General features: G+C 63.8%; 86 protein-coding genes, 2 tRNA genes, 2 rRNA genes and 1 riboswitch (2 of these 91 only partly in view). Of the genes, 49 read left to right on the forward strand and 41 right to left on the reverse strand.

The features are described 5' to 3' along the window. The 10 genes from ACLFLU_RS05005 to ACLFLU_RS05050 all read right to left on the reverse strand — a co-directional run. Positions 1–325, reverse strand: partial view of an ABC transporter substrate-binding protein gene (locus ACLFLU_RS05005; protein ID WP_426411226.1) — the 5' end (the start) only. It extends 827 nt beyond the left edge of the window; 325 of the gene's 1,152 nt are visible here — the first part of the coding sequence; it begins with the start codon at positions 323–325; its stop codon lies off the left edge, out of view. 89 nt (positions 326–414) lie between these two features. Beyond that, positions 415–834 (reverse strand): acyl-CoA thioesterase, encoded by a 420-nt coding sequence (locus ACLFLU_RS05010; RefSeq protein WP_200471569.1) that lies wholly within the window; start codon positions 832–834, stop codon positions 415–417. Positions 835–843: 9 nt separating this feature from the next. Further along, positions 844–1,605, reverse strand: a complete 762-nt coding sequence (locus ACLFLU_RS05015; protein WP_426411227.1) for an SDR family NAD(P)-dependent oxidoreductase — start codon at positions 1,603–1,605, stop codon at positions 844–846. Positions 1,606–1,627: 22 nt separating this feature from the next. Beyond that, positions 1,628–3,511, reverse strand: a complete 1,884-nt coding sequence (locus tag ACLFLU_RS05020; RefSeq protein WP_426411228.1) for a feruloyl-CoA synthase — start codon at positions 3,509–3,511, stop codon at positions 1,628–1,630. After that, positions 3,508–4,317, reverse strand: a complete 810-nt coding sequence (locus tag ACLFLU_RS05025) for a crotonase/enoyl-CoA hydratase family protein (RefSeq protein WP_426411229.1) — start codon at positions 4,315–4,317, stop codon at positions 3,508–3,510. Before ACLFLU_RS05025 ends, ACLFLU_RS05020 begins: the two co-directional genes overlap by 4 nt. A 123-nt stretch (positions 4,318–4,440) precedes the next feature. Continuing rightward, a complete protein-coding gene (locus tag ACLFLU_RS05030) occupies positions 4,441–5,121 on the reverse strand; it encodes a DUF2270 domain-containing protein (protein WP_426411230.1) in 681 nt (226 codons plus the stop codon). A gap of 79 nt (positions 5,122–5,200) precedes the next feature. Beyond that, the gene (locus ACLFLU_RS05035; protein ID WP_426411231.1) at positions 5,201–5,662 is read right to left on the reverse strand and encodes a DUF3237 domain-containing protein; all 462 of its coding nucleotides are present in this window, start codon (positions 5,660–5,662) and stop codon (positions 5,201–5,203) included. An 11-nt stretch (positions 5,663–5,673) separates the two neighbouring features. Continuing rightward, a complete protein-coding gene (locus ACLFLU_RS05040) occupies positions 5,674–6,993 on the reverse strand; it encodes a TRAP transporter large permease (protein WP_426411232.1) in 1,320 nt (439 codons plus the stop codon). Between the two features lie 2 nt (positions 6,994–6,995). Continuing rightward, positions 6,996–7,502, reverse strand: a complete 507-nt coding sequence (locus tag ACLFLU_RS05045) for a TRAP transporter small permease (RefSeq protein ID WP_426411233.1) — start codon at positions 7,500–7,502, stop codon at positions 6,996–6,998. Between the two features lie 223 nt (positions 7,503–7,725). Then, positions 7,726–8,742 (reverse strand): TRAP transporter substrate-binding protein, encoded by a 1,017-nt coding sequence (locus tag ACLFLU_RS05050; RefSeq protein ID WP_426411234.1) that lies wholly within the window; start codon positions 8,740–8,742, stop codon positions 7,726–7,728. A gap of 252 nt (positions 8,743–8,994) precedes the next feature. Between ACLFLU_RS05050 and pobA the strand changes: the two genes are divergently transcribed. Together pobA and ACLFLU_RS05060 are read left to right on the forward strand one after the other, a co-directional pair. Next, positions 8,995–10,164, forward strand: a complete 1,170-nt coding sequence (gene pobA / locus ACLFLU_RS05055) for a 4-hydroxybenzoate 3-monooxygenase (protein WP_426411235.1) — start codon at positions 8,995–8,997, stop codon at positions 10,162–10,164. Between the two features lie 215 nt (positions 10,165–10,379). Continuing rightward, positions 10,380–10,799 (forward strand): PaaI family thioesterase, encoded by a 420-nt coding sequence (locus ACLFLU_RS05060; protein WP_426411236.1) that lies wholly within the window; start codon positions 10,380–10,382, stop codon positions 10,797–10,799. A 152-nt stretch (positions 10,800–10,951) separates the two neighbouring features. On the opposite strand, the gene ACLFLU_RS05065 is transcribed toward ACLFLU_RS05060, so the two are convergent. Further along, entirely contained in the window at positions 10,952–11,836 is an 885-nt protein-coding gene (locus tag ACLFLU_RS05065) for a LysR family transcriptional regulator (protein ID WP_426411237.1), read from the reverse strand. A gap of 123 nt (positions 11,837–11,959) precedes the next feature. Here ACLFLU_RS05065 and ACLFLU_RS05070 point away from each other — a divergent pair, with 123 nt between their 5' ends. Further along, positions 11,960–12,589 carry a pyridoxamine 5'-phosphate oxidase family protein gene (locus tag ACLFLU_RS05070; RefSeq protein ID WP_426411238.1) on the forward strand — a complete coding sequence of 210 codons (630 nt, stop codon included), beginning with the start codon at positions 11,960–11,962 and terminating at the stop codon, positions 12,587–12,589. On the opposite strand, the gene ACLFLU_RS05075 is transcribed toward ACLFLU_RS05070, so the two are convergent. Both ACLFLU_RS05075 and ACLFLU_RS05080 read right to left on the reverse strand, forming a co-directional pair. Continuing rightward, positions 12,586–13,671: an AbrB family transcriptional regulator gene (locus tag ACLFLU_RS05075; RefSeq protein WP_426411239.1), complete on the reverse strand. Its 1,086-nt coding sequence runs from the start codon at positions 13,669–13,671 to the stop codon at positions 12,586–12,588. The genes ACLFLU_RS05070 and ACLFLU_RS05075 overlap by 4 nt on opposite strands. Positions 13,672–13,771: 100 nt before the next feature. After that, positions 13,772–14,053 carry a PsiF family protein gene (locus ACLFLU_RS05080; protein ID WP_426411240.1) on the reverse strand — a complete coding sequence of 94 codons (282 nt, stop codon included), beginning with the start codon at positions 14,051–14,053 and terminating at the stop codon, positions 13,772–13,774. A 187-nt stretch (positions 14,054–14,240) separates the two neighbouring features. Between ACLFLU_RS05080 and ACLFLU_RS05085 the strand changes: the two genes are divergently transcribed. Then, positions 14,241–14,747, forward strand: coding sequence for a hypothetical protein (locus ACLFLU_RS05085; protein WP_426411241.1), 507 nt, complete (start codon positions 14,241–14,243; stop codon positions 14,745–14,747). 46 nt (positions 14,748–14,793) lie between these two features. Here ACLFLU_RS05085 and ACLFLU_RS05090 read toward each other — a convergent pair whose 3' ends face one another. Continuing rightward, positions 14,794–15,342 (reverse strand): TetR/AcrR family transcriptional regulator, encoded by a 549-nt coding sequence (locus ACLFLU_RS05090; RefSeq protein ID WP_426411242.1) that lies wholly within the window; start codon positions 15,340–15,342, stop codon positions 14,794–14,796. Positions 15,343–15,440: 98 nt separating this feature from the next. Between ACLFLU_RS05090 and ACLFLU_RS05095 the strand changes: the two genes are divergently transcribed. From ACLFLU_RS05095 to ACLFLU_RS05110, 4 genes are all read left to right on the forward strand, one after another. Next, positions 15,441–15,896, forward strand: a complete 456-nt coding sequence (locus ACLFLU_RS05095) for a PaaI family thioesterase (protein ID WP_426411243.1) — start codon at positions 15,441–15,443, stop codon at positions 15,894–15,896. Between the two features lie 42 nt (positions 15,897–15,938). Beyond that, positions 15,939–16,322 (forward strand): CidA/LrgA family protein, encoded by a 384-nt coding sequence (locus ACLFLU_RS05100; protein ID WP_426411244.1) that lies wholly within the window; start codon positions 15,939–15,941, stop codon positions 16,320–16,322. Continuing rightward, positions 16,319–17,041 (forward strand): LrgB family protein, encoded by a 723-nt coding sequence (locus ACLFLU_RS05105; RefSeq protein WP_426411245.1) that lies wholly within the window; start codon positions 16,319–16,321, stop codon positions 17,039–17,041. The genes ACLFLU_RS05100 and ACLFLU_RS05105 overlap by 4 nt, the downstream gene beginning before the upstream one ends. Positions 17,042–17,128: 87 nt before the next feature. Beyond that, positions 17,129–17,800, forward strand: coding sequence for a DsbA family protein (locus ACLFLU_RS05110; protein ID WP_426411246.1), 672 nt, complete (start codon positions 17,129–17,131; stop codon positions 17,798–17,800). An 81-nt stretch (positions 17,801–17,881) separates the two neighbouring features. Here ACLFLU_RS05110 and ACLFLU_RS05115 read toward each other — a convergent pair whose 3' ends face one another. Next, positions 17,882–18,088: a hypothetical protein gene (locus ACLFLU_RS05115; RefSeq protein ID WP_045005422.1), complete on the reverse strand. Its 207-nt coding sequence runs from the start codon at positions 18,086–18,088 to the stop codon at positions 17,882–17,884. Positions 18,089–18,220: 132 nt separating this feature from the next. Here ACLFLU_RS05115 and ACLFLU_RS05120 point away from each other — a divergent pair, with 132 nt between their 5' ends. Next, a complete protein-coding gene (locus ACLFLU_RS05120) occupies positions 18,221–18,535 on the forward strand; it encodes a hypothetical protein (protein ID WP_426411247.1) in 315 nt (104 codons plus the stop codon). Further along, positions 18,519–19,175, forward strand: coding sequence for a nucleotidyl transferase AbiEii/AbiGii toxin family protein (locus tag ACLFLU_RS05125; RefSeq protein WP_426411248.1), 657 nt, complete (start codon positions 18,519–18,521; stop codon positions 19,173–19,175). Before ACLFLU_RS05120 ends, ACLFLU_RS05125 begins: the two co-directional genes overlap by 17 nt. Positions 19,176–19,181: 6 nt before the next feature. Here the strand turns inward: ACLFLU_RS05125 and ACLFLU_RS05130 are convergent, their stop codons facing one another. Next, positions 19,182–20,252 carry a phospholipase gene (locus ACLFLU_RS05130; RefSeq protein ID WP_426411249.1) on the reverse strand — a complete coding sequence of 357 codons (1,071 nt, stop codon included), beginning with the start codon at positions 20,250–20,252 and terminating at the stop codon, positions 19,182–19,184. Between the two features lie 19 nt (positions 20,253–20,271). Next, positions 20,272–21,261 (reverse strand): S1C family serine protease, encoded by a 990-nt coding sequence (locus ACLFLU_RS05135; protein ID WP_426411250.1) that lies wholly within the window; start codon positions 21,259–21,261, stop codon positions 20,272–20,274. A 286-nt stretch (positions 21,262–21,547) separates the two neighbouring features. Here ACLFLU_RS05135 and ACLFLU_RS05140 point away from each other — a divergent pair, with 286 nt between their 5' ends. The 7 genes from ACLFLU_RS05140 (at position 21,548) to ACLFLU_RS05170 (ending at position 30,165) form a co-directional block, all read left to right on the forward strand. Next, positions 21,548–22,966, forward strand: coding sequence for a M20 family metallopeptidase (locus tag ACLFLU_RS05140; protein ID WP_426411251.1), 1,419 nt, complete (start codon positions 21,548–21,550; stop codon positions 22,964–22,966). Between the two features lie 260 nt (positions 22,967–23,226). Then, positions 23,227–25,017 (forward strand): peptide ABC transporter substrate-binding protein, encoded by a 1,791-nt coding sequence (locus tag ACLFLU_RS05145; RefSeq protein ID WP_426411252.1) that lies wholly within the window; start codon positions 23,227–23,229, stop codon positions 25,015–25,017. 29 nt (positions 25,018–25,046) lie between these two features. Next, on the forward strand, positions 25,047–26,006 hold the full coding sequence (locus ACLFLU_RS05150) for an ABC transporter permease (protein ID WP_426411253.1): 960 nt from the start codon (positions 25,047–25,049) through the stop codon (positions 26,004–26,006). Then, complete coding sequence (locus ACLFLU_RS05155) at positions 25,972–26,889, forward strand: ABC transporter permease (protein WP_426411254.1); 918 nt, start codon at positions 25,972–25,974, stop codon at positions 26,887–26,889. Before ACLFLU_RS05150 ends, ACLFLU_RS05155 begins: the two co-directional genes overlap by 35 nt. After that, a complete protein-coding gene (locus ACLFLU_RS05160) occupies positions 26,889–27,884 on the forward strand; it encodes an ABC transporter ATP-binding protein (protein ID WP_426411255.1) in 996 nt (331 codons plus the stop codon). Before ACLFLU_RS05155 ends, ACLFLU_RS05160 begins: the two co-directional genes overlap by 1 nt. Continuing rightward, the gene (locus ACLFLU_RS05165; RefSeq protein WP_426411256.1) at positions 27,881–28,849 is read left to right on the forward strand and encodes an ABC transporter ATP-binding protein; all 969 of its coding nucleotides are present in this window, start codon (positions 27,881–27,883) and stop codon (positions 28,847–28,849) included. Before ACLFLU_RS05160 ends, ACLFLU_RS05165 begins: the two co-directional genes overlap by 4 nt. Positions 28,850–28,914: 65 nt before the next feature. Next, positions 28,915–30,165: an MFS transporter gene (locus ACLFLU_RS05170; RefSeq protein WP_426411257.1), complete on the forward strand. Its 1,251-nt coding sequence runs from the start codon at positions 28,915–28,917 to the stop codon at positions 30,163–30,165. Between the two features lie 12 nt (positions 30,166–30,177). On the opposite strand, the gene ACLFLU_RS05175 is transcribed toward ACLFLU_RS05170, so the two are convergent. Both ACLFLU_RS05175 and ACLFLU_RS05180 read right to left on the reverse strand, forming a co-directional pair. Further along, positions 30,178–30,768, reverse strand: coding sequence for an HAD family hydrolase (locus ACLFLU_RS05175; RefSeq protein WP_426414226.1), 591 nt, complete (start codon positions 30,766–30,768; stop codon positions 30,178–30,180). 141 nt (positions 30,769–30,909) lie between these two features. Further along, a complete protein-coding gene (locus tag ACLFLU_RS05180; RefSeq protein ID WP_426411258.1) occupies positions 30,910–32,142 on the reverse strand; it encodes a helix-turn-helix domain-containing protein in 1,233 nt (410 codons plus the stop codon). A gap of 105 nt (positions 32,143–32,247) precedes the next feature. On the opposite strand from ACLFLU_RS05180, the gene ACLFLU_RS05185 reads away from it, so the two are divergent. Further along, positions 32,248–35,487, forward strand: coding sequence for an autotransporter domain-containing protein (locus ACLFLU_RS05185; RefSeq protein ID WP_426411259.1), 3,240 nt, complete (start codon positions 32,248–32,250; stop codon positions 35,485–35,487). Between the two features lie 6 nt (positions 35,488–35,493). Here ACLFLU_RS05185 and ACLFLU_RS05190 read toward each other — a convergent pair whose 3' ends face one another. Then, a complete protein-coding gene (locus tag ACLFLU_RS05190; protein ID WP_426411260.1) occupies positions 35,494–35,715 on the reverse strand; it encodes a dodecin in 222 nt (73 codons plus the stop codon). 107 nt (positions 35,716–35,822) lie between these two features. Further along, entirely contained in the window at positions 35,823–37,067 is a 1,245-nt protein-coding gene (locus ACLFLU_RS05195) for a glycosyltransferase family 87 protein (RefSeq protein ID WP_426411261.1), read from the reverse strand. Between the two features lie 278 nt (positions 37,068–37,345). On the opposite strand from ACLFLU_RS05195, the gene ACLFLU_RS05200 reads away from it, so the two are divergent. The 3 genes from ACLFLU_RS05200 to ACLFLU_RS05210 all read left to right on the forward strand — a co-directional run bounded on the left by ACLFLU_RS05200 (position 37,346) and on the right by ACLFLU_RS05210 (position 41,509). Then, positions 37,346–38,974, forward strand: coding sequence for a hypothetical protein (locus tag ACLFLU_RS05200; RefSeq protein ID WP_426411262.1), 1,629 nt, complete (start codon positions 37,346–37,348; stop codon positions 38,972–38,974). 79 nt (positions 38,975–39,053) lie between these two features. After that, positions 39,054–40,055 carry a glycoside hydrolase family 16 protein gene (locus ACLFLU_RS05205; RefSeq protein ID WP_426411263.1) on the forward strand — a complete coding sequence of 334 codons (1,002 nt, stop codon included), beginning with the start codon at positions 39,054–39,056 and terminating at the stop codon, positions 40,053–40,055. A 2-nt stretch (positions 40,056–40,057) separates the two neighbouring features. Further along, positions 40,058–41,509, forward strand: coding sequence for a GH1 family beta-glucosidase (locus ACLFLU_RS05210; protein ID WP_426411264.1), 1,452 nt, complete (start codon positions 40,058–40,060; stop codon positions 41,507–41,509). A gap of 9 nt (positions 41,510–41,518) precedes the next feature. Here ACLFLU_RS05210 and ACLFLU_RS05215 read toward each other — a convergent pair whose 3' ends face one another. From ACLFLU_RS05215 to ACLFLU_RS05235, 5 genes are all read right to left on the reverse strand, one after another. Then, positions 41,519–42,076 carry an HNH endonuclease gene (locus ACLFLU_RS05215; protein WP_018316280.1) on the reverse strand — a complete coding sequence of 186 codons (558 nt, stop codon included), beginning with the start codon at positions 42,074–42,076 and terminating at the stop codon, positions 41,519–41,521. A gap of 187 nt (positions 42,077–42,263) precedes the next feature. Beyond that, positions 42,264–43,241: a peptidyl-alpha-hydroxyglycine alpha-amidating lyase family protein gene (locus ACLFLU_RS05220; RefSeq protein ID WP_426411265.1), complete on the reverse strand. Its 978-nt coding sequence runs from the start codon at positions 43,239–43,241 to the stop codon at positions 42,264–42,266. A 14-nt stretch (positions 43,242–43,255) separates the two neighbouring features. Beyond that, a complete protein-coding gene (locus ACLFLU_RS05225) occupies positions 43,256–45,049 on the reverse strand; it encodes a flavin-containing monooxygenase (RefSeq protein WP_426411266.1) in 1,794 nt (597 codons plus the stop codon). A gap of 78 nt (positions 45,050–45,127) precedes the next feature. Then, positions 45,128–46,207 carry a DUF2855 family protein gene (locus tag ACLFLU_RS05230; RefSeq protein ID WP_426411267.1) on the reverse strand — a complete coding sequence of 360 codons (1,080 nt, stop codon included), beginning with the start codon at positions 46,205–46,207 and terminating at the stop codon, positions 45,128–45,130. A gap of 96 nt (positions 46,208–46,303) precedes the next feature. Beyond that, positions 46,304–46,951, reverse strand: coding sequence for a DNA-3-methyladenine glycosylase family protein (locus ACLFLU_RS05235; protein ID WP_426411268.1), 648 nt, complete (start codon positions 46,949–46,951; stop codon positions 46,304–46,306). 102 nt (positions 46,952–47,053) lie between these two features. On the opposite strand from ACLFLU_RS05235, the gene gluQRS reads away from it, so the two are divergent. Both gluQRS and ACLFLU_RS05245 read left to right on the forward strand, forming a co-directional pair. Further along, positions 47,054–47,926 carry a tRNA glutamyl-Q(34) synthetase GluQRS gene (gene gluQRS, locus ACLFLU_RS05240; protein WP_426411269.1) on the forward strand — a complete coding sequence of 291 codons (873 nt, stop codon included), beginning with the start codon at positions 47,054–47,056 and terminating at the stop codon, positions 47,924–47,926. Positions 47,927–48,030: 104 nt separating this feature from the next. Continuing rightward, positions 48,031–49,311, forward strand: a complete 1,281-nt coding sequence (locus tag ACLFLU_RS05245; protein ID WP_426411270.1) for an ATP-binding protein — start codon at positions 48,031–48,033, stop codon at positions 49,309–49,311. On the opposite strand, the gene ACLFLU_RS05250 is transcribed toward ACLFLU_RS05245, so the two are convergent. Further along, complete coding sequence (locus tag ACLFLU_RS05250; protein WP_426411271.1) at positions 49,238–50,131, reverse strand: YihY/virulence factor BrkB family protein; 894 nt, start codon at positions 50,129–50,131, stop codon at positions 49,238–49,240. The genes ACLFLU_RS05245 and ACLFLU_RS05250 overlap by 74 nt on opposite strands. Before the next feature lie 164 nt (positions 50,132–50,295). Here ACLFLU_RS05250 and ACLFLU_RS05255 point away from each other — a divergent pair, with 164 nt between their 5' ends. The 6 genes from ACLFLU_RS05255 (at position 50,296) to ACLFLU_RS05280 (ending at position 54,270) form a co-directional block, all read left to right on the forward strand. Next, entirely contained in the window at positions 50,296–50,490 is a 195-nt protein-coding gene (locus tag ACLFLU_RS05255; protein ID WP_426411272.1) for a twin transmembrane helix small protein, read from the forward strand. A gap of 2 nt (positions 50,491–50,492) precedes the next feature. After that, positions 50,493–51,065, forward strand: a complete 573-nt coding sequence (locus ACLFLU_RS05260; RefSeq protein WP_426411273.1) for a cob(I)yrinic acid a,c-diamide adenosyltransferase — start codon at positions 50,493–50,495, stop codon at positions 51,063–51,065. A gap of 156 nt (positions 51,066–51,221) precedes the next feature. Next, positions 51,222–51,971: an electron transfer flavoprotein subunit beta/FixA family protein gene (locus tag ACLFLU_RS05265; protein ID WP_426411274.1), complete on the forward strand. Its 750-nt coding sequence runs from the start codon at positions 51,222–51,224 to the stop codon at positions 51,969–51,971. Further along, positions 51,971–52,921 (forward strand): electron transfer flavoprotein subunit alpha/FixB family protein, encoded by a 951-nt coding sequence (locus ACLFLU_RS05270; protein WP_426411275.1) that lies wholly within the window; start codon positions 51,971–51,973, stop codon positions 52,919–52,921. The genes ACLFLU_RS05265 and ACLFLU_RS05270 overlap by 1 nt, the downstream gene beginning before the upstream one ends. Before the next feature lie 193 nt (positions 52,922–53,114). Beyond that, positions 53,115–53,996 carry a 3-hydroxybutyryl-CoA dehydrogenase gene (locus ACLFLU_RS05275; protein ID WP_426411276.1) on the forward strand — a complete coding sequence of 294 codons (882 nt, stop codon included), beginning with the start codon at positions 53,115–53,117 and terminating at the stop codon, positions 53,994–53,996. Positions 53,997–54,075: 79 nt separating this feature from the next. Further along, on the forward strand, positions 54,076–54,270 hold the full coding sequence (locus ACLFLU_RS05280; protein ID WP_148751685.1) for a hypothetical protein: 195 nt from the start codon (positions 54,076–54,078) through the stop codon (positions 54,268–54,270). Here ACLFLU_RS05280 and tlpA read toward each other — a convergent pair. After that, positions 54,267–54,932: a thiol:disulfide interchange protein TlpA gene (gene tlpA / locus ACLFLU_RS05285; protein WP_426411277.1), complete on the reverse strand. Its 666-nt coding sequence runs from the start codon at positions 54,930–54,932 to the stop codon at positions 54,267–54,269. The genes ACLFLU_RS05280 and tlpA overlap by 4 nt on opposite strands. Before the next feature lie 101 nt (positions 54,933–55,033). Here tlpA and argH point away from each other — a divergent pair, with 101 nt between their 5' ends. The 3 genes from argH (at position 55,034) to lysA (ending at position 58,104) form a co-directional block, all read left to right on the forward strand. Beyond that, a complete protein-coding gene (gene argH, locus ACLFLU_RS05290; protein ID WP_426411278.1) occupies positions 55,034–56,431 on the forward strand; it encodes an argininosuccinate lyase in 1,398 nt (465 codons plus the stop codon). A 93-nt stretch (positions 56,432–56,524) separates the two neighbouring features. Then, on the forward strand, positions 56,525–56,815 hold the full coding sequence (gene lptM / locus ACLFLU_RS05295) for an LPS translocon maturation chaperone LptM (RefSeq protein ID WP_426411279.1): 291 nt from the start codon (positions 56,525–56,527) through the stop codon (positions 56,813–56,815). Between the two features lie 23 nt (positions 56,816–56,838). Then, on the forward strand, positions 56,839–58,104 hold the full coding sequence (gene lysA / locus ACLFLU_RS05300; protein WP_426411280.1) for a diaminopimelate decarboxylase: 1,266 nt from the start codon (positions 56,839–56,841) through the stop codon (positions 58,102–58,104). Between the two features lie 40 nt (positions 58,105–58,144). On the opposite strand, the gene ACLFLU_RS05305 is transcribed toward lysA, so the two are convergent. The 3 genes from ACLFLU_RS05305 to ACLFLU_RS05315 all read right to left on the reverse strand — a co-directional run bounded on the left by ACLFLU_RS05305 (position 58,145) and on the right by ACLFLU_RS05315 (position 61,422). Beyond that, positions 58,145–59,878: a tannase/feruloyl esterase family alpha/beta hydrolase gene (locus ACLFLU_RS05305; protein WP_426411281.1), complete on the reverse strand. Its 1,734-nt coding sequence runs from the start codon at positions 59,876–59,878 to the stop codon at positions 58,145–58,147. Between the two features lie 150 nt (positions 59,879–60,028). Beyond that, entirely contained in the window at positions 60,029–60,937 is a 909-nt protein-coding gene (locus tag ACLFLU_RS05310) for an NAD(P)-dependent oxidoreductase (protein ID WP_426411282.1), read from the reverse strand. A 101-nt stretch (positions 60,938–61,038) separates the two neighbouring features. Beyond that, complete coding sequence (locus tag ACLFLU_RS05315) at positions 61,039–61,422, reverse strand: carboxymuconolactone decarboxylase family protein (protein ID WP_008567285.1); 384 nt, start codon at positions 61,420–61,422, stop codon at positions 61,039–61,041. Between the two features lie 181 nt (positions 61,423–61,603). On the opposite strand from ACLFLU_RS05315, the gene ACLFLU_RS05320 reads away from it, so the two are divergent. After that, positions 61,604–64,219: a TIGR02302 family protein gene (locus ACLFLU_RS05320; protein WP_426411283.1), complete on the forward strand. Its 2,616-nt coding sequence runs from the start codon at positions 61,604–61,606 to the stop codon at positions 64,217–64,219. Between the two features lie 165 nt (positions 64,220–64,384). Here the strand turns inward: ACLFLU_RS05320 and ACLFLU_RS05325 are convergent, their stop codons facing one another. Then, the gene (locus ACLFLU_RS05325) at positions 64,385–64,759 is read right to left on the reverse strand and encodes a response regulator (RefSeq protein ID WP_027530607.1); all 375 of its coding nucleotides are present in this window, start codon (positions 64,757–64,759) and stop codon (positions 64,385–64,387) included. Positions 64,760–64,795: 36 nt separating this feature from the next. Further along, positions 64,796–65,668 carry an MJ0042-type zinc finger domain-containing protein gene (locus ACLFLU_RS05330; RefSeq protein ID WP_426411284.1) on the reverse strand — a complete coding sequence of 291 codons (873 nt, stop codon included), beginning with the start codon at positions 65,666–65,668 and terminating at the stop codon, positions 64,796–64,798. A gap of 195 nt (positions 65,669–65,863) precedes the next feature. Between ACLFLU_RS05330 and ftsE the strand changes: the two genes are divergently transcribed. The 5 genes from ftsE (at position 65,864) to ACLFLU_RS05355 (ending at position 70,430) form a co-directional block, all read left to right on the forward strand. Beyond that, complete coding sequence (ftsE, locus tag ACLFLU_RS05335) at positions 65,864–66,523, forward strand: cell division ATP-binding protein FtsE (protein ID WP_128954174.1); 660 nt, start codon at positions 65,864–65,866, stop codon at positions 66,521–66,523. Continuing rightward, a complete protein-coding gene (locus ACLFLU_RS05340) occupies positions 66,516–67,484 on the forward strand; it encodes a cell division protein FtsX (protein WP_426411285.1) in 969 nt (322 codons plus the stop codon). The genes ftsE and ACLFLU_RS05340 overlap by 8 nt, the downstream gene beginning before the upstream one ends. Before the next feature lie 72 nt (positions 67,485–67,556). Next, the gene (locus ACLFLU_RS05345) at positions 67,557–68,261 is read left to right on the forward strand and encodes a YdcF family protein (RefSeq protein WP_426411286.1); all 705 of its coding nucleotides are present in this window, start codon (positions 67,557–67,559) and stop codon (positions 68,259–68,261) included. Between the two features lie 8 nt (positions 68,262–68,269). Continuing rightward, positions 68,270–69,040: a lysophospholipid acyltransferase family protein gene (locus tag ACLFLU_RS05350; protein ID WP_426411287.1), complete on the forward strand. Its 771-nt coding sequence runs from the start codon at positions 68,270–68,272 to the stop codon at positions 69,038–69,040. 484 nt (positions 69,041–69,524) lie between these two features. After that, complete coding sequence (locus ACLFLU_RS05355) at positions 69,525–70,430, forward strand: formylglycine-generating enzyme family protein (protein ID WP_426411288.1); 906 nt, start codon at positions 69,525–69,527, stop codon at positions 70,428–70,430. Between the two features lie 256 nt (positions 70,431–70,686). Here ACLFLU_RS05355 and ACLFLU_RS05360 read toward each other — a convergent pair whose 3' ends face one another. After that, positions 70,687–71,340 (reverse strand): hypothetical protein, encoded by a 654-nt coding sequence (locus tag ACLFLU_RS05360; RefSeq protein ID WP_426411289.1) that lies wholly within the window; start codon positions 71,338–71,340, stop codon positions 70,687–70,689. Positions 71,341–71,612: 272 nt separating this feature from the next. Then, entirely contained in the window at positions 71,613–72,224 is a 612-nt protein-coding gene (locus ACLFLU_RS05365) for a gamma-glutamylcyclotransferase (protein ID WP_426411290.1), read from the reverse strand. A 110-nt stretch (positions 72,225–72,334) separates the two neighbouring features. Here ACLFLU_RS05365 and ACLFLU_RS05370 point away from each other — a divergent pair, with 110 nt between their 5' ends. The 3 genes from ACLFLU_RS05370 to ACLFLU_RS05380 all read left to right on the forward strand — a co-directional run bounded on the left by ACLFLU_RS05370 (position 72,335) and on the right by ACLFLU_RS05380 (position 75,671). After that, complete coding sequence (locus ACLFLU_RS05370; RefSeq protein ID WP_426411291.1) at positions 72,335–73,522, forward strand: DUF2125 domain-containing protein; 1,188 nt, start codon at positions 72,335–72,337, stop codon at positions 73,520–73,522. 229 nt (positions 73,523–73,751) lie between these two features. Beyond that, positions 73,752–73,976: a hypothetical protein gene (locus ACLFLU_RS05375; protein ID WP_426411292.1), complete on the forward strand. Its 225-nt coding sequence runs from the start codon at positions 73,752–73,754 to the stop codon at positions 73,974–73,976. A 123-nt stretch (positions 73,977–74,099) separates the two neighbouring features. Next, positions 74,100–75,671: a hypothetical protein gene (locus tag ACLFLU_RS05380; protein ID WP_426411293.1), complete on the forward strand. Its 1,572-nt coding sequence runs from the start codon at positions 74,100–74,102 to the stop codon at positions 75,669–75,671. A 113-nt stretch (positions 75,672–75,784) separates the two neighbouring features. Here ACLFLU_RS05380 and ACLFLU_RS05385 read toward each other — a convergent pair whose 3' ends face one another. Genes ACLFLU_RS05385 through ACLFLU_RS05395 form a run of 3 tightly spaced genes read right to left on the reverse strand, consistent with a single transcriptional unit; the run spans position 75,785 to position 78,697 of the window. Beyond that, the gene (locus tag ACLFLU_RS05385; RefSeq protein WP_426411294.1) at positions 75,785–76,723 is read right to left on the reverse strand and encodes a prephenate/arogenate dehydrogenase family protein; all 939 of its coding nucleotides are present in this window, start codon (positions 76,721–76,723) and stop codon (positions 75,785–75,787) included. Further along, positions 76,720–77,814, reverse strand: coding sequence for a histidinol-phosphate transaminase (gene hisC, locus ACLFLU_RS05390; protein ID WP_426411295.1), 1,095 nt, complete (start codon positions 77,812–77,814; stop codon positions 76,720–76,722). The genes ACLFLU_RS05385 and hisC overlap by 4 nt, the downstream gene beginning before the upstream one ends. Before the next feature lie 34 nt (positions 77,815–77,848). Then, a complete protein-coding gene (locus ACLFLU_RS05395; RefSeq protein WP_426411296.1) occupies positions 77,849–78,697 on the reverse strand; it encodes a chorismate mutase in 849 nt (282 codons plus the stop codon). Between the two features lie 161 nt (positions 78,698–78,858). Next, a riboswitch (SAM riboswitch) is annotated at positions 78,859–78,938 on the forward strand. 92 nt (positions 78,939–79,030) lie between these two features. Between ACLFLU_RS05395 and metX the strand changes: the two genes are divergently transcribed. Together metX and metW are read left to right on the forward strand one after the other, a co-directional pair. Beyond that, positions 79,031–80,233, forward strand: coding sequence for a homoserine O-acetyltransferase MetX (gene metX / locus ACLFLU_RS05400; RefSeq protein WP_426411297.1), 1,203 nt, complete (start codon positions 79,031–79,033; stop codon positions 80,231–80,233). A gap of 29 nt (positions 80,234–80,262) precedes the next feature. After that, positions 80,263–80,925 carry a methionine biosynthesis protein MetW gene (gene metW, locus ACLFLU_RS05405; protein ID WP_426411298.1) on the forward strand — a complete coding sequence of 221 codons (663 nt, stop codon included), beginning with the start codon at positions 80,263–80,265 and terminating at the stop codon, positions 80,923–80,925. 104 nt (positions 80,926–81,029) lie between these two features. Here the strand turns inward: metW and ACLFLU_RS05410 are convergent, their stop codons facing one another. After that, complete coding sequence (locus ACLFLU_RS05410) at positions 81,030–81,893, reverse strand: alpha/beta fold hydrolase (RefSeq protein ID WP_426411299.1); 864 nt, start codon at positions 81,891–81,893, stop codon at positions 81,030–81,032. Positions 81,894–82,109: 216 nt separating this feature from the next. Here ACLFLU_RS05410 and ACLFLU_RS05415 point away from each other — a divergent pair, with 216 nt between their 5' ends. Next, positions 82,110–82,766: a TIGR02594 family protein gene (locus tag ACLFLU_RS05415; protein ID WP_426411300.1), complete on the forward strand. Its 657-nt coding sequence runs from the start codon at positions 82,110–82,112 to the stop codon at positions 82,764–82,766. 113 nt (positions 82,767–82,879) lie between these two features. Here ACLFLU_RS05415 and ACLFLU_RS05420 read toward each other — a convergent pair whose 3' ends face one another. After that, positions 82,880–83,668, reverse strand: coding sequence for an MOSC domain-containing protein (locus ACLFLU_RS05420; RefSeq protein ID WP_426411301.1), 789 nt, complete (start codon positions 83,666–83,668; stop codon positions 82,880–82,882). 242 nt (positions 83,669–83,910) lie between these two features. Between ACLFLU_RS05420 and clpB the strand changes: the two genes are divergently transcribed. Then, positions 83,911–86,550 (forward strand): ATP-dependent chaperone ClpB, encoded by a 2,640-nt coding sequence (gene clpB, locus ACLFLU_RS05425; protein ID WP_426411302.1) that lies wholly within the window; start codon positions 83,911–83,913, stop codon positions 86,548–86,550. A gap of 81 nt (positions 86,551–86,631) precedes the next feature. Here the strand turns inward: clpB and ACLFLU_RS05430 are convergent, their stop codons facing one another. Further along, positions 86,632–88,695 carry a peptidoglycan DD-metalloendopeptidase family protein gene (locus ACLFLU_RS05430; RefSeq protein WP_426411303.1) on the reverse strand — a complete coding sequence of 688 codons (2,064 nt, stop codon included), beginning with the start codon at positions 88,693–88,695 and terminating at the stop codon, positions 86,632–86,634. Between the two features lie 1,018 nt (positions 88,696–89,713). Between ACLFLU_RS05430 and ACLFLU_RS05435 the strand changes: the two genes are divergently transcribed. The 4 genes from ACLFLU_RS05435 to ACLFLU_RS05450 all read left to right on the forward strand — a co-directional run. Next, a 16S ribosomal RNA gene (locus ACLFLU_RS05435) occupies positions 89,714–91,202 on the forward strand. Between the two features lie 191 nt (positions 91,203–91,393). Beyond that, positions 91,394–91,470: transfer RNA gene (locus ACLFLU_RS05440), tRNA-Ile, on the forward strand. 113 nt (positions 91,471–91,583) lie between these two features. Further along, positions 91,584–91,659: transfer RNA gene (locus tag ACLFLU_RS05445), tRNA-Ala, on the forward strand. Between the two features lie 402 nt (positions 91,660–92,061). Continuing rightward, a 23S ribosomal RNA gene (locus ACLFLU_RS05450) occupies positions 92,062–92,650 on the forward strand; it runs 2,284 nt beyond the window's last position. The 16S and 23S rRNA genes sit together here with 2 tRNA genes alongside, the layout of an rRNA operon.

A 92,650-nucleotide genomic window follows, 5' to 3' on the forward strand; every position in this document is an offset into this window, starting at 1 on the left:
CGTTCGACACCGCAATCGTCGGCGGCGTCACTGCCGAGCCCATGATGACGTCTGCCTTGGATTCGGTCACGAAGCGGCGGGCGTTGGTAGTTGCGGTGGTGGGATCGCCGCCGTCGTCGAGCACGATCACCTTCAGCGGCACGCCGCCGATCTCCTTGGGCACGAATTCCAGCGCGTTGCGCTCGGGGATTCCGAGCGCCGCGCCCGGGCCGGTCGTGGTGGTGGTGATGCCGATGGTGATCTCGGCGGTCTGGGCCAGCGCGGGCAAGGCCGGCAGCGCCAGCGTGGCCGCCGCGACGGCAGCGGTCAGGTAAAAGCGTTTCATTGATTCCTCCCTTTTCGTGTTCTTTGAAAGCAGAAATTCGGGGCTATTTCAGCCCCGTCTTTCGGTGATGCGGCGATTTAGCTTCGGATCTAACTCCCTGTGAATTTCGCTACCATTTCCGGCGGAAACGGTGCCGATTTCAGCTTGTCGGGGTTAACGGGATCACGGCCGACCAGGACGCGGGTCTCAAAACCTTCGATGGCAAGTGCCTCGCCCTTGTAGACATTGTGCTTCACCTCGAAGCTCGAGCGCTTGATGCTCTCGATCTTCGTTTCGATGGTGATCCAGTCGCCATAGGTCGAGGGGATGTAGAATTTGGACCGCGTGTCGACCATAGGGATGCCCACCAGGCCGTATTTGCGGACCAGATCCTGCTTGGAGAACCCGGCGACCTCGAACAGGGTCGACGTCGAATCGTCGAACATCGCGAAATAGCGCGGGTAGTAGACGATGTTGGCGGGGTCGCAGTCGCCCCACTGGATCTGGACGTCGCGCCGGTTCACGAACATGCGGGGCTCTTACTTCGGCGCCATGCGCAGCGAGCCGTCGAGGCGCACCACTTCGCCGTTGAGGTAGGAGTTCTCGACCATGTGCAGCGCGAGTGCTGCGAATTCGTCGGCGTGGCCGAGCCGGCGCGGGAAGGGGATCGCGGCGGCGAGCGAGTCCTGGGCCTCCTGCGGCAGATTGGCCAGCAGGGGCGTAAGGAACAGGCCGGGCGCGATCGTCAGCACGCGAACGCCGAACTGGGCCAGCTCGCGCGCGATCGGCAGCGTCATGCCGACGATGCCGCCCTTCGAGGCCGAATAAGCCGACTGGCCGATCTGGCCGTCATAGGCGGCAACCGAGGCCGTGTTGATGATGACGCCGCGCTCGCCGCTCGCCTGCGGCTCGAGCTTGGACATCTCGGTCGCGGCGAGGCGCAGCATGTTGAAGGTGCCGATCAGATTGACCTTGATCACCTTGTCGAAATCGGCGAGCGCCATCGGGCCGTCGCGGCCGACGACGCGCTTCGCCACACCGATGCCGGCGCAGTTGACCAGCACGCGGGCCGGGCCATGGGCCTTGGTTGCCTGCGCGATCGCGGCTTCAGCGGAGGCAGCGTCGGAGACGTCGCAGGTCACCGCCACGCCCTTGATCTCGGCGGCAACGGTCTCCGCGAGCTTGGTATTGAGATCGAACACTGCGACCTTGGCGCCCTGTGCCCCCAGCTTTCGCGCGGTGGCGGCGCCCAGTCCCGATGCGCCGCCGGTGACGATGGCTGCCTGATCCTTCAACAACATGGCGTTCTCCTTCGATGAATTCTTAACCGACCGATATCACACGGTCCGACGGATTGGCAGCGTAGAGCTCCTCGATCAGCGCGTCGCGATGCTCGAGCACAGCGCGCTGGTTGATCGAGCCTTTGTCGGTAACCTCGCCCTTGTCGATCGACAGCGGCGCGTCCAGCAGGATCGCACGCGTGATCCGCGTCGAGGATCCGGTGGCCGAAGAGAGGAAATGAGTGAGCCGTTCGCGAAAAGCGTCGCGCACCAGCCGGTCCCTGGCGGTGACGGTGAGATTGTCAGCCGGCAGCGTCGGGTTGATCAGGCGGCAACCGTCGAGATCGAGCAGCACCAGTGCGGAGACCTCGTCGCGGTTGATGCCGGCGATGACGACGTCGCGCACCAGCGGCGCACAGGCCGCGACGAAGCGTGCCCGCAAGGGACCGACGCTGACCCAGGTGCCGCTCGCGAGCTTGAAATCCTCGCTGACGCGGCCGTCGAAATCGAAGCCGGCGTTGAGATCATCGGGATCGGCGGGCTTGAGCGCATCGCCCATCTTGTAAAACCCTTCCTCGTCGAAGGATTTCGCGGTGATGTCGGGCTGGCGCCAGTAGCCGGGCATCACGTTCGGGCCCTTGGCACGGACCTCTAGCTTGCCGTTGTTCGGCACCAGCTTGGCGTCGTTGCCCGACACGGGAAGGCCGACATGGCCGGAGCGGCTGGTGCGCGGATTGACCGACATGAAGAACGGCGCGGTCTCGGTCGCCCCCAAGCCGGTCAGCATCGGCACGCGATAGCCTTTTTCTTTCACCGCGAGCTCGTCGAGACTGTTCCAGACGAAGGGCGACAGCGCGGCACCCGAGAAGAACATTGCGTGCAGCCGGTCGAAGAACTTTGCGCGCAGGCCTTGGTCGTCGCGCAGATATGGCAGCAACGACTCATAGCCCTTGGGCACGTTGAAATAGACCGTCGGCGAAATCTCCTGGAGATTGCGCACGGTCTCCTCGATGCCGCCCGGCATCGGCTTGCCGGCGTCGAGATACATCGAGCCGCCGTTGTAGAGCGTCAGCCCGATATTGTGGTTGCCGCCAAAAGTGTGATTCCAGGGCAGCCAGTCGATGATAACGGGCGGCTCGTCCTTGAGGAAGGCGAGCGTCTCGCGCAGCATCACCTGGTTGGCGCAGATCATGCGCTGGGTGTTGATGACGGCCTTGGGATTGCCGGTCGAACCCGACGTCAGCAGGAATTTTGCGATCGTGTCGGGACCGATCTTGCCATGCACCGCGTCGAGGTCGCTGCGAACAGGCGTTGCCATGAGGTCGGCGAGCAAGGTGACGTCGCGGCCGGGCACGCTGCCATAGGATGCGGCGATCTCGGTGTCGCGCGAGACATTGGCGGCAAGGGCGTCCGCGAACTTGTCGGCGTCCTCGGCAAAGACCAGACCAGGCGTCAGCAGCTTCATCAGATAAGAGAGCTTGCCGTAATCCTTTGAGACCAGCGAATAGGCCGGCGATACCGGACAGAACGGAATGCCCGCATAGAACGCGCCGAACGCCAGCAGCGCATGGTCGATCGAGTTGCCAGAGAGGATGACGACCGGTCGCTCGGCCGACAGGCCGCGCTGGATCAGCGCGGAGGCAATGTGCCGGCTCGCGGTGAGCAGCTCGGCATAGGTGATCTTGCGCCAGAAGCGGCCGCCTTCGCGCTCAGCCATGAACACGCGATCCGGCGTCGTCGTCGCCCAGTGATGCAGGCGGTCGGTGATGCGGACGGGATAATCGCCGAGCGGCTGCTTCGGCCGCAAATAGATCGTGCCATCGGCGCGACGCTCGATGTCGATGACGGGATCGCCGAACGAGATCGGCCGCAGCGGAGAATTGCTCGCGCCGCGCTCTGTGCTGGAAGAGGACGGCTTCGCACTCATGACTTCGGCTTTACCTTGGCGGTCTTGTGCTCGAGGAATTCGCGGATCCTGCGTTTTGCCTCTTTGTCGCTCTGCGCGACGGTGGCCATCAGCGATTCCATCAGCAAGCCGGTTTGCGGATTGGCCTCCGCGATCATCGGCAGTGCCTGGACCACGGCGAAATTCGTCAGCGGCGCGTTGGACGCGATCTTGGTCGCGAGCTCCAGCGCCTTGGTGAGGCCGTTGCCGGCATCAGTAACATATTGCGCAAAGCCGTAGGACGCGCCCTCGGTCGCGGAATAGACCCGGCCGGTCAGCATCATGTCCATCATCCTGGCGACGCCGATCAGCCGCGGCAGCCGCACCGAGCCGCCGCCGCCGACGAAGATGCCCCGCTGACCCTCAGGCAGCGCGAAATAGGCTGTGGGCTCGGCGACGCGAATGTGGGCAGAGCAGGCAAGCTCGAGCCCGCCGCCGATCACGGCGCCCTTGAGCGCAGCAATGACAGGCACGCGGCTGTACTGGATACGATCGAACACCCGGTGCCACATTTGAGAGTGGAGGAGCCCGCCGGTGGCGTCGTGATCCTGAAGTTCGGACAGGTCTAGTCCGCTGGAGAAATGGTCACCGATGCCGTGAATGACGACCGCGCCGATATCCTCGGGCAGGGACGCAAAGCATTCGCCGATTTCAAGGATGATGCCGTCGTTGAGCGCATTGCGCTTGGCTGGCCGGTTCAGACCCACGGTCAGAACCCGGTCCACCCTCTCGATCTGAAGCAGCCCGGAGGCGCCCGCGTCAGCGGTCTCGGCGTTTCCCTGTGTCATTTGCGTCCTTATCAGAATAATTATGTTGTATAACGAATTCTGGAGGAGTCAAGAAGGGGCCCTGGCAGCGGGGCAGCTACGCCCGTCCCGGCTCCGCCAGGACCGGGCAACCGCTCGGTGTCGTCAGCCCATTGCCACCTGGTCGCCCTTGGTTCCGTGCTCGCGTTGGTCGAGCCACATCGTGCCGAGCGCGAACGCCAGCCACCCGAAATTGTAGGCAAAGCCCATGATCAGAACGACCCGGCCGGGAATCGGTCCGACGGCGGCGCGATCGATATATTCCATCAAGCTCACCGCAGGCGTCGGATGGATGGCAATCTTGCCGTAATACGCGGCGGACTGGATGGCGAGAATCCAAACGTAGTTGCGACGCAACCGCCGCCCCGCAGCGCGGACAAATGAAATGTGGTGGCGGGGTGCGGTGTAGTCGCGCGCCAGGATAGCCTTCCAGCTGTCGTCGTGTGCTTCACGGGTAAAAATTGGTGCATAGAAATTCCTCTCGAGCCAACGCGCCCGGGCACGCCAGACATTGAAATAGCGATAACGCCGCGCCTCCATGCCCAGGAACACGGCAAGGAGCAGTCCGACGAGGACGAGTGGCAGAGGCGAAGCCTCCGGGCTCGAAAAGGTCGTCGACAGCGCGATGCCCATCGTGACGATCGCCCAATTGGTCGTGTTGTCGAGCCGCGTTCGCCAGATCGTCGATCGATAGACCTCGCCGCGGTAGAGATGAGCGATGGCGCCCATTTCGGCGGAGTCGAAGCTGTGTTGGGGGGCGGGTTCGCTGGAAGCCATGAGGGGCATGGTGGGACTCCCGTGATCTGCACAACTTGGTGCAGACCCCATTCTGAACCAGGTCCGCCCCGGGTCAAAGACCGATTCCTCACACCACCTGATGCACGTCGATCACCACGCGATCCGCATGCCGCGCGGCGGAGCCGACAAAGATGTGCTCCATCAGCCAGCGGTAGCTCTCGTGGCCGGTCTCGAACCGCGGCACGGTGCGGAAATAGATCAGCTTGGGGTCGACCGGCTCGCCGCGCTTGAGCTTTTGCAACAGTTCGACCGGCCCGAAGCGCATGCCCCTGTTCTCAACATAGACGATCGCGCCGTCGTCGGTCTCGAAGGCGTATTTGGCTTCGAGATCGATCAGCTCGTTGGGGCGGATGGTCTGGAAGTCGGCGCCGAACGGCAGCACCTTGCCGGTGATCGCCCCATTCACCTCGCCGCCAATGATCGGAATGATGCGGCGGACGCCGATGCCGGTTTCGCCGGCGGTGATGACGTCGCCGATTTTTGCGGTGATGGTGAAGACGTATTTTGTCCTCAGCGTCGGTGTGGTCATCGCTTCACCCTTCAATGCGCCATCATGCGCGTCGGCAACCAGGTCGCCAGCAACGGGAACGCGATCAAGATCACCAGACGCACCAGGTCGGTCGCCACGAACGGGATCACGCCCTTGAAGATGGTGGAGAAGGAGACGTCCTTCACCACGCTCTTGATGACAAAGACGTTCATGCCGACCGGCGGATGGATCAGGCCGAGCTCGACGGTCATGACGATGATGACGCCGAACCAGATCGGATCGAAGCCGAGATGAGTGATCACGGGGAAGATGATCGGCACGGTCAGGATGATCATCGCCATGGCATCCATCAGGCAGCCCAGCACGAGATACATCATCATGATCAGCGCCAACACGCCGTAGGGGCCTAGACCGAGGCCGGTGAGGAATTCCGTCACCTTCTGCGGCGTCTGCGTCACCGTGAGGAAGTAGCCGAAGATCAGCGCGCCGATCAGCACGGTGAAAACGGCCGCTGCCGTGCGCGTTGCCTGGAGCAGCGAAGCCAGGATCTTCTCGCGGTCGAGCCGGCCCGTGACCACGCCGATAATGAAAGCACCGGTGGCGCCGACGCCGCCGGCCTCCGTCGGCGTGAAGCGCGGCAGGAAAGGCAGGCCGTAAAGGCCGCCGATCACGAACACGAACAGCAGCACCGGCGCCCAGATGTCTTTCAGGCCGGCAAAGCGCTCGCGCCATGGCAGCACCTTGCCTTTGGGCAGGAAGTCGGGGCGGAAGTAGCCGATCAGGAAGATCGTGATCATGTACATGGTCATCGCCAGCAGGCCCGGAATGATGCCGGCGATGAAGAGTTTTCCGATGTCCTGCTCGGTGATGATGCCGTAGACCGCGAGCACGGTGGAGGGTGGCAGCATCGCACCCAGCGTGCCGCCGGCCGCAATCACGCCGGTGGCAAAGGACTGCGGATAGCCGAAACGGCGCATCTCGGGATAGGCAACGGCTGAGAAGGTCGCGGCGGTCGCCACCGACGAGCCGCAGATCGCGGCAAAGCCGCCGCAGGCGCCGACCGTGGCAATGCCGAGGCCGCCGCGTAAATGCCCGACAAAGCCATTGGCGGCGCGGAATAACTCGCGGCTCATGCCGGAATTGCTGACGAAGGAGCCCATCAGCAGAAACATCGGGATGACACCGAAAGTGTAGTCGGTGACCGTCCGCATCGAGGTCTGGCCGACCAGTTTCAGCGCCGGCGTTGCGCCGACCAGATAGGAGAAGCCGGACACGCCGACGAGGCCCATGGCCATGCCGACGGGCACGCGCAGCAGCATCAGGGCGAACAGGGAAACGAAGCCGAGAACGGCGACGGCATCGGTGCTCATGATTACTCCGTCGCCTTCAGCTTGGGGTCGTGCATCTCTTCGGGATGGAAGATCAGCCGGTAAGTGCGGATCGCGATCAGCAGCACGGCCGAGACGTCGCCGATCCAGGCGATCGCGAAGAACGGCCATGTCGGCATGTGCATATCGAAGGTCTGGACGTTGTCCTTGTAGGTGCCGCGCACCTTGTCGAACAGCGTCCAGGTCTGCACGGTGACGACGAACAGCAGCACCAGGGTTGCGAACACGTCGATCCAGCGCTGATAACGCGGCCCGACATTGCCCCAGACGAGGTCGACCGTGATGTGCGTGCCGCGATAGGAGGTCGCGGCAATGCCCCAGAAAATGAGGATGCCGAGCAGCATGCGGCCGATGTCGAAGCTGTCGGGAATCGAATAGTTCAGCGTGTTGCGCAGCAGCACCGACAGGAAGATGTCGAGCGCGACGATGCCGACGAAAGCAGCGGCGATCCATTCGATCGAGTCGATGACGCGATCCATCCAGCGCTTCATGGGTGTTTCCTATCGGATGACGTCATTGTTTGATCCGGATCTCGCCGCGCACTCCGCCTCTCCCCGCGTGCGGGGAGAGGCCGCATCGCATCGGAGATGTGATGCGGGTGAGGGGGGACTCTCCGCGAGTCCATCTGTCACTATTTTTGCGGAAGCAGCCCCTCACCCCAACCCTCTCCCTGTAAGAACGGGGAGAGGGGGAGAGACCCGCCGCGTCTTGATGTCACTCCGCCAGCGCGTTGTATTTCTTCAACGACGCCTTCAAATCCGCGAGCGCGGTGTCGGGATCGGCGCCGGCCTTCTTGGCGCCGTCACCCCAGGTCTTGACCAGGGGTTCGGCCGCCTTCTTCCAGGCGGCGGTCTGGTCCGGTGTCAGCTTGTAGACCTCGTGGCCTTCTTCCGCCTTCACCTTGTCGATGCCGGCATCCTCGAACTTGCCCCAATGCTCGCCAACGACGCCCGCCATCTCGGTCGAGCAGTTCTTGTCGATCGCGGCCTTCTGCTTGTCGGACATTGAGTCGTACTTGTCCTTGTTCATCACGAACACGAAGGTCGTCGTGTAGAGCGGGGCCTCCATATGGTACTTCGTGACCTTGTCGATGCCGAACAGCACCAGCGAGCCCCAGGGAAAGGTGACGCCGTCGGCGACGCCGCGCTCGATGATGTCGCGCACTTCCGGTGCGGACGACTGCACATTGGTGCCGCCGAGCGCGGTGACGAAGGTCGCCATGGTGGCGTGGGCCGGGCGGATCTTCATGCCCTTCACGTCCTCGGGCATCACGATCTTCTTGGTGCGGGAGTGGAAGGAGGAGGGCGAGTGGACGAAGGCGAGACAATATTTGACGTCCTTCATCTCCTTCTCGGCATATTTGCGGTACCAGGCGTCCAGCCCCATCGAGCCGCCCTTGGCGTCGGAGATCAGGAACGGCAATTCGCCGGCACCGATAATCGGAAAGCGGCCGGGCTGGTAGCCGGGATTGACGTAAGTGACGTCGGCAATGCCGTCGCGCGCCATGTCGTAATGGTCAAAAGCCTTGCCGAGTTGCTGAGCCGGAAACACCTTGCCCGTGATGGTGCCGCCGGAATCCTTGTTCACCGCGGCCACCCAGTCTTCCAGAGATTTCTGCAGCGGATGCGACGCCGGCACCCAATGTGAGACTTTCAGGTCAAAAGTCTTGTCCTGCGCGAATGCAGGCGTCACGCTTGCTGCCAGCAGCAAAGCCAGACAGGCTTTCCTCATCTCGTATCTCTCCCTCTTTATGACGGCGGGCTTCGACGGCCCGGTCTCGTTAGTTAACATGTTATCTAATTGGCCGGCGCGTTCAAGCCGGAACTGCTGCGTCATCTACGTCAGCGATGTTGCATGGATTTGTCGCGTTGCGGCGACGCGCACTCCCCTTTTGCCCAACCGTTATATGTTATAATTATCCTGCGCAGATCGACGCGACAAGCGCGCCGCGGCGAAAGCCTACAGGATCGGGAGGAGCAAGTATTGCGGACAAAAGTCGCAATCATCGGAGCCGGGCCGGCAGGATTGTTGCTTGGGCAACTTCTGCACAAATACGGCATCGACAATTTCATTCTTGAGCGGCAGAGCCCGGATTACGTGCTGGGCCGCATCCGCGCCGGCCTCCTGGAGGAGGGAACGGTCGGGCTGCTCGACCAGATCGGCGCCGGCGCGCGCGCGCATGCGGAAGGCCTGCTGCATGAAGGCATCGAGCTCGCCTTCGCCGGCCGCCGTCATCGCATCGACATGAAGGCCGCGACCGGCAAGACGGTCATGATCTATGGCCAGACCGAGGTCACGCTCGACCTGATGAACGCGCGGAAAGCCGCCGGCCTCACCACCGTCTACGAAGCCAAGGATGTGCAGCCGCATGATTTCGATGGCGGTCACCCGCGCGTAACCTGGGTCAAGAACGGCGTCACCCACACGCTCGATTGCGACTTCATCGCCGGCTGCGACGGCTTTCACGGCGTCAGCCGCGCCAGCGTCCCGGCATCGGCGATCGAGGAGTTCGAGCGGGTCTATCCGTTCGGCTGGCTCGGCATTTTGTCCGAGACGCCGCCGGTCAGCCACGAGCTGATCTATTCCAACCATGCACGGGGCTTTGCGCTCTGCACCATGCGCTCGGCGAAGCGCAGCCGGCATTACGTGCAGTGCTCGCTCGACGACCATGTCGATCAGTGGCCGGACGACCGCTTCTGGGACGAATTGAAGCGCCGGCTCGACCAGGAGGCCGCCGACAGTCTCATCACCGGCCCCTCGATCGAGAAGAGCATCGCACCCTTGCGCAGCTTCGTCGCCGAGCCGATGCGCTTCGGCAAGATGTTCCTGTGCGGCGATGCCGCTCACATCGTGCCGCCGACCGGGGCCAAGGGGCTGAACCTGGCCGCAAGCGACGCCCATTATCTGTCGAGCGCGCTCCGCGAATTCTACGACGAGAAATCCAGCGCCGGCATCGATGCGTATTCCGCCAAGGCGCTTGCGCGGGTCTGGAAGGCCGTGCGCTTCTCCTGGTGGATGACTTCGATGCTGCATAAATTCCCTGATAACGGCAGCATCGGCGCGCGCATCCAGATCGCCGAGTTGGACTACGTCACGCAGTCGCAGGCTGCGATGACGTCGCTGTCGGAGAATTATGTGGGCTTGCCGTTTTAGTCGGGGCCATCGCCACATACTCCGTCATTGCGAGCGAAGCTATCCAGACTGTCTCCGTGGAAGGATTCTGGATTGCTTCGTCGCTTCGCTGCTCGCAATGACGGGAGTGCCCGTTTCAAACACCCGCGCAAATCACGTTTAAAACTTTGTAGGCGGTGAAACTGTCATCCACATCGCGTTCAATGCTGGTAACCCAACCGCGACGCGAGACACGCATGACCGACACCGCCATCCCTGACGGCTTCGAGCCGCTTTCCCGTAAGAGCCCGCTCACCGAACCCTGGGAGCCGATCTACGCAAGGAAAACTGAGAGGGCCGTCATCATTGGTCTGCGGCTGGCACGGCCGCACACCAATGGCCGCGGCCTGATCCATGGCGGCCTGATCACGGCGCTCGCCGACAATGCCATGGGCTATAGCTGCGCGCAGGCGACGAACTGGACCACGTCGTTCGTGACGGTCTCGCTGTCGATCGATTTCGTCGGCTCAGCCGAGATCGGCCAATGGTGTTCGATCGAGAGCGATGTGATCAAGACCGGCAAGACGATCTGCTTCGCGCAGAGCCTGATCAAGGCAGACGGCGTCGTGATCGCGCGGGCCAGCGGCACGTTCCGGGTGGTGCCCAAGAAAGGCTAACGCTCTCTCGTGCCCCGGACGCAGCGCAGCGCTTCTTCAGCGGTGCGCTGCAAAGCCGGGGCCCATCCATCCGCAGCTTTCGGTGTGGCCTCCTGGGTCCCGGCTCTGCGGAGCAGTACTTCGTGCCGCACCGCGTCCGGGACACGAGAGCTTCACCCAAACCTCCAATCCGCCGTCTCCACCACGAGATCGATGAATGCGCGCACCTTGGCCGAGAGCAGGCGCGAGGTCGGATAGACGATATGGATCGGCAGCGCCGGCTGCTCGTATTTCGCCAGCAGGATTTTCAGCCGCCCGCGCTTCAGGCCTTCGGCGGCCTGATAGGCCAGCACGCGCGTGATGCCGCCGCCGGCCTCGGCATATTGCAGGGCGGCGTCGGCGCTGTTGCTGGTGAATCGGGGAGACGGCATCACCTCGATCTCGTGCCCCTCGCGGAGGAAGCGCCAACTGGTCGTGGGGCCAAACGCGATCGTCTGATGTTCAGTCAGCTCTTCCGGCGTCCTCGGTTCGCTATGGCGCTTCAGATAGCCGGGCGCGGCCACCGTGATCCGCCGCATCTCGCCGACCTGACGTGCGACCAGGGAGGAATCGGCGAGATGACCGATCCGTACCGCGGCATCGACAGCGTCCTCCACGAGGTTGACGAGATTGTCCGACAGCCTGAGTTCGCAGGCGACCTCGGGATAGCGCTTGAGATAGTCGGTCATGACCGGGCCGACATGCAGCCGGCCGAAGCCGACCGGGGCCGACACCACGAGACGTCCGCTCGGGCGGTTGCGCTCCTCCCGCGCCGAGCCATCGGCCTCCTCGACGTCGGCGAGGATCCGCCGGGCGCGTTCCAGATAGCGCGTGCCGACGTCGGTCAATCTCACCTGCCGCGTGGTCCGCTGCAGCAGCCGTGCACCGAGATGCTCCTCAAGTGCCGCAATCAGCCGCGTCACCGCCGATGGCGACAGCCGCAGCTTGCGCGCCGCCGGCGCAAAGCCGCGCAGGTCGGCGACGGTGACGAAGACATGCATGGCTTCGAGGCGGTCCATGAGCATTATTGCATATATTGCAACGATGAAGTGTCAAGCAGGCTGATTGTTTTGATCCCCGGAGGAGCCATTTTGGTCCCCGAAAGACGCAGAGATGCACCGGAATCTTCAGGAGATGTTCCGATGACGGCAGTTCACACCTATGCCAGTGACGTGGCCTTTACCCCGGCCGTAAAGTCGATCCAGACCCGCAAGGGCTCGCGCGAGGCCTATGCCCGTGCTGAGCAGCACGGCTGGCGCACCGAGGTCGACGAGAAGCTGGCTGGCTTCCTGGCGGAGGCCAACAGCTTCTACTTCTCCACCGCCTCGGCCGATGGCCAGCCCTATATCCAGCACCGCGGCGGCCCGAAGGGGTTTCTGAGGGTGTTGGACAAGCAGACGCTCGCCTTCGCCGACTATGCCGGCAACCAGCAATATCTGACTCAGGGCAATCTCTCGGAGAATCCCAAGGCCTACATTTTCATCATGGACTACGCCCATCGCCGCCGGGTGAAGATCTGGGGCGAGGCGCGGGTGGTCGAGAACGACGATGCGCTGACGGACGCGCTGATGCCGAAAGGCTATCGCGCCCGGCCCGAGCAGGTGATCGTGTTCAAGATAGCGGCCTGGGACACCAACTGTCCGCAGCACATTCCGCAGAAGTTCGACGCCGCGGATGTGGCGGCGGCGTTGGCTGCGAGGGACCAGCGGATTGCGGAGCTCGAAGCGCAGGTCGCGGCGCTGAAGGGGCAGGCGACGGCAGAGCAGAGCTAATCGTCAACGTCGTCCTGCGTGCGGCCGAACAGATGCACGATGCCCGGCGTTGCGATCGTCACGAACACGAAGCGCGAGAGGTGATGGGCGCCGACGAAGATCGGATCGATGTGCAGCGTGAGCGCCAGCGCCAGCATCGCGTCCATCGCGCCGGGCGCAAAGGCCACCACGACGTCGGAGAACTTCACCTGCGTGGTGAGCGCGACGATGCCGACGAAAATGGCGGAGACGGCGATCGCCACGGCGAACGAGCCCAGGGCGGCGTTGATATGGCCGGCGAGTGTCTTGATTCGCATCCGGGCAAAACGGCTGCCGATCAGCGCGCCGATGCCGACCAGCGCGACGCCGCGCACCCAGTTCGGCAGGCCGCCTTCGACCCAGCCCGCGCCGTGAAGCACGCTGGAGGCGATCATCGCGCCGAACATCCAGCTCGCCGGAAACTTGATCAGCCGCAGCACGAGCGACGCCGCCAGCGAAGCGGCGACCAGCTCAACAAGATCGAGCGGTGAGGCAATCGCCGTCGTCAGCGACGGTGCCACGGAGGGGGCGACGCCCGCGACCGCCAGCACCATCGGCAGTGCCGCCGTGAGGATGATCACGCGCATGGTCTGCACCACCGCGATGCCCGGCAGGTCGGCGCCGCGCTCAACCGCCAGGATCGTTATCTGCGACAGCGCGCCGGGGCTGCCGGCGAGGAAGGCCGAGGTGCGGTCCCAGCCATGGATCCGCTGGAGGTAGTAGCTCGAGCCGAAGGTCGAACAGAAAGTCGCGAGAGCCAAGAGCCCGATGGTGAGCGGGTAGGCGCTGACCTGCTGGATCAGATGGCGCGAAACCACGGAGCCCAGCGAAATGCCGAGCAGCACCAGCACCGTCTGGGTCAGGAGCGGCGGCACCGAGAGTTGGCGTCCGGCAATCGCGGCGATTCCGACCGCAATCATCGATCCCGAGATCAATCCGCCCGGAAGGCCTGCGGCGAGGAACGCAAGTCCACCGGCCGCGCCGATGACGAGCGTTTCCACGGTGCTCAAAACCTTGGCACGGCTCGGCCATTCGAACGGGAGGGAGGCGGCGATTTGCTTCACGCCGCCTTATCGCAAATCGGCGAGAGACGCACAATTGCAGGCTCGTCATGCCGCAATGCGTGCGCCTCTCGTCAACGACGAGGGGAGGATTGTGACGGATTTACTTCTTGTCGGCGGCAGGCGCGGGCGCAGGCATAGCGCCGCCCTTGGCGGTCTTGATGCAGTCGGAGCGGAATTTCTTGCGCTCCTTGCCATGCAGGCCCTTGGCGTCTGCCTGCTTGGAGCATTCGAGCGACTCGGCCGAGTGCTCCTTCGGCGCCTTCTTGTCGGTGGTGGCGGCAGCATCGGTCTTGGCGGCCGGCGCGGCGGTCTGCGCGAAGGCGGTGCCGGTGGCGAACAGGGAGGCGATCGCGACGACGGCGAGACGGGAGGCGAGGGTCATGATGTGGCTCTTCTTGCGAGAGTTGCGGAGGGGCGCGAACGTCGGCCCGCCTTGCTGAACGCCACATGAATAATCCTGAACGGCGCGATCACTATATTTTAGCGCCAGGTAGCATCACTTCCTTGTCGGATGTCCCCAGCACGCTAGGATAGCAGTCCTCGTTTTGCTTCTCTGAGGGAGACCAAGGATGACCATTCAAGCCAAATTGTTGTGTGCAGTTGCGGTGTCGGGATTCGCCGCACTGATGGTTACTGCGCCGGCGCAGGCGCTGACCTCGCAAGAGTGCAGCGCGAAATACCAGGCCGCCAAGAAGGACGGCTCGCTCGGCACCATGAAGTGGAATGACTTCCGCAAGGCCCAGTGCGGCGCCGATGCAACGCCCGCCGCCGCGCCGACCGCGGCCGCCCCAGCTGCCCCTCCGCCTGCTGCCGAGCCCAAGCAGGCCAAGAAGGAGGCGGCCCCCGCAGCCGCCCCGGCGTCGACAATGCCGACCATGCCGATGGGCAACGCTGTCTTCCCGAACGCGGTCGACGCGAAATATGCCAAGGAGAGCGCCGGCAAGGCTCGCCTCCATACCTGCGTCGATCAGTACAACGCCAACAAGACCACCAACGGCAATGGCGGCATGAAGTGGATCGAGAAGGGCGGCGGCTATTACAGCGAATGCAACAAGAAGCTGAAGGGCGCCGCCTGAGCTTCGAAATGATGCGATGGCCGGAGCCGAGCTCCGGCCATTTTGCTTAGTCCAACAGTTTCTCGGCCGATTTCGCCACGAGCTGCGACCGCTTGCGCGGGCCGCGCTCGACGAACAAGAGACTCTGGCCGAAAATGAAGCAATAGAACAGGAAGGCCTGCGCCTCGGCCTCCTCGGTCTCGAGGCCGGTCGCGCGATAGAGCCCGGCAACGTGCTTGAGCCGCGCCGCATCCACGCTCGCCACCGTGGCAGCGGCGCCCTCGTCGGAACGGGCCCACTGCCGGATCGCGAGCTCGATCGCCATGCCCTCCGGATTGAGCCGCTCGGAATAGATCTGGATTAACGCCCTCAGCCGCTCGCGGGGCTCTTGCCCGTCGAGGCTGGTCTGCTGTGCGATTGATGCCGAGCGCCCCTCGCGCCAGTGCACCAGCATGGCCTCGAGTAGCGCGGCGCGGTCGGCGAAGCGCCGGTAGAAGCCGCCCTTGGTGACGCCCAAATTCTTGGCGAGCACCTCGACCCGCACCCCCTCGACACCTGCGCGGGCAAGCTCGCTAAACCCTGCCTCGACCCAGACATCGCCCTTGCCGTCGTTCATGAAGGAAGCCTCACCGGTTCTTGATACGGTGCCGTATTGCTAACGCGGGAAGGAGTTGATACGCTACTGTATCAAAAATCATGGGGCAGGAAATTGCAATGGCTGCGTTCGAGCCGAAAAACCCTGGCTATCGTGCGGCGGCCATCGCGATGTTCGAGCGCCAGCCGGCGATGCGCACGCTTGGCATCGTGATCGTCGGCCTCGCGCCGGGCGAGGTCGAGCTGGCGATGCTGCATTCACCTGAACTCACGCAGCAGAACGGTTTTGTCCATGCCGGCATCATCACCGCCGGGCTCGACAATTCCTGCGGCGTCGCCGCCTTCACGCTGATGCCGTCCGAGGCCGATATCCTCACGGTCGAGTTCAAGACCACGCTGCTCGCCCCCGCCCGCGGCGAGCGTTTTGTGTTCAAGGCCGAGGTGGTCAAGCCTGGCCGTACGTTGACATTCTGCGAGGCCAAGGCGTTTGCCGAGCACCAGGGCAAAACCACGCTGATCGCAACGATGACCGGCACGCTGATGGCGATGCTGCCCCGCGTTGCGGCCCCCGCCTAGCGCGCCAATTGACAAGCCCGGCGACGCATCCCTTGATGCGTCATGCTTGCGAGTCTCAGCCTCATCCTGCTCTGCCAATTGATCGGCGAGGCCGTGGTCCACGGCCTCGGCCTGCCGCTGCCGGGACCCGTGCTCGGCCTGCTGCTGCTTCTGATCCTGCTGCTTGCTCGCGACCGCTTTGCGTTGCTCGCGCGCGGACCGCTGCGAAACGACGGCGTTGAGACCGCCAGCAAGGGCCTGCTGGCTCATCTGTCGCTACTGTTCGTGCCTGCCGGCGTCGGCGTCGTGCAAGAACTCGACCTGCTTGCATCCCACGGCATCGCCATCGTCCTGGTGCTCGCGCTCTCAGTGGTCCTCACCTTGCTCGTGACCGTCCTGACCTTCCGTCTGATCAGCCGCCTGTTGAGGCAGCAGGACGCCCAATGAAGGACAACCCGTTCTCGCTCTGGGTCTATCTCTCGCAATCGCCGCTGCTCTGGTTGACGGTGACGCTGTCGGTCTATGCGGCCACGGATGCGGTGTCGCTGGCGACGCGGCGGCATCCGCTTGCCAATCCCGTGCTGCATGCGATGTGGATCATCGGCGTGTTCCTGCTCGCGACAGGTACGTCCTACACCACCTATTTCGCCGGCGCGCAGTTCGTGCACTTCCTGCTCGGGCCCGCCACCGTCGCACTCGCCGTGCCGCTCTACGAGAACCGCAAGCGGGTGGTTAGTTCCATCGTGCCAATGCTGGTGGCGCTGGTCGCGGGCTCAGCCACTGCGGTGGTGTCGGTCGTGCTGCTGGCCCAGCTTGCCGGCCTGCCGCGCGACGTGGTGCTGTCGCTGGCGCCGAAATCGGTCACGGCCGGTGTTGCGATGGGCATCGCCGAATCCCTGCACGCGGATCCTTCGCTGGCGGCGGTTGCGGTGATCCTCACCGGCATCATGGGCGCGATCATCGTCACACCGCTGATGAACCGCACCGGCGTGACCGATTTCCGCGCCCGCGGCTTTGCTGCCGGCCTTGCCGCGCACGGCATCGGGACGGCTCGCGCGTTCCAGGTCGACGAGATCGCCGGTGTCTTCTCCGGCATCGCCATGAGCCTCAACGCTCTGGTGACCTCGTTCCTGGTCCCTTTGGTGGCCACGCTGCTGGTGCGATGACATCGCCCCCGCAACACTCTATATGGGGCGTAACACTTCCCGGTGCTGAGCCGTAATTGCGGTGATGGGACCGAAACGGGACAAGATATGACTGGATTCAGGACTAGGGGCCTTAATGGTCGCCTCGGGCCGACGCGCCGCGCGGCGCTGACGTTGATCGGGGCAGGCGTCTTCGCGGCTGGCGGTATGACCTTGGCGCGCGCAGCCACCGGTGATGACGAAGTGCTCACCGAAGCCAAGGTGCTGCGCGATCCCGATGTCCCCGTTGCCGGCAATCCCGATGGCAACATCAGCATCATCGAGTGGTCCGACTACAATTGTCCCTATTGCCGCAAGCTTGAACCCGAGCTGCGCCAGGTCATCCAGGACGACGGCAAGGTCAGGCTGGTTTTGAAAGACTGGCCGATCCTCGGGCCCGTCTCGGTGACGGCCGCCCGGATCGCGCTCGCCGCGAAATACCAGGACAAGTACCATAAGGCCCACGACGCCATGATGGGCGTCAGCTCGCGCCTGACCGAGTCGCGCGTCAACGAGCTGCTCGCGGCTGCCGGCGTCGACATGGACCGTCTCAAGAGCGACCTCACCGCGCACGCCAAGGACATCGACGGTATCCTCAAGCGCAACAACGAGCAGGCAGAAGCCTTCGGCTTCCGCGGCACGCCGTCCTTCATCGTCGGCAAGTACCGCGTGCCTGGCGTGCTCAGCATGGCCGAGTTCGAACAGGTCATCGCGGATGCCCGCAAGGCCAAGATGAACTGAACTACGCGCTGCGCTGAGCAGCCACGACAAAGGCGCCGCCGCGGATGCGACGGCGCCTTGTCCATGTCTGGTCGATCGCAGTTACTTGGACGAGATCCGGACCCAGTCCTTGTGCGCGCGGTCCTGCAGCGCATTCCAGTCGGCCTTCGCGACATCCCAGTTCACGATGGTGCGATTGGCAGTCGCGACCTCGCCATTGGCGACGGACGACGTCTGCATGGAGTCATAGACATACACGCCGCAGCCGAGCAGCAGCGCACCCAAAATCATTCCGAAAAACGTCTGCATCGCGAACCTCCGGTGACGGGCGGATAACGTCGGCTGCCAAGGACGGTTCCGCTCGCAGTTGAGAGGTTAATTTGGACCGGATCGGCCCCATGATCGTGGATAAAGGCAGGTAGACGCGGTATACTCAAACGGATGACAAACGCCGCCGCCCAAAGCCTGATCGACGAGCTCGGCCGCAAATATTTCTGGTGGCGGCCGGTCGACGGTAGTCCGTTTTCCAAAGGTCGCGTCATTGCGCAAATCATGAACCTCGGGACGTATGATGACATTCTCCAGTTGGAGGCTGTGTTAGGGGAGGCGTACCTCGTCGACGTCATGTTGCACGCCGAGCCGGGCTGGTTCAGCGATCGCTCCTGGGAATTTTGGCGCGGGCGCCTTTCCTACGCGACGGGGGTGGTGTTGGCGGAGAAGGCTCCGCGAAGGGCGTTCGATGCCGCGACGCTTTGAGCCGAAACGGTCGATCCTGCCTGCCGCTCAGCGCGAAATTTGGCCCTTACTTGCTCCCGCCCCGCGCCTGCAGTTCGTCCTCTACGGCGGAACGGCGGTTGCGCTTCAACTCGGACATCGAGAGTCGCTCGATTTCGATTTCTTTTGCTCAGCTCCGCTCGACAAAGAGCAGATCCGGACTGAGTTCGGCTTCATCAAAAGCGCAGCTGTCCTTCAGGATGCGCCTAATACATTGGTGGTCTTGGCAGACATGCCTTCGGGCTCGGTGAAGGTCTCTTTCTTCGGTCGTATCGGGTTCGGGCGGGTCAATGATCCGACGCAGACGACCGATGGGATAATCCTCGTGGCGTCGCTCGAAGATTTGCTGGCCACTAAACTCAAGGCCACGCTCGATCGCGCCGAGGCCAAAGACTATCGGGACATCGCCGAGATGATTTCGTCGGGCATCGCGCTGCCACGCGGGCTTGCAGCTTTCAAGGAAATGTTTGACGGGGAGCCCGCGCAGGCGCTCCGCGCGATAGGCTTCTTTGAGGATGGAGATCTTCGCAGCCTGAGTGCTGCCGATCGTCAGATACTGCGAGAGGCGCGAGATCGGGTTGGTCACCTGCCGGACGTGTCACTGAAGTCTGGCCTCTTGTGACGGCGCTCATCCCTCATTCAGCCATTGCAGCAGCTCCGCGTTGATCTCGTGCGGATAAGTGTGGCTGAGATCGTCGATCTCGCGGTAGGTCACGTCGGCGCCGGCGGCGGTAAGTGCCGCTTGGGTCTGCCGTGCGGTCTGCACCGGAAACATCCAGTCGAGCTTGCCGTGGGTGATGAAGATCGGCAGGCGCTGCAGGCGCGTGGCGTCGGCCATCTCCGCCATCAGCGGATGGAAGGTCGCGGACACCGGGGCGAGATGAGTGAAGGGTGAGGCGCCGTCGAGCCCGCTGACGTAGCAGAACGTGCCGCCGTCGCTCATGCCGGTCAGCAGCATCCGTGAGGTATCGATCGACCAGCGGCCGCGCACGGTTTCGAGGATCCGCATCAGGTTGGGCGTGTCGGTGTCGTCGCCCATCAGCGCCCAGGTCTGTCCGGTCGCGGTCGGCGCCACCAGGATCGCGCCAAGGCTGCGGGCATCGCGCAGCCAGCCCCACAGAAAGCCACGTCCGTTGCCGCTGCCGCCATGCAGCGCCGTCACCAGAGGCCAGCTGCGATCGGGCGTGTAATATTCGGGAACATAGACCGAGAAGCCACCGCGGCTGCCGGGCTCGTTGTGATCGTGGAAGATGCCGGTGTCCTCGCTGGCGCCGACTTCCAGACGCGCCAGCAGCTCACCATTCTCGCGATTGGCGGTGTTGAGGAAGAAGTTGCTCACCGGTGGAAATTGCACCGACAGCGGATACAGCGCCTCCTGTGCGCGCGGCAGATGGCGCAGCGCGCGGAACACCGCAACGAGATCGCCGTTGCCGCGCTCGACGTCGCGGATGCCGGCAAAGGCGGCGAGCGTCTCGTTGCAGGCGCGATCGAGCCGCTCGCGCAGTTCGACGAATTGCTCAGGCCATGCGCCGATCGCTGCATGTGCCGCCTGTAGCGCATCGTCCGGCGCGCCGATGGCGTTCATCACCGTGGCAAAGGCAGGCGGATGCAAATGCCGGGCGAAGAAGCCGAGCGCCTCGAGCGCATTGAGCAATGGTGGCAGCACGGCCACGATGTCGTCGACGACGGCCTCGGTCATTGCTGCTCCTCTGCCTGGATCAGTGCAGCTTCGGCGCTTTCAGGAGCTTGAAGCGGTCGGTCGATGTCACCGTGACGTCGAAGGTGACGCCTTCATGATGCGCGGTGCCTTGATGATGCACGGTGAGAGGCACGTCGACGCCGGCGGCGCCGAGGGCCCACATCTTCTTGTAGAACGCCGTCTGGCTCGTGACCTTGTCGCCATCCACGGCAAGAATGACGTCGCCGGTCTTGAGCTCCGCGCGCGCGGCGGGACCGTTGGCGGAGATCCCGATCACCACGACGCGGTTGTCGATCTCGGTCGAATAGAGTCCGAGCCACGGGCGTGCCGGCTTGTTGACGCGGCCGAACTTGCGGAGGTCGTCGAGGATCGGCTTCAACAGATCGATCGGTACGATCATGTTGACATGCTCGGCCTTGTCGTCGCGTTCTCGCTCGAGCTGGAGCGAGCCGATGCCGATCAGTTCGCCGCGCTCGTTGATCAGTCCGGTTCCGCCCCAATTCGGATGGGCGGGATAGGTGAACAATGCCTCGTCGAGCAGATACTCCCAGTAACCGGCGAATTCCTGCTTGGCGACAATCTGGCTCGCGACCGATCGCGTGCGGCCCCCGGCGCCACCGACCACGACGCGGTCGCCGAGCCGGGTCTTCGCCGACGAGCCGAGCGGCAGCGGCTCGATGTCGAGCCGGCCGAGCGCCTGCACCAGGCCGAAGCCGGTGACGGCATCGAAGCCGAGCACATGTCCCTCCACCACGCGCCCGTCGCCGAGGTGAAGCCAGACAGATTCCGCTTCGGTAATGAGATAGCCGATGGTGAGCACCAGCCCGTCGTCGATGACGACGCCGTTGCCGGCGCGCTCGGTGCCTAGCGTTTCGGCGCTGAAGGCGTCCGGCGGGATGATGGCGTGCAGGCCGACGACGGAGGCGAGGGCACGGTCGAGATCGAACCCGTAATCGCTCGCACGCGGCTGATTGGCCGGCGGCACTCTCCATTCGGTCAAGGCGGGCATGGAGTTCTCCTGGCTGAGAGCATCGCTCCGCTGTGGTTGCGGAACGACGCGCGAAGCAAGCATAATTTAGGCCGGAGGAGCCCGACTTGAAAGACTTGACCGCAACTATTCCAGATGTCGCGCCGCCGATTTCCGAAGATGACAGGAATTGTTCGCCTAAATTCGGTCGGCAGCCGCCCAATCCGGCATCGTTCGCATGGCTGGTGTCCTGCGAGGTGCTAGGCGGGGTTCAATGAAGCTGCTAACCATTGCCGCTTCGTTTGACCAAGAGATCACGGACCAAATCATGGACAATCGCAGCGACATCTGGCGTGGCATCGACACGATCAAGGGACGTTTCATCGACCTTAGCGACAAGGTCTGGGGCATGCCCGAAGTCTGCTACACCGAGGCGCGTTCCGCCGCCGAGCATCTCGCCGAGCTGCGCCATCAGGGTTTCCGCATCACCGAGAAAGTGGCGGGAATTCCGACCGCGGTGATGGGCGAATGGGGCGAGGGCGGTCCAGTCATCGCCTTCATGGGTGAATATGACGCGCTGCCGGGCCTGAGCCAGGAGGCTGGCGTGGCCGAGCACCGTCCGGTCGAGACCGGCGGTCACGGCCATGGTTGCGGTCACAATCTGCTCGGTTCCGCGGCGCTGCTCGCCGCCACGGCCGTCAAGGATTGGCTCGCCGAGAACAAGGTCCCCGGCCGCGTGCGCTATTACGGCTGCCCGGCGGAAGAGGGCGGCGCGGCCAAGGCCTTCATGGTGCGCTCCGGCGCGTTCGAGGACGCCGATATCGCCATCACCTGGCATCCGAGCAGTTTCTGGGAAGTCGCGGTGACGCCGTCGCTTGCCAACACCCGCGCCGACTTCATCTTCACCGGCCGCACCTCGCATGCGGCGGCTTCGCCCCATCTCGGCCGCTCCGCGCTCGACGCGGTCGAGCTGATGAATGTCGGCGTGAACTACATGCGTGAGCACATGCCGAGCGATGCGCGCGTGCATTACGCGCTGCTCGACACCGGCGGCATTGCGCCCAATGTGGTGCAGGCCCATGCCCGCGTGCGCTATTCCATTCGCGCCCGTGATCTCCCCGGCATGAACGAGCTGGTCGGGCGCGTCAGCAAGATCGCAGACGGCGCGGCGCTGATGACCGAGACCAAGGTGGAGATGAAGATCATCTCCGCGGTCTCCAACATCCTGCCGAACACGCCGCTGGAGCAGGCGCTGCATCGGGTCATGGAAGAGCTCGGACCGCCGCATTTCGACGACGCCGACAAGGGCTTTGCCAGCCAGATCCGCGCGACCCTGACCGACAAGGACATCGCATCGGTCTACTACGCGATCGGCATGGAGCCGACCGATCGGCCGCTGGCCGACTTCCTGGTCCCGCTCGATGCCAAGCGTAACCCGCTGGTGGGTTCGACCGACGTGGGCGATGTGAGCTGGGTGGTGCCGACCGTGCAGGTTCACGCACCGACGGTTGCAATCGGCACGCCTTTCCACACCTGGCAGGTGGTGGCGCAGGGTAAGAGCCCGCATGCCCATAAGGCGATGGTGCAGGCGGCCAAGGCCATGGCCGGCCTTGGCATCAAGGCCTTGACAGAACCGGAACTGATCAAGGCTGCGAAGGCCGATCTCACGAAGCGGACAACCAGGACGCCTTATGTCTGCCCGCTGCCGGACCACGTCGCGCCGCCGCTCAATATGTCCGTGGCGTAGAATTCCGTCTCGATACTTCGTCTGATCTGGCGAACAAATTTTTCGCAGTGCAACTTGGTTTCCGGCGGATTTTGACGCGGGAATGCCGAACCGTTGGGCTGCGGAAGGAAGTTTTGCTCAACCGGCAGCCAGAACACCGTTTGCACACACACGGTCGCAGTTGACGCGCGGCCTATTCAGTGTGCCATCTACCGCCAGCCAATCTCGGCGGCCGGGCTGCGGCCGCCTGCATCCATACGGGAACCAGACGGGGGACAACCATGCTGGACAAAGAACTGCGTTCGATGATCGGTGATGTGAAGGACGGGCGGATGGATCGCCGCGCCTTCATCCAGCGCCTGGCTGCCGTCGGCCTTACCGCTCCCATGGCGAACCAGATCCTTGCCATCGGCGGCGTCGCCATGGCGCAGAGCCCGAACCCCTATCCTCCGACCAAGCGCGGCGGCGGCGGCCCGCTCAAGCTGCTGTGGTGGCAAGGACCGACGCTGCTCAATCCGCATTTCGCCACCGGCACCAAGGATCAGGACGGCTCGCGCATCTTCTACGAGCCGCTCGCGAGCTGGGACGTCAACGGCCATCTCAATCCGATCCTCGCCGCTGAAATCCCGTCGATCCAGAACGGCGGCCTCGCGGCAGACGCCAAATCGGTCATTTGGAAACTCAAGCCCGGCGTCAAATGGCACGACGGCAAGCCGGTTACCGCCGACGATCTCGTCTTCAACTGGGAATATGCCAGCGACCCCGCCACGGCATGCGTCTCGATCAGCACCTATAGCGGCCTCACCGTCGAGAAGGTCGACGACCTGACCATCCGCATCAAGTTCAACGACCCGACCCCGTTCTGGGCAAATGCCTTTGTCGGGGCCTACGGCTGCATCATCCCGAAGCATCTGTTCGCCGAATACAAGGGTGGCAAGTCTCGCGAGGCTCCGAACAACCTGAAGCCGGTCGGCACCGGCCCCTACAAATTCGTCGAGTTCAAGCCGGGCGACCTGGTGCGCGGTGAGATCAATCCCGACTACCACATGGCCAACCGCCCGTTCTTCGACAGCATTGAAATGAAGGGTGGCGGCGACGCGGTCTCGGCGGCGCGCGCCGTGATCCAGACCGGCGAATATGATTTCGCCTGGAACATGCAGGTGGAGGACGAAGTTCTGCTGCGCCTGGAGAAGGGCGGCAAGGGCAAGACCCTGTACGCCGTCGGCGGCGACATCGAGTTCATCGCCGTCAATTTTACCGATCCCAACACCGAGATCGACGGCGAACGGTCCTCATTGAAGACCAAGCATCCGATCCTGTCGGACCCCAAGGTGCGCCAGGCGCTCGCGCTGCTGGTTGATCGCGATTCGGTCAAGAAAGCAATCTACGGCCGCGCCGGCCGCACCACCGCGAACTACCTCAATGGCCCCGAGGAGTTCGTGTCCAAGAACACCAAATGGGAATTCAGCGTCGAGAAGGCCAGCGCACTGCTCGATGAGGCCGGATGGAAAACCGGCGCCGACGGCGTCCGCGAGAAGGACGGCAAGAAGCTGAAGCTCCTGTTCCAGACCTCGATCAACGGCCCGCGCCAGAAGACCCAGGCGATCATCAAGCAGGCCTGCCAGAAGGCCGGCATCGACGTCGAGCTGAAATCGGTCGTGGCTTCGGTGTTCTTCTCCTCCGACGTTGCCAATCCCGATACTTATTCCAAGTTCTTCGCCGACATCGAGATGTTCCAGATTCCGATGACGCAGCCGGATCCGGCCCTCCATATGCGCCGCTACCATTCGCGCAACGTCGCCACCAAGGAGAACAAGTGGCAGGGGCCGAACTTCCCGCGCTGGATCAACAAGGACTTCGACGCGGCGATCGACGCCGCCGAGACGGAGACCGATCCGGTCAAGCGGGCAAGCCTTTACATCAAGTGCAACGATTTGATGTGGCAGGATACGGTCTTCATTCCCGTGATGCACCGTCTCGCAGTGGAAGCAAGTGCCAACACGCTTCGGCCGGCGCTGTCAGGCTGGGCCAACCAGACCGACAATCTGCAGGACTGGTACCGAGAGGGCTGAGCGCGGGCGTCTAGGCGGATTGTTCGCTCATGAGTCAGTACGTCCTGCGTCGTCTGATGATCGCGATTCCGAGCCTGCTCGGAATCTCGCTCGTCCTGTTCGTCGTCCTGGCGCTTGCGCCAGGCGACCCGTTCAGCGAGCTCGCCACCAACCCGAACGTGCCGCCCGAAGTGCAAGCCGCGCTTCGGGCCAGGTTCGGCCTCGACGATCCGATCTACCTCCGTTACCTGCACTGGCTCAACGCCATGCTGCATGGCGACTGGGGCTTCTCCTTCGTCAGCCGGATGAACGTCGACACGCTCATCCTGCAGCGCTTGCCGGCCACGCTCTATGTGATCGGCTCGGCGCAGATCCTGGCGCTGCTGATCGCAATTCCCGTCGGGGTTTATGCGGCGACAAAGCCCTATTCGCTGTTCGATCAGATCGCGAACACGCTCGCCTTCGTCGGCTTCTCGCTGCCGACCTTCTTCACCGGCATTCTGTTCATCCTGATCTTCTCGGTCACCTTGGATTGGCTGCCTTTCGTCTACACCACCGACATCAAGGCCACGGGCATCCATTATGTGCTCGAAATGATCCGGCAGGCGATCATGCCGGTGGCGGTGCTCGGCCTGTTCCAGGCGGCGTCGATGACGCGCTTCGTGCGCTCGGCGATGCTCGACGTGATCCGGCTCGACTACGTCACCACGGCGCGCGCCAAGGGCCTCGGGCAGGCCAAGGTCATCGTCAAGCATGTGATGCGCAACGCCATGATTCCTGTCGTTACGCTGATCGCGCTGCAGATGCCTGCGGTGTTCGGCGGCGCCATCGTCACCGAGCAGATTTTTCGCATTCCCGGCATCGGCTCGCTGCTGATCTCCTCCATTCTCTCCAATGACACCCCGGTCGTGATGGCCGTGACCTTTGTGTTCGCCTGTCTGGTGGTGCTCTTCAATCTGATCGCGGATGTGCTGTATGGCTGGCTTGACCCTCGCATCTCCCTCCGCTGAGCGGGGCGTCTACTCGCCCTGGCGCGAGACGTGGCGGCGCTTCAGCCGCCACAAGCTGGCCGTCATCAGTGCGTTCCTGCTTCTCATCCTGATCCTTGCGGTGGTGGTCGGTCCCTTCATCTGGCGGGTCAAGATCAACGACATCGACATCGTGGCGGGCATGCAAGGGCCTTCGCTCAGCCATCCCTTCGGCACCGACGATCTCGGCCAGGACATCCTTGCGCGCATGATCTATGGCGGGCGTATCTCGCTCGCGGTCGGATTGGCCGCGATGCTGGTCTCGGTGTTCATCGGCACGCTGGTCGGTGCACTCGCCGGCATGTCGCGCGGCGCGCTCGGGCATGGTTTGATGTGGCTCACCGACCTCTTTCTGTCGCTGCCGCAACTGCCGCTGCTCCTGCTGCTGATCTATCTTTTTCGCGACGGGCTGAAGCAGGTGTTCGGCCCCGAGGGCGGCATCTTCATCCTGATCGTCCTCGTGATCGGCGGCTTGCGCTGGATGCCGGTGGCGCGCCTCGTCCGTGCCCAGTTCCTGTCGATCCGCGAGAAGGAGTTCGTCGAGGCCGCGCGTGCGCTCGGTGCGAGCCCCGTGCGGCAGGTGGTGAAGCACATCCTGCCCAATGCGCTCGGTCCGGTGATCATCGCCGGCACCATCGACGTTGCCGCCGCGATCATCGCGGAATCGACGCTGTCCTTCCTCGGCCTCGGCTTTCCGCCTGATACCCCGACCTGGGGCCGGCTGCTGTACGATGCCAAGGACTTCCTCGACATCGGCCCGCACTGGGCCCTGTTCCCGGGCGGCGCGATCTTCATCGCGGTGGTCGCCATCAACTTCATCGGCGACGGTCTGCGTGATGCGCTCGATGCGCGACGGGTGATCTGATGGCGCCGCTGCTCGAGATCAAGGGTCTCAAGACCCACTTCTCCACCGACGACGGCATCCTGCAGGCCGTCGACGGCGTCGACATCACCATCAACAAGGGCGAGACGCTCTGCGTCGTCGGTGAGTCTGGCTGCGGCAAGACCGTCACCGCGATGTCGATCCTGAAGCTGATCGCGATGCCGCCGGGCCGCATTGCGGCGGGCGAGATCATTTTCGAGGGCCGCGATCTGGTGCCGCTCACAAGCAACCAGCTCGACGAGATCCGCGCCAAGGAGATCGGCTTCATCTTCCAGGAGCCGATGACCTCGCTCAATCCGGTGCTGACCGTCGGCGAGCAGATCGCCGAGAGCCTGCGCCGCCACGAGAACGTCACCAGGAAGCAGGCGCTCGATCGCACCATCGAGATGCTGAAGCTGGTGCAGATTCCCAACGCCGAAGGCCGTGTGCACAATTATCCGCACCAGTTCTCCGGGGGCATGCGCCAGCGCGTGATGATCGCGATGGCGCTGGCCTGCAAGCCCAAGCTGATCATCGCCGACGAGCCGACCACCGCGCTCGATGTCACCATCCAGGCGCAGATCCTCGACCTGCTCCAGGACATGAAGGAACGTTTCGGCATGGCGGTGATGCTGATCACCCATGCCATGGGTGTCGTCGCCGAGACGGCGCAGCGTGTCGTCGTGATGTACGCCGGCAAGGTGGTGGAGGAAGCGGATGTCGACGCTCTCTTCGTCGATCCGGGCCATCCCTACACGCAGGGCCTGATCCGCTCGATCCCGCGTATCGATCTCGACAGCACGCACAAGACGCGGCTCGAGGCGATCGGAGGCACCGTGCCGATCCTGATCAATCCGCCGGTCGGCTGCCGTTTTGCGCCGCGCTGCAAGTTTGCCATGGACGTCTGCACCGAGAAGGAGCCGCTGCTGCGCGAGATCGCGCCCGGCCATCGCATGGCCTGCCATCTCGGAGATACGCAGTTGGGAGGCGCGGCATGAGCGAACCCCTGCTCCGCGTCAGCGGCCTGAAGAAATATTTCCCCGTGCTCGGCGGCCTGTTGTCGCGCCAGGTCGGCACCGTCTACGCGGTCGACGGCGTGTCGTTCTCGGTCAATCGCGGCGAGACGCTCGGTCTCGTCGGCGAATCCGGTTGCGGCAAGTCGACGACCGGGCGCTGTGTGCTGCGCCTGATCGAGCCGACCGACGGTGAGGTCATGTTCGACGGCCAGGACGTCGGCAAGCTCGGCGGCAACGACCTGCGCGCGATGCGGCGGAACATGCAGCTCGTGTTCCAGGATCCGTTCGCCTCGCTCAATCCGCGTATGACAATCGGCTCCATCCTCGGCGAAGCCCTCATTATTCATAAGCTTGGGTCAACGGCCAAGGAGCGTGAGGATCGCGTCGCAAGCCTGCTCGTGAAGGTCGGCCTCAAGGCCGAGCACATGCGCCGCTACCCGCATGAGTTCTCCGGCGGCCAGCGCCAGCGCATTGTGATCGCGCGTGCGCTCGCGGTCGAACCGAAGCTGATCGTCTGCGACGAGCCCGTGTCCGCGCTCGACGTCTCGATCCAGGCGCAGGTCATCAACCTCCTGGAAGATCTGCAGGCCGAGCTGAACCTCACCTATCTCTTTGTCGCGCACGACCTCTCGGTGGTCGAGCACATTTCCGACCGCGTCGCGGTGATGTATCTCGGCCGCATCGTCGAGCTGGCGAAGGCGAGCGACCTCTATCGCAATCCGCAGCATCCCTACACCAAGGCGCTGCTCTCCGCCGTGCCGGTGCCAGATCCCAAGCTCAAGCGCAACCGCATCCGCCTCAAGGGCGACGTACCAAGCCCGATGAAGCCGCCGTCGGGCTGTCACTTTCACACCCGTTGCCCGATCGCCCAGCCGCGCTGCGCGGAAAGTGCGCCGGAACTGAAGGAGGGCGCAGGTAGGCATTTCGTGGCGTGCCATCTCGCCTGAGTTGCGCGGTGCATAGGTCCTTGGAGGCCTTGATCCCAAGGGACCGGCTGGCGTAGGGGGGACGCATGAGCCAGGTACAGGATGTGACTCTCGGCGCGGTTGATACGGGCCGCGCGATGGATCGCGATGCGGAAGCGCGCCGGGCGCTGTGGGGATCGGCGCTTGGCTACGCCATGGATGGGTTCGACCTCCTCATCCTCGGCTTCATGCTGTCGGCGATCTCGAAAGACCTTCATCTCACGCAGCCGCAGGCGGCCTCGCTGGTGACGGGAACGCTGGTCGGCGCGGTGGTTGGCGGCTTGGTCTTCGGCATGCTGTCGGACCGGCTTGGCCGCGTGCGGGTTCTGACCTGGAGCATCGTGCTGTTCGCGGTTTTCACCGGCCTGTGCGCGCTGGCCCAGGGTTATTGGGACCTGCTGGCCTACCGGGCCGTCGCCGGCATCGGTCTTGGCGGCGAATTCGGCATCGGCATGGCCCTGGTGGCCGAGGCCTGGCCCGCGAGCAAGCGCGCGCGGGCGACGTCCTATGTCGGGCTTGGCTGGCAGTTCGGCGTGCTCACGGCTGCGCTGGTGACGCCGGTGCTGCTGCCGATCATTGGCTGGCGCGGGATGTTTGCGCTCGGCGTGTTTCCGGCGGTCGTCGCCTACGTGATCCGGCGCAAGCTACACGAGCCGGACGTTTTCGTCGCACACAAGGCGAATGCGGCGAACGGCGGCTCGTCACTTCGCGCGCTTGTGGCCGATGCGGAGACGACCCGGATCGGCATCGGAATGATCATTCTCTGCTCGGTGCAGAATTTCGGCTATTACGGCATCATGATCTGGCTGCCGAACTATCTCTCCACGCAGTTCGGCTATGGCCTGACGCAATCGGCGGTCTGGACGGCGGTCACCATCGCCGGCATGGCGCTCGGCATCTTCCTGTTCGGTCATGCGGCGGATCGTTTCGGCCGCCGTGCGACGTTTCTGACCTACATGCTGGGCGCGGCCGTCATGGTGGTGGTCTATTCGCAACTGACGTCCGCCGGTGCTCTGCTGATTGGCGGAGCGGTGATGGGCTTCTTCGTCAACGGCATGCTCGGCGGCTACGGCGCGCTGATGAGCGAGCTTTATCCGACCGCGGCGCGCGCCACCGCGCAGAACGTGTTCTTCAACATCGGTCGGGCCGTTGCCGGCTTCGGTCCGCTGGTCGTCGGCATCGTCAGTGCCGCTTACGGCTTCCCGACCGCAATCGCAGGCCTTGCACTGCTCTACCTGATCGACATCGTGGCGTTGCTCGCGCTCATCCCCGAGCGGCGCGGTGTCGATCTTGCCTGACCTCGAATACGCTCACGGTCCGGCAAGCAGCCCGTAACCTGACAGGGCTTGCCTGAACGCTTCCACGGATGTGTGGTGATGCGCGAGGAGGCCCGCTTCCCTGGCGCCGTCAACATTGGCGGCGAGGTCGTCGACAAAGAGGACAGTCTCCGGTTTGGCCTGGAGCTCGGAAACACAGAGACGGTAGCAGATTGGATCGGGCTTGGCCGTCTTGAATTGGGCCGAGGTGTAGATTCTGCAGCCGAACAGTGGCCGCAATTCCGGCAGTAGCGTATCGATGTGATCGGCCACCAGCGTGGTATTGTTAGTCAGGACCGCAATGTCGACGGTTCTGCGCAGGTCCCCGACAATCTCCAGCATCGCGCGGTCGGCCTGCATTGAACAGCGTCGCGCCTCCACCCATTCGTCGAGCGATAGCGGATAGCCGATGCGTTCGCCGAAGCCCTGCAGATAGTCTGCGGCTTCGAGCGCGCCGGAGTCGCCCAGCAATTCGAAGCCGGTCTCCCAGATCGCCTTATGGACGAACTCACTCGTCACCCCCGCCAACTCCGCCAGACATGCGACGCGCTTCCCCCTGTCGTAATCGCAGAGGACATTGTCCATGTCGAAAAGGACAAGCTTGATCGCGTCAGTCACGGCAACACCCTTGGCTCGGTCGAAATGTTCGACCGACCCGCAGTCATATCCCGCTGGATCGTGGGCGACAAATCCGTGCGGGGGCCGAATGCTGCGATGAGCGGCAGCCTACGATTGCGACATGCGGCGGCGGGCCAGCTGGTGCAACACCGTGTCGAAGGCCGGCACCGCTCCGGTTTCGCGAAGCCAGGTGTCGGCCATCTCCCTCAGCTCGCCTGGCGTCAGGCCAAATTTGCGGCGGAAGGCGCGAATGAAGGTGGAGTCACTGCTGAACCGTATGCCGACGGCGAGGTCGATCAGACGATTGTCCTGCGCAGCCGGCGACAACAGCTGCCGGAAGGCGCGATTGAGCCGCTGCTCCCTGATGTAGTGCGCCAGCCCGCCATCCGCCTCGAACAGCCGGTAGAGGGTTGCGCGCGAGATTTGGAACTGGCGGCAGAGCGCCGCGGCGGTGAGCAGGTCGGTCTCGAGATTGTGTGCGATATAGCGTTTGATCATCGCAAGATAGAGATGCCGTTCGGCCCGCTCGACTCCGGCTGCAACATCGGCCGTGCCGCCGGCGGCGGCCGCCATGATGTCGGCGATCGCTTCGATCGTGGCCTCGGCGCCGCCGGCCTCGGGCTCCGGCGGCAGCTCGAGGGCCGCGTAATGGCTCGCGAGCAGGCGGGCGTGGGGATGCTGCGCCGGCAGCAGCGTTGCCGTCGCCGAATCCGGATGGGCCAGCCGCGGCGCCAGCATCGCCCGCGGGAGGATGATCGCCATCAGTCGGGTGCGGCCGCCCTTGTCATTCCGCAACACTGTGCGGTTCGGCTGCGCCATGTCGATCAGGCAGACGTCGCCGGGCCCCGCCGTCATCTCGCGCCGTCCGGAGCTGAACCACATCTCGCCCTCGATGCAGAGGGTGATGTGATAGTGGTCGAGGCCACCGCGCGCGATGTGCGCAGGCGTCCGGTCGTATTCGAGGTCGGTGGTGCGCGAGTCGACCAGCAACGCATTGCCGGTCATCGTTATCACGGTCGTGATATGGAAATCGTCCTCCGCGGTACGCGGAATGACGTCGCAAATGTCGGCCGTCTCCGCGCGCAACCGCGCTAGTGTGCCGGCTCCGCGCTCGCCGTCATCCGCGAGCATGCTTTCGTCCGCGACTGCTCCGTCCACACCATCCCTCGATAACACCGGCGGTGCGGACAAAGGCCGTACAGAGCGCCGACATCGACGAGCGTATCTAGCCATTCGAACAATGCGTGGCAACTGCCTGGCAATGTTGTGATGCAACTGCATCAGTCGCCCGATGAATCTGCGGCTGAGACTCTGGGCACATCGGCCCAGCAGACGCGCCATTATGGTCCGCTCCCGCAACAACGCCGAGTACAGGACGCGGGAGACCGCGAAGCCGGTGCGCATGCCCGGCGTGGAATGGGGTGCCGCATGCGGTTGGAAGTGGGAATGAAGGGCGCGAATGGTTCGAAATCGCGCCGGCGCCGGCGCACCGGGAAAACGCGGGCCTGGCGGACGCTCGCGGTCGCGGTCCTGCCGTACCTTGGCGCGACCTCGGCCAGCCGGGCGCAGATCGATAATTACGGGATCTGGACCGCAATCAACAGCACGCCCGGGCAGGCGGTTGAATTCGACACCCTGACCAACGCTCCGATCGGATCGGCGATAGCGACGGGCAAATATCCCCAGAACGCCGTGTTCTCGCCCGATGGCCGTTTCGCCTATGTCGCCGCACTCGGAAGTGGCCAGATAGATGTCATCGACGTCGTCAGCCGAACTGTCCTTGCGGCCATTCCTTCTAGTGGATCGCCCAGTGCGCTGACTCTCAGCGCGGATGGTTCGAGCCTTTACGTGACGTCCGACTCAGGCAATTCGGTCACCGTCATCTCGACTGCGACCAATCACGTGGTCGGCTCATCCATTGCGGTAGGTACGAATCCCAACGGGATTGCCGTCTCGCCGGACGGGACACGAGTCTATGTTACCAATGAAGGCTCCGCGAGCGTCTCGATCATCGATGCCGCGTCGAAAGCCGTGATAGGCACGATCGCGGTCGGAATCTCACCGTTCGGCGTCGCCGTGTCGCCTGACGGCAGCAGGATTTACGTGGCCAATCAAGGCGGCAGTTCCGTCTCGGTGATCGATGCGGCATCGCAATCGGTCGTTGCGACCGTTCCTGTCAGCGGATTTCCCTTGAGCGTTGCGGTCAGTCCCGATGGTTCACGGATCTATGTGACCAACCAGTCCAATCAGCTCATGGTCATCAATGCGACGACGAGCACCGTGATCGCAACTGTGGCTTTGCCAAGCTACAGCATCGGGGTAACCGTAACCCCCGACGGCAGCCGTGCGTACATCACGACCGGGCTTGGGTTCTATGTGCTGGATACCGCGACCAACACGATTGTAACCTCAGCATCCGTTCCCATTGTGGACAACGGCAATATCGGTAGCGCGTTTCTTGGCCCGAACGTCATCGTTGCGGCGGGCGGGGCGCTCTCGGTGGCCAGCGATGCGGCGCTCACGGCGCTGGGTTTCGGGCAATACATCAATTTCAATGGCGGCACGCTGCGGTTCACGGGCGCTTTCAACAGCGCGCGGACGATCTCGCTGCTGGCCGGCGGCGGCACGATCGACACCAACGGCTTCAATGCGACGTTGTCGGGCCAGATCATCAATACGGGATCGTTGACAAAGACTGGGCTGGGCACGCTGACGCTGACGGGCGCCAACACCTATACCGGCGGCACCTTCATCAACGGCGGCACGCTTGCCCTGAGCGGCGCCGGCACGCTGGGCGACGTCGGCGGATCGACGACCGTCAACAGCGGCGCCACGCTCGACCTGGGTGGCACGACGCAAACCCAGAGCGCGGTAGGTCTCAATGGCGGTATGATCCGCAACGGCAACCTGAACGCGCCTATCACGTCCACCGGCGGCATCCTCGACGGCATCGGCGGCACCGCGAGCCTAACGACGACCGCCGGCCTGACGATGCTCCTGGGCACCAACGGCTACACCGGTGCGACCACCGTGAGCGGTGGCGTGCTGGACGTCGAGGGAACGATCACCGGCACTTCGGCGGTGACGGTGAATTCCGGCGGTGTGCTGATGGGGGCCGGCACCATCGATCCGCCGGCGGTGGCGATTGCCAGCGGTGGCACATTCGCACCCGGCAACGGCACGGCCGGCAGCGCGACAAGCATCATCGGCAATCTCAACTTGCAAGCGGGCGCCATCTATCAAGTCCAAGTCAATCCGTCGACGGCGTCCTATGCGAACATCACGGGGAGCGCGACGCTCGGCGGTGCCACCGTCAACGCGGTGTTCGCGGCCGGCAGCTACATCGAGAAGAGGTACAAGATCCTCAGCGCGAACGGCGGCATCTCCGGCACCTTTGCCTCGCCGGTTGCGAGCCGCAATCTGCCGGCGAACTTCAAGACCGATCTCGGCTACGACGCAAACGACGTCTATCTCAATCTGTCCCTTGCCTTCGTCCCGCCCTCGAATTCCGGTCTGAACGGCAATCAGCAGGCAGTGGCGAACACGCTGGTCAATTACTTCAACGTCAATGGCGGCATCCCGCTGGTCTATGGCGGCATGACGGCACCTGGCCTGACCCAGGCTTCCGGCGAGCCGGGGACGTCCTCACAGCAGACCACGTTCAACGCCATGAGCCAGTTCATGGGCCTGCTCACCGATCCCCTCGCGCAGCGGGACGGCGCTTCGGCGAGCGGCGCGACCGGTTTTGCCGAAGAGGATCAGTCAGGCGCCTACGCGGCACGCAAGCGCACCGATGCATTTGCCATGGTCACCAAGGCGCCGCCGCAGATGTTCGCGCAGCGCTGGAGCGTGTGGGCTGCGGGCTTTGGCGGTTCGCAATCGACTGATGGCAGCGCGGTTGTCGGCTCGAACGACACGACGAGCCGCATTGCGGGCACGGCGGTTGGCGCGGACTATCTGCTCTCGCCCAACACGCTACTTGGCTTCGCGCTCGCCGGCGGCGGCACGAGCTTTGGCGTGAACAGTCTCGGCTCCGGCCGCTCCGACCTGTTCCAGGCCGGCGCGTATCTGCGTCACACCAATGGACCGGCATACATCTCCGCAGCGCTGGCCTATGGCTGGCAGGACATCACCACCGATCGTACCGTCACCATCGCCGGTGCTGACCGACTGCGCGCCGAGTTCGACGCCAATGCCTATTCCGGTCGGCTCGAAGGCGGCTATCGCTTCGTCGCGCCCTGGATCGGTGGCATCGGCCTGACGCCCTATGGCGCCGCGCAATTCACGACATTCAATTTGCCGGCCTATGCCGAGCAGGTCGTCTCCGGCTCATCGGCATTTGTCCTGAGCTACGCCGCCAAGAGCGTCACAGATACCCGCAGCGAGCTCGGCCTCCGCACCGACAAATCGTTCGCGGTTCAGGACGGTGTGATGATCCTGCGCGGCCGCGCCGCCTGGGCGCACGACTTCAATCCGGATCGCTCGGTCGCGGCGACCTTCCAGGCGCTGCCCGGCGCAAGCTTCGTCGTCAACGGTGCTGCGCAGGCGCGCGACTCCGCGCTCACCTCCGCATCGTTGGAGATGAAATGGCTGAACGGCTGGTCGGCGGCGGCGACCTTCGAAGGTGAGTTCTCAGACGTCACCCGCAGCTATGCCGGGAAGGGTAGCGTACGCTTCGCCTGGTGAGGAGCCTCACCCATCGAGCGTGAATCCGACGCGCAGCGTCACCTGGTAGTGGCGCACGGCGCCGTTCTCGATGTGGCCGCGTGTCTGCACCACCTCGAACCATTTCATCTCCCTCACGGTCTTGGACGCGCGGCTGACCGCGTTCTTGATCGCGTCGTCGATCGAGGTCTCGGACGATCCGACCAGTTCTAGGATCTTGTAGACATGATCCTTCTCGGCTGCGGGCATGGTGGGCCTCCCCTGGTTCTACTGCGCCACGCGCCTCGGCGTGGCCTTTCAACTGAACGGGCAGCCTGCCTTTCCGGTTCCGTCGTCCGCGATGACCCGCGTGCGGGCTATTCGAGCGCGCGTGCCGGTGCGCCGAGTTCGGCAGCGGTAACCGGCTGCGCATCGCGCCACATCATCCGCAGCAGCATCGCCAGCAGGACCATCAGCGCGGCACCGGCGATCGCCGGCTTGAAGTGCTCGTCGAAGCTGGAGGTGAGGCTCGTCGATTGCAGCAAGCCGTAAGCGCCGGCCAGCATCATGAGGGCGTACATCATGCTGCGCTCGCGCGGGCCCGCCACTTTGGGAAGATAGGGAAGGACCAGTGCCAGGCCGATTCCGGCGATAGGCAAGTCGTAGTCATAGGCGTAAGGACTGATCATCACCGAGACCAGCGCGGCGACGCCGAGCGTGAACGAAGGAGGCATCCGCCGAACGATGCCAAGTGCGACGGCAACGAGCGCAAGGCCGGCCATGGCGACCTGGCCCCAGAATGCGCCACTTGCCGGGACGCCGGAATTGTACAGTGCCGCGTAGCTGGAGATCATGCGAAACAGGGGGTACGAGCCCTGCTCCAGAAAGCTCGCCGACTCCCTGATCGCACCGAGCCAGGCGAGCCAGATCTGCGGCCCGAACGCGAACGTGCATGCAAGCGAGCTCGCGAGCACGATCGCCGCTGCGACCGCGATCGTCACCCACTGCCGTGTCGCAAGCAGATAGAAGCTGATTGCGACGGCGAGATGCGGCTTGATGACCATGGCACCGAGCGCGAAGCCCGCGAGCACCTGGCGCCGCTCGGCATGGGCACAGACGAGCCCGATCAGCGCGCCTGTGAGCAATCCATTTTGCCCGCAGCCGATCGTGATTGCTATCGCCGGAAACAGGATGACGAGGACCTGTGCAAAGTACTCTCCCGCGAGCTTGCGCAGCGTTATCAAGTAAGCCGCGAGCGTGGTGCCGGTGAACAATGCGTAGGCTGCCCAGGTCGGCAGGAAGGCGAGCGGGGCGAGCAGCAGGTCGAACTGGGGCGGGTACGTCCAGGGCATGAAGCCGGTCGCGCCGCCCGACAGGCTCGCCTGCATCTTCATGAACGCCGCGAACTGGTAGGTCAGGTCGAGATCGCCGAGCCAGATCCGCTGTGCGACGAGATGAAACGCCGCGAAATCGGGCACCTGCTTGTCGTGCCAGAAACCCCACCGGATAAACCAGTAGATCTTGAGCGCAAGGATTGCCGCCAGTGCCGCAACGACGACGCGCACATAGAGCGTGCGCTTCGACGGCGACGATCGAACGGACTCCAGCGTTTCGGCAAGCATGGGGATGAAGCGACCTGGCCCAAATGTGATGGTGGATCGAAGACCGCGACGTGCCACGGAACTTGCGGCTGAGCTTGCCGGCTCTGGCTTAACGGACGGTAACGGACCGTTCACGGTTCCCCGGATTCGTGACGAGCAGGGAACTGGGGCCCGCGACGCTCATCGTCGTTAACGAAATGCTGACGTAACGAGCCGGCTACAGCCTGGCCGAAATGCGGGATTAAGCTCTTGATCGTATCGGATGCGATGGGGTCCGCTTGGCCCGGGGGGAGCGTTTTGTGACTATTGCCGTGAATCATTGCGAACGTCTGGACCGGTCAGGTCAGCAGTCGTCTGTGACGTCCGGCGCGGGCGGGTGGACCCGCCCTTCGACCGTCGCCGTGCTGCTTTTGTCGGTGCTGTTCGCGGCGGAACTCGCCGCAATGGTGGCGCTGAGCGACTTCAGGGTCGTCTTCGCTCTGGACGACGCCTACATCCATCTTGCGGTTGCCGACCAGATTCTCTCCGGCGGATATGGGGTCAACGCCGGCGAATTTTCATCGCCAAGCTCCTCGATCATCTGGCCTTATGTTCTCGCGTTGACCGAGGCCATGCATCTCGGTCCGTTCGGCCCGCTGCTGGTTAACGCCGCCGCGGCATGTGCGACAGTGTTTGCGCTTCTGCGTGCACTGGAAGCGAACGGGTTGTTCGACGACGCCAATGATCGCCCGTTCGGCTATCTGATCGCATTGCTGCTGATCTTTAACGTTAGCGCCGTCGCGCTGCCGATGACCGGCATGGAGCACAGCGCTCACGTGTGGGCCTCCGTCGCGACCTTTCTCGGTCTCGCCGCGGCGGCGCGCGGATCCGCGCCGACGCGGCTGCACTTCATCGCGCTGGTGCTACTTCCCCTGATCCGGTTCGAAGGTATTGCCTTTGCCTGTGCGGCCATTGCCGGCTTCGTGCTGCTCGGCCACCGGCGCTTTGCTGGCGGCGCCGCGCTGGTCGTTATCGTCAGCTTGTCCGGCTATTTTGCATTGATGGCCTCGCGCGGCCTGCCGCTGCTGCCGAGTTCGGTGCTGCTGAAGGGCTATCTTGCAAATCTCGATGGCGAATCCACGAGCAATCTGCCTGCCATTGTCCAGAACATGCTGCGGAGCATCGCCACGTCCTATGGCTTGCGGCTCATCATGCTTGGTCTTGCCCTTGCCGGCTGCGCCTCCTCGCTGCGCGCCGATCGCAAGGCGTTGATCGTCTGTCTGACCGTTCTCGCGGCCATCGGTGCTCATCTGGTGTTCGGCCAGTATGGCTGGTTCAACCGCTATGAAGTCTACATTATGGCCCTCGCGGCGGCTGCGTTACTTTGGAGCGCCGCGCAATTCAGGCCGCGTCTGCCTGCGTTGCAATGGTCGCTCGCGAAGATCGCGCTGGTGCTTGGGCTCGGCATTGCAGCTATGCCCTATGTGACGACCGCGCTGGTCACGCCGATCGCTGCCAGCGATATCTATGAGCAGCAATACCAGCTGGCTCGCTTCGCCAAATCGTTCTACCGGCATGCGGTTGGGGTCAACGATCTTGGCATGGTCGCCTACCGCAATCCCAACTACACGCTCGATCTCTGGGGTCTTGGCTCGGAACAGGTGCGGAAGGCAAGGACCGCGGGGCAGTATGGACCTGCGGAAATGGCAGCACTTGCCAGCGATCACGGCGTCGGCGTGGTGATGATCTACGACGTCTGGTTTCCGAAAGGTGCGCCGTCGACCTGGACCAAGGTCGCCGTGCTGCGAACAACGACCGTGACCCTGTCGCAACGAGACGTCGCCTTCTACCGCACACCAATGGCCGACGCGGCGGAGGTGACTTCAGCGCTCGAGGCATTCAAAGCGACTATTCCGCCGCGGGACAGGCTGGACATCATCGCGCCGTAACCCCGTCGCATCGCTCTTGCCCGGTCGAAGAGGGGCGCGTTATCCTCGCCTCGTTTCCTGGCATGTGCGATGTGCGGTGATGATCGACCGTTGGACGAGGAGCGCTTTGCTCGCGATCGGCTTGCTCGTGGCCTCAGTGCCGGGCGTCGCGCAGGACGACGTCGCCGGCGCGCCAGTCGTCATCTCGCTGCAAGTGACGACCGATCCGTCCACGATCGAGTGCCGCAAGCTCGAGACGGTCAATCCGGCGACGCTGATCTTCCTGCCGCTGCGGCGGACCTTTAACGACGATTTCGACGAGCATCCGCTGTCGAAAGGGCGCTGGGTGCCGCATTACGCGGGTGGCGCGGCCTGGCCCGATGCGCGCTACTGGGGCGGCGACGGTTCCGATTTCAAGCGCAAGACCAGCGCCAATGGCGAGCAGCAGATCTATGTTGATCCGCGTTATGCCGGCCGCGCCACAGAACCGCTCGGGCTCGATCCGTTCAGGGTAAAGAACGGTGTGCTGTCGATCGTCGCAAGCCGCACGCCGCCGGATCTGAAGCCCGTGCTGTTCAACAACGAATACATCTCGGGCATCCTGACCACGCAGGGCACTTTTGCGCAAAAGCACGGATATTTCGAGATCCGCGCCAAGATCCCGGTCGGCCATGCGGTGTGGCCGGCGTTCTGGATGCTGGCGGACGACGGCGGCTGGCCACCGGAGGTCGACGTGCTGGAAGGCCGCGGCGAGCGGCCGGGCGACATGGTGATGACGACTCATTGGCGGATTCCGTCGACGCAGAAGATCCAGTCCTGCGGCTTCGATTTTGCGGTGGGCGACGCCTCGACCACATTTCACAACTACGGTGTGCTGTGGGAAGAGGATCGGCTGGTCTATTTCATCGACCGCCGGCCGGTCTCCGACATCAAGGTGCCGATTGGATTCGACGATCCCATGTACATGATCGTCAATCTCGCGATTGGCTCGAAATTCTTTCCCGGAGTCAGTCCGGTCAATGCGGAGACGCCGCCGACCGTGGCGTTCGAGATCGACCGGATCTCCGCCTATCAGATCGACATGGGGCAGGCGCAGAGGTGACGATGTCCGCTTCCTTCTCGCGTCGCTCCTTTGCCAGGCTTGCCGGCCTCGCTGCGCTTGGCCTAGCGACGCGCGCCGGCGCTGCCGGGAGCGAGCCGCCTGCGCCCGCACCTTTCCCAAAGGATTTTTTGTGGGGCACGGCGACGTCGTCCTACCAGATAGAGGGTGCCGTCGACGAGGACGGCCGCGGCAAGTCGATCTGGGATATCTTCAGCCATACGCCCGGCAAGATCGAGGACGGCACCACCGGCGACCGCGCCAACGAGCATTATCATCGTTACAAGAATGACGTTCGGCTGATCAGGGAGCTCGGCGTCAAGGCCTACCGTTTTTCGATCGCATGGCCGCGGGTGTTTCCGGACGGAACGGGGCAGCCCAATCCAAAAGGGCTCGACTTCTACAACCGCCTCGTCGATGAGCTGCTCGCGAACGGCATCGAACCTTATGCGACGCTCTATCATTGGGACCTGCCGCAGGCCCTTCAGGACCGTGTCGGTGGCTGGCAGTCGAGCGACACCTCAAAAGCCTTTGCCGATTACGCCGCCTATGTTGCCCAGCGTCTGACCGATCGCGTCAAGAACATCTTCACCGTCAACGAGGTCGGCCGCTTCGTGAATTTCGGCTATGGCTGGGGCATCGACGCGCCCGGCCTCAAGCTGCCGACAGCGCAGCTGAACCAGGCCCGCCATCACGTTGCGCTGGCGCATGGGCTCGCCGTGCAGGCAATCCGCGCGTCCGGGCGCCCCGGCACGCGCGTCGGCGCGGCCGAGAACATCGCGGCCTGTGTGCCGGCGATCGCGACGCCGGAGAACATCCGCGCCGCCGAGATCGCGACACGCGAGCTCAATGCCGGCTTCCTCGGCGTCGTGCTGGAGGGAAAATACACCGACGGCTTCCTCGCCTATGCCGGTGCGGATGCGCCGAAATTCACGGCCGAGGAACTGAAGATCATCGGCGCGCCGAATGATTTCGTCGGGCTCAACATCTATGCGCCGCAGTTTTACGTCACGGCGTCCGACCACGCGCCGGGCTTCAAGGTGCTGCCGTTTCCAACCTCGTTCCCGCACATGAATTCGGAATGGTTGCGGGTCGGCCCCGAGGTGATGTACTGGGCGCCGCGCATCGCCGCAAAAATCTGGAATATCGAGAACGTCTATATCAGCGAGAACGGCACTTCGTCGGAGGACAGGATTGCCGCCGATGGCCAGGTTTACGATCTCGACCGCATCATGTTCCTGCGCAACTACCTGACCCAGATGCAGCGCGCCATCGCCGAAGGCGTGCCGATCCGCGCCTATTTCCTGTGGAGCCTGATGGACAATTTCGAGTGGATTTTTGGCTACGGCAAACGCTTCGGTCTCTATCGGGTCGACTTCGAGACGCAGGCGAGGGTGCCGAAATTGAGCGCGGCGTTCTATCGGGATGTGATCGCACGCAACGCGATCGGGGTATGAAGCCGTCCGCTACGGATCCAGCTCCGTATCCCAGTAGAGATAATCCAGCCAGCTATCGTGCAGATAGTTCGGCGGAAACAGGCGGCCGTTGCGGTGGAGCTGGTGCACGGTCGGCGCGAAGGCGTGCTGGCGCGGAAACATCTTGGCCTGCACCGGCGTGAGGTTGCCTTTGCGCAGATTACAGGGTGAGCAGGCCGCGACCACGTTTTCCCAGGTGGTCTGGCCGCCTTTGCTGCGCGGGATGATGTGATCGAATGTGAGGTCTTCGGGCGAGCCGCAATATTGGCAGGCGAAACGATCGCGCAGGAAGACGTTGAACCGGGTGAAGGCGGGATGCGTGGTCGGCTTGACGAAGGATTTGAGCGAGACCACGCTCGGCAGCTGCATTTGCAGCGTGGGACTATGAACCGCCTGATCGTAATGCGCTACGATATTGACGCGGTCGAGGAACACCGCCTTGATCGCGTCCTGCCACGACCACAGAGACAGTGGGTAGTAACTCAGCGGCCGGAAGTCCGCGTTCAGGACCAGCACCGGCCAACTGCCTTGCGAGACATGTGCGTTCAAGTAACGCTCCTGGCCTCCAATATACGCTGCGAAGCAGCATGTACTGACATACTACATGCAGCGTGACGGGATTGTGAAGCCCGTTGAGCGACTTATTCAGGCGCAAGCAATACGGCGGCGGGGTGGCAAACGCTCAAAAACGCCGCGATTTGGGAGCTCGAAGCGGGGAGGGGGCCCTGCCGCGCAATTACCCCCGCACCCGCTCCAGCTTCTGCAGACACCGCGTCGCGCGCACCACGGCCGGCATCTCCTCGTCCGGAAAGCTCGTCTTCCAGTCGGTGACGCCGACTTCGCCGACATAGATGTCGCCCTTCGAATCCAGCGCGATGCCGTGTGGTGCCAGAAACTTTCCGCTGGCGACACCCGGGCCTTCCTCGCCGCCGAGCCGCGCGATGCGCTTTCCTGTGGCGTCCACGATCGACAGGCGCGGGCCGAGATTGGGCACCTTGCGGTTGACGGCTAGGCCGGGGCCGAGCTCGCCGATGACGAAGGTCGGGCTCTTGCCGCCGCCGCAACAGCACAGCGCGCAGGGGCGATGCAGATTGTTCCACTGCGTCTCATATTTGCCCTCGCCGTTGAACACCTGCACGCGATGGTTCTCGCGGTCGGCGACATAGACCCAGCCGTCGGCGTCGGTGGCGATATTGTGCACGATGTTGAACTGGCCGGGATCGGTGCCAGGCTCGCCCCAGCTTTTGATCAGCTTGCCGTCAGGCGTGTACTTGTGCACCCGCGCATTGCCATAGCCGTCTGAGACATAGATCTCGCCCTTTGGCGACAGCGCGGTGTGGGTGCAGCGGTGGAACGGCTCGCCGCTCATGAACGGGGTCGGCTTTGCGGGGATGCCGATCGTCAGCAGCACCTTGCCGTCGGTGGTACATTTGCGCACGGTGTGGTCGCCGTCATCGGTGCAGTAGAGATTGTCATCGGCATCGATGTGCAGGCCGTGGGCGCGGGAGAACAGGCCTTCGCCAAAACTGCGCAGGAAATTGCCTTCGCGGTCGAGCACCACCATCGGATGGGCGCCGCGGTTGAAGACGTAGATGCGGTCCTGGCTATCGACCGCGACCGAGGCGACGTCGGTCAGTTGCCAGCCGTTAGGCAGTTTTGCGAAATTGTCGACGACGCGGTAGCGGTGTTCGCCGGCACCGAGAATGGCTGGCATGTGGGGTTCCCTCTTCAGTTGCCTCTGTCGTGCTCGTTTGCAGCCGCGGCCCGTGGCAAAATCCCTTCCTCGATCGCCTTGATCTGCAGCGCCAGGAATTTCGAGTTGATCCGGCACTGCGCGAGGCTGCCGGCGATGAACCACAAGCCGGGCTGCCCGGTGCGCGCATACATGTTGCGCAGCTCGAGACCGTCGCCAAAGCCCCAGACCGGGCCGACGCGGTCGGCGACGTCGTCGCCGAACAGCTTTCGCACCAGGTATTCCTGCGGCTTGTAGCCGGTCGAGAGCACGATGAGGTCGGCGGCGATGCTCGTGCCATCCTTCATCTGCGCGCCGTCGGCCGTGAAGCTCTCGATATCGTCGAACTGCTTCAGCTTGATCGCGCCTTCGACGATCAGGTTGGAGCAGCCGACGTTGAAATAATAGCCGCCGCCGCGGGTGAGATACTTGAACTGCCAGCCGGTGCCGGCCTCGCCGAAATCGAGCTTGAAGCCGACGCGGCGAAGGCCGTCGAGCAGCTCCTTGTCGAGCTCCTTCGATTGCTCCGTCAGCATCACATGGGTCTTCTTCGCCAGCGGCGTCGGCATCGAGGTCGCGATCAGATCGTTGTCCTCGAGCGTACCCTCATTGTAGGTCGCGTAAGCCAGCTGCGCCGACGGCTCGATATTGGTGACCAGTGTCGGCGAGCGCTGCACCAGCGTCACCGCGGCGCCGCTGGAATAGAGATCCTGCGCAATGTCGTGGCCGCTGTTGCCTGTGCCGATGACGATGGCGCGCTTGCCCCGCCAGTTCTCGCCGTCCTCGTAGCGGCTGGAATGCAATAGCGTGCCCTTGAAACGATCGAGGGTCGGAATGTTAGGCACATTGGCAATGCCGCTGACGCCGGTCCCCATCACCACATGGCGCGGATGCATGGTGCGCTTGCTGCCGTCGGCGCGGCGCAGCGTCACCGTCCAGTGACCCTTGGTTTCGTCATAGGTACCGCCTTCGAACTCAGTGCCGGTCCAGAAGTTCAGCTCCATCGCGTCGACATAGGCTTCGAACCAGTTCGCGAGCTTGTCCTTGGGGATGTAGGTCGGCCAGTTCGGCGGGAACGGCATGTAGGGCATGTGATTGACCTGCACCTGGTTGTGCAGGGTGAGCGCGTGATAGCGCTTGCGCCAATTGTCGCCGATCCGCGTCTCGCGGTCGACGACCAGCGTGTCGACCTGCAACTGCTTCAGCCGTGCCGCGATCGCAAGGCCGGCCTGGCCGCCGCCGACCACCAGCACGGCAGGATCGCGATCCGAATAATCGCGCGAGGCGTTGCGCAGGTCGAGCCAGTTCGGCCCGCGGAAGTCACGCGAATAGGCCTGTCCACGCGGGCGCGACGTGCCGAGCGGTTCCTCGAAACCTTTGAGCTCGTCAAGCGCAGTCAGCAGCGTCCACGCCTTCAGACGATCGCCGTCGGCGGTATCGGGCACGAGCCGCACGATGCCGCTGCCGCGGCCGGGCGCGGTCTCGAAACTGAAGATGGCCTCGATAGTGTTGGTGCCGGCACGCGTCACCCAACGCGGCGCTGCGCGGTTCGGGGCGATCTTGAAATTGGTCGGCGCTACCTCGGGCGCGAGCGCAGTCAGGGCTTGCGCAACTTCGTCGCGGCCCGCAAGCGTCTGCAGGTTCCAGCTCAGAGCCAGCACATCGCGCCAGAAACTGTCGGCGAGGAAAAGCCGGTTGAGCGCTGCGCCATCAGGCTTGCCAAGCGCGCGGTCGAATTCATCGAGCCAGGCCTGCGCGGAGACGGCGATATCCTTCGTGCGATCCAGCATGCGCGACCTCGTGGCCGTCTTCGCGGCGTTTCCTCTGAGGTCGAACGCTATACTGGATCAGGCTACGTCAAAAGCGCTTTACCCGAGCAACGAGAGCATATGGCCCTGCTCAGGCGGAATGCGCCCTTTCAGCGTGTCGAGGTAGACCCGCTGCGCCGCCTCGGGCCCGCGGCTCTCGACGACGCTCAGGCATCGCTCCAGCATCGGTGCAAAACCGGACCACGCCGCGCCAAAGCGCTGCTCGATGCCGCCAGGACCCCAATCCTTCGCCCGCTTGCGGATCTGGTCGGGGGCGAAGAACCAGCGCGGCTTTGCGCCGGGCAGCGCGGCTTCGTCGGCATCGGTGGCGCGATGCGTCAAACCGACGCGCATCGAGCACTTCATCTGGTCGCCGAAGTGTTGATGCAGCCCGGCGCGCAGCGCACTGTTGCCGGCCATGTCGACGAAGGCGACCGGCGCATCCGCCGGCAGCGTCGTCACGCGATCATAGGTGACGACCTCGTCATAGCAGCCGAGCGAGGTGACGAAGCCGGTGTTGCCGGCCGATGTCAGTCCGATCACCTTGCGCCCGCGCGTATGCAGGAGATGGCCGAGCCCGAACGCAGTCTTGCTCGATGCGCTCGAGAGCAGCACGGTGCGCGCGCCGAAATCGTCGTTTTCAGTCAGGAAGTCGTCGACCAGGAACGACAGCATGAACAACGGCCGCAGCAGCGCCTGGTAGTCGCCCTGCCGCCCAGCGTAAGCGGGATCGCCGCCGACGCGCGCATAGGCATTGTAGACCGGCGCGACGCCCTGCCGGTGCGCGGCGCCGTCGCGCAGGCCGCGCTTGCTGACATCAGTTGCCTCGATCACGAGATGCGTGGCCATCGGGAAATAGCCGAACAGGCGCTCGCCCACCGGCACGTTCGGATGTGTCGAGGCGATCACATCGCCAAAGCCCCACACCGGAATGTTGCCGAAGCCCTGCGGCGCTGGGAATAGCTGCCAGTATTTCAGCTCGTCGCCGAGCACCGCGTAGGTGATGTTGTTGGCGGTGAAGGCGAAGCGATCAACCTTCACTAGCAGCGCATCTTGCGGCAACGCCTCGGGCAGCGCGGTTGTGATCGTCTTGCACGTCTCAAAATCGTCTCGCGCAACGATGAAGTCGGTGGCTGTCATGATGTCAGATCCCGGCTTGTGTCTGTGCCGGCATCTCATCGATCACGCGCGTACTGTTTGCAACAGCAACATAGTTTTAAACGCTGTTCGGCGGTGTCAGGCGGTGAGCACGCCCTCGCGCTTCTTCATCGCGCGATAATAGCTCCACCACAGATGGGCCGCCGCGCCGCGTAGAGGACGCCAGGGTTCGGCCAGCGGCGCCATCTGCTTTTCCGTCGGCCGTGCCTGAAGGCCGAGGCCAATCTTGATGCCCTCCTGCACGGCGAGATCGCCGGCCGGCCAGGCATCGCCATGGCCGAGACAAAACAAGAGATAGACGTCGGCCGTCCACGGCCCGATGCCGGGCAGCGCGACCAGCGTGTGATGCGCGGCATCCGCGTCTTCCTCCGCGAGCACGTCGAGATTCAGCCGCTCCGCGATGATCTCGCGCGAAAGATGTTTCAGCGTCTTGATCTTGGCGGCGGACAGGCCGAGGCGGCCCAGCCGGTCGGTGCGGGCGCGCCGCACCGCCTCATGGTCGAACGGATCGAAGGCGGCGCACAGCCGTCCCCAGATCGCCGCGGCGCTCGCGGTGGAGAGCTGCTGTCCGCAGACGATATGGGCAAGCCCGGTAAAACCCGGCTCGCGCCGCCGCAACGCCGGCATGCCGGCGACCTCAAATACGGGTTTGAGCCGCGGATCGCGCTTGATCAGCGTATGGACGGCTTCTTCGAGGTCGGACTGGGTTTCGAGGTGGATGGTCATGATGGCTCTACTTGTCATGCACAGGCTTGACCCGCGCATCCATCTCCTATCGTAACAGAGTCTTGTCGTAGCAGAGTCTTGGCCATGACGAGATCTTGCCAAATGCCGCCACCCGTTTTCCGATTTGCCCCCAGCCCCAACGGCCTGCTGCATCTCGGCCACGCCTATTCGGCGCTGCTCAATTTCGACCACGCGCGCGAAGCAGGCGGGCGGCTGTTGCTCCGTATCGAGGACATCGATGCCACGCGCTGCCGGCCGGAGTTCGAGACGGCGATCTATGAGGACCTCGGCTGGCTGGGGATCGCCTGGGAGACGCCGGTGCGGCGGCAGTCTGAGCATCTTGCCGATTATCGCGCGGCGCTGGAGAAGCTCTCCGCGCTGGGTCTCGTCTATCCTGCTTTCGAGAGCCGCGCCGAGATTGCAAAGCTGGTGGCTGCGCGCGAGGCCGACGGGCTTTGGCCGCGCGATCCTGACGGTGCGCCGCTGTATCCCGGGATTGCGAAATCGCTGTCCGCCACCGAGCGCAAGCAGTTGATCGAGTCCGGTGCGCCTTATGCGCTGCGGCTCGACATGGCGGCCGCCCGCCAGCGGGTCTTCGGCTTGGCCTGGAACGAGTTGGGCAAGGGCCCCGATGGCGAGTGGGGCACGGTCGTCGCGCGACCCGAAGCCTGGGGCGACGTGATCCTAGCCCGGAAGGAGACGCCGACCAGCTACCATCTGTCCGTGGTGGTCGACGACGCGCTCCAGGGCGTGAGCGAGATCGTGCGCGGCCAGGACCTGTTTCACGCTACCTCGGTCCACCGCCTGCTCCAGGCTTTGCTCGACCTCCCCGAGCCGGCCTATCGCCACCACGCCTTGATTCGCGACGAGGCCGGCCGGAAGCTGTCGAAATCGACCCGCTCGACCGGCTTGCGAGAGTTGCGTGAGGCAGGTGCCTCACCTGCCGGCATCCGCAGTCTGGTGGGATTAGGCTAAGTTTCTCTGGGGGTTAGCAAAACGCCGCCGTGACTCCGGGGGTTCCGCCGTGCCATGCTTAGCCGACAGCCGGGGGTTCGAAGGGGATACTTCGAAGGGGATTTATGGCGGCGAAAACGCGTGCAGCGCGCACCACGCGAAAGTCCAGGCTACCGCCTCGGAAGCGGTCCGGGGCGGTCGGGAGGTTGCGCCCGCGCAGCGGCAAGGCCGTCGCACCTGACGTGATCCAGGCGGCGCTGGCCGCCTTTGCCCACGAGGTCCGCACCCCCCTGACCGGCATTCTGGCGATCAGCGACCTGCTCTCGACCTCCGATCTCGGCGAGCGCGAACGGCGCTGGGCGGACACCATCAAGGCCGGTGCCGAGCATCTGGCCAACCTTGCCACCTTGTTCGTCGATGCCGCCAAGACCGGGAAGGAAGCCGGCAGCAATCTGCGCCAGGATCTGTTCGACCTGCGGGCCCTTGCCCGCAGCACCGGCGATTCGCTCGCCGGGCGCGCCGCGGCCAAAGGCCTTCAGGCGGAGGTCCTGATCTCCGAGAAACTCGCGGGTCTCGTGGTCGGAGATTCCGTCCGCCTGCGCGCTGCGCTTGAGAACCTGATCGACAACGCCGTGAAATTCACTGACCACGGTGTCGTGGCGATCTCGGCCATGCCCTGGTCCCCTGCCAAAGGCAGCGGAAGGGGCAAGATCAAGGATAAGGCGAAAGACAAGCGCAAGGTCGGCGTTGCCTTCGCGGTGTCCGACAGTGGCATCGGCCTGACCATGGCCGAGATCAAGCGGCTGTTCCGCCCGTTCACCCAGGCCAATGTCACCATCGCCTCGCGCTTTGGCGGCGCCGGCCTCGGGCTGTCCTCGGTGAAGCAGCTGGCGCGCGCGATGGGCGGCGACATCACGGTCGCGCCCCGGCGCGGCGGCGGCGCCACCTTCACGCTGACGGTGTCGCTGGATGCGGCGGGTCCCGCGAAGTCGCGCAAATCGGGCGGTGAGGAGGCGAAGGCACTGGCGGCGTTGCGCGTGCTCAGCGTCGAGGACAATCCGTTCGGCCGCGTCGTGCTGAACACCATCTTGACCGAGCTCGGCCATCATGCCGAGTTCATCGGGCGCGGCGAGGACGCAGTGAGCCGGCTCGCGCAGGGCGCCTTCGATGCGGTGTTGATGGACATGGTCTTGCCGGGCATTGGCGGCGTCGAGGCGATCCGGCAAATCCGCAACATGCAGACGCCGCTGGCTCAAATTCCCATCATCGGCGTCTCCGGCCGCGGCGAGGACGAAGCGGCCTCGCGCGAGGCCGGCGCCGACGCCTTCCTGGTCAAGCCTGTGTCTCCGCGGGCTTTAGCGACTGCGCTGCTTGAAGCGAGACGCCGTGAGGAAGCCGCGACTTGATGATCGCGGCATTGAGTTCGCCGCCGTAGACGAAGATCGCGGCGATGAAATACAGAAACACCAGCGCGATGATCACCGAGGCCAGCCCCGCATACATCGTCACGTAATTGTTGGCGAAGCGCGCCAGGTACTGGCCGAACACGATGCCGGAGATCAGCGACGCCACGATGGTGAAGACGATGCCGGGCAGGATCTGGAGGAAGCCGCGGCGTCCCGCCGGCAGCCAGGTATGCAGGATGAGCAGCGCCACGACCAGCGCGCCGATGGTGATGCCGTAGCGCATCCAGGTCAGGATGCTCTCGTTGGATTCGACGAACAGCGGAATGTGGCGCCGTGCCGCCTCGATGAAGAGCGGGCCGAGCACGATCAGGAATGCCATGGCAAGCGCGGTGATGGCCGCGACGAGCGTGTAACCGATCGATTCCAGCCGCAGCCAGTACCAGCGCCGCATCTCCACCACCGCATAGGCGCGGTTGAGTGCGACGCGGAGCGCCTCGACGCCGTTGGACGCGAAATAGACCGACAGCACCGCGCCGATGGTCAGCACGCCGGTGCGGGTGGTGGTCAGCACGTCGTGGATCTCGCCGGAGAGCGCGTCCGCCACTTGCTTTGGCCATATCTCGAGCATCAGCCCGGCCGCCTGGTCGGCAAGCTCCTTGGAGCCGAAGAAGCCGGCGAGCGAGGTCAGCACGATCAGGAACGGGAACAGCGCCATCAGCGTCGACAGCGCGATGTGGCTCGCGATCGCCCAGCCGTCGTCGGCCAGGAACGTGTAGAACGCGTCCATCACGACGACGTAGATGGTGCGGACTGCCCTCACAGCCAGCCCTGTGCTGCTCCCTCTTCCCGCTTGCGGGGAGAGGCGTAGAAGGCCGGCGACGGATGCAAATCGGAGATCATCAAGCTAGCTTCTGATATTATTGGCTTAAAAGCCAGATCGGGAACGCCATGGCGTAGCCGCGCACACGGTGTTATCTACGCCCGATGGCATCCCTCCTGAGTACCTTCATCCTGCCGGTGGCAGCCGGCGCCGTGGCGATCGTGCTGCTGCTCGGGCTCGTCAACATGATGCGCGGCGGCTCGCCCAACACCTCGCAGAAGCTGATGCGCTGGCGCGTGCTGCTTCAGTTCGTGGCGATCGTGGTTGCCATGCTCGCCGTCTGGGCCATGGGGCATTAAACATGGTTGTCCTCAACCGCATCTATACCAAGACCGGTGACGACGGCACGACAGCGCTCGGCTCGGGCGAACGCCGTCCGAAATATGATCTGCGCATTGCAGCCTATGGCACCGTCGACGAGACCAATGCCGCGATCGGCGTGGTGCGGCTTCACACGACAGATGCGCCCGAGCTCGACGTGATGCTCGGCCGGATCCAGAACGATCTGTTCGATCTCGGCGCCGATCTCGCGGTGCCCGAGCGCGAAGGCAAGGCGGACCGGCTGCGAGTGGTGGCAAGCCAGGTCGAGCGGCTCGAGCGTGACATCGACGCCCTCAACGACAAGCTCGCGCCGCTGACCTCTTTTGTGCTGCCGGGAGGCACGCCGGCCGCTGCCTACCTCCATGTCGCTCGTACGATTTGCCGCAGGGCGGAACGTATGATGGTGGAACTCGCGGCCCAGCCCGCGGAGCCGGTCGGCGCAGCTGGCATCCAATATATGAACCGCCTGTCGGACTTCCTGTTCGTGGCGAGCCGCGCCGCTAACCATAATGGCGCCGGCGACGTGCTCTGGGTTCCGGGCCAGAACCGCTGACCCCAAAATCACTGACCCCAGAATCACTGACCCATTGAGCAGCGCATTTCTAAGGTCTAAAATTTGGCCCTGTCGCGCGTTGACCGGGCCGGATCAGGCCTTTAGGTTCCGCGCCAGTTGAAAAAGCCCCCTCCTAAATTGAGTGAAAGAGGATCGATGAAGGTCTTAGTGCCGGTAAAGCGGGTGGTCGATTACAACGTCAAGGTCCGCGTCAAGGGCGATGGATCGGGCGTTGAACTCGCCAACGTCAAGATGTCGATGAACCCCTTCGACGAAATCGCGGTCGAGGAAGCGCTGCGCCTGAAGGAAGCCGGCAAGGCGACCGAAGTCGTGGTGGTCTCCATCGGACCGGCGCAGGCGTCGGAGACGATCCGCACCGGACTCGCCATGGGCGCCGATCGCGGCATCCTGGTGAAGGCCGACGGCATCGTCGAGCCGCTCGCCGTCGCCAAGATCCTGAAGAAGGTCGCTGAAGAAGAGCAGCCCGGCCTGATCATTCTCGGCAAGCAGGCGATCGACGACGACAGCAATCAGACCGGCCAGATGCTGGCCGCGCTGCTCGGCTGGTCGCAGGCGACTTTCGCCTCGAAGCTCGAAGTTGACGGAAGCGACTTCAAGGTCACCCGCGAAGTCGACGGCGGTCTGCAGACCGTGAAGCTCAAGGGACCGGCGATCGTCACCACCGATCTGCGTCTCAACGAGCCGCGTTATGCGTCGCTGCCCAACATCATGAAAGCCAAGAAGAAGCCGATCGCGGAAAAGACCGTCGCCGATTACGGCGTCGACGTCACCGCGCGCCTCGAAGTTCTGAAGACGGCTGAGCCCGCGGGCCGCAAGGCCGGCGTCAAGGTGAAGGACGTCGCCGAGCTGGTGTCGAAGCTCAAGAACGAAGCCGGGGTGCTCTGATGACGACGCTGTTGATTGCCGAACACGAACACGAAGTCCTCAAGGACTCCACCAACAAGGCGCTGACCGCGGCGTCCCAACTCGGCGGCGACGTCCATGTGCTGGTCGCCGGCGGCGGGCAGGGCACCAAGGCTGCGGCCGAGGCGGCCGCGAAGCTGGCCGGTGTCGCCAAGGTGCTGGTCGCCGAAGGCGAGCCCTATGCGCACGACCTGGCCGAGCCGCTGGCCGCGTTGATCGTCTCGCTGGCGCCGTCCTATGACGCGATCGTCGCGCCCGCGACTTCGCGCTTCAAGAACGTGATGCCGCGCGTCGCAGCTCTGCTCGACGTCATGCAGGTCTCGGAGATCATCAAGGTCGTCGCTCCCGACACCTATGAGCGCCCGATCTATGCCGGCAACGCCATCCAGACGGTGAAGTCGAAGGACGCCAAGAAGGTCATCACGGTCCGCACCTCGACCTTCGCCGCCGCGGGTGCCGGCGGTAGCGCGCCGGTCGAGAGCGTTCAGGCTGCGGCCGATCCGGGCCTGTCGTCCTTCGTCGGCGAGGAAGTTGCCAAGAGCGACCGTCCCGAGCTGACCTCGGCCAAGATCATCGTCTCCGGTGGCCGGGCCATGCAGAGCCGCGAGAACTTCGCCAAGTATATCGAGCCGCTCGCTGACAAGCTCGGCGCCGGTGTCGGTGCCTCGCGCGCGGCGGTGGACGCCGGCTATGCGCCGAACGACTGGCAGGTCGGCCAGACCGGCAAGGTCGTGGCCCCCGAGCTCTATGTCGCCGTGGGCATTTCCGGTGCGATCCAGCATCTGGCCGGCATGAAGGACTCCAAGGTGATCGTCGCGATCAACAAGGACGAGGACGCGCCGATCTTCCAGGTCGCCGACTACGGCCTGGTCGCCGACCTCTACCAGGCGGTTCCGGAGCTCACCGACGCACTCGGCAAGCTCGGCAAGTAAAAACGAGGTAAAAACACCGGCCGGAGTGGTACACTCCGGCCGGTGTTTCTTTTTCGAGGCGTTTTCTTTGGCGTGGGGCACGCCGGGGAAGCGATCCAATCTAGGTTTCGGGCCAAGGTTCTGATTAAATCAGATTTCCCGGCTCGGGGGATTAGGCAGGCGCGACATGCGCGCCGTTCCGGTGGATGACATTATGGCGGCAGTGATCAAGAAGGTCGGCGTGATCGGCGCGGGGCAGATGGGCAATGGTATCGCGCATGTCGCGGCGCTCGCCGGCTTCGACGTGGTGCTCAACGATGTCTCGGCCGACCGTCTCAAGTCGGGCATGGCCACCATCAACGGCAATCTGGCGCGCCAGGTCTCCAAGAAGGGCGTGACCGAGGACGACAAGGCCAAGGCGATCGCGCGCATCAAGCTCGCCGAGAAGCTCGACGACCTCGCCGACTGCGATCTCGTGATCGAGACCGCGGTCGAGAAGGAAGAGGTCAAGCGCAAGATTTTTCACGAGCTCTGCGCGGTGCTGAAGCCGGAGGCGATCGTCGCCTCCGACACGTCCTCGATCTCGATCACCCGGCTTGCCGCCGCCACCGACCGGCCCGAGCGCTTCATCGGCATTCACTTCATGAATCCGGTGCCGCTGATGGAGCTGGTCGAGCTGATCCGCGGCATCGCCACCGACGACTCGACCTTCGAGGCGTCCAAGGAATTCGTCGCCAAGCTCGGCAAGCAGGTCGCCGTCTCCGAGGATTTTCCGGCCTTCATCGTCAACCGCATCCTGCTGCCGATGATCAACGAGGCGATCTACACGCTGTACGAAGGCGTCGGCAATGTCGAGGCGATCGACGCGGCGATGAAGCTCGGCGCCCACCATCCGATGGGCCCGCTGGAGCTCGCCGATTTCATCGGCCTCGATACCTGTCTGTCGATCATGCAGGTGCTGCATGAGGGCCTCGCCGACTCCAAGTACCGCCCATGCCCGCTGCTGGTAAAATATGTCGAGGCCGGCTGGCTCGGCCGCAAGACCCAGCGCGGCTTCTACGACTACCGCGGCGCCAAGCCGGTTCCGACGCGGTAATCCATCCCACGGCACTGTGACAATTCATGTCGCGTTAACCCATCGCCCCTAGGCTCTCGCTGCTACGAGGGTTTGCGTAATGGACACGATGGCGATGGTCAGCACCATGCTGGCCTCTCAGCAAGGCGCGCTGCAGTCGAATATTTCAGCGACGCTGATGAAGCAGAACGCGGACGCGGAGAAATCCGCCGTCCTGACGCTGCTGGGCGCCGGTCAGCCCTCGCTCGCCAATGTCGGCGCAGGCGTCGGCGGCAACCTCAATATCACCGCTTAAAGCGACGCGGCGGCCGGCCCTAGCGCGGCCCGGATCAGCTTGAGCGCGTCGTCGCTGGCCCATTCCGCCGGGCCCGCGATCGTCGCGATTTCGCAGCCCTGCGGGTCGACCAGCACCGAGGTCGGCATGCCCAGAGCCCGGCCTATCGCCTTAAGATCCTGGAAAACCTTGGCTTTTTGATCGGTGAAGTAGCCGAGCCTGGTCAAATTGGCGTCTTTCAGGAAGTTTTTCGGCTTCTCGGAGTCGCGGGTGTCGATATTGATCGCGACCACCTCGAAATTCGGACCTGAAAGCTTGGCCTGGAGCTGATCCAGCGCCGGCATCTCTTTTCGACATGGCACGCACCAGGTGGCCCAGAGGTTGACCAGCAGCGTCTTGCCGCGGAAATCCGAGAGCTTCTTGGGCTTGCCGTCGGCATCCTCGAAGGCCAGGTCGGGCAGCTTCAGGGGGGCGCTCGCCATGGTCAGCGCCGCCACCTCGCCATGGGCGAGCGGGGCGATCTTCTGGGCCGTGGCCACCGCCGCGCGGCAGGCCGGATCGCCTGACGGGGCCCGGCTCAGGCCGAGCCCATACAGCGCGGCGAAGCCGGCCAGTCCGCCGACCACGACGGTGGCGATGACGATGGGGATCCGGCGCGTGGCGGAGGGCGTCTTGTCGAGCATATCGTTTGTCATCCGGTCGCAGATATGGCTATCAGAGGCCTCTTAATACGGCTGGCCTCCGCCAGCAAACATGCGGCAAAGCAGGGCGTGAGCAGGGGATCATGAGCAACAAGATGTGGGGCGGCCGGTTCTCGGAACGCCCCGATGAGATCATGGAAGAGATCAACGTCTCCATCGACGTCGATCGTCACCTCTTTGCCCAGGACATTGCCGCGTCCAAGGCCCACGCCGCGATGCTTGCCAGTCAGGGTATTATCACGGCCTCTGATGCGAAAAATATCGGCAAGGGTCTAGACACGATTTTGTCAGAGATCGGCAAGGGCGGCTTCGAGTTCAAGCGCGCGCTCGAGGACATTCACATGAATGTCGAGAGCCGCCTGTCCGAGCTGATCGGCCCCGCCGCCGGCCGCCTGCATACCGCGCGCTCGCGCAACGACCAGGTCGCGACCGACTTCCGTCTCTATGTCCGCGACATCGTCGACGAGACCGATGCCGCGCTCGCCGCGTTCCAGCAGGCGCTGGTGGAACGCGCGCTGGAGCATGCGGGAACAGTGATGCCCGGCTTCACGCATCTGCAGACCGCGCAGCCGGTGACGTTCGGTCACCATCTGCTCGCCTATGTCGAGATGGTCGCGCGCGATCGCGGCCGTTTCCAGGATGCGCGCAAGCGGCTCAATGAATCTCCGCTCGGCGCGGCCGCGCTCGCCGGCACCTCGTTCCCGATCGACCGTCATGCCACCGCGAAGGCGCTGGCCTTCGACCGTCCGATGGCGAACTCGCTCGATGCGGTCTCTGATCGCGACTTCGTGCTGGAGACATTGTCGGCAGCCTCGATCTGCGCCGTGCACATGTCGCGCTTCGCCGAGGAGATCGTGATCTGGACCTCGCCGCTGGTCGGCATGATCCGCCTCAGCGACAAGTTCACGACCGGCTCCTCGATCATGCCGCAGAAGCGCAATCCTGATGCCGCCGAGCTGGTGCGCGCCAAGACCGGCCGCGTCATCGGCGCGCTCAATGGTCTCCTGATCGTGATGAAGGGCCTGCCGCTCGCCTATCAAAAGGACATGCAGGAGGACAAGCAAGGCGCGATGGAGGGCTTTGCCGCGCTGTCGCTGGCGATCCGCGCCATGACCGGCATGGTCCGCGATCTCGTGCCGGATGAGGCGAAAATGAAGGCCGCCGCAGGCGAGGGCTACGCCACCGCGACCGATCTCGCCGACTGGCTGGTGCGGACGCTGAAGATGCCGTTCCGCGAGGCCCATCACGTCACCGGCCGCATCGTCGCCAAGGCCGCCGAGGGCGGCGTGGCGCTGCACGAGCTGCCGCTCAAGGAGATGCAGGCGATCGAGCCCAAGATTACCAAGGACGTGCTTGGCGTGCTCTCGGTCGAATCGTCGGTGAAGAGCCGTACCAGCTTCGGCGGCACCGCGCCGAAGAACGTGACGTCGCAGGCCAAGGCCTGGGCGAAGCGGCTGGAAAAAGAGCGAAAATTGGGCTGAAGGCAAAATTTCGCTTATGTTTCATGGTCATCCGGCTCTCGCCAGAGAGCGCCAATCTCTGTATGGTGCGCCCCGCGTAGTGGGGATTTCGTCGTGACGTCAAAGTTTCGCCCGGCCGGCTCGGGGTGGGCCATCATTGTGTTGAGCCTGAGCGCGCTTGCGCTCGCCGGCTGCGGCCGCAAGGGCCCGCTCGATCTGCCGCCGACCGCCTCCAACGCGTCCACGGCCAACATCGCCGCGCCGACCGACACCGAGACCGAAGCCCAGCAAACGCCGAGCGTGTTCAATCCGACCTATGGCGCGGATGCCCCACCGGCGGCGACCAAGGGCAAGAAGAAACCGTTTATCCTCGACCCGCTCCTGGACGAAAAGCCCAGCCGATAGGCTGGGGCAACTGAGCCAACGCCATGAACCATTTCGACTACCGCAACGGCGTGCTGCACGCCGAGGCGGTGAACCTGTCCGAGCTGGCCGCGACCGTCGGCACGCCGTTCTATTGCTATTCGACGGCCACCCTTGAGCGGCACTACCGCGTCTTCGCCGATGCCTTTGCCGGCGAGAAGGTGCTGGTCTGCTACGCCATGAAGGCGAACTCCAACCAGTCGGTGCTGCGCACGCTGGCCAAGCTCGGTGCCGGCGCTGACGTCGTCTCCGGCGGTGAATTGAAGCGCGCGCTGGCCGCCGGCATTCCCGCCAGCAAGATCGTGTTCTCCGGCGTCGGCAAGACCGAGGTCGAGCTGCGCGCCGCGCTCGCCGCCGACATCCTCTGTCTCAACGTCGAATCCGAGCCCGAGCTCGAGCTGCTGTCGCGCCTTGCGACCGAGACGGGCAAGACGGCGCGAATCTCCATCCGCGTCAATCCGGACGTCGATGCCGGCACGCACGCAAAAATCTCCACCGGCAAGTCCGAGAATAAGTTCGGCATTCCGATCGTCCACGCCCGCGAGGTTTACGCGCGTGCCGCGAAACTGCCGGGGATCGAAGTGACCGGCACCGACGTGCACATCGGCAGCCAGATCACCGATCTGTCCAAGATGGAGATCGCGTTCCGTATCCTGTCCGAATTCGTGCAGACGCTGCGTTCCGACGGCCACAATATCAGCCACGTCGATTTCGGCGGCGGGCTCGGCATTCCCTATTACATGGACCGCGAGGCGCCGCCGGCGCCGGACGCCTATGCCGCGATGGTCAAGCGCGTCAGCCACAATCTCGGCTGCACGCTGATGTTCGAGCCGGGCCGCATGATCGTCGGCAATGCCGGCATCCTCGTCGCCAAGGTGATCTACGTGAAGCACGGCGACGGCAAGAATTTCGTCATCATCGACGCCGCGATGAACGACCTCATCCGGCCGACGCTGTACGAGGCTCATCACGACATCCTGCCGGTGACGGAGCCGGCCAAGGGCGCGGCCATGATCACGGCCGATGTGGTCGGCCCGGTCTGCGAGACCGGCGACTATCTCGCGCTCGACCGCACGCTGCCGACGCCAAAGCCGGGCGATCTCATCGCCATCATGACCGCGGGCGCCTACGGCGCCGTGCAGGCCGGCACCTACAACACGCGGCCGCTGGTGCCGGAGGTGCTGGTGAAGGGCGATCAATACGCGGTCGTGCGCCCGCGCATCGAGGTCGAGCAGCTGATCGCGATGGATACGCCGGCGCCGTGGCTCTAAGGACGTCGGCGAGCATGCGCTCGCCGACGCCGCGTCCGCGTCACGGCCCGTATTTCGGAGCCGGCTTCTGGTTGAAATCGTTCTCGTCGGTGACGCAGGTGAAGTTCGCCGCAGCGTTGGTGTCGCCGCTGCCGTTGTATCTCGCGACCTTGGGGAAGACGCAGAGCGGCCGGGTCATCTGAACCGCGGGCGGCGTATCGGCCACGAACTTCGTGGCGAGGATCGTCTCCGGCGCGACGCCGGCCTCGACCCATTTGACGAGCGGTGTCAGCGCATCGAACGTGTTGGGACCGGGCCCGCCGGAGCAGTGGTACAGCCCGGGCACCATGAACAGACGCGCGTAGCTCTGGGTCCGTCGCAGCGCCGGATTGCCGTTGCCTTGATCGAAGAAGGCGACTGGTTGGGCCGCCTGACCCTCATTCCCCACCAGGGCGAGGAAATAGTTGATGCTGCTCTGTGACGGAATCAGCGGGTCGGCCCAGCCGTGGTACATCAGCAGCTTGCCGCCGTGTCCCCTGAATTCGCCGAGATCGGTGCTGGTCGCGTTGAGCACCGCGGCGAGCTGGTCGTCGACCTTGTCGATGTCGTGGTGGAAATCGAAATTGGCAAAATTGGTCGCACTTGCCGGATAGCCGAAGCTCGGGCCGAATACCCAGTAGAACAGGCCGTCGAAGGCCGGCTCGGGCAGTCGCTCCTGGAAAGCCAGGCCCAGCGCAAGGATGTCGTCGGTCTCGTTGCCACGCTCGGAGCCAGGATTGACGAGCTGTCCATTCACCGGGTCGATCGTGCCGGCGTAGTAGCGCTGCATGGTCGTGACCTGGTCGGAGGTCAGGCATGCGGGCGGCGCGTTGCCACCGGTGCAGAGCAGGACCTTCGGATCGAAATGACAGTCGCGCGGATCGGTCAGGAACTGATCGGTCTTGGCGCCGCCATCCCGGCCGACGCATTGCTTGAGCACGGCCTGGTTGATCAGCGTCATCTGGCCGGCCTGGATGAACCGGCCGGGGCTCGCATGCGTATTCTGCCAGCCATAGAGCCCCGCCATGTGCAAATGGGTGCGGTTGAAGGCGGCGGCGCCGGCGAGGATGCCGTCATAATCGTTGGGGAAGCGCTGCGCCTCCATCAGGGCGTTCTGGCCGCCGGTGGAGCAGCCGGCGAAATAGGCCCGCTGCGATCGATGGCCGTAAAACGCGCTGACGATCTCCTTGCCCCGTTCGGTCATCAGATGGATCGCGCGGTAGCCGAAATCCTTGATCCGCTCGGGATGCCCGAACAGGCCCGTCGACGGCGCGGTCGGATCGCCGAAGTCGATCGCGAGCGGATTGCCCATGTTGCCGGCCGAACCGCAGAACAGCGGATTGCATCCCGATGATCCGGTGCCGAGGTCGCTATTGGTCGCGGCAAAGCCGCCCTGGATGCCGATGGCGAGCTCGTTGTAGGTGATCGTGCCCTGGAAGCCACCGCCGCCAGTGCCGAGGAACCTGCCGTTCCAATTGGTCTCGGGCAGCCAGACCTCGATCTTGATGCTGGAATCCGAGCTCGGGATCAGGGTTGCGGTGACGCGGCAGAACGCGGGAAGGCCGGTGATCGGGCTCGAGCCGGGCGGGACGAAAGTGCCGGTCGTATTGTCGTCCGCCGAATTGATCACCGTGTGCTGCAGTTGCAAGGATCGAAGATTGGTGCACGCCGTCGCCATGGCGGGCGAAGTACCGAATGCGACACAGGCAAACAGGGCCGTGGTCGCACCGACAAGGTAGTGTCGATGACGCTTCATTCCGTCCTCCCTGATTTTTTTGCAGTCGAGCAGAGAGGACAGGATAGCCGAGCGCAATCACAACTCAAGGATGTTGCGTTGCGGTCGGGCTCTTTCGCGAATGATCGGCAATCTCACGTCGTGGTTGTGAGCGGAGGCTGCGCGTCGATGCTACTTCCCGGCAAGGCCACCCGGCTTGCCGCCGACAATGACGCCGGCCTTGTTCTCGATCGGTTTGATCGCCGCGGTGAAATCGGAGTCCGCGCCCTCCGCGGCGATCACCGTCTCCCACAGACGCCCGACCGCGTCGGCGACCTCCATCGACAGGCCGAGCTGCTTCATCTCCTCCAGAGCGAGCCGCACATCCTTCACCATCAGTCCCGTGGCGAAGCCGAAGTCGAAGGTTCGCGGCAACACCGAGCGCGGAAACTTGTCGCGGCTCGCGGTGTTCATGCCGGAGCCGGAGTTGATGACGTCGATCATCACGGCGGGATCGAGCCCGGCCTTGACGCCCATTACGACGGCTTCCGACGTCGCTACCATCGCGGTGGCCGACAGGAAATTGTTGGCGAGCTTCATGGTTTGTGCCGCGCCCGGCTTCTCGCCGATGAAGAACACCTTTCCGATCACGTCGAGCGCCGGCTTCAACAGCTCGAACTCCGGCTTCGGCCCCGACACCATCACCGCCAGCGTGCCCTTCTCGGCGCCGCCGACGCCGCCGGACACCGGGCAGTCGATCTGCACGATGTTGTGCTTGGCCAGCAGGCCGTGAATCTTCGCAGCCATCGTCGAGCCGACGGTCGACAGATCGATGAAGCGTTTTGCGCGGCCGCCCTCGATCACGCCGTTCGCGCCCGTGGCGACCTCGAGCGAGGCCTGCAGCGACGGCAGGCTCGCCATGACGGTCTCGACCTTGTCGGCAACGTCCTTCGGCGACGTCGCCGCGGTGGCACCGCGCGCGACCAGCTTGTCGACGACCTCCTTGCGGGTGTCGAACACGACGAGCTTGTGGCCGGCCTCGACCAGCCGCCGCGCCATCGGGAAACCCATGTTTCCGAGGCCGATGAATCCGATGTCCATGGTGTTTCCTTGCTTAGCTATTCGTTGTTGGACGAGCTGCGCGCCAAATCCCCCGCTGTCGTCCCGGCCTTCGCCGGGACGACGGTGAGAGGCCTACTCCCTCACGCCTTCCCGTCGATCTCCGCGAACACCTCGCGCGCGATGCGAAAACTGTCGACGGCGGCCGGCATGCCGCCATAGATCGCGACCTGCATCAGGATCTCGCGGATTTCGTCGCGGGTGACGCCGTTGGTGAGTGCGCCCTTCAGATGCGCGCGGAACTCGTGCTGGCGGTTGAGGATCGCGATCATCGCGATGTTGAGCATGCTGCGGGTCTTGCGCGGCAGCTCCTCGCGGCCCCACACCGTGCCCCAGCAATATTCGTTGAGCATCTCCTGGAACGGACGGTTGAAGTCGTCGACGTTCTTGAGCGCGTTGTTGACATAGGCCTCGCCCAGCACCGCTTTGCGGACTTCCAGGCCCTTGTCGTGCATCTTCTTGTCCATGGCGTTTCCTTTATTTCCCTTGCGTTTCCTTTGGGAATGGCGCCGCGGAAACTACGGGGTTGAGCCGGAGCAGTCACGTCCTCGTGTTATGCGGGAAAAGGGGGATGTCCCGTACAGGAACGGATGCCTCAGTGCTGCCGTTGTGGTACGCTCCATTCTGCCGGGTAACCTGGAGAGTTGATTGAACGGCGTCACCCCCGACCCGTCAGACCCGATCCGCGATGGCGATGCTCTGTCGCGATTGAAGCTGGCACAGGCCCTCGAGCGGTCCGCTTATGCCATCGCGTGGGAGCGTGCCTGGCCCGGTCTGGCGCGTGTTCTCACCGTCGTCGGCTTGTTTCTGGTGGTGTCCTGGGCCGGCCTCTGGCTGGCGCTACCTCTTGTCGCCCGCGCGATCGGCCTCGTCATTTTTGCGGGCCTCGCGGCTGCCGCCCTGTTCCCCTTGATTCGGTTTCGCTGGCCGAGCCGCGAAGAGGCGCTCGCCCGGCTCGACCGCGGTTCGGGCATCCGTCATCGCCCGGCTACGACGCTCACGGACACGCTGACCTCGCAGGATCCGGTTGCGCAGGCGCTCTGGCAGGCGCAGCGCGAGCGCACACTGGCCTCGCTCAAGCGCATCCGCGCCGGTTTGCCGCACCCGCGCCTTGCCATCCACGACCCCTGGGCGCTGCGTGCGCTGGTCATGGTGATGCTGGTCGCGACTTTCTTCGCCGCTGGCGACGAGCGCGGATTGCGGCTGGGTGCGGCGTTCGACTGGAACGGTGTGCTGACGCCGACTAATATCCGTGTCGATGCCTGGGTCACGCCGCCGCTCTACACCGGAAAGCCGCCGGTGATCCTGTCGGCCGCCAACAAGGAAGCCGCAGCGCTTCCGGCCTCCGGACCGCTCGGCGTTCCCGCCGGCTCGACTTTGATCGTGCGCTCCTCCGGCGGCAGCCTGGATGTTGTGGTGTCCGGCGGCCTGAAGGAGGTCGCGCCGACTGAGGCCACGCCCAAGGGCACCAACGAGAAGCATTTCACCATCACTGGCGACGGCACTGCGCATGTCCGCGCCCCCTCGGGCCAGCCGCAATGGGCTTTCGCGGCGACGCCGGACCGCCCGCCGACGATCGCGCTGGCCAAGGATCCGGAGCGCCAGGCGCGCGGCGCGCTCCAGCTCGTCTACAAGATTGAGGACGATTACGGCGTCACCGGCGCCGAGGCGCACGTCGCGCCGCGTTCCGCCGATGCGGGCAAGGACGGCGATAGCAGGACCGCGGCGCGGCCGCTGTTCCAGCCGCCGCAATTTCCGCTCGTGCTGCCGAATGCGCGCACCCGTAACGGCGTCGGCCAGACGGTGAAGGATCTTAGCGAGGATCCCTATGCCGGCGCCGATGTCACGCTGACGCTCACTGCCAAGGACGAGGCCGGCAACGAGGCGAAGAGCGAGCCGTTCAACATGCGGCTGCCCGAGCGTCTCTTCACCAAGCCGCTGGCGCGCGCCCTGATCGAGCAGCGCCGCATTCTCGCGCTCGACGCCAACAAGAATTCCGACGTCTATACAGCGCTCGACGCGCTGATGATCGCGCCCGAATTGTTCACGCAGGAAACCGGGCAATATCTCGGCCTCTACAGTGTCGCGCATCAGCTCGAGGCCGCGCGCACGGATGATTCACTGCGTGAGGTCGTGGCGAGCCTGTGGGCGCTCGCGGTGACGATCGAGGACGGCAACATCTCCGACGTCGAGAAGGCATTGCGCGCGGCGCAGGACGCGCTGAAGCAGGCGCTGGAGCGCGGTGCCAGCGACGAGGAGATCAAGAAGCTCACGCAGGATCTGCGGGCTGCGCTCGACAATTTCATGCGCCAGCTCGCCGAGCAGTTCCGCAACAACAAGGACGCCCAGCAGCTCGCCCGACCGCTTGATCCCAATACGAAAATCCTGCGCCAGCAGGATCTCCAGAACATGATCGACCGCATGGAGCGCCTGTCGCGCTCTGGCGACAAGGACGCGGCCAAGCAGCTGCTCGACCAGCTCCAGCAGATGCTGGAGGGCCTTCAGATGGCGCAGCCGGGACAGTCCGGCGAGAGCGACATGGAGCAGGCGCTCAACGAGCTCGGCGACATGATCCGCAAGCAGCAGCAATTGCGCGACAAGACCTACAAGCAGGGTCAGGACTCCCGGCGCGATCGCATGCGCGGCAAGCAGCAGGGCGACCAGTCGATGTCGGACCTGCAGCAGGACCAGCAGGCGTTGCGCGACCGCCTGAGGAAGCTCCAGGACGAGATGGCCAAGCGCGGCCTCTCGCAGAAAGGTCAGAAAGGCCAGCAGGGACAGAAGGGCCAGCAGGGTCAGCAAGGCGACCAGGGACAGCCCGGCCAGGATGGCGATCAGGACGCCGACCAGGGTGATGATGACGGTGGGCTCGATTCCGCCGACAACGCCATGGGCGATGCGGGCTCAAAACTCGGCGACGGCAATGCCGACGGCGCGGTGGACTCCCAGGGCAAGGCGCTGGATGCGATGCGCAAGGGCGCGCAGAAGATGGCCGAGGCGATGCAGCAGGGCGACGGCGACGGCCAGGGCGACGGTCCCGGCAATCGCGCCGGGCGCCAGCAGAGCGGCGGCAACCAGACCGATCCGCTCGGCCGGCCGCTGCACGGCCGCGAATTCGGCGACGATTACACGGTCAAGATCCCCGGCGAGATCGATGTCCAGCGCGTCCGCCGCATCCTCGAAGAACTCCGCCGCCGCCTCGGCGACCCCTCGCGCCCGCAGATCGAGCTCGACTATATCGAGCGGCTGCTGAAGGATTTTTGAGGGCAGACTATCTCCCCGATGTCGTCCCGGCGAAGGCCGGGACCCATAACCACAGGGAGCTGTTTGGCGAAGATTCGTTGTCCGGTACTGCCAGCAAGCCCTAGGGATAGACCTCGCGGTATGGGTCCCGGCCTTCGCCGGGACGACACCGAGTGTGTGGAGCCGCTACCCCTTCTTCGCCGCCAGTGCATCCGCCACCGCCGTGCGGATATCCGCAACCGAGAACGGTTTTGTGACCACGTCATGCACCAGCGCGTTGAGGTTCGACGCACGCTCGCGCTGATCGGCAAAGCCGGTCATCAGCAAAATGGTCAGCTGGGGAAAGTCACGCGCGGCGGAGAGCGCGAGTGCGATGCCGTCCATGACGGGCATCTGGATGTCGGTGAGCAACAGGTCGAACGCGCCGTCCTCGCGGGTCAGGATCTCCAGCGCCTCGGCGCCGTCCTGTGCGGTGACGGTCTCGTGGCCGTCCATGGCGATGGCGCGCGCCACCAGCTGGCGCATCGAATCCTCGTCATCGGCGATCAGAACTTTCGGCATGGGACGAACCTTCCCGTGCGGGACTCTACAGGCTGATTACACGCTACCGCCGGCGATGTCGCGCCGGTTGAAGAAGCGAACGTCGATATTGCGGCCTTCCGGCGGCGGCGAGGCCAGGCGCGAGCGGAAGAAGGCACGCTCGCCGGGTTGCAGCACGGTCTGCTCCAGCACCGAATTCCAGGCGTAGATCTCGGCGCCTTGCCCGTCGCGCACGGCAAAGCGCAGCCGCGGAATATCGAGCGGCTTCTTGCCTTGGCCGACGATCACGCCCTCGATCACCAGCACCTGCTTACCGTCCACAGTCTCGGTCGAGAGCTTGACGTCCTTGAAGGCGAGCCCGCGCAGGTTCACCTCCAGGCCGACCATCTTGTAGAAGGCCGCGGTCTGCGGCAGCAGGCGGACCATGTCGCCGCGCCAGATCACCAGCGCCAGCACCAGCGCGCCCATGGCGGCACAGGCGGTCGGCAGGCCGTAATAGGAATTCCGCCGAACCACGGCCGGTGCCGGGCGGCTCACCTTTGCCCCTCGGCGCCTGAACAGGCCGCTGAACCAGGACTGGTGCTGCGCGCCGACGACTTCCTCCTCGGCTTCCCGGGCCGCCGCCGACCATTCGTCCTCGGGCGCGTCCTCGGTCGGCCAGTCGCTGGCAATCGATGGGCTTTCGACCACCGGGGTTTCGGCAGCCGCGTCGTCCTTGGCGTAGGAGTTCCACTGCTCGGCGAGGTCGGACTGGTCGTCGGACTGGCTGGCCGCGGCCATGGCCGGCACGGCCGCCTCCTCGATGGCATCCTCGGGATGCGCCATCCAGGTCTCCTTGCAGCGGGAGCACCGGACCGTTCGCCCGTTGGCCCCAAGGCTCGCAAGCTTGATGGCGTAGGATGTCGTACAATGGGGGCAGACGATATGCATGGACGGCCTCGACGATGACTTGTCGCGCGGAACCTGGCGCCAAGGTTCTCCTGAGAAGGGACTTCTAAGGATGCTGGCTGGGATGCTACAGGGCGACCGTTAACGAACCGGAAACCATAACGGTCGCACAACCCCTTGATCGCATGCGGCGAAACCTCGCCGGCCATGCGGCCTACCCCTCGAACGGAGCTGAGCTTGGTTCGGTTCGAAAATGTCGGATTGCGTTACGGTCTGGGGCCGGAGATCCTGCGCGACCTCAGCTTCCAGATCCCGGCGCATTCCTTTCAATTCCTCACCGGCCCGTCCGGCGCCGGCAAGACGTCGCTGCTGCGCCTGTTGTTCCTGTCGCACCGGCCGACGCGCGGCCTCGTCAATCTGTTCGGCCACGACATCTCCCAACTCGGCAAGGACGAGATCGCCGATCTGCGCAAGCGCATCGGCATCGTGCTGCAGGATTTCCGCCTGCTCGACCACATGACAACTTACGAGAACGTGGCGCTCCCGTTCCGCGTCATGGGTCGCAGCGAATCGAGCTATCGCAAGGAGGTCATCGACCTCTTGCGCTGGGTCGGCCTCGGCGATCGCATGGATGCGCTGCCGCCGATCCTGTCCGGCGGCGAGAAGCAGCGCGCGGCGATCGCGCGTGCGGTGATCTCGCGGCCGCAGCTGCTGCTCGCGGACGAGCCGACCGGCAGCGTCGATCCGACGCTCGGGCGCCGATTGTTGCGGCTCTTCATCGAGCTCAACAAATCCGGAACCGCCGTCATTATCGCAACCCACGACATTGCGCTGATGGACCAGTACGAAGCGCGCCGCTTCGTACTGCATCAGGGCCGGCTGCACGTCTATGAGTAGGACCGACGAGCGCGGCGTATTGGTCGATCTCGGACAGGAACGTCCGCAGCTTCCCGCGCGGGCGCGCAACATGTCGCCGATCGTGCCGCGCGCCTCGATCCATGGCCGCGCGCTGGTCGCCGTTGTCGCCATCATGACCTTCCTCGCCTCGATGACGACTGGCACCGTGCTGCTGGTCAGCGCTTCGGCCGCGGAATGGCAGTCCGATGTCGCGAGCGAGATCACCATTCAGGTCCGCCCGCAATCCGGACGCGACATCGAGCGCGACACCGCTGCCGTCACCGAGGCGATGCGCGCACAAGCCGGCATCGTCGAGGTCAAGCCGTTCACCAAGGACGAGAGCGGCAAGCTGCTCGAGCCCTGGCTCGGCACCGGTCTGTCGATGGACGATCTGCCGGTGCCGCGCATGATCATCGCGCGCGTGCAGCCGGGCACGGCGCTCGATCTCGGCGCCTTGCGTGCGCGCGTGACGCAGGTGGCGCCAAGCGCCAGTGTCGACGACCACCGCGCCTGGATCGAACGGATGCGCTCGATGACCAACGCCACCGTGTTCGCCGGCATCGGCATCCTCGCACTCGTCATCGTCGCGACCATCATCTCCGTCTCGTTCGCGACCCGTGGCGCGATGGCGGCGAACCGCCCGATCGTCGAGGTCCTGCATTTCGTCGGCGCCGGCGACCGCTACATCGCCAATCACTTCCTGCGGCACTTCCTCAGGCTCGGCCTCGAAGGCGGCGTTATCGGCGGCGGCGTCGCCATGCTGCTGTTCGGCTTCTCCGAGTCGATTGCCGGCTGGTTCTCCGGCACCCCGGTCGGCGACCAGTTCGCGGCCCTGCTCGGCACTTTCTCGCTGCGGCCGTCCGGCTATGTCGTGCTCGCGATGCAGGCCGTCCTGATCGGCGCCATCACAGCGGTTGCCTCGCGCCAGACCCTGTTCGCGACGCTGAACGACGTCGATTGAGCCCGCTAAACCGGACTCCACTTCGCCTCAAAACGTCCTAAAATAATCCGGGGAAGGGATCACCGACATCATATGACCTCGCCGACCGACGATCGATCGCCGAAACTGCCGCGCGGCTGGCTCCGCGCGACCGTGGTGTCGACGGTTGCGTTCGTCTTTGTCGGTGCCGCGGCGGGCTTCGTCGCGTTCCTGTCGCAATTGCGCGGCGCCGAGATTGCGCCGGACCGCAAGGCTGACGGCATCGTGGTGTTGACCGGCGGCTCCTCGCGGGTCTCGGACGCGATGGAGCTGCTGGCGGCCGGCTATGGCAAGAGGCTTCTGATCTCGGGTGTGCATCCGACCTCGACGGCAAGCGACATCTCCCGGACGTTGCCGGAGAACCAATCCTTCATGACCTGCTGCGTCGATCTTGATCGCACCGCGCTCACGACCCGCGGCAACGCGGCGGAGGCGCGGCGTTGGGCCGAGGGGCGCGGCTTCAAATCGCTGATCGTGGTCACCTCGAACTATCACATGCCGCGCGCGCTGGTGGAATTCTCGCACGCCATGCCGGAGACCACGCTGGTCCCGTTCGCCGTGGTTCGCGACAAATGGCGCGAAGAGCCGTGGTGGACCTCGGCCTCGACGCTGCGGCTGCTGTTGTCCGAATATGTCAAGTACATCGCCGCCGAGCTCAGGGTGCGGCTGGAAGATTTCGGGATTGACCTTTCGCCGGAAGTGTCGGAGCAGCCTGCGGGCCTGCAATCCAGGCGGCCCGCCACCGCACAGGCCAACTAGGATATTGAATGTTACTCTTCCTGCGCTCACTCGTCTTCAACGTGCTGTTCTACGCCGTGCTGGTGTGCCTCGCGATCGTGGCGCTGCCGACCTTCGCCTTGCCGCCGCGCGCCATGCTGACGGTTGCGAAATGGTGGGCGAAGGCGACGGTTTTCCTGATGCGCGTAGTTTGCAACATCAAGGTTGAATTCCGCGGCATCGAGAAGATCCCGCAGGGACCGCTGGTGATCGTGGCGAAGCACCAGTCGTTCTGGGAGACCTTCGTGTTGCCGGGCTTCTTCAATCGTCCGATCTTCATCCTCAAGCGCCAGCTCATGCAGATTCCGGTGTTCGGTCAGTTCCTGGTCAAGACCGGGATGATCGCGATCGACCGCAAAGCCGGCGTCAAGGCGCTGCTGGACATGACGCGCCGCGCGCGCGAAGCGGTACGCTCGGGCGGCCAGCTCGTCATCTTTCCGGAAGGCACGCGCCGCGCGCCGGGGGCGCCGCCGGATTACAAGACCGGCTTTGCGCAGATCTATTCATCTTGCGGCGTGCAGTGCCTGCCGATCGCGCTCAATTCCGGCCTGTTCTGGCCGCGCCGGACTTTCATGCGCTATCCCGGCACGCTGGTGGTGGAGTTCCTCGATCCGTTGCCGCCGGGCCTGCCCAAGGACGAGTTTCTCGCGCGCGTGCAGACGGCGATCGAAGATGCCACCGGTCGCATCGTCGAGGCGGGACGGAAAGAGCAGGAGCAACTCATCGGATCAGCGCCGAGCTACGAGGCTCCGGGCGGTTAGGGCGAGTACTCACAGACGGCGGCTTCCGAGATCAAAGCAGGCTTGGTCGCCGCCGACGGCTTGCGTCCCGTAGCCGGCCTCTCACAGGTGTTTCGGCAGGCATCGCTCCACGAAGTCGACTCGTTCCCTGAGCCGAAGCGGGCGATGCGGCAAATATAAAGTTCAATCACGCGCTTAAACTAACGAAACCAAAAGAGAAATTGGCCGTTTGGCGTTGCGTGTCTCGTCGCGTCGCGACTGGGGCGCTGTTTCATCTGTTCAAGCCGCGAAGCAATTCAGACCGGCAACGAAGCCATCTTGTTGGCCTGCGCAGTCAGGTTGAAACAGACGAGACGTATTCTGTCGGCGATTGCATGGCGGGCAAGCGGTGTCGAGGGCAACGCTGCAAGTCGTTTTTTCGATTGTTACAAATTGCCTGACGCGCCGCCGCTGACCGAATGTCCAGTGGCTTCCCCGAGCACGGTGATGCGGCCGGGAGATTTGCATGAATAGATTTGCTCACTCATTGCCTCTATTGCTTGCGCCGCTGATCATCCAACTCCACGTCGCGAGCGTCGATGCAGAAACGTTGGATCACACCGTGCCGGCGCTCTCGATCTTGGAGCGCCCGTCTCCGCTGGATTTGCGGCTTTTCCGACCGCTATCTCGATCTGAAGAAAGCGCATTGGTGCCGCTTGATCGCTTTAAAGAGTGTGATTTCTGCCCCGTGATGATTGTCGTTCCTGCCGGCCGGTTCACCATGGGCGCAAGCGCGGATGAAGCAGGAAGCACGGCGGACGAACGGCCGCAACACCAGGTGACGTTTCCGAGGTTCTCGGTCGGACGTTTTCCCGTTTCTCTCGATGAGTGGAACGCCTGCGTCGTTGGAAAGGGCTGCAGCTTTCGACCGTCGGATCCGACCAGCAGCGAATGGAAACCCGTCACCAACATTCAATGGGCAGAAGCCAAGGAGTACGTTGAATGGCTGTCGCGTGCGACCGGAAAGCCATATCGGTTGTTGAGCGAATCGGAGCGGGAGTACGTCGCGCGCGCCGGAACGACGACCGCTTTCTGGTGGGGAGATTCCTTCGCTATTGATCGGGTCGAAGAACGCCAACTCGCCGGGACGAACTCTCCGCCGCCAAGACCGTCGCTTCCTAATCCCTGGGGCATCTACGAAGTCCATGGTAGCGTTTACGACTGGGTTGAGGATTGCTGGCACGACACTTACCAAGGCGCACCTGCGGACGGATCGGCATGGATAGAAGGCGATTGCAGTCGACACGTTTTGCGCGGCGGCTCGTTCAGTCGAGCGATGCAAACCCGCCGCGCTGCGGCGCGCATTTGGTTCGGCCCCGAGAATCGGATGCGTTACATGAGTGTTCGTGTCGCAAGGACGCTACAGCGGTAGGCAAGATGTTTCGTCGACCACAAGCGCGGCCGCTCTGCTTGGGTCTGCGCAATGGCATGAATCCGGTGAGACTGAAAATCGAGCACGTCACCCGACTGTACGTGTGAGCGATCCTTGGATTGGTCAGTCGACATCGCAATCTCCGCGGCGACTACTAATTCAACGGCACTAAAAACAAGTCCGAAAAAAAGCAACGACTAGCGAGCGCCAGAATTTCTGCGCTCTGATTCCTCGGCCCAGAAACAGTTGGCCGAACTCAGTTGGTGGCGAAGCAGTAAAACAAACCGGCTCCGCCGACGCGCTGCAAGTTTGCCGGGGAACAACCCGGCGTCTTGTGCGAATAGTTCCAGAAATTTGGACCTTGAGTGTTGCCGATCAGATCATGGTGTCCGACGATCGCGCTGCCCTGTCCGTCAGCGCTGCTGGTCCAGTTACTGCAAGTCGCGTCTGCGCCCGGAATGGCCGTGCCATCATGTTGTGTGCCGGTGAGCATGTCATGTTGATTGGGGGTGTCGACGCGGCCCTTGACCATCATGCCCTTCTCGTCGAGGGCAGTCTCTTTGTTGATCTTGTTGTTGTCACTGTGCAGGTCAGCCACGCTTGCCGCGATCTGTGTACCCTTGGCATTGGACCAAGGACCGTTACCGATCCGGTCTTTGGCGTTAATCGCACTCGGCCCCTGTGTCGAAAGATAGGCGTGCCATGTTTTGCCGCCCGCGCCTGCGGCCTGGGCGAGGGTCTGGCAATGTCGATCCGCGCCGTCGAGCCCACCGAGGTCGCCGCCCTTCCCGAGCCCCACACTGGTTATGAAGAAACCCATGCTGCTTTGCTGGGCTTCCGCCGGTCCCGGCACACCCAACGTCAACAAGACCAGGGATGAGAGTAGAGCCAAGTTCGCTATCTGGGCCATGCGGTTGATCTTTCCCAGTGAGGACTCTCGCCCCACAATCATGCGCCGCAACAACACTGCTCCAACCGGGTATCCCGGCGTCCGCCAACACCCATTATACGACCAGATGATCCATAATCACACGTCGTCTTTCACCCGAAAAGTGGAGGAGAGGTCCGTCGTGGTGGGCGGCGCGGCCGTCGTATATGCCGCTGCCGCGGAGGGATTCAAACGGTCCTAAAGTGATTGCTTTCGTGGGCGGCAACGTATTCAGAGCATGCCTGGTCTGCGCTTTAGCGGCTGTCCTGGGCCTCGCTCGGAGTCTGATCGCGCAGCGAATGCGTATCACCATGCAGCATCGCCGCGAGCTGATGCAATTGCGTGTCGCGAAAGCCTTCGGCCTCGATCGCCTTCACGGTCGCCGTCACATAGTCGCGGTTGGCGCCGGACTGGCCGTGGCCCTGCCGCACATGGCGGTGCTGGTCGGCGAGCGACAGCCGGCCGGCATATTGCACGTGGCCGCGGTCGACGACATAGGCGAGTGCGGAGACGCGCTCACGCGCTTCGTTCTCCAGCCACACCGAGCGCATCACCTCGCGATAGACCGACGTCACCTGCTCGCGCGCCCGCAAATAGGCGACCACGTCGGCACGGTTCTTTTCAGCGACGCGGAAGGCGATGCCGCGGCAGGCGCCGCCGCGGTCGAGCCCCAGCACCAGGCCCGGCTGCTCCGGCGTGCCGCGATGCACGAAGGAATAGACGCAGAGCGCGCGATGCTCGCCGACCAGCCGCGCCGGCACGCGCTCCGCGAATTCGAAGCCCGGCCGCCACATCAGCGATCCGTAGCCGAACACCCAGAGGTCGCCCTTGGCTGACGTGACGGTGGGAAGGGTGATTTCCGACATTTCGGGCACGGCTACCAGAACGGGGGCCTCAAGCGAAGCGATTTCTCCGCCTTTCGTCCGGGGCTGGCCTCGCTTACATTTGACAAAATCTGGGATCAAAGGGTCGCCGCATGTCCGATATGACCATTGCCGCAGGCCGGCGCCGCTCCCGTTGGGGGCTCTTCATTGCTCCCGTCCTCCTCCTGATCCTTGCGGCCGCCTGGAGCGGCTTCTGGTTCTATGCGGCCTCGCAGGCCGAGGTCGCGGCCGATGCCTGGCGCGCGCAGGAGGCCAAGTCCGGCCGCATCTATGACTGCGCCAAGCGCTCGATTGCCGGCTTCCCGTTCCGCTTCGAGGTCCAGTGCTCCGGCGCCAGCGTCGCCCTGGTCTCGCAGAATGCGAGCAAGACGCCGTTCACCGCCAAGCTCGACAACATTCTGGTTTTGGCTCAGGTCTACGATCCCAAGCACGTCATCGCCGAGTTTTCCGCACCGGCGACGCTGGTCGACGGCGTCACGCAAAACACCTTCGTGGTGAACTGGAGCAATGGCCGCAGCAGCGTGGTCGGCTTGCCGGCGATCCCGGAGCGCGCCTCGATCGTGTTCGACGATCCCAGCATCAACCGTCTCGACGGTTCGGTGCAGGTGCCGCTCGCGCGTGCCAAGCAGATTGAGCTGCACGGGCGCATCGCGGACGGATCGTCGGCCGATCACCCCGTGATCGAGACCGTGCTGCAGATCGCGCAGGGCAGCATCCAGGGCGTTCATCCCTTGCTCGCCGAGCCGTTCGAAGCGGACACGCGGGCGAAGATCACCGGGCTCTCCGATCTCACCCCAAAACCCTGGCCGCAGCGCTTCCGCGAGATCCAGGCCGCCGGCGGTCATATCGAGATCGTGCAGTCGCGGATCCAGCAGGGCGAGATGATCGCGGTCGCGGCCGGCACGCTGGGCCTCTCGGCCAATGGCCGACTGGATGGCGAATTGCAGATGACCGTGACCGGCCTCGAACGCGTCATCCCGGCGCTCGGCATCGAGAAGATGCTGGAAGAGGGCGTGCCGCAGGCAACGCTCGACCGCGTCGCGCCCGGCGTGAAGTCAAAAGACCTCAACAATCTCTTCGGCGCACTCGACCGTGCCGTTCCCGGCCTCGGCAAGGTCATCAAGCAGAACGCCAACGCCGGCGTTGCCGCCGGCATCAACTCGATCGGCACCGAGAGCACGCTCGAGGGCAAGAAGGCCCGCAGCTTCCCGCTGAAATTCGTCGACGGCGCCGTGCTGCTCGGCCCGATCACAGTCGGCCAGATTCCGCCGCTGTACTAGCTGTCACTGCTCGCGTAGCCCGGATGGAGCGCAGCGTAATCCGGGACAGCGCCAATCGCATTTAAGAATCCCGGATTGCGCTTCGCTCCATCCAGGCTACGAACCATAGACGCACGTCACGACCTCTTCGCTGAATCGTGATTGTCCGCCGGGAATGCGGAGCCGCAAAGCCCGGTCTCTCTCCATGTCGACTGCCCGATGAAGCGGGCCGCCAAGGCAGGAGAGAATCATGACGACGTCCAAGCTGTTCGTTGCCGCCGTCGCCATGTCGACCGCGCTCGCGACGCCTGCGTTCGCACAGTGGCGGTCGCAGGAGACTTTGCACGTCCGCGGAGTTGGGCCCGGCCATGTGCCGGTCGGGCCCAATGCGCGCTGCGTCGTGTGCGCAGCAATCGCGCGTGCGGATCGGTCAGCCAACGAAAATATTCCGAACATGATCGTCAGGAAAACGTGATGCAGAAGCTGCACAGGCCAGCGAATAACAGCTCGCTCATTCGCATCACTCCACACCAGGGAGGCATGCTCGCGCCGGGGGCGCAACCAAGTGCACCTGCTTCCCAAGTGGAGGGAGGCTTACGTGCGGATCATCAACTACGGACTGATGCTGGGGCTACTCGTTGCCTGTTCGGGACAGGCGCGTGCCGACGACAATGTCACAATCGAAATCAAGGCGCTGAAGGCGAAGCTGAAGGAGCTGCAGCAGAAGGTGGATTCGGAGGCACGTAAGACGCGCCAGGTCGAAGCGGTGCAGGGCAGGGCCATGCCGATGCCGGGGACCTACAAGGCGCTGCCCGTCGAGGCATGTGCGGGCGGCAAGGTCTGCTACAAGGGCGTCACGCTGACATTCGGCGGCTGGGTCGATCTCACCGGCATCTATCGCTCGCGCAACATCGCCTCCGACACCGGCTCGGTGTTCAATTTCATTCCCTATCAGCAGAGCCACAATTTCTACTTCCCGGAGACGCGGTTCTCCGCGCGCCAGAGCCGGTTCTCGGTGCTCGCCGAAGGCAACGCCGATCCCGATACGCATCTCGCCGGCTACGGCGAAATCGACTTCGAAGGCGCGGCGCAAACGGCAAGCTCCGTTGCCACCAACTCGTTCAACCCCCGGATGCGGCAGCTCAGTCTCGAGCTCGACCGGACCGATCTCGGCCTGCATTTCCTCGCCGGCCAATCCTGGTCGCTGAATGCGCCGACCAAGTCGGGCATCGATCCTCGCGGCGTCGATGCGCCAGGCGTCATCGACTTCGAATCCGTTCCGGGATTTCTGGCGGCACGGCAACCTGGTCTCCGCGTCTGGAAGGATCTCGGGCCCGAGTTCAAGCTCGCCGCGTCCGTTGAAAATCCGCAGACCGCCTTCTTCGGCGGCAACACGCCGACGGTCGGCACGCCTGCGGTCGGTCCGCAGGGTGTGCTCAACCCGAACCTGCAGGTCAATCTGACCGGGCCTGGCGGCAGCTTCTTCAACAACCTCAACAATGTCAGCCTGAACCAGGTGCCTGACGTCACCGTCAAGGCGGCGTGGGATCCGCGGCTCGGGCCTTACAAGCTGCATGTCGAGGCCTGGGCGCTCTATCGCCAGCTGTTCGACCGCTTCAATGGCGCTAACCACACCTACGACACCGGCAGCTTCGGCGGCCACATCTTTGCCGAGCTGATTCCGAAGACTCTCGACCTCCAGCTCTACGGCGCGCATGGCGTGCTCGGCCGCTTCACAGCGACGCCGTTCCCCGATGCGGCGGTGGCGCAGGACGGCACGGTGCTGCCGCTGACGATCACGGCGGCTGCGGTCGGCCTGATCTGGCACGCGACGCCGAGCCTCGATGTCTACAGCTACGCAGGGCTCGAAAAGGCCAAGGCCAATTTCGCCAATGTCGGGACCATCCCGTTCGGCTACGGCAATCCGCTCTACAACAACACCGGCTGCTTCACCGAGAACACGCTGGCCGCGACCTGTAACGGCAACACCAGGGAAGTCCGGCAGATCACCGCCGGCATCTACGACACCATCTACCAGGGCAATTACGGCACGCTGAAAGCCGGCGTGCAGTATTCCTACACGCAACGGTTCGCCTTCGCCGGTGTCGGCGGCGCGCCAAAGGCCGACGACAACATCGTCATGACGCAGATCCGGTATTATCCGTTCTAGTCCCGAAGCCACGCGGACTCGTAGCCTGGATGGAGCGAAGCGCAATCCGGGTTCTTCGATGAGGCAAACACAGTCCCGGATTACGCTTGCGCTCCATCCGGGCTACTCGGGTGCTACGGCTTCTCGCCGAGCTGCGCATGCGGCCGGCCGAAGTCTGCAGCCGCCGAATCCTGGCCGATCTCGACGATGCCGCGGCGGATGGCGCGGGTGCGGGTGAAGTGATCGAACAGCGCTTCGCCGTCGCCACGACGGATCGCACGGGTGAGCTTTGCGAGATCCTCGGTGAAGGTACCGAGCATCTCCAGAACCGCGTCCTTGTTGGCGAGGAAGACGTCGCGCCACATCGTCGGATCGGAGGCCGCGATGCGGGTGAAGTCGCGGAAACCGCCGGCCGAGAACTTGATGACTTCGGACTCCGTCACCTGCTGCAGCTCGTCGGCGGTGCCGACGATGGTGTAGGCGATCAGATGCGGCAGGTGGCTGGTGATCGCGAGCACGAGATCATGATGATCCGGCGTCATCACCTCGACCTTGGCGCCCATCGCCGCCCAGAAGGCGCGCAAGTGCGCGGTGGCCGCGGCGTCGGTGCCTTCCGGCGGCGTCAAAATGCACCAGCGGTTGATGAAGAGCTCGGCGAAACCGGAATCCGGTCCTGAATGCTCGGTGCCCGCGACGGGGTGCGCCGGCACGAAATGGATAGTCTTCGGCAGATGCGGAGCCATGTCCTTGACGACAGCGCCCTTGACCGAGCCGACGTCGGAAATAACAGCGCCGGGCTTGAGATGCGGCGCAATCTCCTGTGCCACCGGCCCGCAGGCGCCGACGGGAATGCAGAGGATGACGAGATCGGCATCCTTCACTGCTTCGGCATTGGTCGCCACGACCTGGTCGACGATGCCGAGCTCGAGCACTCGCGCGCGCGTCTTTTCCGAGCGCGCGGTGGTGACGATCTCGCCAGCCAAGCCCTGAAGCTTCGCAGCGCGCGCGATCGAGCCGCCGATCAGACCGAAGCCGATCAGCGCGACGCGCTGGAAGTGCGGGTCCACGCTCATTTGCCGGCCATGAAGTCGCGCAGCGCCTCGACGACGAGGCGGTTGGCCTCCTCGGTGCCGATGGTCATGCGCAGCGCATGGTGCAGGCCGTAATTCTTCAGCGCGCGCAGCACGAGGCCGCGCTTGGTGAGATAGGCATCGGCCGCGTCCGAGGTCTTGCCGTCTTGCGGGAAGTGGATCAGCACGAAATTGGCGACGCCCGGCGTCACCTTCAGCCCGAGCTTGGTGATCTCCTCGGTCAGCCAGTTGCGCCAGGTCTCGGTGAATTGCTTCGACATCGCCTGGTGCGCAGTGTCCTCGATCGCGGCGACCGCAGCGTACATCGCCGGTGTCGACACGTTGAACGGACCGCGGATGCGGTTGACGGCGTCGATGATGTGCTCGGGGCCGAACATCCAGCCGATGCGCAGTGCCGCGAGGCCGTGGATCTTGGAGAAGGTGTGCGTCACCACCGTATTCTCGGTGGTGGCGACGAGCTCGATCCCCATCTCGTAATCGTTGCGCGAGACATAGTCGCAATAGGCGGCGTCCAGCACCAGCAACACGTGCGAGGGCAGGCCGGCGCGAAGGCGCTTGACCTCGTCGAACGGGATATAGGTGCCAGTCGGGTTGTTGGGGTTGGCGAGCCAGACCAGTTTTGTGCGCGGCGTCACGGCTTTCAGGATCGCGTCGACATCGCAGGTCAGGTTCTTCTCAGCCGCGACCACGTTCCTGGCGCCGACCGCCATGGTCGCGATCGGGTAGACCAGGAAGCCGTGCGTGGTCGAGATCGCCTCGTCGCCATGGCTGAGATAGGTGTGGGCGAGCAGGTTGAGGATTTCGTCCGAACCTGCGCCGCAGATGATGCGGTTCGGATCGAGCCCGAACGAGCGGCCGATCGCCTCGCGCAACACGCGCGAGGTTCCTTCCGGATAGTCTTCCAAATGGTCCGCGACGCGCTTGAAGGCCTCGATCGCCTTGGGCGAGGGTCCGAACGGCGTCTCGTTGGCCGAGAGCTTGAACACCTTGCGGCCCGGCTCCGGCACCGGGGTCTTGCCGGGCGTGTAGGGCGCAATATCGAGAATGCCGGGATTCGGCACGGGGCGGGACATCTTCAACTCCGGATAGGCTAGGTCAGTTCGCGATTTACGATTTCGACCCGGTCGGGCGCACCGTATAGCGCGTTGCGTGGCTGCCGACGAGGGCCGTGGAGCGCACCGAGGCCCCCGCTTCGATCAGGGCAGCCCTGATCTTGTCGATGCTGGTGGCTGATGTGACCGAGACCAGCAGCGCCGCGCCGTCGAAGGCGGTATCTGGCACCGCCACGATCTCGGCGAGCGGCGACAGGGCGCGCGCCACCTCGGCATTCCACCCCGACACGCGCACGCTGAAGGTCTCGACCTCCGTCACCACGGCGCTGTCGGCGACGCGCGAGATCGCGAACACCGGTAGTGCGGCCGGATGGTCGGCACGCTCGACGAAGGGCATCCGCGCGATGATCTTCGGCGCGCCGTCCGCTTCCAGCTCCAGCCACCACGGCGTGCGGCTCGAGGTCGCCGAGACCAGCGCCAGATCGCCCTTGGACATCGCCACCGCTTCGACCGCGGCCTGCGCGCTGAAATGCGCGACGTAAGGAACCGTGAAGCCGAAATGGAAGCGCACGGAATCGCGCATCGCCGGCTCGCTCACCGAGATGTCGGCATGCACTGAGAACGGCGCCTGGACATAGGTGAAGGTCGAGATGATGACGCGCCAGATGCTCTCGACCGTGTCGAGCGGCAGGATGCCGCGATGGCGCTGCACGATGTCACGCATCATGGAGGCTTCGCGCGCCGGGCGGAACGCCGAGCCGACCTCCTGGGTCTGCTTCACTTGGATCAGGCGGTCGATGATGTCGCCGCGCTGCATCAACAGGCGATGAATGCCCTCGTCGATCGCGTCGATCTCCTTGCGCAATTCCTGGAGCGATGGTGGCGCGGGCGGACGTTGGGACATATCTGACGGTTGCTGTTGTGAGGCTGCGGTCGGTGCCCTGATTAGGCAGTCGGAGCGGCGAAAGCAAAGAGAAATGACAGCCTTTTTGGTCGACTTATCAGGGCTGAATTTGGCTCATCCGGACCGCGACTTGACGAAAAGCGCCCAAGCCAGTAGGTTTTTGCCTGTTCCGTGGTCATTTGAGCCGGCCGGCTTGCAGCCACGTTAAAAAACTCGCTAAACAGGCCGGGGACGTTTTCGATCCCGGCCGAACCTATCGTTCAGGCCGGGTTTTTCATGGCCTGATTTCATCGCGATCTCACGTTTGATCGCAAACGAGGTCGATGGTCAGAGATGGTTGGCGTCAAGTCTGTCCCCAGTCCCGCGATCAGTGCCGACGATCGGTCGCATGAGGTCGATCATCCGAGTTCTGAAGTCGCGCAGTTCGGCGCCGACCAGCCGCTGCGGCTCGATTGCGGCATCGATCTCACCCCGTTCCAGATCGCCTACAAGACCTATGGCGAGCTCAACGCCGATCGCTCCAACGCCGTGCTGATCTGCCATGCGCTGACCGGCGATCAGCACGTCGCCAATGTGCATCCCGTCACCGGCAAGTCCGGCTGGTGGGAGACGCTGGTCGGTCCGGGTCGCCCGCTCGATCCCAGCCGCTACTTCATCATCTGCTCCAACGTGATCGGCGGCTGCATGGGCTCGACCGGGCCGGCTTCGATCAATCCCGCGACCGGCAAGGTGTGGGGCCTGGATTTCCCCGTCATCACCATCCCCGACATGGTGCGCGCGCAGGCGATGCTGATCGACCGGCTCGGCATCGACACGCTGTTCGCCGTCGTCGGCGGCTCGATGGGCGGCATGCAGGTGCTGCAATGGACCGCGGCCTATCCGAAGCGCGTGTACTCCGCGCTGGCGATCGCCTGTTCGACGCGGCACTCGGCGCAGAACATCGCCTTCCACGAGCTCGGCCGCCAGGCCGTGATGGCCGATCCCGACTGGCACAATGGCGCTTACGCGGATCAGGGCATCCATCCGCATCGCGGCCTCGCAGTCGCGCGCATGGCCGCGCACATCACCTATCTCTCGGACGCCGCGCTGCATCGCAAGTTTGGCCGCCGCATGCAGGATCGCGAGTTGCCGACCTTCTCGTTCGACGCCGACTTCCAGGTCGAGTCCTATCTGCGCTACCAGGGCTCGTCCTTTGTCGAACGCTTCGACGCCAATGCCTATCTCTATCTCACACGCGCGATGGACTATTTCGACATTGCCGGCGACCATGGCGGTGTGCTGGCGAAGGCGTTCGCCGGAATCGAGACGCGCTTCTGCGTCGTCTCCTTCACCAGCGACTGGCTGTTCCCGACCTCGGAATCGCGTGCGCTGGTGCACGCGCTGAACGCGTCGAGCGCGCGGGTGTCGTTCGCCGAGATCGAGACCGACCGCGGCCACGATGCCTTCCTGCTCGACGTGCCCGAATTCTTCGACATCTCCCGCGCCTTTCTGCATTCGGCAGGCAAGGCGCGCGGGCTCACCGGCAAGAATGACTGACCAAGAATGACTGACGAGGACGGCTAGCGATGTCTGTACAGGAAGTGCTGCCGCTCAATGGCCTCACTGCGGAGCAGTCCGGCCCATTTCGCGCCGACCATCTGCTGGTCGCCGAGATGGTCAAGCCGGGCTCGAAAGTGCTCGACGTCGGTTGCGGCGACGGCGATCTGCTTCAGTTGCTCGAGACCCGCGGTATCGACGGCCGCGGCATCGAGCTGTCGCGCGAGGGCGTCAACCGCTGCGTGGCAAAGGGCCTCGCGGTGGTGCAGGGCGACGCCGACACCGACCTCGTCAACTATCCCGACGACGCCTTCGACTACGTGATCCTGTCGCAGACGCTGCAGGCGACGCGGCAGCCCAAGGTGGTGTTGGAGAATCTCCTGCGCATCGGCCGCCGCGCCATCGTGTCGTTCCCCAATTTCGGCTTCTGGCGGATGCGCCTGCAGCTCCTGGTCGGCGGTCACATGCCGCGCACGGAGAATCTGCCGGCCAGCTGGTATGACACCGCCAACATCCATTTCTGCACCATCAAGGACTTCGTCGAGCTCTGCGACGAAATCCACGTCAAGATGGAACGCGCCGAGGCGCTCGACCTCTACGGCCGCCCGTTGCGGCTGCGGCTGCCCTGGTGGGTGTGGAATCTGTTCGGCGAGCAGGGCGTGTTTCTGCTGAGCCGCGGGCAGGGGAAGTAGTTCGCTGCCCGTAGCCCGGATGGAGCGAGGCGCAATCCGGGGCAGGTTGCGCCGCGTTTAGGAATCCCGGATTGCGCCTCGCTCCATCCGGGCTACGCGACCTCCTAATGCGCCGCCAGCGACCTCGCATCGCGCACCGGCCACCGGCCGGCTTCCACCAGCGTCACAAACCGCTCCACGCTCTCATTGAACAGTGCGGGCTCTTCGAGATTGAGCACGTGGCCTGATTTCGGAAACATCGCAAGCCCCGCTGCCGGAAGATGCTTCTTCAGGAACAGGCTCGCCCCGATGCACGGATCATCCTCGTCGCCGCAGATGATCAGTGCGGGCGTTGCTACCTTCTTGATCGCATTCGTCAGCGTGTAGATCGAGGGACGGCCGCCCTGGAAGCCGCGCATCGTGTTGGCCGAACCCTTGGAATCGTGCCGCGCCAGTGCAGCGTAGAAATCGGCATGACCGCGCGGATCCTTCACCAGGAATGGAATCCGGCTTGGCGCCTCGCGCGTGACTTTTGCGACTTCTGCGGAGCCCAGCGTCTCGAATTGCTCGGCATTGGCACGGCATTGCTTGCGCCAATTGTCGAGGGTCTCGAGCTCCGAGCCCGAGCCGACGCCGGCGAGCGTCATCGACAGTGCGCGATGCGGCGCATTTAATCCGACCTGGAGCGATGAATAGGCGCCCATCGACAGGCCGACGAGATGCGCGCGCTCGACCTTGAGATGATCGAGCACCGCGAGCGCGTCGGTGTAGAAATGTTCGTAGCTGTAGACCTCGCCCGCCGGCACATCAGATAGCGTGTAGCCGCGCGCGGAATAGGTGATGCAGCGATGGCCGCGCGAGAAGTAACGCATCTGCGGCTCCCAATTGGTGTAGTCGGCCGCGAACTCATGCAGAAAAAGTATCGGCGTTCCCTGACCCGCTTCTTCGAAATAGATGCGGACATCGTCCCTGGTCGTGGCGTGGGGCATTAACTCTTTCCCTCTCTTCAAGCCGTGACTTCAGGATCGCAGTTAATGCTGTTGTCCGCAATGAGGCAGCTTCACACCAGCATTGACGCAAAATCATCGCAGCTATTCGCCGCCCTTGGTGTCTTTTTCTCGCCACATCCGGCGGCTTAACGGCCAGACGGATGTCGGCCACCGCACGGGCCGATTGGAAGTGGGGGTGTCAACGAAGGATGAAGAATGTTCGAGTTGTTTGCGTCTCGCCTGTCGCGTTGTGTTGTCGCGCTGGCGATCTTCTTCGCGGCGGTTGCCGCGTTCGTCTCTCCGGCCTCAGCGCGGCCGCATCATCGTCATAGCGCAGAGCGGCACGCTTACGTGCATCACGCCAGACATCATCATTATCGCCACCATGCCAGCGGCTCGCGCTTCGAGCGCAGCGCGGTGCAGTTGCAGGCGAGTGGATTCGCCAACACGCAGGCTAGCTATGATCCCAGCGCCAACACCGGCGGCACGGCCAATATCGGCATGGCTGCAAGCAGCAGCTTTGGCGGTGGATCGGGCCTCGTCTCCGAGGCGCGCCGCTATCTCGGCGGCAACCCGACCGGGCGCGGCAGCCTGTGGTGTGCGCGCTTCATGAACATGGTGCTGCAGCACACCGGCCATCAGGGCACCGGCTCCGATATGGCGAGCTCATTTGCGCGCTACGGCACGCGCGTCTCCGGTCCGCAGGTCGGTGCCATCGCGGTGATGGGGCGGCGCGGCGGCGGCCATGTCGGCATCATCACCGGCATCGACGCGCAGGGGAATCCGATCATGATCTCCGGCAACAACGGCAACCGCGTCCGCGAGGCGCCGATCTCGCGCGGCCGGATCTATGCGTATGTGATGCCGAACTAACGTCCGTCATTGCGAGCGAAGCGAAGCAATCCAGAATCCCTCCGCGGAAATCGTCTGGATTGCTTCGTCGCTTCGCTCCTCGCAATGACGGAATGTGTTGAGGCCGCGCCCCGTCACACCAGCTTCGGCGCTTCCACCGCGACCGCATCCCCCACGCCGATCTCGCCGTCGGCCACCACCTCGGCATAGATGCCGCAGTCCATATGGCCGAGGTTGCGCGACAGCGTCGCTGGTATCTCGAGATCGCGGACGGCGGTCTCGGGATCGACGTTGACGGCCGGGCAGCGGACGATGCGCTTGACCACTTTCAGCCGGGCCTGCCCTATCGCAAGCGTCTCTCCGACCAGGTCGAGCTCGGACCAGGCCGGCCAGCCCGTCACGTAAAGATTGCCGCGGAAGCGCAGGGGATTGACGGCGGTCCCGCCGAGCATGGTCTCGATGGCGCGGACGCTGTTGAGATTGATGATGGAGACGACCTTGCGGGCGACGTCGGAGAAGCTGTGGCCCCGGCCTGACAGCACTTTTGGCGGGCCCTTCAGCTCCGGCTGGAAATTCTCCGTGAAGTAGCCCTCGATGGCGGCGCGGCCTGCCGCGGTCTCGAGATCGCCGCTGGCGACGATCTGGCCGTCTTTGCGGATGGTGAGGCTGTTGGTTGCATCCTCGAACCGGCTGTCGAGGGACGCCAGCCGCTCATTGCGGGCCAGCATCAGAAACTGGATTTTCGGCTTCCACTCCGGAACCTCCGGGTCGAACCCGCTCGGGCCGTTCTCGATGGCGTAGCGGCGGTCGGCGGGGAGGGTCTGGCCGGTTCGCAACGGGACCCGGGGCAGGGCTTCGGGCGTCAGGCCCTTGATCGGGTAGCGGTAGAGGCCGGTGATTTCGGCGGTTTGGCTGGTTGTCATAGGCCTATCTAGGGGATTCGACCTGCGCCCGCCAAGCCGGCCGACCAGCGCACGAAATTGTGAACTCGCCTCTTCCGATCCGAGAACACGCTTCCCACATCTGGGTCAGGCCGGCGCCAGCGTCGGCTGATAACGACCGCTGATGGTTGAGGAACGTCAACGCATCAAGCGGAAACCCAATGAAGATGCCGTTTGGGGTGCCTTAGAGGGCTCCAGGGGCAGGCCGAGGGAAAGAAAAGACCATGAACATCGACAAATATACCGAACGCTCCAGGGGCTTCGTCCAGTCCGCGCAGTCGCTTGCGGTGCGCGAGGGGCATCAGCAGTTTTCGACCCTGCACGTCCTGAAGGTGCTGCTGGACGACAATGAAGGGCTGGCTTCCGGCCTGATTGACCGCGCCGGCGGCAATTCCCGCGCAATTCTGAAGGCGACTGAGGACGCCCTCAACAAGGTGCCGAAAGTTTCCGGTGGCGGTGCCGGCCAGATCTATCTGGCGCCCGAGCTCGCCCGCACTTTCGACGCGGCCGAAAAGGCCGGCGAGAAGGCCGGCGACAGTTTCGTCACCGTCGAGCGGCTCTTGCTTGGGCTCACGCTGGAGAAGACCAGCGAGGCCGGCGCGATCCTCGCCAAGGGCGGCGTCACCCCGCAAAATCTCAACGCGGCGATCGAGGCGCTGCGCAAGGGCCGCACCGCGGATTCCGCGACGGCCGAAAACGCCTATGACGCGCTGAAGAAATATGCCCGCGACCTGACTCAGGCTGCGCGCGACGGCAAGCTCGACCCGGTCATCGGCCGCGACGAGGAGATCCGCCGCACCATCCAGGTGCTGTCGCGCCGGACCAAGAACAATCCCGTCCTGATCGGCGAGCCCGGCGTTGGCAAGACTGCCATCGCGGAAGGCCTCGCGCTGCGCATCGTCAATGGCGATGTGCCCGAGAGCCTGCAGGACAAGAAGCTGCTGTCGCTCGATCTCGGCGCACTGATTGCGGGTGCAAAATACCGCGGTGAGTTCGAGGAGCGGCTGAAGGCCGTGCTCCAGGAAGTCACCGCGAGCGACGGCAATTTCATCCTGTTCATCGACGAGATGCATACGCTGATCGGCGCGGGCAAGGGCGATGGCGCGATGGACGCCTCCAACCTGCTCAAGCCCGCGCTTGCGCGCGGCGAGCTGCACTGCATCGGCGCGACCACGCTCGACGAGTACCGCAAGCATGTCGAGAAGGATGCGGCGCTGGCGCGGCGCTTCCAGCCGATCTTCGTCAGCGAGCCCTCGGTCGAGGACACGATCTCCATCCTGCGCGGCCTCAAGGACAAGTACGAGCAGCACCACGGCGTGCGGATCACCGATTCCGCGCTCGTGGCGGCGACGACGCTGTCCAACCGCTACATCACCGACCGCTTCCTGCCGGACAAGGCGATCGACCTCATGGACGAGGCCGCCGCGCGGCTGAAGATGCAGGTCGATTCCAAGCCGGAAGAGCTGGATTCGCTCGACCGCGAGATTATCCGGCTCAAGATCGAGCAGGAGGCTCTCAAGAAGGAAAGCGACCTCGGCTCCAAGTCCCGTCTCGAGACGCTCCAGAAGGAGCTGGCCGAGCTCGAGGAGAAGTCTGCGGCGCTGACTTCGCGCTGGAGTGCTGAAAAGAACAAGCTCTCCAACGCTCAAAAGTTGAAATCCGAGCTCGACGCCCTGCGCGTCGATCTGGCTGACGCGCAGCGGCGTGGCGAATTCCAGAAGGCCGGCGAGCTGGCCTATGGCCGGATCCCGCAGCTTGAGAAGCAGCTGGCTGACATCGAGGCGCGCGAAAACTCCGGCGAGATGATGGAGGAGGCCGTTACCGCCAACCACATCGCGCAGGTGGTCTCGCGCTGGACCGGCGTGCCCGTCGACAAGATGCTGGAAGGCGAGAAGGAGAAGCTCCTGAAGATGGAGGAGCAGCTCGGACAGCGCGTCGTCGGCCAGGCCGAGGCCGTGCGTGCGGTCGCGACCGCCGTGCGACGCTCGCGCGCGGGCCTGCAGGACCCGCACCGGCCGACCGGATCGTTCATGTTCTTGGGCCCCACCGGCGTCGGCAAGACCGAGCTGACCAAGGCGCTCGCCGAGTACCTCTTCAACGACGAGACCGCGATGGTCCGCCTCGACATGTCCGAATACATGGAGAAGCATTCGGTCTCGCGGCTGATCGGCGCGCCTCCGGGCTATGTCGGTTATGACGAGGGCGGCGCGCTCACTGAGGCGGTGCGACGCCGGCCTTACCAGGTCGTGCTGTTCGACGAGATCGAGAAAGCGCATCCGGATGTTTTCAACGTCCTGTTGCAAGTGCTCGATGACGGCCGGCTGACCGATGGTCAGGGACGTACCGTCGATTTCCGCAACACGCTGATCATCATGACCTCGAACCTCGGTTCGGAGTATTTGGTGAATCAACCCGAGGGCGAAGACACGTCTGCCGTGCGTGAGCAGGTGATGGGGACGGTGCGCGCGCACTTCCGCCCCGAGTTCCTGAACCGCGTCGACGAGATCATCCTGTTCCACCGTTTGCAGCGGAGCGAGATGGGCCGGATCGTCGAGATCCAGTTCGCGCGGCTGCAGAAGCTGCTGACCGATCGCAAGATCGTGCTGACGCTCGACGCTGCCGGCCGCGACTGGCTCGCCGCCAAGGGCTGGGATCCCGCCTATGGCGCCCGCCCGTTGAAGCGGGTGGTGCAGCGCTACCTCCAGGACCCGCTCGCCGAGATGATTTTGGGCGGCGACGTCAGGGATGGCGATCATGTTGCGATCTCGTCGGCAGGTAACGTGCTGACCTTCAACGGCAAGGCGTCGCAGACTGCCGAGATCGCGCAGTTCGAGGCACCGACGTCAAAGCGCAAGCTGAACTGATCGCCGGCCTGCGCCGCGAGATAAAAAACGCCCCGGAGAGATCATCTCTCCGGGGCGTTTATTTGGATAAGGCCGGAAAACTTAGCGGTTGCTGACCTGGAGCGGGCCGCCGGTCGCATCCGACATGCGGGCGATGGCGCCGTTGCGGCCGCTCATCATGCCGTCGAGACGGTCGCGCTCCTTTTCGAAGCCCGTGAGCATCGGCCCTTCCAGCGAACGGCCACGCGGCAGCTTGACGCGCATCGGGTCGACGAAACGGCCATTGACCAGGATTTCGTAGTGGACGTGGGGACCGGTCGACTGGCCGGTCGAGCCGACGAAGCCGATGACCTGGCCCTGCCGCACCTTCTTGCCGGGCTCCATGCCCTTGGCGAAAGCCGACATGTGGCCGTAGGCGGTCTCGTAGCCGTTGTTGTGCTTGATGCGGACGTATTTGCCGTAACCGCCTTCGAGCTGGGCCTTTTCGATCACGCCGTTGCCGGCGGCGAAAATCGGCGTGCCGTAGGCGGTGGCCCAGTCGACGCCGGTGTGCATCTTCACATAGCCGAGGATCGGATGGCGGCGGCCGCCGAAGCCGGAGCGCATGATGGCGCTGTTGACGGGCTTCCTGACCAGGAACTTCTTCGCGCTCTTGCCGGTCTCGTCATAGTAGTCGACGACGCCGTCGTCGGGGCTCTGATAGCGATAATATTTCTTGGTTTCGCCGCCAACCGTGAGCGAGGCGAACAGCACTTCGCTCTTGTCGACCGCGGTCGAGCCCTCGTCTTCGCCGGCGTAGAACACGTCGAACGAGTCGCCCGGCGCGACCTTGCGCTGGAAATCGACGTCGTAGGAGTAGATCTTGATCATGTCGTCGATGACCGGCATCGGCACTTTGTTGCGCATCGCGGTCTCGTAGATGCTCTGGTAGAGCCGCACGCCGGTACCGTCATCATCGTCATCGTCGTCGCTGTTGGCGTTGGCCGTGGCGTCCGCGACGGTGTTCATGCTGGAAACGTCGACCGCGACGTATTTGCCGAGATCGGACAGCGCCGCGATCGCCTCGACCGTGGTGTCGTTGGCGACGACGACGCGATAGGGCTGCAGCCGGGCACCGGGGCTTGCGGGCGCCATCAGGATGCGAAGCTTTTCGCCTTCCTTCAGGCCGCCGTCGCGGCCGCGGGGGCCGAGCGTCGCAGTGATCGATTTGATTTCGTCCGCCGTGGCGCCGAGATCGCGCAGCACCGAACCGACGCTGTCGCCTTTCTTGACGACGTGGACGCGCTCGCCGTTGGGATTGCCGCCGGTGATCTGCTCTTTGGTCTTCGGCAGCAACGTGACGTTTTCCGGCACCACGCGGGTCTCGAAGCCGGCATAGGGATCGGACGGCGACACTTCGGTGGCGTAGGCCATCTTCATGTCGGACGCGCCGGTCGCGCCGGAGATGTCGGCGGTGGCGTTGGCAAGCGAGGCGTAGCGAACCCCGCCATTGCCGCGCCAATTGGCGGCATCGCGCACCCGCATCAGGATGTCGTCGAGCGCCACCACGGCGGAAATCTTGGCCTTCGGCAGCACCGGCGAGAGGTCCTTGGTGACGAAGGAGACCTCGGCATCGGGCTCAACGGCTTCAGGATTGTTCGGATCGTCGGTCGCGGTCTTCGGATCGGAGCCGACGTCGGTGAGCATACGCTGCGCGTTGAACGGCGGAATCTTCGCCGACAATTCGCTCGTCGTCATCGACAGATTGCCGGCGATCCGGACGAAGGGGCGCACGCGCATCACGTCGCGGTTGCCGACGCGGGCGACCGTCGAGACGCGGACGATGTTGCGCGACGCGGTGGAATCGTTCGGCGGCGGCAGGCGGTCGCTCTTGTGCAGCGTGGCGGCGCGATCGCCAGCTCCGAATGCACCGCGCAGCGCGCCTTCGACCCGCTCCGGCACCTTGGCGAAGGTCATTTCGCCGTCGAGAGATGCGAAAACGGCGCCGCCGATCAGGGCTGCGCCGCAGAGTCCGGTCAGAATTGTGCCGCTGAACCATTGCACGGAGACGCGACGGCGATCGATGACGGCGGCTTCGGAACCGTCGACGGACAGCGGCGGCTCGTGACCGAGATCGATAATCCCGGTCTCACGCCCGTAAGCGCCGCGTGACGTCCTCTGGTTCAACCCAAGTCCCCCAATCAACGACCCGAAACCCTTCGCACCAAACTTCTCCCTGGTCGCCCTCTTGCAGGGGGATCGCGGGAAAAGCCGTGCCGCACAGGTGCTCGCGCTCAGAAGGCCCCGATGAGGGCCCGGCCGAAATTACGAACAGCTGGGCAGGTGAAGGTCTCTCGATGTCTTTCGAATGTCCGAAGAAGGCCGCGTCATCATCAGATCGCCTTCTCTGGACCCCATCAAAATCGCAGGCAGCCCCCACTGGCATCCGGCGATTCAAGCTTGTGTCTTACCAGAACGCCGCGGGATTGTGGCTCTAGTACGGCGCCAAACATGGAAAAAGTTTCCTCAACGGCCGGGCGCGCGGGCCTTAGGCCGAGCGGCGCCGCCAGCCGCTTCCGGAGTCCCCGCCCGGGCCTCGCCGGAGCCCCTTCCGAGCCCCTTCCGGCCGCCCCGGGAGCCAAACTTTTTTTCAGATTTTTTCCCGGGCGGCTTCGTTTCGTCGAACCCATGGTCTTCTAATTGACTGGAATAATTGGATTATTTTCGACAATCCACTGTGCGACGATTTGTTGACGATGGGCGTTGACAATCCCGGGCGGGGGGGCCTATAACCCGACCACTGAGCGCGGCGCCGCCGGGTCACTGACCAAGGCGAGCGAACGCGCCACTGATGCTCCTCACCTCGTTGAGTGCACAACAGCCGACACAAATCGGTTGGAGTTCATTCGTCGCCGGTAAGGGTGTCGGAACCCTTCCACTCTGGAAGGATGGGGCCTCCTGGTCCCGGGCTGTTTGACAAGTGAAGATGAAGAAAGAGAAACGTGGACGGCGGAGTCCTTGCGGGTCTCGCTTCCGGAAAGCTTCGGCTTTTTGGTTCGAGACCGGACGAAAGACTTCGGCGGTACACGTTTCAAAGGAAACACCATCGTTGCCCGCGATGTGAATCGCAGGCAGCACATCGACTTCGGTCGATAATGGTGGGACCTCGTCAAACGTTGTGATCAGCCGGTTCAAAGTTCAAGTCCAACTTGAGAGTTTGATCCTGGCTCAGAGCGAACGCTGGCGGCAGGCTTAACACATGCAAGTCGAGCGGGCGTAGCAATACGTCAGCGGCAGACGGGTGAGTAACGCGTGGGAACGTACCTTTTGGTTCGGAACAACACAGGGAAACTTGTGCTAATACCGGATAAGCCCTTACGGGGAAAGATTTATCGCCGAAAGATCGGCCCGCGTCTGATTAGCTAGTTGGTAGGGTAATGGCCTACCAAGGCGACGATCAGTAGCTGGTCTGAGAGGATGATCAGCCACATTGGGACTGAGACACGGCCCAAACTCCTACGGGAGGCAGCAGTGGGGAATATTGGACAATGGGGGCAACCCTGATCCAGCCATGCCGCGTGAGTGATGAAGGCCCTAGGGTTGTAAAGCTCTTTTGTGCGGGAAGATAATGACGGTACCGCAAGAATAAGCCCCGGCTAACTTCGTGCCAGCAGCCGCGGTAATACGAAGGGGGCTAGCGTTGCTCGGAATCACTGGGCGTAAAGGGTGCGTAGGCGGGTTTTTAAGTCAGGGGTGAAATCCTGGAGCTCAACTCCAGAACTGCCTTTGATACTGAAGATCTTGAGTCCGGGAGAGGTGAGTGGAACTGCGAGTGTAGAGGTGAAATTCGTAGATATTCGCAAGAACACCAGTGGCGAAGGCGGCTCACTGGCCCGGTACTGACGCTGAGGCACGAAAGCGTGGGGAGCAAACAGGATTAGATACCCTGGTAGTCCACGCCGTAAACGATGAATGCCAGCCGTTAGTGGGTTTACTCACTAGTGGCGCAGCTAACGCTTTAAGCATTCCGCCTGGGGAGTACGGTCGCAAGATTAAAACTCAAAGGAATTGACGGGGGCCCGCACAAGCGGTGGAGCATGTGGTTTAATTCGACGCAACGCGCAGAACCTTACCAGCCCTTGACATGTCCAGGACCGGTCGCAGAGATGTGACCTTCTCTTCGGAGCCTGGAACACAGGTGCTGCATGGCTGTCGTCAGCTCGTGTCGTGAGATGTTGGGTTAAGTCCCGCAACGAGCGCAACCCCCGTCCTTAGTTGCTACCATTTAGTTGAGCACTCTAAGGAGACTGCCGGTGATAAGCCGCGAGGAAGGTGGGGATGACGTCAAGTCCTCATGGCCCTTACGGGCTGGGCTACACACGTGCTACAATGGCGGTGACAATGGGATGCTAAGGGGCGACCCTTCGCAAATCTCAAAAAGCCGTCTCAGTTCGGATTGGGCTCTGCAACTCGAGCCCATGAAGTTGGAATCGCTAGTAATCGTGGATCAGCACGCCACGGTGAATACGTTCCCGGGCCTTGTACACACCGCCCGTCACACCATGGGAGTTGGTTTTACCTGAAGACGGTGCGCTAACCAGCAATGGAGGCAGCCGGCCACGGTAGGGTCAGCGACTGGGGTGAAGTCGTAACAAGGTAGCCGTAGGGGAACCTGCGGCTGGATCACCTCCTTTCTAAGGATGATCCTTCAGCGAGCTTCGGCTCACTATCGGATCGTTTTAGAAACATCAGGGGCCAACAGATCGCCAGATCGTTGAGCTCCATTGGCGGGATTTCGCCGTCTACGTTTCTCTTTCTTCGCGGACGAACACGCGCTGGGCCTGCATGCGCAGGATCCCATGGTCCTTGACGGGATATGCGTTAGGGGCTTGTAGCTCAGTTGGTTAGAGCGCGCGCTTGATAAGCGTGAGGTCGGAAGTTCAAGTCTTCCCAGGCCCACCACGCTTCGCCGTTGGCTTCGCGTGGCGCTGCCACGCAGGACAATGAAGCGAAGCGTGTCCGGCATAGCCCGAAGGGCGACGCCGGACTTGAGAGGCGCTTCGTCTTCTGGTTACGGGGCCATAGCTCAGCTGGGAGAGCGCGTGCTTTGCAAGCATGAGGTCGTCGGTTCGATCCCGTCTGGCTCCACCAGATGGTTTGATCACCAACGGCACAACCGTCGTCCGCGAAACATCACTTCGCATCCTGCTAGTCTGGATAGACAGCAGTTTGCGTGATTTCTGACATCGTAAAGAGGAGATCGATCCGAGTTGGATCGTGCAGAGAATATCTGCGCGAGACTTCATTATCTCCGGATCATTTCGGCGCTCATGCGTCCTTCAAGGTAGCCCTCGTGGTTACTTCGAAAGACAAGTGAGTTGTAAATGATCCTTTTAGCGAAGCTTGACCGCCTCGCTATCGGAACGATCTTACGAAGCAAGCTGGTCTTTCTAATCATTGTCCGGCTGCAGATAGCGTTCATCGAGGGCGCGTGCCGCAAGGTAATTCTGCAGACAACATTCTGCCGAGTGTGTGGACATTGATAATGAGAGCAATCAAGTGCCTTAAGGGTGTTCGGTGGATGCCTTGGCGCTGAGAGGCGATGAAGGACGTGCTACGCTGCGATAAGCCGTGGGGAGCTGCGAAGAAGCTTTGATCCGCGGATTTCCGAATGGGGAAACCCACCTTCGATAGCCGGAACTCCAAGACCTTTGTCGAAAGACATCGGTGTGGGGTTCGATCAGATAATGTGAGAAGCCAGGCCTTTAGATTTCGATCGAAGAGGTTTTGGATTTCCGGTTATCAAGAGAAGGTATGAGACTTCTGAATACATAGGAGGTTTCAAGCAAACCCAGGGAACTGAAACATCTAAGTACCTGGAGGAAAGGACATCAACAGAGACTCCGTTAGTAGTGGCGAGCGAACGCGGACCAGGCCAGTGATACATCAAAGACAATCGGAACCAGTCAGGAAAGCTGGGCCTCAGAGGGTGATAGCCCCGTACGAGTAATGCGATGATGTATCCACGAGTAAGGCGGGACACGTGAAATCCTGTCTGAACGCGGGGGGACCACCCTCCAAGCCTAAGTACTCCTCAGCGACCGATAGTGAACCAGTACCGTGAGGGAAAGGTGAAAAGCAC

This window comes from Bradyrhizobium ganzhouense, assembly GCF_049949285.1.
Classification (GTDB): domain Bacteria; phylum Pseudomonadota; class Alphaproteobacteria; order Rhizobiales; family Xanthobacteraceae; genus Bradyrhizobium; species Bradyrhizobium ganzhouense.

Bases quoted from the DNA above. Each gene is read 5' to 3' on its own strand.
- ACLFLU_RS05125 (WP_426411248.1), top strand. From the start codon at position 18,519: ATGCCGCGACGCTTTGAGCCGAAACGGTCGATCCTGCCTGCCGCTCAG.
- ACLFLU_RS05280 (WP_148751685.1), top strand. From the start codon at position 54,076: ATGGACACGATGGCGATGGTCAGCACCATGCTGGCCTCTCAGCAAGGC.
- ACLFLU_RS05120 (WP_426411247.1), top strand. From the start codon at position 18,221: ATGACAAACGCCGCCGCCCAAAGCCTGATCGACGAGCTCGGCCGCAAA.
- ACLFLU_RS05140 (WP_426411251.1), top strand. From the start codon at position 21,548: ATGGACAATCGCAGCGACATCTGGCGTGGCATCGACACGATCAAGGGA.
- ACLFLU_RS05315 (WP_008567285.1), bottom strand. From the start codon at position 61,422: ATGGACAAGAAGATGCACGACAAGGGCCTGGAAGTCCGCAAAGCGGTG.
- ACLFLU_RS05310 (WP_426411282.1), bottom strand. From the start codon at position 60,937: ATGGACATCGGATTCATCGGCCTCGGAAACATGGGTTTCCCGATGGCG.
- ACLFLU_RS05415 (WP_426411300.1), top strand. From the start codon at position 82,110: ATGTTCGAGTTGTTTGCGTCTCGCCTGTCGCGTTGTGTTGTCGCGCTG.
- ACLFLU_RS05330 (WP_426411284.1), bottom strand. From the start codon at position 65,668: ATGCATATCGTCTGCCCCCATTGTACGACATCCTACGCCATCAAGCTT.
- hisC (WP_426411295.1), bottom strand. From the start codon at position 77,814: ATGTCCCGCCCCGTGCCGAATCCCGGCATTCTCGATATTGCGCCCTAC.
- ACLFLU_RS05205 (WP_426411263.1), top strand. From the start codon at position 39,054: ATGATCGACCGTTGGACGAGGAGCGCTTTGCTCGCGATCGGCTTGCTC.
- ACLFLU_RS05185 (WP_426411259.1), top strand. From the start codon at position 32,248: ATGAAGGGCGCGAATGGTTCGAAATCGCGCCGGCGCCGGCGCACCGGG.
- ACLFLU_RS05195 (WP_426411261.1), bottom strand. From the start codon at position 37,067: ATGCTTGCCGAAACGCTGGAGTCCGTTCGATCGTCGCCGTCGAAGCGC.
- ACLFLU_RS05060 (WP_426411236.1), top strand. From the start codon at position 10,380: ATGACCGACACCGCCATCCCTGACGGCTTCGAGCCGCTTTCCCGTAAG.
- ACLFLU_RS05130 (WP_426411249.1), bottom strand. From the start codon at position 20,252: ATGACCGAGGCCGTCGTCGACGACATCGTGGCCGTGCTGCCACCATTG.
- ACLFLU_RS05170 (WP_426411257.1), top strand. From the start codon at position 28,915: ATGAGCCAGGTACAGGATGTGACTCTCGGCGCGGTTGATACGGGCCGC.
- ACLFLU_RS05155 (WP_426411254.1), top strand. From the start codon at position 25,972: ATGGCTGGCTTGACCCTCGCATCTCCCTCCGCTGAGCGGGGCGTCTAC.
- ACLFLU_RS05325 (WP_027530607.1), bottom strand. From the start codon at position 64,759: ATGCCGAAAGTTCTGATCGCCGATGACGAGGATTCGATGCGCCAGCTG.
- ACLFLU_RS05175 (WP_426414226.1), bottom strand. From the start codon at position 30,768: ATGGACAATGTCCTCTGCGATTACGACAGGGGGAAGCGCGTCGCATGT.
- ACLFLU_RS05305 (WP_426411281.1), bottom strand. From the start codon at position 59,878: ATGAAGCGTCATCGACACTACCTTGTCGGTGCGACCACGGCCCTGTTT.
- tlpA (WP_426411277.1), bottom strand. From the start codon at position 54,932: ATGCTCGACAAGACGCCCTCCGCCACGCGCCGGATCCCCATCGTCATC.
- ACLFLU_RS05245 (WP_426411270.1), top strand. From the start codon at position 48,031: ATGGCGGCGAAAACGCGTGCAGCGCGCACCACGCGAAAGTCCAGGCTA.
- ACLFLU_RS05025 (WP_426411229.1), bottom strand. From the start codon at position 4,317: ATGACACAGGGAAACGCCGAGACCGCTGACGCGGGCGCCTCCGGGCTG.
- ACLFLU_RS05110 (WP_426411246.1), top strand. From the start codon at position 17,129: ATGACTGGATTCAGGACTAGGGGCCTTAATGGTCGCCTCGGGCCGACG.
- ACLFLU_RS05220 (WP_426411265.1), bottom strand. From the start codon at position 43,241: ATGCCAGCCATTCTCGGTGCCGGCGAACACCGCTACCGCGTCGTCGAC.
- ACLFLU_RS05230 (WP_426411267.1), bottom strand. From the start codon at position 46,207: ATGACAGCCACCGACTTCATCGTTGCGCGAGACGATTTTGAGACGTGC.
- ACLFLU_RS05225 (WP_426411266.1), bottom strand. From the start codon at position 45,049: ATGCTGGATCGCACGAAGGATATCGCCGTCTCCGCGCAGGCCTGGCTC.
- gluQRS (WP_426411269.1), top strand. From the start codon at position 47,054: ATGCCGCCACCCGTTTTCCGATTTGCCCCCAGCCCCAACGGCCTGCTG.
- ACLFLU_RS05270 (WP_426411275.1), top strand. From the start codon at position 51,971: ATGACGACGCTGTTGATTGCCGAACACGAACACGAAGTCCTCAAGGAC.
- ACLFLU_RS05035 (WP_426411231.1), bottom strand. From the start codon at position 5,662: ATGACCACACCGACGCTGAGGACAAAATACGTCTTCACCATCACCGCA.
- ACLFLU_RS05355 (WP_426411288.1), top strand. From the start codon at position 69,525: ATGAATAGATTTGCTCACTCATTGCCTCTATTGCTTGCGCCGCTGATC.
- ACLFLU_RS05360 (WP_426411289.1), bottom strand. From the start codon at position 71,340: ATGGCCCAGATAGCGAACTTGGCTCTACTCTCATCCCTGGTCTTGTTG.
- ACLFLU_RS05420 (WP_426411301.1), bottom strand. From the start codon at position 83,668: ATGACAACCAGCCAAACCGCCGAAATCACCGGCCTCTACCGCTACCCG.
- ACLFLU_RS05265 (WP_426411274.1), top strand. From the start codon at position 51,222: ATGAAGGTCTTAGTGCCGGTAAAGCGGGTGGTCGATTACAACGTCAAG.
- ACLFLU_RS05090 (WP_426411242.1), bottom strand. From the start codon at position 15,342: ATGAACGACGGCAAGGGCGATGTCTGGGTCGAGGCAGGGTTTAGCGAG.
- ACLFLU_RS05050 (WP_426411234.1), bottom strand. From the start codon at position 8,742: ATGAGGAAAGCCTGTCTGGCTTTGCTGCTGGCAGCAAGCGTGACGCCT.
- ACLFLU_RS05030 (WP_426411230.1), bottom strand. From the start codon at position 5,121: ATGCCCCTCATGGCTTCCAGCGAACCCGCCCCCCAACACAGCTTCGAC.
- metX (WP_426411297.1), top strand. From the start codon at position 79,031: ATGGTTGGCGTCAAGTCTGTCCCCAGTCCCGCGATCAGTGCCGACGAT.
- ACLFLU_RS05100 (WP_426411244.1), top strand. From the start codon at position 15,939: ATGCTTGCGAGTCTCAGCCTCATCCTGCTCTGCCAATTGATCGGCGAG.
- ACLFLU_RS05145 (WP_426411252.1), top strand. From the start codon at position 23,227: ATGCTGGACAAAGAACTGCGTTCGATGATCGGTGATGTGAAGGACGGG.
- ACLFLU_RS05165 (WP_426411256.1), top strand. From the start codon at position 27,881: ATGAGCGAACCCCTGCTCCGCGTCAGCGGCCTGAAGAAATATTTCCCC.
- ACLFLU_RS05095 (WP_426411243.1), top strand. From the start codon at position 15,441: ATGGCTGCGTTCGAGCCGAAAAACCCTGGCTATCGTGCGGCGGCCATC.
- clpB (WP_426411302.1), top strand. From the start codon at position 83,911: ATGAACATCGACAAATATACCGAACGCTCCAGGGGCTTCGTCCAGTCC.
- ACLFLU_RS05345 (WP_426411286.1), top strand. From the start codon at position 67,557: ATGACCTCGCCGACCGACGATCGATCGCCGAAACTGCCGCGCGGCTGG.
- ACLFLU_RS05115 (WP_045005422.1), bottom strand. From the start codon at position 18,088: ATGCAGACGTTTTTCGGAATGATTTTGGGTGCGCTGCTGCTCGGCTGC.
- ACLFLU_RS05365 (WP_426411290.1), bottom strand. From the start codon at position 72,224: ATGTCGGAAATCACCCTTCCCACCGTCACGTCAGCCAAGGGCGACCTC.
- ACLFLU_RS05275 (WP_426411276.1), top strand. From the start codon at position 53,115: ATGGCGGCAGTGATCAAGAAGGTCGGCGTGATCGGCGCGGGGCAGATG.
- ACLFLU_RS05395 (WP_426411296.1), bottom strand. From the start codon at position 78,697: ATGTCCCAACGTCCGCCCGCGCCACCATCGCTCCAGGAATTGCGCAAG.
- ACLFLU_RS05235 (WP_426411268.1), bottom strand. From the start codon at position 46,951: ATGACCATCCACCTCGAAACCCAGTCCGACCTCGAAGAAGCCGTCCAT.
- ACLFLU_RS05150 (WP_426411253.1), top strand. From the start codon at position 25,047: ATGAGTCAGTACGTCCTGCGTCGTCTGATGATCGCGATTCCGAGCCTG.
- ACLFLU_RS05375 (WP_426411292.1), top strand. From the start codon at position 73,752: ATGACGACGTCCAAGCTGTTCGTTGCCGCCGTCGCCATGTCGACCGCG.
- ACLFLU_RS05385 (WP_426411294.1), bottom strand. From the start codon at position 76,723: ATGAGCGTGGACCCGCACTTCCAGCGCGTCGCGCTGATCGGCTTCGGT.
- ACLFLU_RS05180 (WP_426411258.1), bottom strand. From the start codon at position 32,142: ATGGCGCGTCTGCTGGGCCGATGTGCCCAGAGTCTCAGCCGCAGATTC.
- ACLFLU_RS05015 (WP_426411227.1), bottom strand. From the start codon at position 1,605: ATGTTGTTGAAGGATCAGGCAGCCATCGTCACCGGCGGCGCATCGGGA.
- argH (WP_426411278.1), top strand. From the start codon at position 55,034: ATGAGCAACAAGATGTGGGGCGGCCGGTTCTCGGAACGCCCCGATGAG.
- metW (WP_426411298.1), top strand. From the start codon at position 80,263: ATGTCTGTACAGGAAGTGCTGCCGCTCAATGGCCTCACTGCGGAGCAG.
- ACLFLU_RS05190 (WP_426411260.1), bottom strand. From the start codon at position 35,715: ATGCCCGCAGCCGAGAAGGATCATGTCTACAAGATCCTAGAACTGGTC.
- ACLFLU_RS05340 (WP_426411285.1), top strand. From the start codon at position 66,516: ATGAGTAGGACCGACGAGCGCGGCGTATTGGTCGATCTCGGACAGGAA.
- ACLFLU_RS05010 (WP_200471569.1), bottom strand. From the start codon at position 834: ATGTTCGTGAACCGGCGCGACGTCCAGATCCAGTGGGGCGACTGCGAC.
- ACLFLU_RS05260 (WP_426411273.1), top strand. From the start codon at position 50,493: ATGGTTGTCCTCAACCGCATCTATACCAAGACCGGTGACGACGGCACG.
- ACLFLU_RS05255 (WP_426411272.1), top strand. From the start codon at position 50,296: ATGGCATCCCTCCTGAGTACCTTCATCCTGCCGGTGGCAGCCGGCGCC.
- ACLFLU_RS05350 (WP_426411287.1), top strand. From the start codon at position 68,270: ATGTTACTCTTCCTGCGCTCACTCGTCTTCAACGTGCTGTTCTACGCC.
- ACLFLU_RS05105 (WP_426411245.1), top strand. From the start codon at position 16,319: ATGAAGGACAACCCGTTCTCGCTCTGGGTCTATCTCTCGCAATCGCCG.
- ACLFLU_RS05045 (WP_426411233.1), bottom strand. From the start codon at position 7,502: ATGAAGCGCTGGATGGATCGCGTCATCGACTCGATCGAATGGATCGCC.
- ACLFLU_RS05070 (WP_426411238.1), top strand. From the start codon at position 11,960: ATGACGGCAGTTCACACCTATGCCAGTGACGTGGCCTTTACCCCGGCC.
- ACLFLU_RS05085 (WP_426411241.1), top strand. From the start codon at position 14,241: ATGACCATTCAAGCCAAATTGTTGTGTGCAGTTGCGGTGTCGGGATTC.
- ACLFLU_RS05040 (WP_426411232.1), bottom strand. From the start codon at position 6,993: ATGAGCACCGATGCCGTCGCCGTTCTCGGCTTCGTTTCCCTGTTCGCC.
- lysA (WP_426411280.1), top strand. From the start codon at position 56,839: ATGAACCATTTCGACTACCGCAACGGCGTGCTGCACGCCGAGGCGGTG.
- ACLFLU_RS05410 (WP_426411299.1), bottom strand. From the start codon at position 81,893: ATGCCCCACGCCACGACCAGGGACGATGTCCGCATCTATTTCGAAGAA.
- ACLFLU_RS05160 (WP_426411255.1), top strand. From the start codon at position 26,889: ATGGCGCCGCTGCTCGAGATCAAGGGTCTCAAGACCCACTTCTCCACC.
- ACLFLU_RS05135 (WP_426411250.1), bottom strand. From the start codon at position 21,261: ATGCCCGCCTTGACCGAATGGAGAGTGCCGCCGGCCAATCAGCCGCGT.
- ACLFLU_RS05370 (WP_426411291.1), top strand. From the start codon at position 72,335: ATGTCCGATATGACCATTGCCGCAGGCCGGCGCCGCTCCCGTTGGGGG.
- ACLFLU_RS05020 (WP_426411228.1), bottom strand. From the start codon at position 3,511: ATGAGTGCGAAGCCGTCCTCTTCCAGCACAGAGCGCGGCGCGAGCAAT.
- ACLFLU_RS05080 (WP_426411240.1), bottom strand. From the start codon at position 14,053: ATGACCCTCGCCTCCCGTCTCGCCGTCGTCGCGATCGCCTCCCTGTTC.
- ACLFLU_RS05210 (WP_426411264.1), top strand. From the start codon at position 40,058: ATGTCCGCTTCCTTCTCGCGTCGCTCCTTTGCCAGGCTTGCCGGCCTC.
- ACLFLU_RS05065 (WP_426411237.1), bottom strand. From the start codon at position 11,836: ATGGACCGCCTCGAAGCCATGCATGTCTTCGTCACCGTCGCCGACCTG.